This window comes from Micromonospora sp. CPCC 205739 (assembly GCF_036906795.1).
In the GTDB taxonomy this organism is placed as follows: domain Bacteria; phylum Actinomycetota; class Actinomycetes; order Mycobacteriales; family Micromonosporaceae; genus Micromonospora.
This window is the reverse complement of sequence record NZ_JBAKHS010000002.1, coordinates 113,212-226,818: the sequence shown is the minus strand read 5'-3', so window position 1 is coordinate 226,818 and position 113,607 is coordinate 113,212. Positions and strand designations below refer to the sequence as shown.

Sequence of the window (113,607 nt, the reverse complement as noted above, 5' to 3'; positions counted from 1 at the left end):
CCGACCTGCGGGGCGGAGACGCGGCGTACAACGCCGGGGTGGCGCGTCGGCTGCTGGCCGGCGACCCCGGCCCGGTACGGGACGCCGTGCTGGTCAACTCCGCCGCCGCGCTGGCCACCCAGGGTCCGTTGGACGGTGACCTGACCGAGGCGCTGCGGGCCGGGATGGACCGGGCCGCCGAGTCGATCGACTCGGGGGCGGCGGCCGCCGTCCTGGACCGCTGGGTCGAGGTGGCCCGCGCCCTCTGAGCGCCGGTCCGCCGGCCGGTGACGGGACGCGCCGAGGGCGGTCGCGGCCGGAATTGTCGGAGGGGCGTGCCAAACTACACGGGAGTAATTTTCCGTTTTCCACCGATGGCGGCGATGGCCGTCGGCGGGCACCGGAGCGAGAGGAGACGCCCGTGTCGGACCGCGAGCTCTACTGCGACACCTGCGAGGGCGTTCAGCCGTTCGAGGCCCCACCCTGCGTCGACGGTCACGGCGCCGACTGCGCCGAGCTGGTCTGCATCGGCTGCGGCGCGGCCGTGCTGATCGCCACCTTCACCTTCCAGGCCCCGCGCCTCGCCGACCGGCGTGGGCGGGCGGCGTCCCGATCCGGCCGCCGCGCGGCCTGACCAGCCCTCGAGCCTTCACCCGCGGCCACCCGACGAGGTCGGCCTATGGACGGGACGCCGCAGGTCGACCGCGCCCCGACGGACGTCGTCCCGGCCCTGTCGAGCTGATGTCGTGGACGACTCACACCCGGCCACGCCTGCCGAGCGCCGATGCCAGCGCCACCGCAGGCAGCCTGAACCGTTCGCGTCATCAGCTTCACAGCGCGCGAACGATCCCCGGGGCAGCGACCCGTCGCACAACTCCCCAGCGGGCAGCCGACGACCGTGAGCCGGCCCGCCGGCGGCACGGGGCGGAACACGCGCAGGCCCGCGTCCCGGAAGCGGGACGCGGGCCTGCGGGCGAAGCCGTCGGATCAGTGCTCGGCGGTACGCCGGGTGCCGGTGTAGTACTCGAAGAGCAGGCCGCAGGCGGCGAAGATCACCGCGACCAGGCCGGCGCCCAGCAGCCAGAACTGCCAGTACACCAGGCCCAGGCCGGCCACCGCGGCGGCCAGCGCCAGGCCGAACGGCCAGTAGCTGCCCGGGCTGAAGAAGCCGATCTCGCCCGCGCCGTCGGCGATCTCGCCGTCCGGCCGGTCCTCCGGCCGCAGGTCGATGCGGCGGGAGACGAACCAGAAGAAGCCGCCACACATCGCGCAGAGCAGGAACGACAGCAGCAGGGCCACGGTGCCGACCCACTCGACCTGGCCGCCCGAGTCACCCCAGGTCCAGACCCCGTAGAGCACCGTCGCGCCGAGGAGGAACGCGGCAATGACGAGGAAGATACGCCACTCGGTCTTCATGTCGGTTCCCTCAGTTCCTCGGGTCGGAGTGCGACTTGTCGGGGTTGAAGGTGCCCACGTTGCGCCGCGTCTTGAACGGCGTGGTGGTCTTCGCGTACGGGTCCTCGCCGATGGCGCTGAGCGCCTCCTGCGTCGACTTGCCGTCCCGCTTGGCCGCGAGGAACTGGTCGTACTTCTCCGGGGAGACGACGCGCAGCTCGAAGTTCATGAAGGCGTGGTAGCTGCCGCAGAGCTCGGCGCACCGGCCGACGTACGCGCCCTCGCTCTCCAGCTTGGAGACCTCGAAGACGTTGCGGACGTTGCCCGGCATGACGTCCCGCTTGAACAGCAGCTCCGGCACCCAGAACGAGTGGATGACGTCGCGGCTGGTCTCCTCGAACCGGATCGACCGGTCGGTCGGCAGGACCAGCACCGGGATGACCTCGCTGGTGCCGAGCACCGATGCCACGGTGTTGGCCTCCGGGCCCTGACCGTCGCGGTAGTTGAACTGCCAGTTCCACTTGAACGCGACGACCTCGACGGTCACGTCGGGGTTCTTCGTCGTCCGGACCACGTCGGTCTGCACGACCGCCGTGTAGTAGAAGAGCACCGAGACGATGAGGATCGGCGCGATGGTGTAGAGGAACTCCATCGGCAGGTTGTAACGGGTCTGCACCGGCAGCTCGTTGCCCCGCTTGCGGTAGCGCACGACGCACCAGAAGATCAGGCCCCACACGAAGACGCCGACCGCGAGGGCGGCGATGCAGGAGGCGATCCACAGGTCGTACATCCGGTGCGACTCCGGCGAGATGCCGCCCTGCGGCCAGCCGAAACCGTCGACCGCGCTGCCGACGTCACAGCCCGTGAGCAGAACCAGCAGCGCCGCTCCGCCGAGACCGAGCCCGGCGAGTCGACCAGCACCACGCCGCCGGCGCCCACCGGCTCCTGGGGAAGCGCTGTGCCGTACGGCCGAGGGCCGTACCTCCGAACTCCTTGCGACCACCTGGTCCTGCCTCCCTAGCGCGCCGCGGTGGGTTTCCCTGAAGCACCGACGGCAAAGGCGTCACCGACGGTCGCAGATTACTCGACCATGACGGGCTCGCCCGTGTTGGGGTCACTGTGCGCCCCCATCGGGGGGCTCGTGGGCAAACCGACCCGATAGCGTGGGCTGTCGTGAGCCCTACCCCGGTCTACCTGGACGCGGCCACTGCCGCGCCGCTGCACCCGGTCGCCCGGCAGGCGCTGCTGGCCGCCCTCGACGACGGCTGGGCCGACCCCGGCCGCCTGTACAGCCAGGCCCGCCGGGCCCGCCAGCTCCTCGACGCCGCCCGCGAGGCCACCGCGGCCACCCTCGGCGTCCGCGCCGACGAGCTCTCCTTCACCCCCAGCGGTACGACGGCCGCGCACGGGGCGGTGCTGGGCGGGCTGGCCGGGCGGCGGCGGGTCGGGGCGACCCTGGTGCACTCCGCGATCGAGCACTCCGCGGTGCTGCACGCCGCCGAGCGGCACGTGGCCGGCGGGGGCGCCGCGGTCGGCGTGCCGGTGGACCGGCTCGGCCGGCTCGACCTGTCCGCCTGGTCCGAAGCGGTACGCGCGCCGGGGGTGGCGCTGGCCGCGTTGATCGCCGCCAGCCACGAGGTGGGCACCGTCCAGCCGGTGGCGCGGGCGGCGGCCGACTGCGCCGACGCCGGTGTCCCGCTCTACGTCGACGCGGCCCAGGTGGTGGGGCGGGCGCCGGTGCCGGCGGGCTGGTCGGTGCTGACCGCCAGCGCGCACAAGTGGGGCGGGCCACCCGGCGTGGGGCTGCTGGTGGTGCGCAAGGGCACCCGCTGGGAGTCGCCCTGGCCGGCCGACGAGCGGGAGTCGGGGCGTACCCCCGGGGTGGTGGACCTGCCGGCGGTGGTGGCGGCGGCGGCGAGCCTGCGCGCGGCGGCGGCCGACGCCGCGGCCGAGGCGGCCCGGCTGGCGCCGCTGGTGGACCGGATCCGGGCCCGGGTGGCGGCCGAGGTGCCGGACGTGGAGGTGGTCGGCGACCCCGTCGACCGCCTCCCCCACCTGGTCACGTTCTCCTGCCTCTACGTCGACGGCGAGGTGCTGCTGCACGCGCTGGACCGGCGCGGCTTCGCGGTCTCCTCCGGCTCCTCCTGCACCTCCTCGACGCTGCGCCCGTCGCACGTGCTGGAGGCGATGGGGGTGCTGTCGCACGGCAACGTCCGGGTGTCGCTGCACCGGGAGACGACCGAGGCGGAGGTCGAGCGGTTCCTGGCCGAGCTGCCGGGGATCGTCGCCGAGCTGCGCGCCGAGGCGGGGGTGGTGGGGCTGTGACCGAGCCCACGGAGGTGCTGGACTGCCGGGGCCAGCGCTGCCCGCTGCCGGTGATCGCGCTGGCCCGGCGGCTGCCCGAGCTGCCGGTCGGGGCCGTGCTGCGCGTCCTGGCCGACGACCCGGCCGCCGCGGTCGACATCCCCGCCTGGTGCCGCATGCGCGGCCAGCACTTCGTCGCCGCCGTGCCGGACACCCCCGCCTACGACGTCCGCCGCACCCACTGACCCCTCCCCCACCCACGAAGATCCGCGCGGGCGGGGGTGGGTCAGGTGAGGTAGGTGAGGATGGCGGGGAGGGGGTCCAGGTCGACGGAGGTGTCGACCACCAGGCGCGGACCGATGATCGGCTCGTACTCGGCGCGCCGGAGCAGGGTCTGGTCCCAGGTGGGGGTCAGCGGGTCGGGCTCGGCCGGTAGCCGTGCCTCGACCCGGCGGCGGTGCTCCGCCTCGTCGCCGCAGTGCACCTCGACCAGCCGCAGCGGCACCCCGGCCCGCTCGGCCAGGTCGTGCCAGAGACCGCGGGCGCTGGCCACCGGGTTGACCGCGTCGACCACCACGCTCAACCCCAGCCCCAGCTGCACCTCGGCCAACCCCGCCACCGCCTGGTACGCGACCATGCCGGGCACGTCGCCGACCAGGCCGTGGCGGGCCAGCGCCCGCTCGACCGGGTCGACCGGCAGCACGGGCGCGCCCAGCGCCGCGCCGACCCGCTGGGCGAGGGTGCTCTTGCCCACCGCCGGCAGACCGGCGAACGCGACCAGGACCGGGCTCACGGCAGCAGGTACGGCCGCACGTCCTCGGCGGCGGCGTCGCCGTACGACTCGGCCAGGCGCTTGACGAACAGGTCGCGGCGGACCTCGTACTCCTGGGTGCCGACGGTCTCCAGCACCAGCGTGGCGAGCAGCGAGCCGACCTGCGCCGCCCGCTCCAGGCCGAGGCCCCAGGAGAGCGCGGCGAAGAAGCCGGCGCGGAAGCCGTCGCCGACGCCGGTCGGGTCGACCGCCTGGATCTCCCGGGCGATCGGCACGTGGATCTTCCCGAAGTCCCGGCCGGCGATCTCCGCGCCGTCCTTGCCGAGCGTGGTGACCCGCACCTTCACCCGGTCGAGCAGCTGCTCGTCGGTGAGGCCGGCCTTGCTCTGCAGCAGCGACTTCTCGTAGTCGTTGGTCATCAGGTAGTCGGCGCCGTCGATCAGGCCGATCACGTCCGCGCCGTCCATCCGGGCGAGCTGCTGGGACGGGTCGGCGACGAAGGCGTAGCCACGGTCCCGGCACTCCGCCGAGTGGCGGATCATCGCCTCCGGGTCGTTGGCGCTGACCAGGACCAGGTCCAGACCGCCGAGCCGCTGGGCGACCGGGGAGAGCTCGATGTTGCGGGCCTCGCTCATCGCCCCGGCGTAGAAGGAGGCGATCTGGCACATGTCGGTGTCCGTGGTGCAGACGAACCGGGCGGTGTGCGCCACCTCGCTGACGTGCACGGACTCGCAGTCGACCCCGTGCCGCTCCAACCAGGAGCGGTAGTCGGCGAAGTCGGCGCCGACCGCGCCGAGCAGCACCGGGCGCAGCCCGAGCTGGGCCATGCCGAAGGCGATGTTGGCCGCCACCCCGCCCCGGCGCAGCACCAGGTCGTCCACGAGGAACGACAGCGACACCTTGTGCAGCTGGTCGGCGATGAGCTGGTCGGCGAAGCGACCGGGGAAGCTCATCAGGTGGTCGGTCGCGATCGAGCCGGTCACGGCGATCTTCATGTCAACCCTCGGGGTCGGGAACACGGCGCCGGTCAGCCTACCGGTCCCCCCGGGGCGCCGGTCCAGGGTCGGTCGGCGGCGCGCCACCCGCCGCTCATCCGGACGTCACCTCGGTGCGGAGGTGAGAAAACCGCCCACAGACGGCGGCGGGGCCGCCCCGAAGGGCGGCCCCGCCGCACGACGTGCTCGTCGACTCAGCTGAAGGAGTCGCCGCAGGCGCAGGAGCTGCCCGCGTTGGGGTTGTCGATGGTGAAGCCCTGGGCGTCGATCCGGTCGGCGAAGTCGATGGTCGCCCCGGCCAGGTAGGGGGCGCTCATCCGGTCGACGACGACCTCGACACCGCCGAAGTCGGTGACGACGTCACCGTCGAGCGACCGCTCGTCGAAGAAGAGCTGGTACCGCAGGCCGGAGCAGCCGCCCGGCTGCACCGCGACCCGGAGCCGCAGGTCGTCGCGGCCCTCCTGCTCGATCAGGGCCTTGACCTTCTGCGCCGCGACGTCGGTGAGGACGACGGAAGTAGGGGCCTGGGCCTCGGTCGACTCGGTCTGCGCTGGCGTGGTCACGTGGAAATCTCCCTGCGCGGTATGGGTCCGGACGCACTGGCCAACGTCGCGCGTCGTCCAGTGATTCCCGGTGTGGTCCAGATCCGATCGTACGCCGCCCCGGCCGCCGCCACCCGGGGGCGTGACCTCACGCTCGTGAACCGCGCCGCAGGTCCGCCCAGGCGGCACTGCGCCGCGCCCGGCGGGCGCCCACCCGGTGCGGGTCTCAGCGGCTCCACTGCCGGGCCAGCCGCGCGCCCAGCGCCCGCAGCCCTTCGGCCGGGCGGCCCATCGCCGCCTCGACGCCGCCGCGTTCCTCCCCGCCGAAGTGCTCCACCAGGCTGTACGTCTCGGTGACGCCCGCCGAGGCCGCCTCCCGCCGCCCGGTGCTCACCCGTCCCGCCAGCACCACGCAGGGCACGCCCCGGTCGCGGGCGGCACCGGCCACCCCGGCGACCACCTTGCCGCGCAGCGACTGGTGGTCGAAGGATCCCTCCCCGGTGATCACCAGGTCGGTGGCGTCGAGCGCGGCGTCCAGCCCGATCGCCCGGGTGACCAGGTCGATGCCGGACTCGCAGCGCCCGCCCAGGGCGAGGATCGCCGCGCCGAGGCCGCCGGCCGCGCCCCCGCCCGGGAGCGTGCCCAGCCCGGGCGGGCAGCCGGGCAGGTCCCGTTCGAGCACCGTCGCCCAGCGCTCGAGCGCGGCGTCGAGCAGCAGCACGTCCTCGCGGGTGGCGCCCTTCTGCGGGCCGTAGACGTTGCTCGCCCCGTGCAGCCCGAGCAGCGGGTTGTCCACGTCGGTGGCGGCGACCAGGGTGGCCCCACGCAGCCGGGGCGCGCCGTCGAGGGTGGCGACGGCGGCCAGCGCGGCCCCGCCGTAGGGCAGGGCCAGGCCGGCGTCGTCCAGCGGGGTCGCGCCGAGCGCGGTGAGCAGGCCGGCCCCGCCGTCGTTGGTGCCGGAGCCGCCCAGCCCGACCACCACCGTGCGGGCGCCGTGCTCGACGGCCGCGGTGACCAGCGCGCCCAGCCCGTAGGAGGTGGTCGCCTTCGGGTCCCGCTCGGCGGCGGAGAGCAGGTGCAGCCCGCAGGCCTGGGCGCTCTCCAGGTAGGCGGTGCCGTCGTCGGTGAGCAGGATCTCACCGGCGGCCGGCCGGCCGAGCGGGTCGACGGTCGGCACCGGGATCCGCCGGCCGCCGAGGGCGTCGGCGAGCACCGCGACGAAGCCCGGCCCCCCGTCGGCGAGCGGCCGGATCAGCAGGTCGTCACCGGCGGCGACGGCCCGCCAACCCTCGGCGACGGCGGCGGCGACCTCCTGGGCCGCGAGGGTGCCGGCGAACTTGTCCGGGCAGAGCAGCACGCGCATGCCTGGCAGTGTGGCAGCCCACACCGGCCGAAGCTGCACGGCAGCCACGCTGTGGGACCATGGAGGGCGTGACTTCGACCTGGGTGGAACCCTCCAACACCGCGACTGCGCTGCTGCTCCTCGGCCGCGGCAGCGACCCCGCCACCGAGCGTGGCGTGGAGTGTCCGGGCGACCTGCCGGCGCCGAGCGACCCCGACCTGGTGGCCCGCGCCGCGGCGGCCAAGGCCGCGCTCGGCACGAAGGTGTTCGTGCTGGGTCACCACTACCAGCGCGACGAGGTGATCCAGTTCGCCGACGTGACCGGCGACTCGTTCAAGCTGGCCCGTGAGGCGGCCGCCCGGCCGGACGCGGAGTACATCGTCTTCTGCGGCGTGCACTTCATGGCCGAGAGCGCCGACATCCTCACCTCGGACGCGCAGAAGGTGATCCTGCCCGACCTGGCCGCCGGCTGCTCGATGGCGGACATGGCGGTGCTGTCGCAGGTCGAGACCGCCTGGGACGTGCTGACCGAGCTGGGCATCGCCGAGGCGACCGTCCCGGTGACCTACATGAACTCCTCGGCCGACATCAAGGGCTTCGTCGGGCGCAACGGCGGCGTGGTCTGCACCTCGTCGAACGCGAAGCGGGCGCTGGACTGGGCGTACCAGCAGGGGTCGAAGGTGTTGTTCCTGCCCGACCAGCACCTGGGCCGCAACACGGCCGTGCTGGAGATGGGCTTCTCGCTCGACGACTGCGTGCTGTACGACCCGCACAAGCCGAACGGCGGGCTCACCCCGGAGCAGCTGCGCGACGCGAAGATGATCCTGTGGCGCGGGCACTGCTCGGTGCACGGCCGGTTCACCCTCGACAGCGTCAACGACGTCCGCGAGCGGGTGCCCGGGGTCAACGTGCTGGTCCACCCGGAGTGCCGGCACGAGGTGGTCACCGCCGCCGATTACGTCGGCTCTACCGAGTACATCATCAAGGCCATCGAGGCGGCCCCGGCCGGCTCGGCCTGGGCGGTCGGCACCGAGCTGAACCTGGTCCGCCGGCTGGCGCTGGCCCACCCGGACAAGCAGATCATGTTCCTGGACAAGGCGGTCTGCTACTGCTCGACGATGAACCGGATCGACCTGCCGCACCTGGTCTGGGCGCTGGAGGAGCTGGTCGCCGGGCGGGTGGTCAACCAGATCACCGTGGACCCGGACACCGCGCACCACGCCCGGGTGGCGCTGGACCAGATGCTCGCGCTGCCGGGCGCCGACACCCCGCCGCCGACCGCCAACTGATCACCCTCGGTCACATCGCTGGTACGGAAACGCACCGGAATCCCCGGTTCGTGCCGTGCCTGGCGATGTGACCGATTCCATTTTCGTCACCGAGGGCTATGCTGCCGGGGCGAACGACATCGCGGACCGTTTTGCGCCGGTCCCATTCCGGGTAGCTGGACAGCCGGCAAGACAGCTGGACAGCCCGACCCCACTCTCGACACACAGCACCACCCGACGCGCGCTGGAGGTTGCGTTGACCAACGACGTCCTGGTCGTACACGGAGGCACGCCGCTGGAAGGGCGGATCCGCGTGCGCGGCGCGAAGAACCTCGTCTCGAAGGCGATGGTCGCCGCCCTGCTCGGCGACACCCCCAGCCGACTGTTCGACGTGCCGCGCATCCGTGACGTCGAGGTGGTCCGCGGGCTGCTCGGCCTGCACGGGGTGAAGGTCAGCGACGGCGCGGAGGAAGGCGAGCTGGTCTTCGACCCGGCCAACGTCGAGAGCGCCAGCACCGACCAGATCAACGTGCACGCGGGCTCCAGCCGGATCCCGATCCTGTTCTGCGGCCCGCTGCTGCACCGCCTCGGGCACGCGTTCATCCCGGACCTGGGCGGCTGCCACATCGGGCCGCGCCCGATCGACTTCCACCTCCAGGCGCTGCGCGAGTTCGGCGCCACGGTCGAGAAGACCCCGGAGGGGCTGCACCTGTCGGCGCCGAACGGGCTGCACGGCACCAAGTTCGCCCTGCCGTACCCGAGCGTGGGCGCCACCGAGCAGGTGCTGCTCACCGCGGTGATGGCCGAGGGCGTCACCGAGCTGCGCAACGCCGCCGTCGAGCCGGAGATCATCGACCTGATCTGCATCCTGCAGAAGATGGGCGCGATCATCAAGGTCCACACCGACCGGGTGATCGAGATCCAGGGCGTCAAGCGGCTCAGCGGCTACACCCACCGGCCGATCCCGGACCGGATCGAGGCGGCCAGCTGGGCGGCGGCGGCGCTGGCCACCCGCGGGCACGTCGAGGTGCTCGGCGCCCAGCAGGTCGACATGATGACCTTCCTGAACGTCTTCCGCTCGGTCGGCGGCGCGTACGAGGTGACCGACGCCCGCGCGCCGAAGCTCGGCGACCCGGGCCAGGAGGGCGGCATCCGGTTCTGGCACCCGGGCGGCGAGCTCAACGCCGTGGCGCTGGAGACCGACGTGCACCCCGGCTTCATGACCGACTGGCAGCAGCCCCTGGTGGTCGCGCTGACCCAGGCCCGCGGGCTGTCGATCGTCCACGAGACGGTCTACGAGCAGCGGCTGGGCTACACCGAGGCGTTGAACACCATGGGCGCCAACATCCAGGTCTACCGGGACTGCCTGGGCGGCACCCCGTGCCGCTTCGGCCGGCGCAACTTCAAGCACTCCGCGGTGATCGCCGGCCCGAGCAAGCTGCACGCGGCCGACCTGGTCATCCCGGACCTGCGCGCCGGGTTCAGCCACCTGATCGCGGCGCTCGCCGCCGAGGGCACCTCCCGGGTGTACGGCGTCGACCTGATCAACCGCGGCTACGAGGACTTCGAGGCCAAGCTGGCCAGCCTGGGCGCGCACGTCGAGCGTCCGTAACCGAACTCACCCGCTCCACCGAGCGCCCGGTGCACCGTGATGTGCACCGGGCGCCGTCGTTTGGCTACCCTTCACCTCGTGCCGTCGCTGTTTCGCCGCAAGCCCGCCGAGTCCGACTCCTCCGCCACCGTCGTGGTGACCGAGGAGCAGTCCGCCGCGCGCCCCCGGGGCTACACCCCGAGCAAGAAGGAACTGGGCCTCCAGACCCCGAAGCGGCCGGTCGCCGGTCGCCGGCCCGCCGGTCCGGCGAAGCCGCTGACCAAGGAGGAGGCCCGGGAGCAGCGCCGGGCGGCCCGCGCCGAGGCGGCAGCCGAGTTCCGCCGCGAGGGCGGCCCCCGCGACCGCGGCCCGGAGCGGCTGCTGGCCCGCAACGTGGTCGACTCCCGGCGCACGGTCGGCACCTGGTTCTTCGGCGGCGCGCTGATCGTGCTGATCGGCTCCAACCAGGCCATGCCGCCGGCGATCCGGCTGGCCTCGAACGTGGTCTGGGGTGCGCTCGCGCTCGGCGTGGTGATCGACTCGATCCTGATCTCCCGCAAGATCAAGAAGCTGGTCCGCGAGCGGTTCCCCACCAGCGGCGAGCGGATGGGGTCGCTCTACCTCTACGCGATCATGCGCTCGATCACCTTCCGCCGGATGCGGGCGCCCGCGCCCCGGGTCAACATCGGCGACAAGATCTGACCCGGAGGGCTCAACCGGTGACCGGGACCTGCCGCCCCTGCGGGGACCGGTAGAGCCGGGTCACCACCTCCTCGATGTCCGGCTCGACGATCGAGATGTCGCGCAGGGTGGCCAGGCCGGCCAGCCCGGCCACCACCTCCGCCGCGCCCGCCGACTCGCAGGCGTAGACCAGCCGGCGCCCGTCGGCCTCGACGCGTTCCAGCGGTGCGCCGGGCAGCGTCGGCGGGGTGGCCAGCGCGGCGTCCAGCTCGGCGACGACCAGCCGGCGGGAGCCGTACCGGCTGTGCAGGGCGGCGATCGAGCCGTCGTGCACCACCCGGCCGTGGTCGATCACCACGAGCCGCCGGCAGAGCCGCTCGATGTCGGCCAGGTCGTGCGTGGTGAGCACCAGCGTGGTGTCGCCGGCCCGGCTCAGCTCGCCGAGGAAGTCGCGGACCGCCTGCTTGCTCACCACGTCCAGGCCGATGGTGGGCTCGTCGAGGAAGAGCACCCGCGGGCCGTGCAGCAGCGCGGCGGTCAGCTCGCCGCGCATCCGCTGCCCGAGGGAGAGCTGCCGCACCGGGGTGTCCAGGAACTCGTCGAGGTCCAGCAGGCCGCGGCAGCGGCGCAGCCGGGCCGCGTGGTCGCCGGCCGGCACCCGGTAGACGTGCCGCAGCAGGTCGAACGAGTCGCGCAGCGGCAGGTCCCACCAGAGCTGGGAGCGCTGGCCGAAGACCACGCCGATGCCGAGGGCCAGCCGGGTGCGCTGGGCGACCGGACGCAGCCCGCAGACGCGTACCTCTCCGCCGGAGGGAGTGAGCACCCCGGTGAGCATCTTCAGGGTGGTGGACTTGCCGGCGCCGTTGGGGCCGATGTAGCCGAGGGTCTCCCCGCGCTCCACCCGCAGGTCCACCCCGTCGACGGCGGTGACCGTCCGCTTCTCGCGGCGCAGCCGGCCGACCTTGACCCGTACCGTGAACTCCTTGCGCAGCCCCTGCGCGTCGATCACCAGGCTCATGACCCCGTACTCCGATAGTGGCGGACACCGACGCGCCAGGCCACCGCCGCCGCGGCGGCGGCGACCAGCGCGACGCCGGGGGAGGCCCAGCCCGCCCAGGACGGCAGGCCGAGCGGGTCGGCCCGGCCGAGCAGCGCCAGCGCCGGCTGGTAGCTGACGAAGGCGAACCCCAGCGCGTACGCGAAGACGGCCCGGAACCAGCCCTCGAAGACCGTGACCGGGTACGAGGTGAAGTCCCGGCCGCCGTAGGTGATCGAGTTGGCCAGCTCCCCCGACTCCACCCAGTAGAACGACACGGTGGCGGTGGCCACGAAGAGCGAGCCGAAGAAGACCACCCCGGCCAACGGGGCGACGACGGCCAGCGCCACCCGGCCGGGCGTCCAGTCGATCCCTGCGGTGGTCAGCGCCACCACCAGCACGGCCAGGCCGAACAGGGCCCGGGACAGCTTGCGCAGCGGCAGGTCCATCAGCAGCAGCTGGGGCAGCGCGCCGAGCGGCCGCAACAGCACCGCGTCGAGCAGCCCGGTGCGCACGTACCGGGGCAGCCGCTCGATGTTGCCGACCAGCAGGTCGGCGGTGGCGAACGCGCAGGAGGAGAGGCCGACCATCACCAGCGTCTCGGACAGCGTGAAGCCGCCCAGCTCGTGGGTCACCCCGTAGAGCACCAGGACGGTGACCACGTCGAAGACGGTGGCGCCGACGTTGCCCAGCAGGTCCACCACGAAGGAGGTCCGGTACGCCGTCTGCGACCGCGCCTGCGCCCGCAGCAGGGCCCGGTACGCGGTGGCCGTGCCGCCCGCCTCAGCCACCCTGCACCACCAGCCGGCGTTCGGCACGGCGCTGCACCAGCCGGCAGGCGGCCAGGATCAGCACCGTCCAGCCGAGCTGGAGAGCGACCAGCCCGAGCTGGGTGGCCGGCGGGTCCCGCTCGACCAGCACGTCCAGCGGGGTCTGCAGCAGGCTCGGGAAGGGGGTGCCGAGCCAGAGCCAGAGCTGGAGCGGTTCGGGCAGGAAGCGCAGCGGGAAGTAGAGCCCGGCCAGCACCCCGGAGCCGAGCGTCCAGAGGATCATCGGGCCCCGGACGTCCTGCAACCAGTACGCCGTGGTGTTCACCAGGAACCGGCAGCCGAAGCAGAGCACCACCGCGCTGACCACGGAGACGACGAACAGCGGCAGGGTCCACCAGCGGGTGGGCAGGTACACGTCGAAGAAGAGCGGGCCGACCAGCACCGGCGGCAGCATCCGGGCCAGCGCGGCGTACCCGGCGCGGCCCAGGTCGGTGGCGAGGTAGCTGGTCACCGGGTGCACCGGGCGGAGCAGGTCACCGGCGACGTCCCCGGTGCGGATCCGGTCGGCCAGGTCGGACCAGCCCCAGAGCAGGATCACCGCCAGCAGGCCCTGCGCGGCCCAGACGAAGGTGGCGAGCTGCGCCCGGTCGTACCCGGCGACGCTGCCGGCGCTCCCCACCGCGGCGAGCAGCACGTAGCAGTGGAGGAACCCGAAGACGGAGTTGGTGACGACACCGGCCAGTGCGGCCTGCCGATAGGTGGCGTATCGTCGGAAGCCGGAACGTGATATCGCCCAGAATGTCCGAAACCATAGGATAACGTTTGAGGCCGTGGGCGGTGCCACAGTGGCGGTGACCGAGCCCACGCCGTTACCCTCCATCCGCAGCCATGCCGTGCCGGGTTGGGCGACTCTACCGGCAGGTGGAGGCCCCGGCACGACAATTTCCAACGAGGTGACACCGCCGTGAGCGAGCGACGCGAGCCGGGCATCGGGCCGCGCCGCACGGGCGGCGACGAGGGCCTTCGATGACGGCCGGCTACCGCGACCGCTGGGCCGACCCGGCCGAACCCTCCTGGGTGGTCGAGCCGACCACGGAATGGCAGCCCCAGTTCCCCGGCCAGCGCTACCCCGGCGACATCGGGCCCCGGCACACCCCGCCGCCGCGCGGACGGGCCGCCGTGGTCGGCCGGACCGAGGTGCCCCCGCTCGCCCCCACCCGCCCCGACGGGACGTACCTCGGGCGGTCCTGGGACGACCACGACGAGGAGCCGCCGCGCTGGGGCGGCCAACCGGCCGCCGAGCAGCACCACGACGACGAGGCGTACCGGCGCAACGACGACCTGTACCGGCGGCCGGTCTCCGACCTGACCTGGCAGCGGGAGCGCCGCCAGCCGGAGCCGGAGGCCCCGGCCCCCCGCGCCGCCCGTACCGCCTGGGCCGACCGCCACCCCGAGGTCGCCGACCGGCCGCGCGAGGGCACCGACCGGCCGCGCGAGGCGGCGTGGCACCGCGACCGCGGCGCCCCCGACCGGTACGACGGCCGCCCCCAGCACCCCGGGATCGCCCCGGTCTCCCCCGGTCCCCGCCACGAGCCGCACCGTGGTGGCGAGCCCGGCTGGATGCCCGAACCCGACGAGGCCCCGCCGTCGCGCCGGCCCGCTGGGTACGAGCGCCGGCCGGCCGAGGACGGTCGCCGGTGGGACGGTCACGAGCAGTTCCCGGCCGACCGACGGACCCGCCCCGACCAGGAGGCCCCCGGGCGGTACCGCGAGCCGGACGAACGCCGGCCGCGCCACGACGAGCGCCCGTCGGCCCCCCGCGGCTACGACGACCGCCCGCCCGCCCGCGGTTACCCAGACCGGCCCATGCCCAACGGGTACGACGACCGACCCGGGCGCAACGGGTACGACGACCGGCCCGCGCCCAACGGGTACGACGGGCAGCGGCCCGCGCCCGACGGGTACGACGACGGGCGTCGTCCACCGTCCCGAGGGTCCGAGGAGCGCTGGCAGCGCGGGTACGACGAGCGCCGCCACCCCGACGAGCGGGGACCGTCGCGCGAGGCGGCCGCCCGCGCCGAGGCGTACCCGGACCGCCGGCCGCGTGAGGCGACACCGCCCGCCGAGGCGTACCGCGAGCAGTGGGGCCGTCCCGGCGCGGACCGCGACGGCGGCCGGCGGGGCGTACCCGGGCCGGAGCACGGCCGGCAACCGGAGCAGCGGCCCGCCCGCCCGTCCTGGCACGAGCAGCGGCCCGCCGCGCACGGCCCGGTGCGTCCGATCTCGCCCGCGCCGGTCTCCGGGGCGCCGTCGTCCGGCGGCCCAGTGCCGGGCGCACCCGTCTCCCCCGCCCCCACCTCGGGCGCGCCGGTCTCGGGCGCACCCGTCTCCCCCGCCCCCACGTCCGGCGCGCCCGTCTCGGGCGCACCCCAGGCGGGCGGGCCGGGCCGCCCGGTCGCCGACCCGCGTGCCGCCCACGGCCGGGACGGCCGCGCCGCCGGCCCGCCGCCGTTCACCGCCGGCACCACGCCCCCGGTCCCCGGTACGCCGCGCCCGGTGTCGCCGGCCGCCGGCGGTGTGCCGGGTCGGATCGGCGATCGGCCCACCTCAGCCCCACCCGGGCCCGACCGCACCGCGCCCGTCTCGTCGCCCCCGGCCGCCCGGCAGCGGCCGGAGTTCCCGCCCGGCCAGGAGCCCGCGGCGCGCCGGACCGCACCCAGCGGCCCCCCTCCGACCGCCCCGCACCCACTCCCGGCCGAGCACCGGCCGATGTCCGCGCCCCCGGCCGACCGGCGCCCGGTGTCCGGTGCCCCGGGATCGGAGTTCCGCCACCCTGCCGACTACCGGGTGCCGCCAGCGCAGGGCCGTCCGCTCCCCGGACAGCAGCCGATGCCCGCGCCAGACCAGCGACCGGTGTCCGGAGCGCCGGTCGGGCACCGGCCCGTGCCCGGGCCGTCCGTCGGTCCCCGGCCCGTCTCCGGACCGCCCGCCGGCACGCCACCGACGCCCGAGGTCCGGGGCCAGGTCGCGCCGCAGCGGCTCGTCGGCCCCGCTCCCGCGCAGCCCGGTCCGTCCCTGGAGATCACCCCGGACAAGCCGCGCCGGTACGTCCCCCCGGCACCGGAGCCCACCACCCCCGCGCCGCCGGTGGCGCGCGGGTCGGAGCCGAACACCTCCGAGGCCTGGTTCCGCCCCGCCCGCCCGGTACCCCCGCCGCCCCCGGCCGACGAGGCCGGTGCCGGCGGAGCCGACCGTCCGGTGTCCGCCCCGGCTGGCGCGGCGGAGGCGGCCACGCCCGCGCCGGCCGTCCGCCCGGCTTCGGCCGACCCGCCGCGAGCGGAGTCGCCGTCCGTGGCCCCGATGTCCGCCCCGCCCGGGCAGTCCACTGACACCACCCGGTCCGGGCAGCCCACGGACGCGCGTCCCGCCGCCACGTCCCCGGCCGACGAGCCGTACCGGCCGGTTTCCGCGCCACCCGCCTTCCGGCCAGTCTCCGCGCCGCCTGCGCACCGACCGGTCTCCGCGCCACCCGTGCAGCGACCGGTCTCCGCGCCGCCTGCGTTCCCGCCCGACGAGGCCGCGTCCGTTGCCATGTCACCGCCGGTGGAGTCCCCGGTCGCGTCCGCCGGGCCGGCCGCCGGACCGGTCGGGCCCACTCCGCCGGAGCGGTCCACCGTGGACGGGGAGACCGCCGCGACGGTGCCGGTCGAGGCCGCACCGTCCGCGTCGGGGACGGGGAGCACGGCCGCCTCGGTCAGCGACGCCAGCGACCGGATCACCGCCGCCGGGGATTCGCCCACCTCCACGCCGGAGACGTCCTTCGCGCCCGCGCCGCCCGTCCCGGCGTGGCCGGGGGCCGAGGAGCCCGCCGTCCCGGCCCCGGCCGCCCGGCCGGTGTCCGCGCCGCCGGCACCGACGGCCGCCCAGGACGCAGCGGCGATCCGACCGCTCTCGGCGCCGCCGGTGGCCGGAGACGCTTCCGCCGACGGCCTCGCGGGTGACGCGGCCCGCCCGTCCGCCCTCTCCACCGGCCAGGCGGACACCTGGTCGCCGGAATCGACTCCCGCGACGCCCCCGACGTCCACGTCCCCGCCACACGCCGGGCCTCCCTTGCCCGCGCAGGCCGGACCGACCGACTGGATCGAACCGAGCGACCAGGCCGGAGCGGGTTTCCGGAGCGGCCCGGGCGAGCGGCCCACGCCGGTCGACGAGGCGGACCGGGAGCAGCTCACCGGGCTTTCGGGCTGGGCCGACCCCGGCACGGCGATGGACCAGGAACTGCCGGTCGGTCCCGCCGCGACCGACGGTCACTCCGTCTCCCCTGCTGAGGCGGAGATCCCCGGGCCGCCGGCCCCGGTGTCCGCGCCACCGGTCGACGCCTCGACGCCGGCCCGCCCGGTGTCCGCGCCACCGGTCGACACCGCTGCGGAACCCACCCGCCCGGTCTCCACGCCGGCAGCCGACATCGCCGAGCCTGCCCGCCCGGTTTCCGGCCCACCGGCCAACACCGTCGAGCCAGGCCGCCCGGTCTCGGCACCGCCGGCCGACGCCTCGGTGACACCTGCCCGCCCGGTCTCCGCGCCACCAGCCGGCACCGTCGAGGCTGCCCGCCCGATGTCCGCGCCACCGGCCGACATCGTCGAGCCAGGCCGCCCGGTTTCGGCACCGCCGGCCGACGGCACGGTGACGCCTGCCCGACCGGTATCCGCGCCACCAGCCGACATCCCCGAATCTGCCCGCCCGATGTCCGCGCCACCGGCCGACTTCGTCCAGCCAGGCCACTCGGCCTCGGCACCGCCAGCCGAGGGTACGGTGACGCCTGCCCGCCCGGTCTCCGCGCCACCAGCCGACATCTCCGAGCCTGCCCGCCCGGTTTCCGCCCCACCGGCCGACACCGTCCAGCCAAGCCACTCGGTCTCGGCACCGCCGGCCGACGCCTCGATCACCCCGGCCCGCCCGATCTCCGCCCCACCGGCCGAGGATCGTGCGGCAGCGCCCGGCGGGCCGGACGACGCCGAACCGGCCCGACCGGTGGCCGCACCGCCGGCCGGACCCGCTGCGGCGGTAACGGCCGGACCGGAGGCTGTCGGCATGCCGGCCCGGCCCGTCTCCGCGCCGCCGGCCGACGCACCCGAGCAGCCCGCCCCGCCGATGCCGGACGCACCGTCGTCCGTGGCCGGCCTCGACAGCCCCGACCCGGCGTCGGCCAGCCGGCCGGTCTCCGCCCCGCCCGGGACCGACACCGACGGCGAGGCCGCCGCGCCCGTCCCGGAACCCCCGGCACCGACCGGCGCCGCCCCGACCGCGCCCGCGCCCGCGGCGTCGACGCCGTCCGTCGCGCCGGTCTCCGGGCCGCCCGCCGACGCCCCGGAACAGTCCACCCGGCCGGTGTCGGCGCCCCCGGCCGCCGCCCCCACGGCCGAGGCGGCCACCGTCCCGCCCGCCGCGCCGCAGGGCGACCCGGAGCAGGTCCTGGCCGCGTACCGGTGGCGGCTGGACCCCGAGACGCTGCGTGAGGTCGTCGGCGACGCCGACGAGCTGCGAGCGTTGCGCCGGCGGCTGACCGAGAAGCTCGGCGCGTCCCTCGACAACCGGGCCCGGGCGCGGCTGCTCAGCCTCCGGGCGGTGGTCTCCCGGGTCGTGCACGACCTGGACGACGCGCTCGCCGACGGCCGGCTCGCCCTGACCTACGCGGAGGCGACCGGCGAGCTGCGGCGCACCGCGCTGGCCCGGGCCCGGCTGGCCGAGGTGCTGCGCTGGAAGGGCGAGTTCGCCGAGGCGGACCGGCTCTTCGCCGAGGCCAACTCGGCCGAGCTGCCGGACCGGCTGCGGGCGGCGCTGCACGAGCACGCCGGCCGTTCCTGCTACGACCAGGGCCGGCTGATGGAGGCCTGCGAGCACTTCGAGCGCGCCCTGGACCTGCGCCGGGCCGACGACCCGGAGCTGACCGAGCGGATCCGGGTCTGTCTGGACGCGGTGCACGCCCGGGCGGCCACCCAGGGCGGCTTCGGGCCGTACCCCCGCAGCCGGGACGAGGTGCTGCGCGGGCGACGGTCCCCGGTGCCCACACTCGACGGCGGCCTGGGCCGCTGGGGATACGCGGACGCAGACGGCGAGCTGGTCCTCGACTACCGGTACGCCGAGGCGCAGCCCTTCCGTGAGGGCCTGGCCTGGGTACGCCGCCCCGACGCCCCGGGCTGGGAGCTGATCGACGAGGCCGGCACCACCCTGATCGGCCCCTCGTACGCGGCGGTGCGGGCCTTCTCCGACGGCCTGGCCTGGGTCTCGCGCGGTGGCGAGGCGGACTGGATGGCGATCGACTCCGAGGACACCGTGGTGGTGCCGGGGGGCTTCGAGGACGTCCGGCCGTTCACCGGTGGGGTCGCCGCGGTGCGCCGGGGCGGCTGGGGTGCGGTCGACCGCAACGGCCGGTTGGTGGTCCCGACCCGCTACCACGGTTTCCGCACCGCGCTGGCCGACGGCCGGCGGCTCGACGGCTTCACCGACGAGGGGCTGGCCGTGGTGGAACTGGGCGGCTTCCGGGGCGTGGTGGACCGGACGGGCAGGATGCTGGTCGCGCCGGCCCACCCGGAGCTGGTGATCCACCCGGTGGCGTTCCTGGCCAACGACCGCACCGGCCGGTGGGGCGCGCTGGACCGGCGCGGTGAGCCGCTGATCGACCCGGTGCACCCGGGCCGGGACGCGGTGCTGGCCGAGATCGACCTGCTGCTGACCGACGCTCATCCGGTGCTCTGAACCACCCCGTCGTTGTGCCGTCCGGTGGTCATGATCCGGCCGGACTAGGGTCGGGGACATGGAATTCCGACACCTAGGCCGTTCCGGCCTGCTGGTCAGCGAGATCTCGTACGGCAACTGGATCACCCACGGTTCGCAGGTGGAGGAGGACGCGGCGCTGGCCTGCGTCCGGGCCGCCCTGGACACCGGCATCACCACCTTCGACACCGCCGACGTGTACGCCGGCACCCGCGCCGAGGAGGTGCTCGGCAAGGCCCTCGCCGGCGAGCGCCGCGAGGGCGTGGAGGTGTTCACCAAGGTCTACTGGCCGACCGGGCCGGGCCGCAACGACCGGGGCCTGTCCCGCAAGCACATCATGGAGTCGATCAACGGCTCGCTGCGTCGGCTGCGCACCGACTACGTGGACCTCTACCAGGCCCACCGGTACGACTACAGCACCCCGCTGGAGGAGACGATGTCGGCGTTCGCCGACATCGTGCACGCCGGCAAGGCGCACTACATCGGCGTCTCCGAGTGGAAGGCCTCGCAGATCCGCCAGGCCCACGCCCTCGCCCGCGAGCTGCGTATCCCGCTGGTGTCCAACCAGCCGCAGTACTCGATGCTGTGGCGGGTCATCGAGACCGAGGTCGTCCCCACCAGCGAGGAGCTGGGCGTCGGGCAGATCGTCTGGTCGCCGATGGCCCAGGGTGTGCTCTCCGGCAAGTACCTGCCGGGTCAGCCGCCGCCGGCCGGTTCCCGGGCCACGGACGAGAAGTCCGGTGCCGGGTTCATCGCCCAGTGGCTGACCGACGAGGTGCTGACCCGGGTGCAGCGGCTCAAGCCGCTGGCCGAGCAGGCCGGGCTGACCATGCCGCAGCTCGCCATCGCCTGGGTGCTGCAGAACCCGAACGTCTCCTCGGCGATCGTCGGGGCGTCCCGCCCCGAGCAGGTGCACGACAACGTCAAGGCGGCCGGCGTGAAGCTCGACGCCGACCTGCTCAAGGCGATCGACGAGATCGTCGAGCCGGTCACCGAGCGGGACGCGGCGAAGACCGAGAGCCCGGCCCAGCGGCCGTGACGCTCACCCGGGCCGGCGCGGCGTCCGCGCCGGCCCGGGCGGCTTAGCCCTGCCAAAAGCGGATCAGGTCCAGCCCCAGGCCGTAGAGCCACGGCGGCAGCCCGAGCAGGTTGCCGATGGCGAAGACCGCGTCGAAGAACCAGCCGCCGATGCGCGGGTTCCACAGCAGCGCGAAGAGCAGGATGAAGCCGTACGGGGCGAACATGTCGTACATCCGCCGCCACTGCGGGTTCAGCCAGGGCTGGATCATGTTGCCGCCGTCCAGGCCGGGCACCGGCAGCAGGTTGAGCAGGCTGGCGGTGAGCTGGAGGAACGTCAGCAGCGCCACCCCCGCCCAGAACTCGACCGGCCCGCCGAACAGCCCGGAGCCGATCCGCAGCGCCGCCACCAGCACCAGGGTGAACAGCACGTTGGTGGCCGGGCCGGCGAGGCTGACCAGGGTGTGCCGCAGCCGGCCCGGGATGGCGTGCCGGTCCACCCAGACCGCGCCGCCGGGCAGGCCGATGCCGCCGAGCAGCACCACCACCACGGGCAGCACGATGGACAGCAGCGGGTGGGTGTACTTGAGCGGGTTCAACGTCAGGTAGCCCCGGTGCGCGATGTCCCGGTCCCCGGCGCGGAACGCGACCACCGCGTGGGCGTACTCGTGCAGGCAGAGCGAGACCAGCCAGCCCGAGACCACGAAGAGGAACACGTCGAACCGGACGTTGCCGAACCCGTTCCAGGCCATCACCCCGCTGGCCACGAAGAGCGCGACCAGGCCGAGGAAGACCGGGCTGGGCCGGAACGCCGCCCGGGGCACCCCGAGCACCAGCGGGTCCCCCGGGCGGTCGTAGGCCATCACTCCGCCGTCGGCAGCAGGCTCATCCGGTACTCCACCCGGTCGTCCTCCACGAGCGCGACCGAGGTGACGCCGGACGCCGCGAGCTCCCGCCAGGTCTGGCCGATCCACGATTCGGCGTCCGCCTGACTGCCGAACGACTCCGCCGGTCCATCGACCGACGCGCCGTTCGCGCCCTCGTACCGCCAGCTCCACGCCATGCCGCGTCTCCCCTCGCCGCTCCACCGTCCCCGGGACGGACCCCCGCAAGCGTAGTCGGCCGCCCGCACGGCGGCCCGACGCTCACCCCTGCCGGCACCGCGGCCACCCATCGGTGATCACGCCGAGCGCGCCCGGCCGGTACGGTGACGCGGTGCTGACTCAAGGAGTGGTGCTCAGCAATCGGTACCGGCTGGGCGAACGGGTGGCGACCGGCGGCATGGGCGCGGTCTGGCGGTGCGTCGACACGCTGCTGGACCGGGAGGTGGCGGTGAAGGTGCTGCTCCCGGCGCTGGTGGAGGATCCGGAGTTCACCACCCGGTTCCACGCCGAGGCCCGGATGATGGCGGCGCTGCGCCACCCGGGCATCGTCGCGGTGCACGACTTCGGCTCGGCGACGCTCGCCGACGGCAGCCGGGTCAGCTACCTGGTGATGGAGTACGTCGACGGCGAGCCGCTGGTCACCTGGATCCGGCGCGCCGGCAGGCTCGACCCGGCGTCGACCATGTCCGTGGTGGCGCAGGCCGCCGCCGCGCTGCACGCCGCGCACACCGCCGGCATCGTGCACCGGGACGTCAAGCCGGGCAACCTGCTGGTGAAGCGGGACGGCACGGTGGTGCTGGTCGACTTCGGCATCGCCCGCTCCAGCACGATGGCCTCGCTGACCGCGGCGCACATGGTGCTCGGCACGGCGTCGTACATGTCGCCGGAGCAGGCGGTCGGGCAGCCGGTCTCGGCGGCCACCGACGTCTACGCGCTCGGGGCGGTGGCGTACTACTGCCTGACCGGGCAGCCGCCGTTCGTCGGGGAGAACCCGCTGCAGGTGGCGCTGCGGCACGCCCAGGAGGAGCCGGCGCCGTTGCCGCCGGGCATCCCGCCGGCGGTGGCCGAGGTGGTCGGGCGGGCCCTGGCCAAGAGCCCGGGCGACCGCTGGCCGAGTGCGGCCGCCCTGGCGGACGCGGCCCTGGACGCCCGGGACGCCACGCTCGCCGTCCTGCGGGTGCAGCCGCGCCCGCCGTGGGCGCTGGCCGGGCCCGCGCTGCCCGCGGCGGCGGTACCGCCCGGGACGTCGGGGCCGACCGGTTCGGCCGGCGCAGCGGACGCGGGTCAGCCGTCGGGCGCGGCGGAGGCGGCTGCGCCGTCGGGCGCGGCGAAGGCGGCTCGGCGGTCGGGCGCTGCCGACGCGGTGAACGGACCGACACCCGGCCCGAGCACCAGGTCGGGGCCGCTCCCGGCGGCCGGGCCGGCGTGGCCCGAACCGGCGGCGCAGGCCCGCCCCGCAGTCCACCCGGCCCCGCACTCCGGCGCACACCCCGGTCCCGCACCGGCCTGGTCGTCCCCCGCCGCCCGGCCGCCCCAGGGGCCGTACCCGGCGGTGCTGGGTGGCCAGCAGGCGACCCCGCCCGCCGGCCACCCCGGCCGGTACGTCGTACCGGAGACCGCCCCGACCCGGGAGGACCCGGCCGGCGGCGCGGCGCGGCGGCGCCGGCTCGCCCTGGCCGGCGCGGCCGGCGGGGTGGTCGCCGTGCTGGCGGCCGTGGCCGCCGTGGTGGCGCTCCAGCCGGACGAGCCCGCCCGGGGCGGCCCGGCGCTGACCGCCGAGTCCGCGGCGGCCGTGCCCGTCACGCCGGGTCCGGTCGTCAGTAGCCGCACCGGGAAGCCGAGGCCGAGCGCGAGCACCACCCGGTCGGCGTCGGCGAGCCCGACCGGCACGACCAGCCCGCGACCGGGGGCGGAGCCGGGCGCCAGCGCGTCCACCACCGCCGCCCCGCAACCGGGGACGACCACCACCCCGCCGGCGAAGCCGAACCCGTACACCCCCGGGCAGGTCTGCGGCAGCGGCTACCAGGTGATCGACTCCGCGTCGTTGACCTCCAACGGGGTGCAGCGCGGGAAGGTCTACCTGCTGTGGAACGAGGCCGCGAAGGCCAACTGCGTGGCCACCATGAAGGTGACCGCCGTCGGCGAGCGCACCACGGTGTCGGCGTTCCTGCAGGTACAGGGGAAGACCCGGGCCACCGACAGCGGCGCGTTCGAGTACTACGCCGGCCCGGTCCGCGCCACGGCGGGCGGGACGTGCGTGAAGTGGGGCGGGTCGACCGGGGGCGCCAGCTACGCCAGCGAATTCGAGCACTGCGGCTGAGCGCGGGCCGCCCGGCGACCGCACCCCGGGCGGCTTTAAGGTACGGGCATGTCCGTTGACGGGTGGAACACGGTCCTGGTGCTCGGCGGTATCCGCTCGGGCAAGTCGGAGTTCGCCGAGTCCCTGGTGGGCGACGCCCCGACGGTGCGCTACGTGGCGACCTCCGCCGACGCCGACCCGGCGGACACCGAGTGGGCCGCCCGGCTGGCGGCGCACCGGGAACGCCGGCCGGGCAGCTGGACCACCGAGGAGACCGCCGACGACCCGCGCCGGCTGGCCGATGTGCTCGCCTCCGCCGGGCCGAACGAGACGCTGCTCGTGGACGACCTGGGCGGCTGGGTGACCGTGCTGCTCGATCCGGCGCACCAGCCCGCCGACGACGTCGCCACCATCGCGGAGCTCGCCACGGCGGTCCGCGACAGCGAGGCGCGGATCGTGCTGGTCAGCCCCGAGGTGGGGCTGTCGCTGGTGCCGACCACCCCGCTGGGCCGCGCCTTCACCGACGCGCTCGGCGCGGCGAACCGGGCCGTCGCGGACGCCTGCGACGCCGTGGTGCTGGTGGTCGCCGGTCAGCCGACCTGGCTCAAGCCCGCCGTCACCCCGCGCGCCGCGGGGGTACCCGCCCAGGCCGGCCCGGCCCGGCAGGACGCGACGCCCGCCGCCGACACGGCGGCGGAGGCTCCGCTGCCGGACGTGCTGACCCCGGCCCCGCCGGCCGCGCCCACCGCGGCCGTGGACGCCAACGGCACCGCCTGGGCGGCGCCGACCATGGCGCTGCCGATGGTCGCCACCGGCCTGGTCATCCAGACCGGCATGGAGCTGCCCATGCCCGACGAGTACGCCGGCCCGCAGGCCGTGGACCGGCTCGCCGGCCTGGACGTGCCCGGGGCCGGGTTCGGCTCGCTGGAGCGGCTGGTCGGCTTCGCCGCCGCCACCCAGGGCACCGCCACCCCCGCCCCGTGGGCGGCCGTGCGGGTGCTGCTGCTGCACGGCGACCACCAGGGCGGCGCCGCCGCCGGCACGGTCCCCGGCGAGTCGTCGCGCCGGGCCCGGCAGGCGCGGGCCGGTCGGGGCGCACTGGCCCGGCTGGCCGCCGAGAGCGGCGCCAGCCTCCAGGTGGTCGACACCCCCTCCGCCGCGCCGATGGAGCACGAGCCGGCGCTGGGCGCCGCCGCCGTCGAGTCGGCGCTGCGCTACGGCTGGCGGCTGGCCGAGGAGGCCGCCGACGCGGGCGTACAGCTGCTGGTGCTCGGGGCGTGCGGCGCCGGCACGGAGGCGGCCGCCGCCGCGGTGCTGGCGGCGACCGCCGGCGCGGAGACCCCGGCGGTGCTCGGCCGGGTGATCACCGACAACGGCGAGATCGACGACGCGGCCTGGATGATCCGCTGCGCGGCGGTCCGCGACGCGCTGCACCGCACCCGCCGCTCTCCCCGCGACGCCAAGGACGTGCTGGCCGAGCTGGGCGGCGGCGACATCGCGGTGGCCACCGGGGTGCTGCTCGGCGCGACCGCCCGCCGGGTGCCGGTCATGCTCGACGGCCCGGTCGGGCTCGCCGCCGGCATGATCAGCCGGGACCTGGCCGGGCAGGCCCGGCACTGGTGCCTGCTGGCCGACCACGGCGGCCACCCCGCCGTCCGGCTCGCCGCCGACGTGCTCGGGCTGGCCCCGCTGCTGGACCTGCGGCTGGACCTGGGCGAGGGCGCGAACGCGCTGGCCGCGCTGCCGCTGCTGCGCTCGGTGCTGACGCTGGCCGCCGCGCTGCCCACCCACCCCCGGCTGGGCGGCGGGGAGCCCGACTCCGACGAGCCGGACTTCGCCGAGCCGGAACCGGCGGGCCCCGGCCCGACCACCGTGGAGCCGGACTACAGCGAGCCGGACTTCAGCGAGCCGGAGCCGGCCGGCCCGGGCCCGACCACCACCGAGCCGGAGCGGGACCCGTCCGGCTGGCGTGCCGGCTGAGTCGCGGGTCGCCGACGGCCTCCGGCTGGCGCTGACCACCTTCACCACGCTGCCGGTGCGCGCCGGCCGGATCGACCGTCCGGTGGCGGGCGCCGCGATGGCCCTCGCCCCGCTGGTCGGCGCGCTGCTCGGCGCGGTGCTCGCCGGGGTGCTGCTGCTCCTGACCGCGCTCGCGCCACCGCTGGTGGCCGCCGGGGTGACGGTCGGCTGCGCCGCCCTGCTCACCCGGGGGCTGCACCTGGACGGGCTGGCCGACACCGTGGACGCGCTGGGGTCGTACCGGCGGGGCGCGGCGGCGCTGGAGATCATGAAGAAGCCGGACGTGGGACCGTTCGGGGTGGTCGCGCTGGTGGTCGTACTCCTGCTTCAGACGGCCTCCCTCGCGGAGCTGGCGGGGCGGTCCTGGCCTGCGGCGCTCGCGGCCGTGGTGGCCGCGACGGCGGCGGGGCGGCTCGCGGTGACGGTGGCCTGCCGGCGCGGGGTGCCGGCGGCCCGGCCGGAGGGGCTGGGCGCGCTGGTCGCCGGGACGGTGGGGCCGGTGGCGCTGGCGCTCGGCACGGCCGCCGTCGCGCTGGCGGCGGTCCCGGCGGTGCCGGGCCGTCCGTGGCAGGGGCCGCTCGCCGTCGGGGCGGCGCTCGCCGTCGCGGTGGGGCTGCTGCGCCACGTGGTACGCCGGCTCGGCGGCGTCACCGGCGACGTGCTCGGCGCCGGCGTCGAGCTGGTCACCACGCTGGTCTACCTGGGACTGGTGCTGTCCGCCTGAAGCCGGCACCGGGCGGCGGGTAGCGTTTGCCCCGACAGCACCGGCACGGCCTTCCGGGGGACGACTTGCTCATCACGGACGACTTCCTCCCCATCCCGGTGCCGGAGTCGCTGAGCGCGACCTACCTGGTGCCGATGGCGGGGCTGCCCCGGGTGAGCCCCAAGACGGCCGTACGGGCGTTGGAGGGCCGGCTGGCCGAGCCGGTGCACGGGCTGGCGACGCAGATGCTGGACAGCCCGCTGATGACGGTGGACACCCGCTCGATCGACGAGTTCCCGCAGCTGCCGCCGGACCTGCTCGCCGCGTTCGGCGCCACCGAGGCGCAGCTGAGCCGGCTCGCCGCGGCCAGCCACCTGGTGGTGGTGCAGGCCGAGTACCGGCCGGGCTGGCCGCCGGCGCACGAGTGGGCGGCCCGCGCGGTCGCCGCCGCGGTCGCCGAGTCCGTCGACGGCGACGTGGTCGACGTGTTCGGCCTGCAGTTCCTCGACCCGGCGGCCGCGCTGCGCTCGCTGCCGGACGCCCAGGGCCGGGTACGCCTGGTCGACTGGGTGCTGGTGCCGTACTCCTCCGACGCGGAGGGGCTCTGGTTCACCACCAAGGGGTTGCGCCGGTTCGGGCTGCTGGAGTTGCAGACCCAGGGCGTGCCGGACCACCTCACCCGGGCCTGGGGCGCGGTGATGACCGGAGCGGCCCGGCGGCTGCTGCGGGACTGGACCGACGGCCTGGCCGGCGAGGAGGTGCCGGCGTTCGTGCAGCTGCCGGTGCTGGCCACGGTGACCGGGCACGACATCGCGGTGGCGTACGGCAACCCGGAGCAGCACGGCGCGACCGCCCCGGTGCTGCTGCGACTGGAGCTGGACCCGGCCACCGACCCGGAGGCGGACTCGTTCCTCAGCCTGCGCCCGCCGCCCGGGCACCCGGGCCCGGCCGGGAAGTACTTCGCCGCCGCCTGCGCGACGCTCTTCTCCGGCATCCAGCCGGACGTCCGCTACGCCCGCCCCGGTGACGCGATGAGCAAGGCGATCGCCACCGCCCGGGCCTCGCTGGACGACGTCCGGGCCCGTTTCCTCGCCGGCAAGCTGCCCCCGGAGTCGCAGCTCGTGGTCAAGTACGGCCTGCCCGGCGACGAGGGCCCCGAGTTCGTCTGGGCCGGGGTGACCTCCTGGGAGGTGCCGGAGCGGATCGTCGGCGCCAGCGCCAGCGACGCCAACACCGACCCCACCGTCCGCATCGGCTCCCCCGTCGTCGTAGAGTCCGCCGACGTGGTCGACTGGGCTCTCCTCGACGGCACCGGCGTCATCGAAGGCGGCTGGACCCAAGCCGTCCTCGACGCCGGCGAACCCCCCACCCCCTGACCCTCTCCCCCTCTCCCACCCCCCGGGTCACCCCGGTGATCATGAAGTTGACGGCAGTCGAGGAGATCGACATCGCCGCCAACTTCATGATCACCGGGGGGCAGGCACCGGGTGGGGGGTTACTTGACTGAGGGGGTCACGAAGGGGGGGCGGGTGACGCGCATCTGGGCGCGGCGGCCGCGGATGTCGACCTCGACCAGGGCGCCGTCGGTGAGGTTGGCGGCCGTGTCGAGCAGGGCGAGGGCGATGCCCTGCTTCTTCGTCGGGCTGAAGGTGCCGCTGGTGATCGTGCCGAGCTCGGTGTCGCCGGCGTACACGGTCATGCCGGGGCGCGGGATGGCCCGGTCCACGGCCTCCAGGCCGCGCAGCGTACGCCTCGGGCCGGCGGCCTTCTCGGCGAGCAGCGCGTCGCGGCCCCAGAAGGCCGGCTTGTCCCAGCCCACCGCCCAGCCGGAGCGGGCCTGCACCGGGGTGATCTCCAGCGACAGGTCCTGCCCGTGCAGCGGGTAGCCCATCTCGGTGCGCAGCGTGTCCCGGGCGGCCAGCCCGCAGGCCCGCAGCTCGTACGCCTCTCCGGCGGCGAACAGCGCGTCCCAGACCGCGACCGCGTGCTCGGCCGGCACCACCAGCTCGTAGCCCAGCTCCCCGGTGTAGCCGGTGCGGCAGACGGTCAGCTCCACGCCGGCCAGCGCGGCGGCGGAGAAGCTCATGTAGCCGTGCTCCACCGGCAGGCCCAGCCCGCCCAGCAGCTCCGCCGAGCGCGGGCCCTGCACGGCCAGCACCGCGTACGCCTCGTGCTCGTCGGTGACGGTGATCCCGGCCGGCGCGGCGGCGCGCAGCCGGCGTACCACCTCGGCGGTGTTCGCCGCGTTCGGGATGAGGAAGACGTGGTCGTCGGCGTGCAGGTAGGCGATGATGTCGTCCACCACGCCGCCGGTCGCGTCGTCGCAGCAGAGCGTGTACTGCGCCCGGCCCGGGCCGATGCGGCCCAGGTCGTTGCTGAGGCAGGCGTTGACGAACTCCGCCGCGCCCGGCCCGGTCACCCGCGCCTTGCCCAGGTGGGAGACGTCGAAGACGCCCACGGCGGTACGCACCGCCGTGTGTTCCTTCAGCACGCCGCCCCCGGCGTACTCCAGCGGCATCTCCCAGCCCCCGAAGGGGGCGAACTTGGCGCCGAGAGCGGTGTGCCGCTCGTGCAGCGGGGAACGGCGCAGCCGGGTCGCGGCGGCGTCGGAGGTCACGTCCGTCATGGGTGGCAACTTACCGGGGTACCCGCCGCTGGTTAGCATCGGCGGGACCCGCCGGGACAGCTGTCGGCGGGACAGCCAAGCTTCCGGCGGGTAGGTTGCCGCCGGAGACCTTCATCGCCGGTACGCGACGACGCGACCGGCCCGGCCCGCCCGGAGTAGCTTCAGTGACATCGCCCAGCACCACCCTGAGCCTGGTCGACACCGACCCTGCCGAGCTTGCCGTCGACGCGATCGTGATCGGCGTGCACAGCCAGACCGGAGAGCAGGACGCCACGAGCGGCCTCGCCGGCACCCTGCTGCTCGCCAGCGGCGCGGAGAGCATCGCCGCCGCCTTCGAGGGCAAGCTGACCGAGACGCTGGCGCTGCTCGGCGCGACCGGCGCTCCGGGCGAGGTGACCAAGCTGGCCACGCTGGGGACGGTCACCGCGCCGATCGTCGCCGCCGTCGGGCTCGGTCCGGAGCCCACCGGCGCCGCCCCCGCCCCGGAGACGCTGCGCCGCGCCGCCGGCGCGGTCGTCCGGGCGCTGGCCGGCGCGCCCCGGGTGGCGCTGACCCTGCCGCTGCCCGACGACGCCGACGCCCCCGCCGCGCTGCGCGCGGTCGCCGAGGGCGCGCTGCTCGGCGGCTACCGGTTCGCCGGCTACAAGACCAAGCCGCAGCCGACCCGGCGCACGCCGGTGGGCGAGGTGCTGATCGCCGTGCCGGACGCCGCCGACACGACCGCCCGGGGCGAGATCGACCGGGCCACCGCCGTGGCCGGCGCGGTGCGTACCAGCCGGGACTGGGTGAACACCGCCCCCAACGAGCTGCGTCCGCCGGCCTTCGCCGACTCCGTCGCGCAGGCCGCCCGCGCGGCCGGGCTCGACGTCGAGGTGCTCGACGAGGAGGCGCTGCGCGCCGGCGGGTACGGCGGCATCATCGCCGTCGGGCAGGGCTCGGAGGCGCCGCCGCGCCTGGTCAAGCTCACGTACACCCCGGCGGGTGGCGGCAGCGGCAAGCGGGTGGCGCTGGTCGGCAAGGGCATCACCTTCGACACCGGCGGCATCTCGATCAAGCCGGCCCAGGGCATGTGGGAGATGAAGTCGGACATGGCCGGCGCGGCCGCCGTCGGCGCCGCGATGCTGGCGATCGCCGCGGTGAAGCCGTCGGTGGCCGTGACGGCGTACCTGCCGATGGCGGAGAACATGCCGTCGGGCACCAGCTACCGGCCGGGCGACGTGATCACCATGTTCAACGGCAAGAAGGTCGAGGTGCTCAACACCGACGCCGAGGGCCGCATGATCCTGGCCGACGCGATGGCCCGGGCCTGCGCGGACGGCACCGACTACCTCTTCGAGACCTCCACCCTGACCGGTGGGCAGGTCATCGCGCTGGGCAAGAAGATCGCCGGCGTGATGGGCACCCCGGAGCTGTGCGAGCGGGTCAAGGTCGTCGGCGAGTCCGTCGGCGAGCCGGCCTGGCCGATGCCGCTGCCGGACGACGTGCGCAAGGGCATGGACTCCGACGTCGCGGACATCTCACAGGTCAACGCCGGCATGGACCGCGCCGGGCACATGCTGCAGGGCGGGGTGTTCCTGCGCGAGTTCGTCACCGAGGACGTGGCCTGGGCGCACATCGACATCGCCGGCCCGGGCTACCACTCGGGCGAGGCGACCGGCTACTGGACCAAGGGCGGCACCGGCGTCCCGGTCCGCACCCTGGTGCAGCTGGTCGAGGACGTGGCCGCCAACGGCTGACACCCACCCGCAACCCCCGACGGGGCGCCTCCCACCCGGGAGACGCCCCGTCGGCGTCTTCCCGCACGCACGCCGACGGCCTTCGGCGGTGGGCGCGCGACTCGGGGGAAGCAGGGTGGGTCAGAAGAGTTCGGGGCGGCGTTTGCGGCGCTCGTTGTAGTCGCGCATCCGCTGGGGGTAGCCCATCAGGCGTACGTCGTAGATGGGGATCGCCAGCCGGTGGGCGAAGCGGCGGGCGCCCTCGGGGCCCTCGACGCGGCGGCGGGTCCACTCCCCGTCGTCGGCGATCAGGATGACGGTGGTCTCGGTGACCGTGGTGCGCGGCTCGATGTACGCCTCGACGCCACGCCGGGTCCGGACGAAGTTCTCAAGATGGTCCAGATCGGCCCGCTCGGCGGGGCGGTCGCGGCTGACCGCGCCCGTCTGCTTGCGTCGCCGGAACAGTCCCACCGACTCACTCCTCCCCCGTCCGTCATCGAAGACGGTGCCAAGAGTACGTGCAGACGACGTGTCGTTGGGCACCTCGGTACGCGCTCCGCATCCCCTAGTGACAAGATGACCGAGGTGGGGTGTGTCCCTGTGACCCCGCCGTGACCCCCCGATGCAGCGACGCGACCTGGGAGTTGGACGTGAGCGAGCCGAACGAAGCGACCTTCGACATCGTCATTCTCGGAGGTGGCAGCGGCGGCTACGCGGCGGCGCTGCGTGCCGCCCAGTTGGATCTCTCGGTCGCACTGATCGAGAAGGGGAAGCTCGGCGGCACCTGCCTGCACAACGGCTGCATCCCCACCAAGGCGCTGCTGCACGCGGCGGAGATCGCCGACCAGACCCGCGAGTCGGAGCAGTTCGGCGTCAAGGCCGAGCTGGTCGGCATCGACATGGCGGGGGTCAACTCGTACAAGGACGGCGTGGTCTCCCGCCTCTACAAGGGCCTGCAGGGCCTGGTGGGCAGCGCCAAGAACATCACCTTCGTGGCCGGCGCCGGCAAGCTGGTCGGCAAGAACGTCGTCGAGGTCGACGGCAAGCGCTACACCGGCCGCAACGTCGTCCTGGCCTCCGGCTCGTACGCCAAGAGCCTGCCCGGCCTGGAGATCGACGGCGAGCGGATCATCACCAGCGACCACGCGCTGACCCTGGACCGGGTCCCGGCGTCGGTGATCGTGCTGGGCGGCGGCGTGATCGGCGTCGAGTTCGCCAGCGTGTGGAAGTCCTTCGGCGTGGACGTCACCATCGTCGAGGCGCTGCCCCGCCTGGTCGCGGCCGAGGACGAGGAGTCGTCCAAGGCGCTGGAGCGGGCCTTCCGCAAGCGGAAGATCAACTTCAAGGTCGGCAAGCCGTTCGAGAAGGTCGAGAAGACCGAGAACGGCGTGAAGCTGACCATCGCCGGCGGCGAGACCGTCGAGGCCGAGCTGCTGCTGGTCGCCGTCGGGCGCGGCCCGAACACCGCCAACCTCGGGTACGAGGAGCAGGGCGTGAAGATGGACCGCGGCTACGTGCTGACCGACGAGCGGCTGCGTACCAGCGTGCCGAACGTCTACGCGGTCGGCGACATCGTGCCCGGCCTGCAGCTCGCGCACCGCGGCTTCCAGCAGGGCATCTTCGTCGCCGAGGAGATCGCCGGCCAGAACCCGGCCGTGATCGACGAGGCCGGCATCCCGCGGGTCACCTACTCCGACCCGGAGCTGGCGTCGGTCGGTCTGACCGAGGCGAAGGCCAAGGAGCAGTACGGCGCGGACAAGGTCAAGTCCTACAACTACAACCTGGGTGGCAACGGCAAGAGCCAGATCCTCAAGACGGCCGGCTTCGTGAAGCTGGTCCGGGTCGAGGACGGGCCGGTGGTCGGCGTCCACATGGTCGGCGCCCGGGTCGGTGAGCTGATCGGCGAGGCGCAGCTCATCTACAACTGGGAGGCGTACCCGGCCGAGGTGGCGCAGCTCGTGCACGCCCACCCGACGCAGAACGAGGCCCTGGGCGAGGCGCACCTGGCCCTCGCCGGCAAGCCGCTGCACGCGCACGCCTGATCGAGAACTGATTCCGCGGCGTCCGGCGGCAGACGGGCGAGATCGCACCAGGGGAATGAAGGAGTCATAAGAGATGCCGGTATCGGTCACCATGCCTCGGCTCGGAGAGAGCGTCACCGAGGGCACCGTCACCCGCTGGCTCAAGCAGGAGGGCGACACCGTCGAGGTCGACGAGCCGCTGCTCGAGGTGTCGACCGACAAGGTCGACACCGAGATCCCGTCCCCCGCGGCGGGCGTGCTGAGCCGGATCGTGGTCGGCGAGGACGAGACCGCCGAGGTGGGCAGCGAGCTGGCCGTCATCGCCGGTGAGGGCGAGGAGGCCGGTGGCGGCGAGGCCGCCCCGCAGCAGGCAGCCGAGCCGGCCGCCGAGCCGACCGCCGCCGCGGAGGGCACGGGCCCGGAGCCCGAGCAGGAGAAGCCCGCTGGGCAGCAGCCGCAGGCCGCGGCCGCCCCGGCGCCGTCGGGCGAGGGCACCCCGGTGAAGATGCCGGCCCTGGGCGAGAGCGTCACCGAGGGTACGGTCACCCGCTGGCTCAAGCAGGTCGGCGAGACCGTCGAGGTGGACGAGCCGCTGCTGGAGGTCTCCACCGACAAGGTCGACACGGAGATCCCGTCCCCGGTCGCCGGCACCGTCCTGGAGATCAAGGTCGCCGAGGACGAGACCGCCGAGGTCGGCGCCGACCTGGCGATCATCGGCGCGGCCGGGGCGGCCCCGGCCGAGGCGAAGCCCGAGCCGAAGCCGGAGCCCAAGGCCGAGCCGAAGCCGGAACCCAAGCCGGAGCCGAAGCCGGAGCCGAAGGCCGAGGCGAAGCCGGAGCCCAAGGTCGAGGAGCCGACCCCGGGCATGTCGTACAACGAGCCGGCCGCGGAGGCCGAGGTCGCGGCGGAGCCGGTGAAGGCCGAGCGGGAGGCGCAGCCGTCCGCCCCGACCCCGACCCCGCAGCGCCCCACCGCTGGAGCTCAGGGCGGCGAGGAGGCGGCCGGCTACGTGACCCCGCTGGTCCGCAAGCTGGCCGCCGAGCACGGCGTCGACCTCTCGTCGGTCAACGGCACCGGGGTCGGTGGCCGGATCCGCAAGCAGGACGTGCTGGAGGCGGCGGAGAAGGCGAAGGCGGCTAAGGCCGCGCCGGCCCCGGCGCCGCAGCCCGCCGCCGCGGCCCCGGCCAAGCCGGCCGAGAAGCCGCAGCCGAGCGGCAAGCGGGGCACCACGGAGAAGCTGCCCCGGATCCGCAAGGCCATCGCCAAGCGGATGCACGAGTCGCTGCACGAGATGGCGCAGCTCACCACGGTGATCGAGGTGGACGTCACCAGGATCGCCAAGCTGCGGGCGCAGGCGAAGGACTCCTTCCTGCAGCGGCACGGCGTGAAGCTGTCCTTCCTGCCGTTCTTCGCCCTGGCCGCCGTCGAGGCGCTGCAGACGCACCCGATCGTCAACGCCAGCATGGACCTCGAGGGTGGGACGATCACCTACCCGGACGCCGAGCACCTGGGCATCGCCGTGGACACCGAGCGGGGCCTCCTGGTCCCGGTCATCCACAACGCCGGTGACCTCAACCTCGGCGGCATCGCCAAGCGGGTCGCCGACCTGGCCGAGCGCACCCGGACCAACAAGATCAGCCCGGACGAGATCGCCGGCGCGACCTTCACGCTGACCAACACCGGCAGCCGGGGCGCGCTCTTCGACACCCCGATCGTGCCGTCGCCGCAGTCGGCGATGCTCGGCACGGGTGCCGTGGTGAAGCGCCCGGTCGTGGTCAACGACCCGGAGCTGGGCGAGGTCGTCGCGGTCCGTTCGATGGTCTATTTGGCCCTCTCCTACGACCACCGGATCATCGACGGCGCCGACGCGGCCCGTTTCCTGGTCGCGGTCAAGGAGCGGCTGGAGGGCGGCAACTTCGAGGCAGACCTCGGCCTGTAACTCCCGCTGCCACGCGCGAGGGGCGCCCCGGTCACACCGACCGGGGCGCCCCTCGTCGTCTGCGCCGCTCAGGCCGCCCGGAGGGTCTCCTCGGAGACCGTCCAGAGCCGCTCGGCGGCCTCCGGGTCGAGGGCGTACGCGGCGACGCCCGTCCGGGTGCCCGGCTGATTCAACCCGGCCTGCTGGCAGTCCTCGAAGTACCGGCCACCGACGCCGTTGAGCAGCGGCGAGGTGGCGACCAGCACCGAGGTGGCCGCGCCCTGCTCGGTGTTCTTCCAGGTCGGGGCGGCCGCGCCGCCGCTCTCGGCGCGCAGCCGGGCGAGCTCCTCGTCGCTGACGTAGCGCTGCAGGTTGGTCCGGATGGCGCCCGGCATCAGCGCGTTGGCGAGGATGCCGTCGTCCGCCCACCGCTTCGTCGCCTCGACGGCGAAGAGCACGTTCGCGGTCTTGGACTGCCCGTAGGCGGCCCACGGCTCGTACGGGCGCCGCTCGAAGTGGATGTCCTCGAAGACCACCGGCGAGCGCAGATGGGCCGAGGAACTGACCGAGACGATCCGGGCGCCGCCGGCCGCGGCGAGGGCCCGGTGCAGCCCGGTGGCGAGCGCGAAGTGGCCCAGGTGGTTGGTGGCGAACTGCATCTCCCAGCCCTGCGGGGTGCGCATCTCGGGCGAGGCCATGATGCCGGCGTTGTCGACCAGGATGTGCAGCGGTCCGTCCCAGCTCCGGACGAAGGCCGCGACCGAGGCCGGGTCGGCGAGATCCAGCGGGGCGACCAGGATCCGGTCGTTGCCGGTGCTGCCGGTGAGGTCGGTGGCGGCCCGCTGACCGGCGTCGACGTTGCGGACGGCGAGCGTCACGTCGGCACCGGCGGCGGCGAGCGCGCGGGCGGTCTCCACGCCGATGCCGGACGCGGCACCGGTGACGACGGCCCGGCGGCCGGTGAGGTCGATGCCGTGCACCACCTCCAGGGCGGTGGATTCGGCGCTGAAGGGCGTGCTGACAGGGGTACTGGCGGTCATGATCCGTCCTTGTCCGAGGCCGGGCGCGGGCTCCGCGGTACGGGCGTCTTCCCGCCAGGGTGCGGAGGTAACCCTGGAGGCGATCGCCCGGGACGCACGATCCGGTCCGACGTCTACCCGGGCGACGTGCTCGCCGGACTGAGCGGGGTGTCCCTGGCCGCCGCCGACCCGGCCCAGCACGACCTCGCCGGCCGCCTGCTGGACCTGCTGATGGACGGTCTGCGGCACCGCGCCGCAGGCTGAGGGGAATCGCCTCCGGGCCGACCGCACGCTGCGAGAGTGGACGGGTGGGCAGCGGGCGGTGGAGGCGGCGCGGACGGCTGGGGCCCGCCATTGCCGTCGCCCCCGGGGCCCGGGTGGACCGCTTCGAGGTCTTCTTCGACCTGGTCTTCGTCTTCTCGTTCTTCATCATCACCCGGGCCACCGCCGTCCAGATCACGGGTCATGCGTTGCTGCACGGCATGCTGGTGCTGGCGGTGCTCTGGTGGGCCTGGGTGGTGCACAGCGTGGTGGCCACCCGGGTGCGGCTCGGCGAGGGTTTCGTGCCGGTGCTGATGGTCGTCGGGATGGCGGCGCTGTTCTGCTTCGCGCTGGCCCTGCCGCAGGCGTTCGGCGACCCCCGCGCGGGCGCGGCCGCGCCGGTGGTCGTGGCGGTCACCTACGTGGTGATCCGCGCGGTGCACTTCATCCTCTACCTGCACGTCGTGCGGGACAGCCCACGGGAACGCAAGCAGCTGATCCGGTTCGCGCCGGAGCTGGTGTTCAGCACCGGTCTGCTGCTCGGCGCGGCGCTGATCCCGACCCTGATCGAGGACCTCGGGACGGCCTCGATGGTCCGGGACGGCCTCTGGGTGGCCGTGGTGCTGCTCCAGTACGGGTCCGGGATCCTGGGCGGCACCGGGGGCTGGGGGGTGGCGTCGGCCGAGCACTGGACGGAACGCTACGACCTCATCCTGATAATCGCGCTCGGCGAATCGGTCATCTCGGTCGGCGTCGGCAGCAACCTGCTCGGCCAGCCGCCGACCTGGCCGGCGGTCGCGGCAGCGACGCTGGGCATCTTTTTCACCGCCGCGCTCTGGTGGGCCCACTACGACGTCATCGGGCCCGCCGCCCGGATCGCCCTGCACGTCGCCGAGGGCCGCAAACGGGTGGCGATGGCCCGGGACGCGTACGCCTACCTCTACCTGCCGATGATCGCCGGGATCATCCTGTTCGCTCTGGGGGCCGAGGAGATCGTCCACGAGATCGCCGATCCGGCCGTGCCGCTCAAGGAGCCGGCGCACGGCCCGAGCGTGCCCCTGCTCTTCGGCGGGGTGATCTGCTACCTGTGCGGGAACATGCTGTTCCAGTTGCGGACGCTGGGCACGCTGTCCTGGACCCGGGTCGCCGCGGTGCTCCTGCTCGCCCTCGGCATCCCGGTCGGTTCCCACCTGCCCGGGCTGGCCACGCTCACCCTGCTCACCGCGATCTGCGTCGGGCTGGTGGTGGTCGAGATGACGACCATGGAGGAAGGCCGGCGCGCGCTGCACGAGGTGGTCTTCCACGAGAAGACCACCCACGAGGCGCACGAAGTGGCCTTCCGGGCCCGGTGGAAGGAGACCGGGACCGACGATATGGGCACCTCCACGTAGCGCGCCGGCAGCCGGCCGGCCGGCACGGTGGGGGCGGATTCGCCGGTCAGCAGAATCGGCCCGTCCGGGCTGGCCGGCAGGCCCCCGGCGGCGCAGGCTGGCCCGGTGACCGTCTTCTGCCTCCAGGCCACCCCCACCGACGCGGCGAGCTGGCTCGACCTGGCCCGGCGGGCCGAGGCCGCCGGCTTCGACGCGCTGCTCGCCGCCGACCATCCCGGCGACGTGACCTCCCCGTTCGTGGCGCTGGCCGCCGCCGCGTCGGTGACCTCGACGATCGGCCTCGGCTCGTACGTGTCGAACCTCGGCGTCCGCGAGCCCGTGCTGCTCGCCGCCGACGTGGCGACCCTCGACCTGATCTCCGGCGGGCGGGCCCGGCTCGGCGTCGGCGCCGGCCACACCCCGGCCGAGTGGCGCGCCGTCGGCCGGGAACGCCCGGACGTGGCGGGTCGGGTACGCCGCTGCGTGGCCGTGGCCGAGGCCGTCCGCGCCCTGCTCGACGGGGAGGAGGTCACCGTGGACTCCCCCGAACTGGCCGTCCGGGGCGCGCGGTTGACCGCGCCGCGCCCGGTGCAGGAGCGCATCCCACTGACCATGGGCACCGCCAACTCGACGCTGCTGCACTGGGCCGGCGCGCACGCCGACGTGGTCGGGCTGACCGGCTTCGGGCGTACCCTCGCCGACGGCCACGCCCACGACGTGCGCTGGCGGACCGACCAGATCGAGGCGCAGCTCGCCAACGTCGCCGCCGGCGCGTCGGGGCGGGACGACCCGCCCGCGCTGGAGGCGCTGGTGCAGAAGGTGGTGGTCACCGACGACGCGGAGGCCGCCGCGGCGGAGACCGCGCGCGACGTCGGCCTGACCGTCGCCGAACTGCTGGCCACGCCGTTCGTGCTGATCGGGACCCTCGACGAGATCGTCGCGGCGGTCGCCGAGCACGAGCGCCGCTGGGGCGTCACCCGCTTCGTGGTACGCCGGGACGCCCTCGAACCGCTCGCCCCGGTGCTCGCCCGACTGTCCTGACCTGCGGCAGGAGCGACCGGGAGTCGAGACGCTACGGAGCTGATGACGTGGACGACTCACGATCGGCCGACTCCGACGCCGGCGACGGACCGACCGGGAGCCGCTCGTAGAACCGGATCTTCTCGCGGAGATGGGCGTACTGGCGTTCCAGCAGGCGCATCTGCTCCTCGACCCGTTCGGCGTGCCGTTCCAGCAGGGCCTGCCGTTGGCCGGCGGTGTGCTCACCGTCGCGGGCCAGCTCGGCGTAGCGGCACATCTCGGCGATCGGCATGCCGGTGTCGCGCAGGCAGCGGAACAGCAGCAGCCAGCTCAGGTCGTCGTCGGTGAAGACCCGACGGCCGCCCGAGGTGCGACCGATGTCGCTGAGCAGGCCGATCTTCTCGTAGTAGCGGAGGGTGTCGAGGCTGAACCCGCTGCGGGTCGCCGCCTCCGAGGGGGAATAGCCGCGCATGCCGTCCGATGCTAGGGCTTGACCTGGAGCGCGCTCCAGGTTGAAAGCTGGCCGCATGACGATGACACGGACACTGGGCCGCAGCGGGATGGACGTCAGCGCCCTCGGCATGGGGTGCTGGGCGATCGGTGGACCGCTCTGGGGCGCGGGCGGAGAGCCGTTCGGCTGGGGCGAGGTGGACGACGACGAGTCGGTGCGCACCATCCACCGCGCCCTCGACCTCGGCGTCACGCTCTTCGACACGGCCAGCAACTACGGCGCCGGGCACAGCGAGCGGGTCCTCGGCCGCGCCCTCGCCGGTCGCCGCGACCGGGTGGTGATCGCCACCAAGTTCGGCAACCGCTCGGACGAGCGGACCCGCCGGTGGATCGGCGAGGACGGCAGCCCGGCCTACGCGGTGGCCAGCCTGGAGGAGTCGCTGCGCCGGCTCGGCACCGACCATGTCGACCTCTACCAACTGCACATCAACGCCCTGCCGGCGTCCGCCGCCCTCGACCTGGTCGACACCCTGGAGGGCCTGGTCACCCAGGGCAAGATCCGCGCGTACGGCTGGAGCACCGACAACCCCGCGTCGGCGCGCGCGTTCGCCGAGGCCGGTCCGCACTGCACCGCGATCCAGCACGACGAGTCGGTGTTCAAGGACAACGCCGAGCTGATCGCCGTCTGCGACGCGCTCGACCTGGCCAGCCTCAACCGGGGTCCGCTCGCCATGGGCCTGCTCACCGGCTCGACGCGGGCGGTGGGGGCGGACGACGTGCGCGGCAGGGCACCGGAGTGGCTGGTCTGGTTCACCGACGGCCGCCCGGCACCGCAGTGGTCGGCCCGGCTCGCCGAGATCCGGGAGGCCCTCACCGCCGACGGTCGTACCCTCACCCAGGGCGCGCTGGGCTGGCTGCTCGCGCGCAGCCCCCGGACGGTGCCCATCCCCGGCTGCCGCACCGTCGCCCAGGCCGAGGAGAACTTCGGCACCCTCGCCCGCGGACCGCTGCCGGCCGAGGCGTTCGCCGAGGTGGAACGCCTGCTCGCCGACCTCCGCGCGGCGCCGGTCGCCTGATCCTCAGGGCGGCCCGCGACCCGGCGGGTGGCCGGGTCGCGGGCCGGTCCCGACGAGCCGATCCGCAAACGGGCTGAACGCATCCGGATCCGTCCCCGTACCCGAAGATATGAGCATGCGGATCCTCATGGCCGGCGCGTCCGGCTTCCTCGGCACCCGGCTGGTCGACCGCCTCACCGCCGACGGGCACCAGGTCACCCGGCTGGTGCGACGGCCGCCGCGTACCGACGACGAGCGACAGTGGGACCCGTCCGCCGCGCAGCTCGACCCGGCCGTGGTGGCCGGGGCGGACGCGGTGGTCAACCTGGCCGGCGCGGGCGTCGGCGACAAGCGCTGGAACGACGAGTACCGGCGGCTGATCCGGTCGAGCCGGGTGGACACCACCACCACGCTGGCCATCGCCATCGCCGGGCTGCCGGCCGCCGACCGGCCGACGGCGCTGCTCAACTCCTCCGCCGTCGGCTGGTACGGCAACACCGGCGACCGGGCGGTGGAGGAGGACTCCCCGGCCGGCGAGGGCTTCCTGGCCGACGTCTGCCGGGTCTGGGAGGCGGCGACCCGGCCGGCGGAGGACGCCGGGGTGCGGGTGGTGCGGCTGCGCACCGGGCTGCCGCTGCACCGCGACGGCGGGCTGCTCAAGCCGCAGCTGCTGCCGTTCAAGCTGGGCATCGCCGGGAAGCTGGGCAGCGGCCGGCAGTGGCTGCCGTGGATCTCGATGCGGGACTGGCTGGACGCGGTGGTGTTCCTGCTCGACCGCGGCGACGTGGGCGGACCGGTCAACGTGGTCGGCCCGGCCCCGGTCACCAACGCCGAGTTCACCAGGGAGCTGGCCCGCCAGCTGCACCGCCCGGCGATCATGCCGATCCCCGCGGTGGCCCTCAAGGTCGCCCTGGGCGGCTTCGCCCAGGAGGCCCTGACCAGCACCCGCGTCCTGCCGGGAGTGCTGACCAAGGCCCACTTCCGCTACACCCACCCCGATCTGGCCGGTGCGCTGCACGCGGCGCTGACGGAGTGACCGCCGAGGGGCCCCTCCCGTCCGAGGGGCCCCGGCGCCAGGTTCAGCAGCCGATGACCCAGTAGGACGGCCCGGTCTGCTTGAGGGTGCTGGTGTTGTAGGTGTTGTACAGGCCCATGCGCTGGTTGCTGCCGAGCGCGTAGGCGTACCCGCCGGACTGGTAGGCGCGGCCGGCCGTCACGTGGGCGTAGTTGCTGGCGGTGACGCAGGTCGGGGCGGTGGTCGGCGTGGGGGTCGGCGAGGCCGTGGGGGTGGGGTCGGGCGTGCCGCCGCCCAGGCCGAAGAAGAGCGCGTCCCGGTACGCCGAGCAGATGGTGTCCAGGAAGTACGACGTCGCCGTGCCGCACTGGTCGGTGGCCGAGCCGGGGTCGACGGGCGTGCCGTGGCCCATGCCGGAGACCCGGTAGAGCCGGACCGCGTCGTTGCCGTACTTCTCCAGGCTGGTGCCGCCGGGCAGCGACGCGGTGCTGGTCGGGGTCTGCGACACGCCGAGCACGTTGGTCCACTGGTCGCGGGACTCGGTGGCGTTCAGCGGCACCACGGTGGTGTCGGAGGTGCCGTGCCAGATGGCGACCCGGGGGCGGCGGCCGGTGTAGCCGGGGTGGGCGTTGCGGACCGCGTCGCCCCAGGCCGCCGGGGTCTTGTCCACCCCGCTGTACTGGCAGGTGCTGGTCGACGCCGGCGGCGAGCAGCGGTACGGCAGCCCGGCGATGACCGAGCCGGCGGCGAAGACGTCCGGGTAGGTGGCGAGCATGACCGAGGTCATCGCCCCGCCGGCCGAGAGCCCGCTGACGAAGATCCGGTTGCCGTCGAGGCCGTAGCTGCTCCTGGCGTGCTCGACCATCTGCCGGATCGACAGCGCCTCGCCCTGACCCCGGGAGATGTCCCCCTCGGTGTACCAGTTGAAGCAGCTCAGCGACTGGTTGGCGCTGGACTGCTGGGGCACGATCAGGGCGAACTTCCACTGGTCGGCGTACTTCTGCCAGCCGGAGTTGGCGAAGTAGCCGGAGGCGTTCTGGGTGCAGCCGTGCAGCAGCACCACGGCCGGCGCGCCGGCCGGCAGCCCGTCCGGGCGGTAGGCGTACATGGTGAGGTTGCCCGGGTTCGAGCCGAAGCCGGTGACCTGGGTCAGCGTGGCTGCCTGGGCGGGCACGGCGACCGCGACCAGGGCGGCCGCGGCGACGACGGCTCCGGCCAGCGCTCCGGCCAGCCGGGCGAGGACGGATGGGGAACGGTGCACGGCGACCTCCTGGTGCGGTGTGTGAACTGGGTCACTCCCGAGTTGCCGAGACGTTACGTCCGTGTTTCAGACCAGCGACATGGCCGCCGCTCACACATTCGTCGTCACCGATGTGGCGGTCGGGGGCCCGCACCGGCGGGCCCCCGATCCCGCGGTCAGCAGTTGCGCAGCTCCGGCGTCTGGTTGCGGATCTGCGCCAGCGGCGAGACGAACTGCCGGTGGGCGTCGCCGCCGACCAGCGCCGGCGGGAAGGCGGCGACCCGGTGGCAGTTCTGGAACGCCAGCGTCACGCCGAAGTGCCGCTCCAGCCCGCCCCGGATGGCGTCGCTGGCCAGCGCGCGCAGCAGCTGCCCGCGCTCGGCCTCCGACGGCGGCGGCACGGCGTGCTCGGCCATCCGGCCGCCGTCGGCCGCGCGCGCGGCGACGTCGGCGACCACGGACCAGGCGTACGGCAGGGACCGCCGGACACAGTCGACGAACTCGTCGTCGTCCACCCGGCCGGCTTCGGCCCGCTCCAGCAGGGCGGTGGGTACGTCGAGAGACATGGGTGCTCCTCCGATCTGCGCACTGACCCGCGATCTACGCGATGGCGCGGCTTCTGCAATTGGAAGTCATTTCCAACAAGGAATCAACGTTCCGTGTCCGACCGGCGTGTCCAGATCCGGTTGGTAACGTCCGCTCCGTGCCGACCTCCCCGACCCTGGCCGCCGACCAGCCGCCCGCCGCCGCACCCGCCACCGGCCGCAGTCGCCGGGCCGACCTGATCGTGGTGCTGTTCGCCGTGGCGCTGGCCCTCTGGGTGACCAGCGGCCTGTGGCGCGACCCGAACAGCCGGGCCATCACGGTCAACTCCAGCGACCAGGCGCTCTTCGAGTGGCTGCTCGCCTTCGGCGGGCACGCGCTGACCCACGGGGAGAACCCGCTCTTCACCGACCTGGTCAACGTCCCGGACGGGGTGAACCTCGCGGTCAACACCTCGATCACCGTGTACGCGGCGGTCTTCGCCCCGCTGACGTACCTGATCGGGCCGCCGGCGACGTTCCTGGTGATCCTCACCCTCAACCTGGTCGCCACCGCGCTGGCCTGGTACTGGCTGCTCTCCCGGCACCTGGTCCGCAGCCGCCTGGCCGCCGGCGTCGGGGCGCTGTTCATCGCCTACTCCCCCGGCATGGTCGCGCACGCCAACGCCCACCTGAACTGGACCGCCGGCTGGCTGGTGCCGCTGCTGACCTGGGCGGTGTTCGCGCTGCGCCGGCCCGGGCGCTGGCTGCGCGGCGGGATCACGCTCGGCGTGCTGGTCGCGGTCGCCTTCTCGATCGCCGCCGAGGGGCTCTTCTTCACCGCGCTGGCGCTCGGGGTCTTCCTCGCCGCCTGGGCGCTGCACCCGGCCCGCCGGGCGCAGGCGCGGGCGGCCCTGCCCACCTTCCTGCGCGGGCTGGGCGTGACCGCGCTGGTGGCGGGGGCGCTGCTGGCGTACCCGCTCTGGCTGCACTTCGCCGGCCCGCAGCGCTTCCACGGCACCGGTTTCGACGCGGTGATCCACTCCGAGGACATCGCCGCGTTCGGGGCGTACCCGCAGCGGTCGCTGGCCGGCGCGGTGGGGTTGGGCACCACGCTGGCCCCCAACCCGACCGAGGAGAACTCCTTCTTCGGGCTGCCGCTGCTGCTGCTCGCGGTGGCCTGCTTCGTGGCGCTGTGGCGGCGGGCCGATCCGGGCCGCCGGGCCACCCTCGCCGCGCTGAGCGTCACCGGCGGGCTGTTCACGGTGCTCTCCTGGGGCTCGCTGGCGAAGTGGGGCGGGCGGCGCACCGGGCAGCTGCTGCCGTTCGGCGTGCTGGACGACCTGCCGGTGGTCAACGCCGCGCTGCCGTCCCGGCTGGCGCTGGTGGTCGCACCGGTGATCGGCCTGCTGCTGGCGTACGCGGTCGACCAGCTCCGGGCCGACCCGCCGCCGCGCCGGGGCGTGGCGGCGGCCTGGGGCCTCGGCTTCGCGGCGGCGCTGCTGCCGCTGCTGCCCACGCCGCTGGCGACCAGCGTCCGGCCGCCCGTGCCGGAGTTCATCACCGCCGGGACGTGGCGGCAGCACGTCTCGCCCGGCGGGGTGCTCACCCCGCTGCCGCTCACCCTGGACGTGACCCCGGACGGGCAGCGCTGGCAGGCGTACGCGCTGGCGCACCGGCAGGGCGAGTTCCGCATCCCGGCCGGCTTCTTCCTCGGCCCCGGCGGCCCGGACGGGCGGGGCCGGATCGGCCCGCCGCCGCGCACCTTCGACACGCTGATGGACCAGGCCGGCCAGACCGGGCTGGTGCCGATCATCACCGAGGGCAGCATCCAGCTCTGCCTGGCCGACCTGCGCCACTGGGGCGTGGAGGCGGTGGTGCTGCCGGACGAGGTGCACGGGGCGAAGTACGACCTCGACGAGGACGCCCTGCGGCGCACCGCGACGGCCCTGCTCGGTCCCCCGCGCCGGGTCGACGACGTGTGGCTCTGGGAGGTTCCCGCCGCCCGACGCGACGAGGCTCACCCTCGGTGAGCGCCTGCGACGGGTCTAGGCTGAGAAGGTGACCGCGACGACTTCCGGCCTGACGGCCGTTCGCGCCGGCCTGCTGGACTACCAGGCCGCCTGGGACGAGCAGCGCCGGCTGCACGAGTCGGTGGTGGCCGGCGAGCGCGGCGACACCGTGCTGCTGCTGGAGCACCCGAGCGTCTACACCGCCGGCAAGCGCACCGAGCCGTGGGACCGGCCGATGGACGGCACCCCGGTCGTCGACGTGGACCGGGGCGGCAAGATCACCTGGCACGGGCCGGGGCAGCTGGTCGGCTACCCGATCCTGCGCCTGCCCGACCCGGTGGACGTGGTCGCCTACGTGCGCCGCACCGAGCAGCTGCTGATCGACGTCTGCGCCGAGTTCGGGCTGGCCGCCGGCCGGGTCGAGGGGCGCAGCGGCGTCTGGGTGCCCGAGGACGACCGGGGCCCGGCCCGCAAGGTGGCCGCCATCGGCATCCGGGTGGCGCGTGGGGTGACCCTGCACGGCTTCTCGATCAACTGCGACTGCGACCTGACGTACTTCGACCGGATCGTGCCCTGCGGCATCTCCGACGCCGGGGTCACCTCGCTCACCGCCGAGCTGGGCCGACCGGTCACCGTCGCCGACGTCCTCCCGGTGGTCGAGCGCCGGCTGCCCACCCTGCTCGGCTGAGCCGCGTGCACGTCGATCTCGTCACCGTCGTCGTCGCCGAGTACGACCCGGCGATCGCCTTCTTCACCGAGGTGCTCGGCTTCGACCTGGTGGAGGACTCACCCTCGCTGACCACCGACGGGCGCCCCAAGCGCTGGGTGGTGGTCCGCCCGCCCGGGGCGCAGACCGGCCTGCTGCTCGCCCGCGCCGATGGGGAGCGCCAGGAACGCGCGGTCGGTGACCAGGTCGCCGGCCGGGTCGGCTTCTTCCTCCAGGTCGACGACTTCGACGCGGTCCACCGGCGGATGGTCGACGCGGGGGTCGAGTTCGTGAAGCCGCCGCGCACCGAGCCGTACGGGCGGGTCGCCGTCTTCCGCGACATCGCCGGCAACCGCTGGGACCTGCTCGGCCCCGCCTAGGCGCGTCGCCGGAAGGGGTTCCGGGGCCGTCGGACGGTCGTACCCCGGCCCTACGGTGGCCCGATGACCGGAAACGACACCCCGTGGGAACCGCCCCTCGCGGGCACCGAGGTCGCGCACCTGCTCGGCGCGCTGGACCGGCTGCGCGCCACCTTCCGCTGGAAGGCCGACGACCTCGACGCGGTCGGGCTGCGAACCCGGGTCGGCGCCTCCGCGCTGACCCTCGGCGGCCTGCTCAAGCACCTCGCCGCCGTGGAGGACCACACCTTCACCGTGAAGCTGAGCGGGGCGCCGATGGGCGCGCCGTGGAACCCCGCCGACTTCGCCGACGACGAGTCCTGGGAGTTCACCTCCGCCGCCGAGGACCGCCCGGAGGACCTCTACGCGCTCTGGGACGGCGCCGTCGCCCGGTCCCGCGCGCGGCTGGCGGCGGCCCTGGCCGACGGCGGGCTCGACCAGTTCGTCCACGCCGGCGGTCCCGACGGCAGCCGGGCCAGCCTGCGCCGGCTGCTCTGCGACCTGATCGAGGAGTACGGCCGGCACACCGGCCACGCCGACCTGATCCGCGAGGCGGTCGACGGACGGACCGGTGAGGACCCGCCGCCGGGATGGCGCCCCGCAGCGGGGCGGTCGGGCCCGGGCGGCTGACGCGGACGAGGCGACCCGGGCCCGGCCCGGTCAGCCGACCGGCAGGCGGGTCAGCCAGTCCTGCCACGCCTGCTCGGCGCGGGCCGGGTCCGCGGCGGCGGCGAAGAGGGGCGCGCCGCTCCCCCGAGCGAGGGATTGAGCGATCGCTCAACCGCGGCTAGCGTTCCTTGAGCAGACGCTCAAGAACGGGAGCTGGGGATGCGGGACATCTACGTGGAGACGCTGATCGACGCGCCGCTGGAGCGGGTCTGGCAGGCGACGCAGGACCCGGCGGCGCACCGCCGGTGGGACGCGCGGTTCGGCCGGATCGAGCCGGTGCCGGGCAGCGCGCCCGCCCGCTTCCGGTACGCCACCACCGTGCTGCCCGGGGTGCGGATCGGCGGGCACGGCGTACACGCGGGCGAGCGGAGCCGCCCCGACGGCACACGCACGTCGGCCCTGCGCTTCGGCTCCGACGATCCCCGCTCGCTGATCGCCGCCGGGTCGGGCTACTGGCGCTACCTGCCCGGGCCGGACGGTGTGCGGTTCCTGACCGGCTACACGTACACCCCGCGCTGGGGGCCGGCGGGACGCCTGGCGGACCTGGCGTTCCGTCCCCTGTTCGGCTGGGCGACCGCGTGGTCGTTCGACCGGCTGCGGCTCTGGCTGGAACGGGGCGTACCGCCGGAGCGCGCCCGGCGGCAGGCGTGGCGTGAGGTCGCCCTGCGCGCGCTCGCGGTGGCCTGCGTCGGCGCGTCGGCCGCCCGGCTCACCGAGGGCCGCGCCGCCGTCCTCGTCGCGGTGCTCGCGGCCTCCGTGCTCGCGCTGGCGCTGCCGCCCCACCCGCACACCCCGGCCGCCCGCCGGTGCCGACGCCGCCCGCCGGACCGCCTCGCCGCCCGGACGCCGTCGCTGGTGGAGCAGCTGTGACCTCCGTCTTCCAGCGCGCCCTCGGCGCCGACTTCGACCGGCTGCACCCCCGCCTGCAGCGCCGCTTCGGCGTCGACGGCGGCACCGACCTGGGCTGCGTGGGCACCGGGGTGATGGACCGGGTCTGGCGCGGCGCCGCCTTCACCGCGCCGTTCCTGCGGCTGGGCACGCTGCGGCACGTGCTGTTCCCGGAGACCGGCACCGGCGTGCCGTTCACCATCGAGAACTACGCCTACACCGACTCGTACCGCCGGCCGACGCTGACCTTCGTGCGCACCTTCGAGGTCGCGGCGCACCGCCGCCGCCGGTTCGACGCCACCATGGTCTGGAGCCCGCGACGCGGGGTCCTGGTGGACTACCTCGGCACCCACCAGCACCTCGCCGTCGACCTGCACCTCGGCGTCGACGCCACGGGCGCGTTGACCATCCGCAGCGGCGCCCAGCGCTTCCGCGGCGGGCTGCCCTGCCCGCCGGCGCTCAGCGGCGAGGCCCACCTGCGCGAGTGGTACGACGAGCGGACCGGGCGGTTCCACATCGAGGTACGCGTCACCAACCGCCGCTTCGGGCCGCTGTTCGGGTACACGGGCAGCTTCACCGTCCGCTACGTGCCGCCGGGCGAGGCACCGGTACCCGCCGCGGTGCGACCGCTGCGGGAGAATCCCCGGGACTGACGGAGAGGATCACCATGGCCGCCACCCGGCAGAAGCTGATCGACGGCGCGCTCGCGGCGATCCGGTCCCACGGCATCGCCGGCGCCTCGGCCCGCGCCATCGCCACCGCCGCCGGGGTCAACCAGGCCCTGGTCTTCTACCACTTCGGCACCGTCGACGCGCTGCTCGCCGAGGCCTGCCGCAGCGCGACGGCGGCCCGGGTGGCCGTCTACCGGGAGCGGTTCGCCGGCGTGGGGTCGCTGCGCGAGCTGCTCGACCTGGGGCGCGCGCTGCACGAGCAGGAGCGCTCCGCGGGCAACGTGGCGGTGCTGGCGCAACTGCTCGCCGGGGCGCAGACCGACCCGCGGCTCGCCGAGGCGACGGCGGGCGCGCTGCGGCTCTGGACGGCCGAGATCGAGACGGTGCTGCGCAGGCTGCTGCGCGACTCGCCGGTCGCCCCGGTCGCCGACCCGGCCGGGCTGGCCCGGGCGATCTCCGCCGCCTTCATCGGCCTGGAACTCTTCGAGGGTGTCGACCCGGCCGGCGCCCGCGAGGCGTTCGACGCCCTGGAACGCCTCGCCGTCCTGATCGAGGTCGTCGAGGACCTGGGCCCCCTGGCCCGCCGCACCCTGCGCGCCAGGCTCCGCCCGCACACCTGACCCCGCCCCGGCCGGTACGCCGACCGGCCGGGGCGGGGACCCGTCAGGGGGTGAGGCGGTGCAGGTCGCGCGGGAAGGCGGTGACCTCGCGGACGTTGGCCGCGCCGGTCAGCCGGGCGACGAAGCGTTCCAGGCCGATGGCGAAGCCGCCGTGCGGGGGCATGCCGTGCCGGAACGCGCCGACGTAGCCGGCGTACGGCTCGACCGGCTCGCCCCGCGCGGCCAGCGCCGCCAGGTAGTCGTCGTACCGGTGCAGCCGCTGCCCGCCGGTGACCAGCTCCAGCCCCCGGAAGAGCAGGTCGAAGCCGTTGGAGTAGGCCGGCCGCTCCGGGTCCGGATGGGTGTAGAAGGGGCGCTTCGCCATCGGGTAGCCGGTGACGAAGAGGAAGTCCGAGCCGTGCTCGGCCCGCGCCCACTCCCCCAGCGCCCGCTCGTGCGCGGGGGCGAGGTCCGGCTCGTCGGCCGGCGCGCCGGCGATCCGCAGCGCCTCGGTGAAGTGCACGGCGGGGATCTCGGCCGGCACCTCGGGCAGCCCGATCCCCAGGGCCGCCACCGCCGCCCCGGCCCGGTCCGCCACCCCGGCCAGCATCCCGGCCAGGGTGTCCCGCAGCACGGCCATCACCTCCCGGTGGTCGGCGACGAAGCCCAGCTCCACGTCGAGCGAGGTGTACTGGGCCAGGTGCCGGACGGTGTCGTGCGGCTCGGCCCGGAACACCGGCCCGACCTCGTAGACCCGCTCGAAGACGCCCACCATCAGCTGCTTGTAGAACTGCGGCGACTGCGCCAGGTACGCGGGACGACCGAACCAGTCCAGCGCGAAGACGTTCGCCCCGCTCTCGGTGGACGAGCCCACCACCTTCGGAGTGTGGATCTCCACGAAGTCGCGGGCGTCGAGGGTGGCCCGGAAGCCGGCCACCGCCGCCGCCGAGATCCGCAGCGCCGCCGAGCGGGTCGGGTGCCGCAGCGCGGTGGGCGCGTGGTCGAGCTGGGTGGGCAGGGTCGCGGTGAGCGTCGGCCGGTACAGGTCGAACGGCGGCGGCACGGCGGCCGGGCCGAGCGGTCGTACCGTCGGGTCGGTCAGCTCGGCCCCGGCGGGCGTCGTCGGGTTCGCGACCACCGTGGCGGTGACCTCGACGACGGTCTCCTCGGTGAGCTTCTCCAGTGCCGCGCGGACGGCCGGGTCGGTGACCACGACCTGGGTCAGGCCGGCGGCGTCCCGCACGATCAGGAAGGCCACCGACTTGAGCAGCCGGCGGCGGTGCACCCAGCCGGCGATCCGGACGGTCCGCCCGACGTGGGCGGGAAGCTGGGTGGAGAGGATGCGTTGCACGGTGGTACCTCCTCGATCGATCGCAACGCGATCCCAGGGAGGTGTGGGCGAGCGGGAACCTCGCGGTGCCACCACACCTTCGCCCCCGCGGACGGGGGCCTCGTTCGTCGCCTTTTCACCGGGGCCGGCCGGGCGGGCTCTACTGGGCGCGGACGCCGTTCTTCCCGCAGCTCGGGAGGGTCTTCACGCCCCGGCGCCAGACCGCCTTCCAGCAACCGGCGGCTCTCTGCACTGGCGGGTCGGGGCACTACTCGGCTCCGTCACAGCTCTGCGGCAGACGCTAGCACCGGCCCGGCACCCGTGTGACGTGGTTTTTCCGTGCCTCGGTGTCCGGTGTCACAACATCTGGGGCGTGACGCCGGTCGCCCACAGTTCATCGACGGCCACCGTCGGGCGTAGTCTCGGTTTTGTGACGATCGAGCACTCCACGCCGACGGCCGAGCAGGCCGGTCGTACCGCTACCGCCGCTCCCGAGGGGCGGCGGCTGCTGCGGATCGAGGCCCGCAACGCCGAGACGCCGATCGAGCGCAAGCCGCCGTGGATCAAGGTCAAGGCCAAGATGGGCCCGGAGTACACCCAGCTGCGCGGTCTGGTCTCGCGCGAGGGGCTGCACACCGTCTGCCAGGAGGCCGGCTGCCCCAACATCTACGAGTGCTGGGAGGACCGCGAGGCCACCTTCCTCATCGGTGGCGACCAGTGCACCCGGCGCTGCGACTTCTGCCAGATCGACACCGGTAAGCCGGCCGAGTTCGACGCCGACGAGCCGCGCCGGGTCGCCGAGTCGGTCGCCGCGATGGGGCTGCGCTACGCCACCATCACCGGCGTCGCCCGCGACGACCTGCCCGACGGCGGGGCCTGGCTCTACGCCGAGACGGTCCGGCAGATCCACGCGCTGCAGTCCGGCTGCGGCGTCGAGCTGCTGATCCCCGACTTCAACGCGGTCCCCGAGCAGCTCGCCGAGGTGTTCAGCTCCCGTCCCGAGGTGCTGGCGCACAACGTCGAGACCGTGCCGCGGATCTTCAAGCGGATCCGGCCGGCGTTCCGCTACGAGCGCTCGCTGGACGTGATCCGCCAGGCCCGCGCCGACGGCCTGGTCACCAAGAGCAACCTGATCCTGGGCATGGGCGAGGAGCGCGCCGAGGTCTCGCAGGCGCTGCGCGACCTGCACGAGGCGGGCTGCGAGCTGATCACCATCACCCAGTACCTGCGCCCCTCCCCCCGGCACCACCCGGTCACCCGCTGGGTCAAGCCGGAGGAGTTCGTCGAGCTGCGCGAGGAGGCCGAGGAGATCGGCTTCGCCGGCGTGATGAGCGGGCCGCTGGTGCGCTCGTCGTACCGGGCCGGGCGGCTCTACAAGCAGGCCCTGGAGGCCCGCGAGGGCGTCACCGCCGCCGGCTGAGGCCGACCGACGGCCGCGTCACCGACCGCCGGCCCGTGCCCGGATGCCATGATCGCAGGCATGACGACCGGGGTACGCCAGGAACCGCGCGACGCCGCGCGCCCGGGCACGCCCCGCTGGCCGCTGTCGGTGACGCTCGCCCTGCTGGTCGGCCTGGCCGGGGTCGGGTACCGGCTCGCGCTGCTGCTCGGCGACACCCCGCGCACCAACAGCGACGAGGCGACCATGGGGCTCGCCGCGCTGCACATCGCCCGGGGTGAGGACTTCCCCGTCTTCTTCTACGGGCAGGCGTACATGGGTGCGCTGGAGGCGTACCTGGCCGCGCCGCTGGTCGCGCTGACCGGGCCCTCGGTGCTCGCGCTGCGGCTGCCGCTGCTCGCCCTGTACGCGCTCTTCGTGTTCCTGAGCTGGCGGCTGACCCGCCGCCTGGGCGGGGACCGCTGGTTCGCGCTGCTCGTGGTCGGGCTGCTGGCGCTGGGCGCGGACCGGATCGTCAAGAACCAGCTCATCGCCGGGGGCGGCTACCCCGAGCTGAACCCGATCGGGGTGGGCCTGGCCCTGCTGACGCTGGACCTGGCCGCCGGCCGGGCGGCGGGACGCCGGTGGCGGTTCGCCGCGTTCGGTCTCCTCGCCGGGCTGACCGTCTGGGTCGATCCGCTGCTGCTGCCGTATGTGCTGGCGCTCGGTGTGGTGCTCGTCGCCACCGCCGGGCGGGACCTGCGCGGGGGCGGCGGCGCGCTGCTGGCCGGGGCCACGCTGCTGGGCGCCGCGCCGCTGCTCGGGTACGCCCTGGCGCACGACCGCAACCCACTCGCCGCGGTCTTCGCCGCCAGCGGCGGGGACACGGTGGCGAGCTGGGCGGATCGGCTGCACGGCGGGTTGGTGCTCGGGCCCGCGCTGGGCATGGGTCTCTGCTCCCCCGGGCACTGCGCGACCTGGCAGCTCTGGTGGCCGGCCGCCCTGCCGGTGCTGCTGGTGCTGGCCGGGCTGTCGGCCTGGCGAACGCTGCGCGCCGACGGCGCTCGGGCGGTGCCGGCCGACGGCGCTCAGTCGGGGCGGGCTGACAGCGCTCGGGCGGGGCGGGCCGACGGCGCTCGGGCGGTGCGGGCCGGGGCGGCGGTGCGGCTCGCGCTGCTGGCCGGGGCGGTGGGCACGCTGGCGGCGTACACGGTCAGCAGCGCAGCCGGGCGGACCCCGGTGGAGAGTTCCCGCTACCTGTCCTGCCTGGCCATTTCGCTCCCGGCGCTGCTCTGGCCGCTCTGGACGGCGGCGCGGCGACGCGGTGCGGTCGACCTCCCGCGGCTCGCGGCCGTCGGCACGCTGGTCGCCCTGCTCGGCACCGCCACGGTCGCCACCGCCGGCGCGCTGGCCACCGTCCCGACGAACCGGGCGGAGGCGCAGCGACACCGCGAGCTCGTGGAGACGCTGCGCGAGCGGGACGTCCGGCACGTGTACGGCGAGTACTGGACCTGCAACCGGCTGACCTTCGCCGCCGACGAGAAGATCGTCTGCGCGGTGCTCGACGAGACGCTGCGCCCCGGATTCGACCGGCTGCCCGCCTACCCCCGCGCAGTCCGGGAGTCACCGGCCCCGGCCTACGTCGCCCCGATCGGCTCCCCCCTGGCCCGGCGGCTGGACCGCACCCCGCCCCCGGCCCGACAGCCCCTCACGGTCGCCGGCTGGCGCATCTGGCTCCCCCACCCCTGACCCGCCCGCACTCCTCCGCCTTCGATGCGGGCGGTCGTGGGGGCGAGGTGGTCGGGGCGGGTCAGGGGGGTGGGGCGAGGAGATTGAGGCGGTGGGCCAGGGCGGCGGCCTCGACGCGGTTGGTGACGTCCAGCTTGGCGATGATCCGGGAGACGTGGACGCTGGCGGTCTTCGGGGAGATGAACAACTGCTCGGCGATCCGGCTGTTGCTGTGCCCCTCGGCGACCAGCCGCAGTACCTCCCGCTCCCGGGCGGTGAGCAGGTCCGCGCCGGGACGGCCCCGGGTCGCCCCACGTAGGCCGACCCGGCGGGCCAGGGTGGCGGCCTGCTCGGCCAGCGGCGCCGCGCCCAACCGCTGCGCGATCCCGGCGGCCTCCGCCACCGCCTCGGCCACCTCGTCCCGCTCGCCCGCCGCGGCGGCCGTCTCGGCCAGCGCCAGCAGCGCCCGGCCCAGCGGGTACGGCTGTCCGACGGCCCGCCACGCCGCGACCGCCGTACGCCAGGCCGGCAGCGCCCGCCCGCCGGCCGTCAACAGCGCGGCGACCTGGGCCGCGTGCGCCTGCTCGGCGGGCTGCCGGGCGGGCAGCTCGGCGGCGATCGCGGTGACCGCGGCGGACAACTCCCGATCGTCGACCCGGGCGGCGGTGCGGGCGACGGCGCCGAGCACCGGCCACCCCTCCCGGGACAGGTGCGGCAGGCGATCGTCGGCCAGCGCGGCGCGGGCGGCGCGCAGCGCCTCGACCTTGTCGTCGGCCGCCAGCGCCGCCTCGATCCGCAGCTCGTGCAGGGGCAGCCGGTGGTTCGGCCACAGGTACGGCCGGGCGAGGAAGCCCAGCGCGCGGCCGACCAGCTCGTCGGCGGCCGGGTGGGCCCGGGCCAGCCGCAGCCCGGCGCGGAGCTGGAGCCAGTGCAGGCCGGAGACGCCGGGCGGGTCGATCCGGGCGGCGTCGGCGCAGGCCGCGTCGGCCTCGTCCCAGCGGCCCAGGGCGAGCAGCGCCTCGGCCTGGTTGGACAGCAGGTACGCCCCGGTGGAGCGGCTGATGCCGACCCTGCGCGCCTCGGCCACCCCGGCGGCGGCCGCCTCGGCGGACTCGGCGTAGTGACCCAGCTCGAACAGCACGTCGGAGAGGTGGACCAGCGCGCTGACCAGCGCGGGCGCGTTGCCGGCGGCGCGGGCCAGCGCCTCGGCCCGGCGCAGTTCGGCCAGCCCGAGGTCCGGGGCCTGGTCGGTGCGGCAGAGCATGGCGATCCGGGTGGGCAGCAGGGCGAGGTCCTCGCCGACCGCCTCGGCGACCGTGCGCGCCTCGGCGGCGACCGCGGCGGCCTGGTGCGGGTCGATCTTCACCAGGTGCGCGGCGATGTCGGCGAGCAGCCGCACCCGCTCCGGTCCGTCCGGCACCCGGCCCGCCAGCCGGTACGCCTCGCCCAGCTCGGTGCTGCCGTCGCTCTTGCCGAGCAGGGCGAGCAGCCGTCCCCGCCGGTCCAGCAGCCGGGCGGCGCGCAGCGGCGCGGTGTCGGGGTCCACCTCGGACAGCGCGGCCCGCGTCAGGGTGATCGCCCGGCTGTAGTCGCCGGCCGTGGTGGCGGCGTCCAGGGTCTCCTCCAGCACCGCCAGGTGGTCCATGCCGAGCCGGTCGGCGGCGTCGGGCACCAGCTCCCACAGCTCCAGCACCCGCTCCAGCAGCCGGCTCTGCTCGGCGTACGCGTACCGGTCGGCGGCGGCGCAGGCCGCCGCGCGGGCGGTGACCAGGGCCCGGGGGTGGTCGTGGGCGGCGTACCAGTGATGGGCGAGCTCGGCCGGGGCGCGACCGGCGGCGACCAGGTGCGGCTGCGCCTCGATGGCGGCGGCGTACCGGGCGTGCAGTCGGGCGTGCTCGCCGGGCAGCAGCTCGTCGTGGACGGCCTCGCGGACCAGGGCGTGCCGGAACTCGTAGTCGCCGTCGGGGTCGGCGACGACCAGCTGGGCGGCGACGGCGGCGCGCAGCGCCTCCTCCAGCTCGGGCTCGGGCAGGCCGGCGACCTCGGCGAGGAGCTGGTGGGCGAAGCGGGTGCCGCCGGCGGCGGCGATGCGCAGCACCCGCTGCGCGGCGTCGGGGAGCCGGTCGACCCGGGCGAGCAGCAGGTCGCGCAGGGTCTCCGGCAGGGTGGCGCAACCAATCGGGCCGCCGGCCGCGGCCAGCTCCTCGATGAAGAACGGGTTGCCCTGGGTGCGTTCGTGGACGTCGTCGACGGCCCGCGCGGCCGGCTCGGCGCCGAGGATGTCGGCGAGGATCGCGGCGGTGCCGTCCCGGTCGAGGCGGCCCAGCTCGATCCGCTCGACGCTGCGGGCCCGGTCCAGCTCGGCCAGGAACGGCCGCAGCGGGTGGCCCCGGTGCAGCTCGTCGGTGCGGTACGTGCAGACCAGCAGCACCCGGGCGGTGCGGGCGGCCCGGACCAGGAAGCCGATCAGGTCGCGGGTCGACCGGTCGGCCCAGTGCAGGTCCTCGATGACGAGCACCAACGGCTGGTCGGCGGCGAGCCGGTGGAACAGCTCCCCGACCAGGTCGAACAGGTAACCCCGGGGGGCGTCGGAGAGGGCCGGCCCGACCGGCGCGGCGGCGGCCGGTCCCCGGGCCAGCTCCGGCAGCAGGCGGGCGAACTCCGGCTCGTACCCGTCGAAGACGCCGGGACCGTCGCGGCGCAGCACCTCGCGCAGCGCGGCGGCGAACGGCGCGAAGGGCAGGCCGGCCTCGCCCAGTTCCAGGCACTGGCCGACCAGCAGCCGGGCGCCGGCGGCGCCGGCCAGCGCGCCGAACTCCTCCAGCAGCCGGGTCTTGCCGACGCCGGCCTCGCCGCCGACCAGGACGGTGGTGGGCTCCCCGGCCCGGGCGCGGTCCAGGGCGCTACGCAACGAGCCGACCTCGCCCTGGCGGCCGACGAGGACGGTGCTGGCGGCGCGTACGGTCACGGCACCGAGCATGCCATGCGCGCCGCCGGCACCGGCCCCACCGACCGGGCGGTCCGGCGCCGCCGCCCCGGCCGGACCGCTCGTCGTCCGCCGGGCGGCGGGAGGGTCACTCGCCCCCGGAGCGGCGGGGCCGCTGCCCACCGCCGCAGCGGCGGTGGCCACGGTCGTCACCGGCGGGCGGCGTCGGTACGGCCCGGGCGGAGGCGGCGGCCGAGCCAGCTCCGGCCGTGCCGGCGCGGCAGGGACCGGGCGAGCCGGGCCGCCTCGGCGTCGGCCTGGAGTTCGGCGGCGTGGGTGCGGTGGATGGCGAGGAGGAAGTCTGGGTCGTTGCCGAACATGTCGGGCTCCTTCGTGGGTCGTCGTCTGCTGATGTCGACTTTCCGCGCGAAGGTGCCACCGGAGCATGGGGGCAGTGCCTGATCTTCGGCCCTGCGCCCTCCTTACCCGGGCCGGAAACGGCCGCTGAGGCGACGTAAGGTACTCAGCCGGGCGCGGATCATCCGCGGCGGCGGCGACCACTAGACTCAGGGGCATGGCAAAGCCCCAGGAGAAGGTCTCGTTCGGCCAGCGGCTAAAGCAGATCGGGATGGTGTTCCGGTTCACCGCCAAGCAGGACAGGTGGTTCGCGCCGCTGACCGCCGCGGCGGTGCTGATCCCGCTCGCGCTGACCGTGGTCGCGGTGCTCCTCTGGGGTTGGCTCTGGCTGCCGGTGGGCATCCTGATCACCCTGCTCGCCGTGCTGATCGTGCTCAACCTGCGGTCCAACAAGGCGATGATGAACGCGGCCGAGGGGCAGCCCGGCGCGGCGGCGCAGATCATGGAGAGCATGCGCGGCGACTGGCGGGTCACCCCGGCGGTCAGCTCCACCACGCAGATGGACATGGTCCACCTGGTGATCGGCCGCCCCGGCGTGATCCTGCTGGCCGAGGGGAACCCGCAGCGGGTGCGTGGCCTGCTCGGCCAGGAGAAGCGCCGGCTGGCCAAGGTGATCGGCTCGGCGCCGCTCTACGACTACGTGATCGGCCAGGGCGAGGACGAGCTGCCGATCCGCAAGCTGCGGATGACCCTGATGCGGCTGCCGCGCAACCTCCAGGGCAAGGACGTCAACGCGCTGGACAAGCGGCTCAAGGCGCTCACCGCCCGCCCGCAGATGCCCAAGGGCGCGATCCCGAAGAACATGCGGCCGCCGCGCGGCGCGTTCCGCCAGTCGCGGGGCCGCTGACCCCCGTCGTACGCCGAGGAGCCGGGCCCCCTGCGGGCCCGGCTCCTTCGTCTTCCCCGCCCCGAGGGCGGGCGGGTCAGCGGCGGGGTGCGTCGGCGATGACGGAGCCGGTGAGGCGGTCGTGCAGGCCGCGCCGGTGCGCGTCCATGAGCAGGGCGGGGACCACCAGGGCGAGCAGCAGGCCGCGCAGCAGGGCGCGGAGCAGCCCGATCCGGCCGCCGTCGGTCCAGTCGAGGCAGCGGACCCGGGTGATGAACATGCCCGGGGTCTGCCCGAACAGCCCGAGGAAGAAGCCGTACTCCACGATCAGCACGACGACGGGCGCCCAGCCGTCGCGGACCGGGTCGGCGAAGATGTTGGACGCCAGCAGGCAGAGCACCCAGTCGATCACCAGCGCGCCGAAGCGGCGGCCGAGGCTCGGGGGCGTGAAGGCGGCGTCCGCGGCGGGCGGCACCGGTACGGCGGCGGGGCTGGTCACAGCGGTCAAGGGTAGCGGGGGCGTCCGGTGGCTCCCGGATCGGCACGCATCGCCGAAACGGGCCAACCGCATCAATCAGCCACTCACCCTCCCAGCGGGTATGGTCCGAACGGTGACCTACTGGGGGCTGAGCGGCGCGGATGACGCTGCGCGAGCGACGTAACACGGCGGAAACAGACGAGACACGGCCGGGCAACCGCGCGGTCATAGCGTCGCCAGTGCCCAGCCAGCGGAGTGGACGTGCCAGGAGGACGTGTGTTTGCCAATCCCGAGGAACTCCTGCGATACCTCAAGAACGAGGACGTGAAGTTCGTCGACGTACGTTTCTGTGACCTGCCCGGCGTGATGCAGCACTTCAACCTGCCGGTCGAGTCCTTCGACGACAGCGTCTTCACCGACGGCCTCGCGTTCGACGGCTCGTCGATCCGCGGCTTCCAGGCGATCCACGAGTCGGACATGCTCCTGCTCCCGGACGTCGCGAGCGCCTTCATCGACCCGTTCCGCACGCAGAAGACCCTCGCGCTGAACTTCTTCATCCACGACCCGTTCACCCGCGAGGCGTACTCCCGGGACCCGCGCAACGTGGCGAAGAAGGCCGAGGCTTTCCTGGCGGCGAGCGGCATCGCCGACACGGCGTACTTCGGCGCCGAGGCGGAGTTCTACATCTTCGACTCGATCCGCCACGAGACCTCCGCCCACCAGTCGTACTACTACATCGACTCGATCGAGGGCGCGTGGAACTCCGGCCGTGAGGAGGAGGGCGGCAACCGCGGCTACAAGACCGCGTACAAGGGCGGCTACTTCCCGGTCCCCCCGGTGGACCACTACGCCGACCTGCGCGACAGCATGGTCCGCCGCCTGATCGACGCCGGCTTCACGGTGGAGCGCTCGCACCACGAGGTCGGCACCGCCGGCCAGTCGGAGATCAACTACAAGTTCTCCACCCTGCTGCACTCGGCCGACCAGCTCCAGCTCTTCAAGTACCTGATCAAGAACGAGGCCTGGGCCGCCGGCAAGACCGCCACCTTCATGCCGAAGCCGCTCTTCGGCGACAACGGCTCCGGCATGCACACCCACCAGAGCCTCTGGCTCAACGGCGAGCCGCTGTTCTACGACGAGACCGGCTACGCCGGCCTGTCGGACACCGCCCGCTGGTACATCGGCGGTCTGCTGCACCACGCGCCGTCGCTGCTGGCCTTCACCAACCCGACGGTCAACTCGTACCGCCGGCTGGTGCCGGGCTTCGAGGCGCCGGTCAACCTGGTCTACTCGCAGCGCAACCGCTCGGCCTGCACCCGCATCCCGGTCACCGGCAGCAACCCGAAGGCCAAGCGGGTCGAGTTCCGGGTGCCGGACCCGTCCAGCAACCCGTACCTCGCCTTCTCGGCGATGCTGATGGCCGGCCTGGACGGCATCAAGAACAAGATCGAGCCCCCGGCGCCGATCGACAAGGACCTGTACGACCTGCCGCCGGAGGAGTGGGGCGACGTCAAGCAGGTCCCGGGCTCGCTGCCCGCCGTGCTCGACGCCCTCGAGGCCGACCACGACTACCTGCTCGACGGTGGCGTCTTCACCCCGGACCTCATCTCGACCTGGGTGAACTGGAAGCGGGCCAACGAGGTCGACCCGGTGCGCCTGCGCCCGACCCCGCACGAGTTCGCCATGTACTTCGACTGCTGAGCCCGATCAAGGCGCTGACCTGGACCAACAGGATTGTCACTGATCTTGGGTACAGGTTGGGTACAACCTCACGAACGGCGGTCATGCCCGGCTCACAGCCGGCGTGACCGCCGTTTCGTGTTGACCGAGCGCGCTGTCAATGAGCAGCCGCAGTCCGTGTATCCCCCATTGCGCCGGCCGTTGGTGGAACTGTCAGGCTGCAGCGGACTGGAACTCGCTTCCGTGGGCTGCCCCAGCTCAGTCCCACTTCTCTTCCCAGGCTGCTCGATACAGATCTGCCATTTCTTCTGACGTCGGCACACGGGGATTCAACCCCGGCCCACCTGTGAGGAAAGCTTGTTCAGTCATGGTGTCGATCTGTTCGAAGTACCGCTTCTTGTCGAGACCGTAGAACTGCATGGACGGCAGTCCTAGATCCCGGTTGAGCGCCGTTAGCTCGTCCGCGACCAGCTGGGAAGCGGTTGCGTCGTCGTGGCCCTCCGCAGCGAGCCCCAGCGCCCTGGCAGCCGCGGCGTATCGTTTCTGCGCGGCGTTGGTCGACCACCGGTGCACGGTCGGCATCACCATCGCGTTCGACACCCCGTGCTGGATGCCGAACAGGCCCCCGAGTGGAGCGGTCATACCGTGCACCAGGGTGACACCAGCGCTGGTGAACGCATAACCTGCCTGTGTTGCGCCCAGCATCACCTGCCGGCGCGCTTCACGATCATTCGGCTGCCTGATGACGGTGCGCAGGTTTGGGCCGATCAGGCTCAACGCGCTCAGCGCCATGGCATCGCTGAAGGGGTTGGCTCCCGTGGAAGTATATGCCTCCAGCGAATGTGCGAGTGCGTCAATTCCTGTGGATGCAGTCAGCGAGGCGGGCACATTCAAGGTCAATTCGTAGTCGACGACCGCAGCGCTCGGGACGCAACTCTGCCCGAGGTACACGAGTTTCTCGCCTGTGGCAGAATCCTTGAGAATGCAGGCATTGCTTACTTCGGACCCGGAGCCGGCGGTGGTAGGGACGCAAATGATCGGCACGGAAACCCTACCCGCCGGAGTGTGCGGCACTACCCAGCGCCGGTAATCCTTTCCGAATGTCTCGGTGATGGCCAGCGCTTTGGCGGAATCCATTGCGCTGCCGCCACCAAAGGGGATCAGGCCGTCGTAGTCGTCGCTTTCGAATTTTTCGCGAAGGGTGTCGATCGAGGCCGTGGTCGGCTCGGGAAGGGTATTGCGAAACAGGCCGTACTCCACACCCGCCCCGACCAGTGGCTGAGTTATCTTCTCGATCAGGGGGCTGGCAGCGAGGAACTCATCTGTGATGATGAGCGGCCGGCTGACGCCGAACGACTGGCATATCTCGGCGAGTCGCTCAAGTCCGTCGGCACCAAATTCCACAAGTGCGGGAGAACGGAAACTTGTGAACATATCATCTACCCCTCTGTCAGGCGCTCCTTCGCGATGGCCAGGTTTCGCTGCATCTCGCCTCAGCGAGGCATCGTGAGGCCGGCATCGATCATCGCGAGAGAACTAGGACTGGAGTTTTCTCAACTCGTGAACAGTGCACCCCGTCAGCGAACCTTTGCGGGCACACCCTCCCACTTCGGGGGAGGCTGCTGACAACGAAGCCGCGATCTGGCGCGCGTCATCTGGCAGTTCCCGCTGAGCGGCAGGCCTAACCGGGTAGCGAAGGGGCGGGTTCTCGGTGCGCAGCAGACAGCGGCCGTCCACTTGACGTGGCATCGCCGGCCGCGGTTGCGATTCGCATCTTCGTCACCCTTAACTCGAATGATTGAAGCTCGAACCATATGTGGCGTTCAGGCGCTCGGTTCTGTTGCGCAGTGGAGTGCCAACCGCCACTTGGCATGCTCGATCGCCGCTGAGCAGGGTGCACCCTTTCGGGGCTACAGCTAATCCCGGGGCTGGGCGACGGCGTCGGTGGCGGGGGCGGCAGTGAGCGCGAGAGTCATGGCGAGGCTTGCGTCGGCCGCCCGGATGTAGCCGATCGTGGTCATGGAAGGGGCCCTTCGGTCAGGCCGCGTGGGTGAGGACGGCCTTGGCGGTGCCGCCTGTCTTCACATCGGCGACGGCGGTGTTGATGTCGGCCAGCGGGTAGGTGCTGATCATGCGGTCGAAGGGGAAGCGGCCCTGGCGGTGCAGGCCGAGCAGGCGGGGGATGAGGACACCGGGGGCCTGGTGTCCCATGACCGAGCCGGCGATGGTGCGGCCCTTGAGCAGTTCGAAGACGTTGGCGTGCAAGGTGGCGTCCAGGGCGGCGACACCGAGGATGGCGGCGGAGCCCAGGGGGGCGAGGGCGGCGATGGCGGTGTTCATCACCGCGACGACGCCCGTCGACTCGACGCTGTAGTCGACCCCGCGGCCGCCGGTCAGGTCGGTGATGGCCTCAGTGGTGTCGGCGGTTACTGCGTCCACCAGGTCGGTGGCGCCCAGATCCTTGGCCAGGGCGAGGCGTTCGGGCTTGGTGTCCACGGCGATGACACGCGTGGCGCCGCAGGCGACGGCCGCCATCAGCGCGGAGAGTCCGACCGATCCCACGCCGAAGACGGCGACAGTGCTGCCTGCCCGGACCTGGAGGGAGTTGAAGACCGCTCCGGCGCCGGTGACGATGCCGCAGCCGAGAGGGGCCAGTGTCGCCAGCGGTACCTCGTCGTCCACCTTGATCAGGCCGCGCGGGTGGGCGAGGCCGTGGCTGGCGAAGGAGGACTGGCCGAAGAAGTGGTCATGGACCGGCCCGGCACTGTCCGTGAGTCCGACCGAGCCGTCCGCGCGGCGGGACTCGAAGTTCAGCGGGACGTGTTGCTCGCAGTAGGCAGGCTGCCCGGACAGGCAGTTGCGGCAGGTGCCGTCGGAGTCGAGGCTGAGCACGACCCGGTCGCCGGGCCGGAAGCCGGTGACCCCGGAGCCGACGGCCTCCACGACACCGGCACCCTCATGGCCGAGGACGACCGGGTGCGGGGTGGGCAGACGACCCGCGGCGGCTTCCAGGTCGGTGTGGCACAGGCCGGCCGCGGTGTAGCGGACGAGGACCTCATCCGGACGCGGGTCCTCCAGTTCCAGCCGCTCGATCGAGAAGCCGTCCTGTCCGGTACGGGCCACTGCTGCGGTGACGGTCGTGGGCATGGTCTTCTCGCCTTCTGCTCAATGGGTTCGCGACGGTGAAGGTGCCGGTGCCGTACGGGGCTGGCTGCCTGGACGGCACCGGATCGTGCAGGAGCTGTGCCCCGGTCATCCGGCGCTGCGGCCGAGAATCAGGTCCGCGGCCTTCTCGCCGATCATGATGCTGGGGGCATTGGTGTTGCCGCTGGTCTCGTGCGGCATGACCGAAGCGCCGGCGACACGCCGCCCCGTATCCCGTGCACCCGCAACTCGGGGTCGATCAGAGACGTTGCTCCTGCTGCTCATTGTCGCCCACCTCGTTGTACCGATGTGGCGAGTTTGCCTGGGGACGCGGCTGTACGGATCAGCTCGGCTGATCTCTGAGGAGGGTCGGGGTTCGGGGCGGAGCCCCGAGGTCTTCCGGCCCGTTCCGTTCGTAACGGGAAGGCCGCCCGCCTCGATTGGCCCCGTTTGCAGCGTGTCGGGGTGTCAGGCGGCGCGGACAGCCCGACACGCCGCAAACGGGGTGGGTCAACGGCGGGCGGGGATCAACGTCGCACGGCGGGCGGGGCGGGGCGGTTCCGGCGCCACGCCCATACCGCGAGCGCCACCACCAGCACCGTCATCGCGATCGCCCCGGGGGCCTTGGTGTAGCGGGCCACCGACGTCCCGCCCGGCAGGGCCAGGAAACAGGCCAGCGCGCTGGGCAGCACGAACCAGGTGGTCCGGGCCGCCGAGACGGCGAGCACCAGCAGCGGCCAGGTCGCGTACCAGGGGTGGAAGACCGGGGCCAGCACCACCGTGGCGGCCAGTGCGACCCCGGCGGCGGAGAGGGTCACCCGGGGGCGGGCCGCGGCCAGCCGGTGCACCCGCTGCCGGACGTCGTTGAGGGCGCGCAGCGCGGTCCAGGCCCGCCACCAGAGCAGCACCAGCAGCGCCGCGAGCAGCACCAGCGCCACCGCCCGGGTGACCGGCACCGCCCCCGGCTCCCGCCCGGCCCACTCTGCCAGGTAGTCCACGACGACCCCGATCGCGGTGGGCGGGGACGTCCACTGCTCGTTGTCGCCGCTACGGGCCAGCCCGACGAGCCAGCCGAGGCCGAGCCCGGACAGCGCCGAGGTGGCGGCCAGCGCGGCCAGCACGCCGCCGGCCAGCCAGCCCCCGTCCCGCAGCAGCGCGCGTGGGGTGTAGCGGCCGAGCACCGCCGCGAGGGCCGCGAACGGCAGCACCACCACGGCGGTGGCCTTCACCGTCACCGCCAGCCCGAGCAGCACCCCGGCGACCAGCAGCGCCTTCGGGCTGCCGGGCAGCCGGACCAGCACCAGCAGGCCGAGCAGGAGCAGCCCGAGCAGCAACGCGTCGTTGTGCGCGCCGGCCACCAGGTGCACCCCGACCAGCGGGCAGGCCAGCGCCAGCCAGGCCGCCCGGGCGGTGGGCACCCCGGCGGCCCGGGCCAGCCCGGGCAGGCAGAGCGCGGCCAGCAACACCCCGGCCAGGGCGACCAGCCGCAGCAGCACGACGGTGCCGACCAGGCCGCCGCCGAGGGTCGCCGCCAGCGCGGCGAGCAGCATGAAGAACGGGCCGTACGGTGCGGGGGTGTCCCGCCAGATCGGGGCCACCGAGTCCACCCAGGGACAGCCGGCCGCGGCCACCCCCACCTCGTACGGGTCGTGGCCGGCCGCGTGCGACCAGCCCTGGCAGGCGTACGAGTAGACGTCCCGGCTGCCCAGCGGCGGCGCGGCCAGCAGCGGGAGCAGCCAAAGCCCGGCGGTGAGGTACGCCCACCGGGTCGACGGCGCACCCCGGCGCAGCGACCACCAGGCCCCGACCAGCAGCGCCGTGCCGAGCAGCCAGCAGCCCAGCGCCCACGGCCCGTACGCGGCCCGCCAGGGGTCGACGGGCGGGATGTCGGGCAGCGCCCCGCCCAGCCAGCCGGCGACGGTGAGCAGCACCGCACCGGCCAGGCCGGCGTACCGGGCGAGCCGGGCCCGGCCGGCGGGCGGCGGCCCGGCGTCGGTCACCGGCAAACCTCTCCTCAGTCCGCGGGGGCCGGCCGGCGGGCCGCCCGAGCCGACCGTACCAACCAGACGGCCACCACGATCACCAACAGCGTCATCAGCGGCGCACCGGGCATCTTGGTGTACCGGGCCAGCCCGGTGCCGTCGGCCAGCACCAGGAACGATGACACCAGCGCGACCAGCGAGAACCATCCGGTGCGCCGCGCGGTGGCGGCCAGCACGGTCAGCGGCCACATCCAGTACCAGGGGTGGAAGAGCGGGGACAGGGCCACCGTGGCGGCCAGTGCCAGCCCGGCGTGCCAGAGCGGGTCCCGGGTGCGGGCCCGCCACCACAGCCACACCAGCAACACGGCGAGGACCAGCACGCCGATCGCCCTGGTCACCGGCAGCGCGTCGATGTGCGCGCCGAAGAGCGCCGCGACGTACCCGACCGTCTGCCCGACCGCGGTGGACGGCGAGGTCCAGGCGATCACGAGGCTGCCCTGCTCCAGCCCGCTGATCCAGCCGAAGCCCAGGCCCGCCGCGAAGGTCGCCGCGGCCGTCGCGGCGAGCGCCCCGCCGACCACCGGGCCGCCGTCCCGGATCAGCGTCCGGATCCGGTACGGCCCGGCCATCGCGGCCAGCGCGGCGAACGGCACCACCACCAACGCGGTGATCTTCACGGCGGCGGCGAGCCCGAGCAGCACTCCCCCGGCCAGCAGCGCCCAGCGGCGACCGGGCCGGGACGCCACCACCGCCAGCCCGGCGACCATCAGGCCGACCATCAGCGCGTCGTTGTGCGCGCCGGAGATCAGGTGCACGCCGACCAGGGGGGACGCCAGCGCCAGCCAGAGCGCCCGCGGCACCGGAACCCCGCAGCGGCGGGCCAGCACCGGCAGGCACCAGGCGGTCAGCGCCAGCCCGGCCAGCGCCAGCAGCCGGAACAGCGCGGCGGCGGCGGTGAGCGAGCCGGTGACCTTGACGATCGCGCCGGAGATCATGACGAACAGCGGCCCGTACGGCGCGGGGGTGTCCCGCCAGATGTACGAGATGGTGTCCAACCACGGGCAGGGCAGCGCGGAGACGCCCTGCTCGTACGGGCTGATCCCGGCCGCGTAGCTCGCGCCCTGGCAGGCGTACGCGTAGACGTCCCGGCTGCCCAGCGGCGGCGCGACCAGCAGCGGGACCAGCCAGAGCCCGGCGGTGACCAGCGCCCAGCGGGCGGACGGCACCCGGTCGCGCAGCGACCACCAGGCCCACGCCATCAGCCCGGTGCCAACCAGCCAGAGGCCGATGATCAGCGGACCGTGACGCCCCTGCCAGATGCTGACCGGGGTGGGGCGCAGATCCCCGTCGGGCAACGCGCCGCCGAGGTACGCGGCGAGGGCGAGCAGCGCCGAGCCGGCCAGGCCGAGCCAGCGCGAGAGGTGGTGAGGCACGTCCGACATGCTGCCAGTACCGTGGTCGCGGACCGGAGGTGGGCATGCGGCGCAGCAGGGTGGTGGGGCTCTCCGCCGTCTGCGCCGCCGTGGCGGGCGGGGTGTGGCTGGCTCTGCCGCCGACGGGTTCGGATCTGTCCGCCCAGGTGGCGCGGGCCGACTTCTTCGCCGCGCACGGCACCGCCCTGGTCGACCTGCGCTGGTACGGCGGGATCCACCCGCTCGGCTACAGCCTGGTCTCCCCGCCGCTGATGGCCACTTTCGGGGTCCGCGTCACCGGTGTCCTCGCCCTGGTCGCGGCGGCCACCGCGTTCGCCGCGTTGCTGGTGCGCACGCCGGTGCCCCGTCCCCTGCTCGGCAGCCTGGTCGGGGTGCTCACCATCACCGGCAACCTGGTCTCCGGACGGGTCACCTACGCCCTCGGCGTGGCGTTCGGCCTGGCCGCGCTGCTCGCCCTGACCCTGCCGGCGCACGCCCCGCCCGCCCGCCGCTGGGCGCGCCCGGCCCTGGTCGCGGCCGGCGCGCTGCTGGCCTCGGCGACCAGCCCGGTCGCCGGGCTCTTCGTCGGCCTGGCCGGTGCGGCGCTGCTGCTCACCCGCCGGTACGCCGACGGCCTGCTGCTCGGCGTCGCCGCCGCGCTGCCGCTGGGGGTGACCGGGCTGCTCTTCGGCGAGGGCGGCTGGATGAACATCAGCCGCACCGACACGCTGCGGGCGGTGCTGACCAGCCTGGTGGTGGCGCTGGTGGCGTACCGGCCGGTGCGGGTGGGCGCGCTGCTGTCGGCGGCGGGGGTACTGGCGGCGGCGCTGGTGCACACCCCCGTCGGGTTGAACGCCACCCGGCTGGTGGTGATGTTCGCACTGCCGGTGCTGGCCGCCGCCGCCCGACCACCCCGCGGGCTGGCCGACCGGCTGCGCGCCGCGTCCCGGGGCCGTACCCACGTCGGGGCGACGGCCCCGACCGGCGTGGCCCGGTGGCGCCGGGCGGGCGGCGGGGTGGCGCTCGCCGGGCTGCTGGTGGCGGTCTGCGCGTGGCAGCCGCCGGTGGTCGCCGCCGACCTGCGCAGCGTCGACGACCCGACGGCCGCCCGGTCGTTCTTCGCCCCGCTGCGGGCCGAGCTGGACCGGCGCGGGCTCACCGGCCGGGTGGAGGTGCCGCCGACCCGGAACTACTGGGAGGCCGCCCGGCTCGGAGAGGTGCCGCTGGCCCGGGGCTGGCTGCGGCAGGCCGACATCGACCGCAACCCGCTCTTCTTCACCACCGTGCCCGGGGCCGCCGGCACCGGGGTGCCGCTGACCGCCGACAGCTACCGGGCCTGGCTGGCAGAGAACGCGGTGCAGTACGTGGCCGTCCCCGACGCCCCGCTCTCCTGGGTCGGCCGGCGCGAGGCCGAACTGGTCACCGCCGGGTTGCCGTACCTGACCCAGGTCTGGTCGGACGAGCGGTGGCGGCTGTACGCGGTCGCCGACCCGACGCCGATCGTGGGCGCCCCCGGCGAGCTGGTCCGCCAGGACGCGGCCTCGCTGACGTTCCGGACCTCGGCTGCCGGCACGGTCCCGGTCCGGGTGCGGCACACCCGCTGGCTGACCGCCTCCGGCGGCGCGACCGTCGCCGCCGACGGGGACTGGACCACGGTCACCGTGCCGCGCGCCGGCACGTACACCCTGGGCGGCTGACCGCCCCGCCGGCCACGGCCGGACGGCCCCGGTCGACGATCGCGGCCGGCGGCCCCAGGCCGGCGGTCGCAGCTGGGGGTCCCGGCCGGCGGCCACGGTCGACGGACTCGGCCGCCGGACCCCGGTGTCCTGGCCGCGCCCTTTAGAGCTGATGTCGCAGACGATTCACGGCTGGCGCCGCGTCGAGCGCCGGGCGGCCACGGCCGGCAGCCGTGAGTCGTTCGTGTCATCAGCTCGAAAGGAGCGCCAACCGGACCCAGCGGCCAGAGCGAGGGCGGGCGGGCAGAAACGACTCAGCTCGGCTCGGAACGGACCGGGGAGGGGCGGGCGCGGACGTGCAGCCGCTCCCCCTGCGGCCCGAAGAGGCTGAGGATCTCCAGCGGCCTGTCGTGCGGGTTGCCGAACCAGTGCGGCGTACGGGTGTCGAACTCGGCGACCTCCCCGGCCTCCAGGGTCAGCTCGTGCCGGCCGAGCAGCAGCCGGCACCGCCCGGAGAGCACGTAGAGCCACTCGTACCCCTCGTGGACCTGCTGCTCGGGCTCCCCCGGCCGCCCGCCGGGCGGGTAGATCATCTTGTAGGCCTGCACCCCGCCGGGGCGGCGGGTCAGCGGCACGATGGTGACCCCGTTGCGGACCACCGACCGGAGGTTGACGCGGGGGTCTCCGGTCTCCGGCGCGCCGACCAGGTCGTCGAGCGGCACCTGGTGGAAGCGCGCCAGCGGGAGCAGCAGCTCCAGCGTGGGGCGGCGGCCGCCGGACTCCAGCCGGGACAGGGTGCTCACCGAGATGCCGGTGGCGGCGGAGAGCTGGGCCAGCGTCACGGCGCGCTGCTGGCGCAGCGCCCGCAGGCGCGGCCCGACCGCCGTCAGCACCTCGTCTTCGGCCGCGTCCACCATCGGGTCTTTTGCCATGTCGGCAACGATACTTGTCGGCCCGGCGAACGGCGTGGACGATCCGGAGCGGCGGCGGGACGGACCCGCCGGGAGGGGGCACGACGATGCGGGAGCAGCGGATCTACGACGTGGTGGTGGTCGGCGGCGGCGCGGCGGGACTCAGCGGCGCACTCACCCTGGGCCGGTCCCGCCGGTCGGTGCTGGTGGTCGACGGCGGTGCGCCGCGCAACGCCCCCGCCGGCCACGTGCACAACTACCTGACCAGCGAGGGCGTCACCCCCGCCGAGCTGTACAAGACGGGCCGGGCCGAGGTCGCCGGGTACGGCGTCGAGGTCGTCGACGGCACGGTCACCGGCGCGCAGCGGATCGAGGGTCCCGGCGGGGCGCGGTTCGACGTGGAGCTGGCCGACGGGCGGCGGGTGCGGTCGCGGCGGCTGCTGGTCACCACCGGGCTGGTCGACGAGCTGCCCGCGATCCCCGGCCTGGCCGAGCGGTGGGGCCGGGACGTGCTGCACTGCCCGTACTGCCACGGCTGGGAGGTGCGGGATCAGGCCGTCGGGGTGCTCGCCACCGGGCCGATGGCCACCCACCAGGCACTGCTGTTCCGCCAGCTCACCGACGACGTGGTGGTGTTCACGCACACCGGCCCGCCGCTGACCGCCGAGCAGGCGGAGCAGCTCGCCGCCCGCGGGGTGCGGGTGGTGGCGGGCGAGGTGGCGGCGCTGGAGGTGGCCGACGACCAGCTCAGCGGCGTACGGCTGCGCTCCGGCGAGCTGGTCGCCCGGCAGGCGCTGGTGGTGGCGCCGGCGTTCACCGCGCGGGCCGACCTGCTGGCCGGTCTCGGCCTGGACACCAGCGAGTTCGCCGTCGGCGGGCACGTCTTCGGCGACCACGTCGCCGCCGACGCGTCCGGGGCGACCGCGGTGCCGGGCGTCTGGGTGGCCGGCAACGTGACCGACCCGCAGGCCACCGTGATCGCCGCCGCGGCGGCGGGGATGAAGGCCGGCGCGGCGCTGAACGCCGACCTGATCGCCGAGGAGACCGCTCAGGCGGTCACCGCGCTGCGCGCCCGCACGGACACCGAGGCCCGGACCGGCGCGGGCGCCGTGGCCCGGACCGGCACGGACGCCGTGGACGCCGAGACGGCGCGGCACTGGGACGAGCTCTACCAGCGGCGGGAGCGGATCTGGAGCGGACGGGCCAACCCGCACCTGGTCGACGTCGTCGGGTCGCTGCCGGCGGGCACCGTGCTGGATCTGGGCTGCGGCGAGGGCGGCGACGCCGTCTGGCTGGCCGGTCGGGGCTGGCGGGTGACGGCGGTGGACGTCTCCGCGACCGCCCTCGACCGGGCGGCGACCGAGGCGGCGCGGGCCGGGGTGGCGGAGCGGATCGACTTCCAGCGGCACGACCTCACCCGGACCTTCCCGGAGGGCGAGTACGACCTGGTCTCCGCGCAGTTCCTCCAGTCGCCGCTGGAGTTCCCCCGGGCGGAGGTGCTCCGGGCGGCGGCGCGGGCGGTGGCGCCCGGCGGCCGGCTGCTGATCGTCGAGCACGGCGAGGTGCCGCCGTGGTCCCGACTGGCCCACCCGGACGTGCACTTCCCCACCCCGGAGGAGACGCTGGCCGAGCTGGACCTGGACCCGGACGGCTGGCGGACCGAGCGGCTGGACGCTCCCCGGCGCGCGGTCACCGACCCGGACGGGCAGCCGGCCACCCTGGTCGACCACCTGGTGCTGGTGCGCCGCCGCTGACCGCGGCTCAGGCCTCCAGCACCCGCTCCATCGCGGCCCGGGAGCGGCGGGCGGTGCGCAGGTACTCGTCGAGGAACTCGCCGGGGTCGTCCCGGCCCAGCAGCCGGACGACCCCGGCCAGCTCCACGCCGTGCCGGGGCAACTGGTCACCGGCGCGGCCCCGGACCAGCATGAGCGCGTTGCGGACCTGCGCGGCGAGCGTCCAGCCGGCGGCCATCTCGGCGGCGTCCGCCGGGTCGACCAGGCCGGCGTCGCGGGCTGCCGCGAGCGCGTCGAGGGTACGGGTGCCGCGCAGCTGCGGGTACGCCCCGGCGTGCCGGAGCTGGAGCAGCTGCACCGCCCACTCGACGTCGGCCAGGCCACCCCGCCCGAGCTTGGTGTGGGTGGCCGGGTCGGCGCCCCGGGGCAGCCGCTCGTTCTCCACCCGGGCCTTGATCCGGCGGATCTCCACGATCTGTTCACGGCTCAGCCCGTCGACCGGCCAGCGGACCGGCTCGACCAGCGCCTCGAACTCCGCGCCCAGGTCGGCGTCGCCGCAGACGAACCGGGCACGCAGCAGCGCCTGCGCCTCCCACACCTTCGACCAGCGGGCGTAGTACTGCGCGTACGCGGCGAGGCTGCGGACCAGCGGGCCCTGCCGGCCCTCGGGTCGCAGGTCGGCGTCGACGCCGAGCGGCGGGTCGGGGGCGGGCATGCCGAGCAGCCGGCGCAGCTCCTCGGCGATGCCGTGCGCGGCGGCGCTGGCGGCCTGCTCGTCGGACCCGGCGGGCGGCTCGTAAACGAAGAGCACGTCGGCGTCAGAGAGGTAGTTCGACTCGTACCCGCCGAGCCGGCCCATCCCGATCACGGCGAACCGCAGCCCGGGGGGCCCCGGCTTGGCGGCCCGCGCGGTGCGCAGCGCGGCGGCGAGCGTGGCGTCGGTGACGTCGGCCAGCGCGGTGCCGACCCCGGTGACGTCGGCCAGGGGCGCAGGCTGGGCACCCCGCTCCGGGCGCGGGGCGAGCCCGCCGGCCCGGCTGAGCAGGTCGGCGCAGGCGATCCGGACCAGCTCCCGCCGGCGCAGCGCCCGTACCGCCCGGATCGCCTGCTCCGGGTCGGGGTAGCGGGCCGCGGCGGCGGCGAATCCGTCGCAGAGCACCTCTCGGGTACGCGCGGCCAGCTCGCTCTCCTCGGCCAGCAGGCGCAGCGCCTCGGGCTCCCGGGCCAGCAGGTCGGCGGCGTACCGGGAGGAGGAGAGCACCCGGGCCAGCCGGCGGGCCACCGGGCCTTCGTCGCGCAGCAGCCGCAGGTACCAGGGGGTGCTGCCGAGCTTGTCGGAGACCTGGCGGTAGTTGAGCAGGCCCCGGTCCGGCTCGGGGGCGTCGGCGAACTCGCTGAGCAGCACCGGCAGCAGGGTGCGCTGGATGGCGGCGGTACGGCTGACCCCGCCGGTGAGGGCCTGGAGGTGGCGCAGCGCACCGGTGGGGTCGGCGAAGCCGAGGATCTCCAGCCGGTGGCGGGCCGCCTCCGGGGTGAGGCGCAGCCCGTCGGCGGGTACCCGGGCCACCGACTCCAGCAGCGGCCGGTAGAGCAGCTTGGCGTGCAGCCGGCGTACCTCGGTGGCGTGGGCGACCCACTCGGCGCGGAAGCTCTCCACGGCGCTGCGGCCCGGCGTGGCGGTGTAGCCGAGCGCGGCGGCGAGCCAGCGCAGCGCGGCCGGCTCGGTCGGCACGGTGTGGGTCCGGCGCAGGCCCTGGAGCTGGAGCCGGTGCTCGACGGCGCGCAGGAAGCGGTACCCGCGCAGCAGCGCCTCGCCGTCGGCGCGGCCGACGTAGCCACCGGTGACGAGCGCGCGCAGCGCCGGGATGGTGCCGGGCACCCGCAGCGACTCGTCGCCCCGGCCGTGCACCAGTTGCAGCAGCTGGACGGCGAACTCGATGTCGCGCAGCCCGCCCGGCCCGCGCTTGATCTCGCGTTCCAGCTCCTTCGGCGGGATGTTGTCGATGATCTTGCGGCGCATGGCCCGGACGTCGGAGACCGCCTCCGGCCGCTCGGCCGCAGTCCAGACCAGTGGAGCGAGCGCCTCGATCCACTCCCGCGCCAGGGCCAGGTCGCCGGCGGCCGGGCGGGCCTTGAGCAGGGCCTGGAACTCCCAGGTCCGGGCCCAGCGCTGGTAGTAGGCCAGGTGGCTGGCGAGGGTGCGCACCAGCGGTCCCCGGTTGCCCTCGGGGCGCAGCGCGGCGTCCACCGGCCAGGCGACCAGCCCGCAGACGCCGATCAGCCGGGCGGCGACGGTGGTGGCGACGGTCAGGTCCGCGTCGTCGGCGGCCACGAAGATCACGTCGACGTCGGAGACGTAGTTCAGCTCGTCGCCGCCGCACTTGCCCATCGCGACCACGGCGAGCCGGGGCCGGGGCGTCCCCGCGGGCAGCTCGTCGACGGCGATCTCGTACGCCGCCGCCAGGGTCGCGTCGGCCAGCGCGGAGAGCGCGGCCATGGTCTGCTCCAGGCCGCGCCCGCCGGTGAGGTCGGCCGCCGCGATCCGCAGCAGCGCCAGCCGGTACGCCTGCCGCAGCACCGCCACCGGCGCGGTGGCGGCGGTCAGCCGCCCGGCGGCGGCGAGGTCCAGCCGGCCGTCGGCGGTGGGCGCGAGCCCGTCCGGCGCGGTGGCCAGCACCGTCCACTGCTGCGGGTTGGCGACCAGGTGGTCGCCGAGCGCCGACGAGGCGCCGAGCACGGCGACCAGCCGCCGGCACAGCCCCGGGTCGGCGTGCATCGCATCCAGCAGCGCGGGCGGGTCGACGCTCCGGCGCTCCGCCTCGACCAGGCGGTGCAGCTGGCGCAGGGCCAGGTCCGGGTCGGCGGCCCGGGACAGCGCGGCCAGCAGCTCGGCGGCCCGCTCGTCGACGGGCTCCTGCTCCTCGACGCGCCACAGTCCGAGGCCGTCCGGGCCGAGCAGGTCGGCGGCGCGGGAGCCGCCGTCGGACTGCGCGGCGCCGAAGCCGTACCGGGCGAGCCGTCCCCTGGCCGGTCTGGTCATCTCACTGCCCGAGCAGCGGCAGGCTGCGCCGAGGGCTCTCGTCGTCCAACTCGCCGAGGGCCAGCGCGGCGAAGCGGACGGCGAACGGCTGCCAGACCTCCTCCACGTCGGCCATCACCCGGTCGCAGGCGGCGACCACCAGCTCCGGGTCGTAGCCCAGCTCGGCCAGCACGTCGGAGTCCCGGGCCCAGTCGGCGATCATCGCGGTGTCGCACTCGATGTGGAACTGCAACCCCCACGCCCGGTCCCCGAGGCGGAACGCCTGGTTCGGGTAGCGGGTCGAGGCCGCCAGCAGGGTCGCGCCCCGGGGCAGCTCGGTGATCTCGTCGGTGTGCCACTGGAGCACGTCCGGGATCAGCGGCACGTACCGGAACAGCGGGTCGGCGTCGGCGGCGTCCCGCTTGCCGACCACGCCGGGGCCGATCTCCGGCCCGGACGGGCTCCGCTCGACCAAACCGGCGTGCGCGGTGGCGAGCAGCTGCCCGCCGAGGCAGACGCCGAGGGTCGGCACCCGGTACCGGACCGCCTTGCGCAGCAGCCCCTCCAGCGCCGGGAACCAGGGCGCGCCGGGGCTGCCGTCGGGCAGCGGGTACGCCTGCTGCTCGCCGCCAAGCACCACCAGCGCGGCGTACCCCTCCAGGTCGGCGGGGAGCGCGTCGCCGGCGTGCGGGCGGAGCACCCGCAGGTCGAGGCCCCCCTCGGTCAGCCACTCCCCCAGCCGGCGGAGGTCGTCGGTCGGGTCGTTCTCGATCACCAGCGCGGTCGCCACGGTGTCGAGGCTAACGGGTGCCCGTCGCCGGCCCGGAACGGCTCGGCCGCCAGTCACGGCGCCGACTAGGCTCTGCCGCTGTGATCACCGACGAATGCCTGCGCCCGCCGGTCCTGCGCCCCGGCGACACGGTGATGCTCGTGTCGCCCTCCGGGCCGACCCGGCCGGAGCGGGTGGCCCGGGGCGTCGAGCTGCTGACCGGTTGGGGACTGCGCCCGGTGCTGGCGCCGAACGCGTACGCCCGGCGGGGCTACCTGGCCGGCGACGACGCGCTGCGCGCCGCCGACCTGAACACCGCCTTCGCCGATCCCGAGGTGCGCGGGGTGATCTGCACCCGGGGCGGCTACGGCGCGCAGCGGGTGGTCGACCTGATCGACATGGCCGCGGTACGGCGGGACCCGAAGGTGGTCGCCGGCTTCTCCGACATCACCGCCTTGCAGTTCGCGCTCTGGCGGGGCGCCCGGCTGGCCAGCGTGCACGGCCCCGGGGCGGCCTGGCTGGACGAGCGGACCCCGCTGCGCTCGGCGGAGTCGCTGCACGCCGTGCTGATGACCACCGAGCCGGTGACCGTCGCCGCCACGCCGGACGAGGAGACCTTCGCCGTGCGGGTGCCCGGCCGGGCGGTCGGTCCGCTGCTCGGTGGCAACCTCTGCCTGATCACCGCCTCCATCGGCACCCCGGACATGCCCGACCTGACCGGCGCGGTGCTGCTGATCGAGGAGGTGCAGGAGCCGCCGTACAAGGTCGACCGGATGCTGACCCACCTGCGCCGGGCAGGCGTACTGGACGGGATCGCCGGGGTGGCGGTCGGCCAGTTCACCGAGTGCGCCGACGGCTGGGACACCACGATCGTCGACGTGCTCACCGAGTGCCTGGGCGATCTCGGCGTCCCGGTCCTCGGCGGCCTCCCGGTCGGCCACGGCGTCGGCCAGCTCACCGTCCCGGTCGGCACCCTCGCCACCCTCGACGCCGACGCCGGCACCCTCACCGTCTCCCCCGCCGTCCGCTGACAGCCCCCCCGCCCCGGCCCGGGCCGCCCCGCCCCGGCCGGCACGGCACGGCCCGGTGATCAAGAAGTTTGCGTCGGGAAAGCCTCATCCCGCGACGCGAACTTCTTGATCACCTGTCAGGCGGGGGTGGGATTTTCAGCTGGGGGACAGGGTCGGCACGGGTCTGGTCCAGGTTCGGCGGTCACTGTCGGTGAGGTCATCGCACCACCACCGATCACTGGAGGACTGATGTCCCGCACGATGTCGAAGAAGCACCTGCTGGCCGGGCTCGCCGCCGCCGGAGTGCTCGGCCTGGGGATCGCCGCCCCCACGGTGGCCTTCGCCGAGGCCCCGACGCCGGGGGCCGGCAGCAGCGCCGAGCAGGGCACCGACCGGCAGCAGCAGAAGGCCGCCCGCCAGGGCGAGTTCGCCGAGGCGCTGGCCAAGGAGCTCGGCGTGCCCACCGAGAAGGTCACCGCCGCGCTGGAGAAGCTGCGCGAGCAGCGCAGGGCCGACCGCCCGGAGCGCCCCTCCGCCGCAGACCGGCAGGCCGCCCTCAAGGAGCGGCTGGCCCAGGCGGTCGAGGACGGCAAGCTCACCCAGGAGCAGGCCGACGCCATCACCAAGGCCGCCGAGGCCGGGGTCTTCCCGGGCCCGGGCGGCCGCGGCCACCACGGCGGCATGGGTACGCCCGGCAAGTGACCCGGGTGGCCCCGCCGTCCCCCACTCCGGCCGACGGTCTCCTCCCGGCCGGGTCACCCCCCCGGCGGGGCCACCCCCGTACCCGATCCGACCGCGCGCGGGCCCGACCGGCCCGCGCGCGGCGGCCTCACGCCTCGGGCGGCGGCGCGAAGACGCCGAAGTGGTTGCCGGCCGGGTCGAGCAGGTGGGCGAGGGTGAGGCCGTTGTCGGTGGACTTCAGCGGCACCAGCACCTTGCCGCCGGCCGCCTCGGCCTGCCGGCACGTCTCGGCCACGTCGGCCACCTGCACGTAGAACACCGCGTAGTTCGGGCCGGCCCCGCCGGTGGCCCGGATCGCGCCCTGGATCGACCCCTCCGGGCCCGGCGCCACCACCCGGTACGACGCCTCCGCGCTGCCCTGTTCGTCGAACGCCCAGCCGAACACGTCGGTGTAGAACTTCCCGGTCTCCTCGGGCCGGTCGGTACCGACCTCGAACCAGCTGACCGCGTTGGTGATCGTGGACATGTGTCGCCTCCCGTTTCGCGCGCCGGCCGGTCGGCCGGGCTCGTCGGGAGTCAGCCTCGGGGTCGCTCGCGACACCGTCCTGTCGGTGTTTTCCGACGACTCGGCCCGACAGGCGGAATCTCAGACCAGGCTCAGCGCGCGGACCCGCTCGCGGGGGATGTCCAGGTCGTCGCGGCGCAGCTCCCGGGTGACCACCTCGGGCAGCGCCTCCACCCCCAGGATGCGGTCGGTGCGGAAGCAGCGCAGCCCGTCGCGCAGGCGGCACCAGGCGAGCAGGTACCAGTGCCGGGGGTTGCCGAGGTAGCCCAACGGCTCGACCTCGCGGGCCGACGCCGCGCCCGCGCCGTCGGCGTACCGCAGGCGGAGCACGCGCCGCGCGGAGACCGCGTCGGCGACGACGGCCGGGACGGGCGTGGCCGGCCCGTCGCCGATCAGGTGCACCCGGCCGGCGAGCCGGTGCGCCTCGGCCGCGTCGGCGGCCGGCATCACCGCGAGCAGCTTGCGCAGCGCGGTGGCGCCCGCCCCGGCGAACGGCGTGCCGGCGAGCCGGTGCAGCGCGACGGCCATCGCGACCGCCTCGGCGGCGGTCAGGTTGACCGGTGGCAGGGTGTGCGCCCGGTCGACCACGTAGCCGCCGGTGCGGCCGGGCTCGGCCCAGATCGGCACGCCGGAGCCCTGCAACGCGGCGATGTCCCGCTCGATGGTGCGGGTGCTCACCTCGAAGCGCCCGGCCAGCCAGCGGGCGCTGCGCGGTCGGGGCGACACCGCCCGCAGCTCCTCCACCAGGGCGTAGAGACGGTCGGTGCGGTTCACCCCCGGAAACTAGGCCGGGGGTACGACAGCGGCGCTCAGGCGATGCAGGCGCAGACGATCAGCGCGGCGCCGAAGTGGGTGGCGGCGCTGACCCGGGCCGCCGGGTGCGGCTCCTCCGAGCAGATGACCTCGCCCAGCTTGCCCGGGGTGAGCAGGTCGAGCACGAAGAAGGCCAGCGCCATGATGGCCAGCCCGATCAGCCCGAAGATCACCGTGGAGGCGAGACCCTTGGCGAAGTCGCTGTAGCTGGTCAGGATCGCGGTGAAGACGATCCCGGCGATGCCGAGCTGGTTGGCGGCGAGCAGCAGCGCGGCGTTGCCGTTGCGCCGCACCCAGATCAGCTCGCGCAGCCTCCCCGGGGTCAGCACGTCGACCAGCAGGAAGCCGGCCGCCATCAGGGCCACCCCGACGACGCCGAACACCACGCTCTGCCACGCCCCGCTGAGCAGATCCTCCAGCACCGAATGCCTCCCGGCCTCCTACGCCCGGCGAGGATGCCGGCGCGGTGATCGAGACGATAGCGGCACCGCGCCACCGCGATCTAGAGCGACAGGTAACGCTGCCGCTCGTACGGGGTGACCTCGCGGCGGTACTGCTCCCACTCGGCGCGCTTGTTGCGCAGGAAGAAGTCGAAGACGTGCTCGCCGAGCACCTCGGCGATCAGCTCCGAGCCGGCCATCACGTCGATCGCCTCGGCGAGGTTCTCCGGCAGCGCCTCGTACCCCATGGCGCGACGCTCGGCGCTGGTCAGCGACCACACGTCGTCCTCGGCGCCCGGTGGCAGCTCGTAGCCCTCCTCGATGCCCTTGAGCCCGGCGCCGAGCAGCACCGCGAAGGCGAGGTACGGGTTGGTCGCCGCGTCCAGCGAGCGGACCTCCACCCGGGCCGAGTTCGGCTTGCCGTACGCGGGCACCCGGACCAGCGCCGACCGGTTCAGGTGGCCCCAGCAGACGTACGCCGGGCTCTCGGTGATCCGGTCCGGCAGCGCCAGCGGGAAGAGCCGCTTGTACGAGTTGACCCACTGGTTGGTGACCGCGGTGTACTCCCGGGCGTGCATCAGCAGCCCGGCGATGAACGACTTGGCCACCTTGGAGAGCTTCATCGGGTCGCCGGCGTCGTGGAACGCGTTGCGCTCCCCCTCGAACAGCGACAGGTGCGTGTGCATCCCGCTGCCCGGCTGGTCGGTGAAGGGCTTGGGCATGAAGCTGGCCTGCACGCCGGTGGAGAGCGCCACCTCCTTGACCACGTGCCGGAAGGTCATGATGTTGTCGGCGGTGGTGAGCGCGTCGGCGTAGCGCAGGTCGATCTCCTGCTGGCCGGGGGCCACCTCGTGGTGGCTGAACTCCACCGAGATGCCGATCCGCTCCAGGGCCAGCACGGCCTGGCGGCGGAAGTCGCGCGCGACGGCGTGCGTGGTGTGCTCGAAGTAGCCGCCGGTGTCCACCGGGGTCGGCACGGAGCCGTCCTGGGCGCCGTTCTCCAGCAGGAAGAACTCGATCTCCGGGTGGGTGTAGAAGGTGAAGCCCTTCTCGGCCGCCTTCGACAGCATCCGGCGCAGCACGTGCCGCGGGTCCGCCCAGGAGGGTCCGCCGTCGGGGAGCAGGATGTCGCAGAACATCCGGGCGCTCTCGCCGCTGACCCCGCCCTCGAAGGGGAAGACCTGGAAGGTGGTCGGGTCCGGCATGGCCACCATGTCGGACTCGAAGACCCGGGCGAAGCCCTCGATCGCGGAGCCGTCGAAGCCGATGCCCTCCTCGAAGGCCGCCTCCAGCTCGGCGGGGGCAACCGACACGCTCTTCAGCGTGCCGAGCACGTCGGTGAACCACAGCCGGACGAACCGGATGTCCCGCTCTTCCAGCGTACGGAGGACGAACTCCTGCTGACGGTCCACTTCCCCAACCCCTCGCGACACTCTTCGTCCGCCTTCGACCGGGCTGCGCCCGACCTGACCGCCCAGTCTCCCCGGGCCTCGTTACGCCGACGTTACGCGAAGCGCCGCCGGCCGTCCCGTCGTGTCCCGCCGGCCGGGCGGCCGCTCGCCCGGGTGGCCGCCGTCTCGTCCCGGCCACCGGTACGCTCCGCCGACGCTGGGGCAAGATGAGGACATGCCCACCCTGCGTCTCGCCCTGTCACAGGTCAACCCGACCGTCGGCGACCTCGCCGGCAACGCCGAGCTGGTCCGCACGTGGAGCCGCCGGGCCGCCGACGCCGGCGCCCAGCTCGTCGCGTTCCCGGAGATGATGCTGACCGGCTACCCGGTCGAGGACCTGGTCTTCCGCCGCTCCTTCGTCGCGGCGTCGAAGGCCGCGCTGCAGCGGCTCGCGGCCGACCTGGCCGCGGACGGCCTCGGGGACCTGCCGGTCGTGGTCGGCTACCTGGACGCGGACGGCCCGCCACAGGTCGGCGGGGACGCCCAGCCCGGCCGGGGCGCCCGCAACGCCGCCGCGCTGCTGCACTCGGGCGGCGTCGCGGCCACCTACTTCAAGCACCACCTGCCCAACTACGGCGTCTTCGACGAGGACCGGTACTTCCTCCCCGGCGACGCCCTCACCGTCGTCCGGGTGGGCGGGGTGGACGTCGCCCTGACCATCTGCGAGGACCTCTGGCAGGCCGGCGGCCCGTTCGCGGTGGCCCGGCAGGCCGGGGTGGGGCTGGTGGTCAACATCAACGGCTCGCCGTACGAGCTGAACAAGGACGACATCCGGCTGCCGCTGGTCCGCCGCCGGGCCGCCGAGGCCGGCGCGCCCATCGCGTACGTCAACATGATCGGCGGCCAGGACGAGCTGGTCTTCGAGGGCGACTCGATGATCGTGGGGGCGGACGGCACGCTGCTCGCCCGCGCCCCGCAGTTCGTCGAGCACCTGCTACTGCACGACGTCGAGCTGCCCGAGGCGGGTCCGGACCGGGCGGACGACGAGGAGTTGGCCGACGGGATGCGGATCGTCCGCCGTACCGTCGGGTCCATCCCGGCGTCCCCGGCGGGCCCGGCGGCCGTCGGCGGGGTGATGGAGCCGGTCGCCGACGAGGCCGAGGTGTGGCAGGCGCTGGTGCTGGGCCTGCGCGACTACGTCAACAAGAACCGCTTCCCGTCGGTGGTGCTGGGCCTGTCCGGCGGCATCGACTCGGCGGTGGTGGCCGCGCTCGCCGTCGACGCGCTCGGGCCGCAGCGGGTGGTCGGGGTGTCGCTGCCCAGCCAGCACTCCTCGGAGCACTCCCGCGCCGACGCCGAGGACCTGGGCAAGCGGACCGGCCTGGACTACCGGGTCGAGCCGATCCAGCCGATGGTGGACACCTTCCTGGCCAACATGTCGCTGTCCGGGGTGGCGGTGGAGAACCTCCAGGCCCGGGTCCGGGGCGTGATCCTGATGGCGCTGTCGAACCAGGAGGGCCACCTGGTCCTCACCACCGGCAACAAGAGCGAGCTGGCGGTGGGCTACTCGACGCTGTACGGCGACTCGGTCGGCGGCTTCAACCCGGTCAAGGACGTCTGGAAGACGCTGATCTGGCGGCTGGCGAAGTGGCGCAACGCCGAGGCGGCCACCCGGGGCGAGACCCCGCCGATCCCGGAGAACTCGATCGGCAAGCCACCGTCGGCCGAGCTGAGCCCCGGCCAGCTCGACAGCGACAGCCTGCCCGAGTACGACGTGCTCGACCCGATCCTGATCGGCTACGTCGACGGCGACCTGGGCCGGGACGGGCTGGTGGAGTCCGGTCACGACCCGGCGGTCGTCGACCGGGTGCTCCGACTGGTGGACCTCGCCGAGTACAAGCGCCGGCAGTCCGCACCGGGCACGAAGATCTCCATGAAGGCGTTCGGACGCGACCGGCGGCTGCCCATCACCAACCGGTGGCGCGAGGACGGCTGAGCGGTCCGTTCCGGTGCGGCGGCGACCGATCCCGGTCGCGCCGCGCCGGCTCCGCGGAGTGAAATCCTGCACTGCGCCCTGCCGTGAGGCGGTCGTCCGGTGCGACGATCGCGGCGGAACCCGGGGACCGCGACGGCGGCCTCGAGGAAAGGAGACAGTCATGGTGGAGTCCACCCCGACCGAGGTGACCGCCCTCTACGGCGGCCCGGCCACCCGGCGGGTACGCACCCGCGACCTGATCGCCGCCAAGGAGCGCGGCGACCGCTGGTCGATGCTCACCTCGTACGACCAGTACACCGCTTCGATCTTCGACGCCGCCGGCATCCCGGTGCTGCTGGTCGGCGACTCGGCGGCGAACAACGTGTTCGGCTACGAAACCACCCTGCCGGTGACCGCCGAGGAGCTGCTGCCGCTGGTCCGGGCCGTGGTCCGGGCGACGAAGCACTCGCTGATCGTCGGCGACCTGCCCTTCGGCTCGTACGAGGAGGGCCCCACCCAGGCCCTGCGCACGGCGGTGCGGTTCATGAAGGAGGGCGGCTGCCACGCGGTGAAGCTGGAGGGCGGCCGGCGCTGCGCCGACCAGATCGCCGCGATCGTCGGCGCCGGCATCCCGGTGATGGCGCACATCGGCTTCACCCCGCAGAGCGAGCACACCCTGGGCGGCTACCGGGTCCAGGGGCGCGGCGACGCCGCCGACGAGGTGATCGCCGATGCCCGGGCGGTGGCCGAGGCAGGTGCCTTCGCGGTGGTGCTGGAGATGGTGCCGGGCGAGGTGGCCAAGCGGATCACCGCGGAGCTGCCGATCCCGACGGTGGGCATCGGCGCCGGGCCGGACACCGACGCCCAGGTGCTGGTCTGGCAGGACATGGCCGGGCTGCGTACCGGCCGGGCGCCGCGGTTCGTCAAGCGCTACGCCGACCTGGCCGGGGCGCTGTCCGAGGCGACCCGGCGCTTCGCCGACGAGGTACGCGGGGGCGAGTTCCCCGCCGCCGAGCACACCTTCTGACGGACGCCCCGGGGCGCGGCGGCGGGACACCGCCGCCGCGCCCGTCGGCGGACAATCGTCGGGTGTTCGACTTCGGCATTCCCGGCTACCGGCCGGTCTGGCTGCACCGGTGCTCGGAGGTCGCGGCGGCCCACGGTGAGCGGCTGGCGGCGCTGGCCGGCCGGCGCCTGCGCCACGTCTGGCTGGTGTGGAACCTCGACGACGACTCCTGGTTCGCCGACTGCCCGGTGCTGCTGGACTTCTCCGGTGAGCAGGTCGAGGTCAACCACCAGAAGTTCGCCGACCTCTCGGTCACCTGGAACTCCATCTCGCCCACCGGCCCGGTCACCTGGCCCGACTTCCACCTCGCCTGGCGCAGCGACCCGCTGCCCGAGCTGGCCGCACTGGCGGGCCAGCCGCTGCGCGCGGTCACGCTGCTGGAGCTTCAGGTGCCGCGATGGGACCTCGCCAACGGCAGCACCGCCCTCGGCCTGACGTTCCCCGGCGGCGACGTGGTCCTCCACAACGGCCTCGACGAGAACGCGTTCGCCTTCGGCCCGCCCGACCCCGGCTACCGCCGCCATCCGCTGCCCCGACCATGATCGGGGACGGACGCCGCGGGTGCCGTCGCGGACGGACCCGACGGTGGGCGGCGTCGGTCAGATATCGGTGACGCGGATGCCGGCGTGCGCCTTGTAGCGCTTGTTGATGGCGATCAGGTTGGCGGTGAACGCCTCGATCTGGTGGGCGTTGCGCAGCCGGCCGGCGTAGATGCCGCGCATGCCGGGGATCCGGGCGGCCAGCGCGCCGACGATGTCGACCAGTTCCCGGTCCTCGGTGCAGATCAGCACGTCGAGGTCGATCCGGTCGATCTCCGGGTCGGCCAGCAGCGGCGCGCTGACGTGGTTGAACGCCGCGCAGACCCGGGAGTCCGGCAGCAGGGCGGCGGCCTGCTGCACCGCGCTGCCCTCGGGGACCGGGAGGGCGTACGGGCCCTGCTTGTCGAAGCCGAGCGGGTTGACGCAGTCGACCACGATCTTGCCGGCGAGCGGCTCGGCGAGGGCGGCGACGGTGGCGGCGTGCCCGTCCCACGGCACCGCGATGACGACCACGTCGCTGCGGCGGGCCACCTCGTCGTTGCCGGCCCCGGTCACGCTCGCCCCGGCCGGCAGGCCCGGCAGCGCCCCGATCTCGGTGGCGGCCTCCGCGGCCCGCTCGGCGGAGCGGGAACCGATCAGCACGGTCTGCCCGGCCCGGGCGAACCGGTAGGCGAGGCCCCGCCCCTGGTCGCCGGTGCCACCGATGATGCCGACGGTCAGCCCGGAGACGTCGGGCAGCGTGGTCGCGTCGTAAGCCATGCCGTCATCCTCGCAAACCGCCCGGCCCCCCAGCACCGTCGGCCACTGTGACAATCCCCGCTGCCTCTCCCCCGCCCTCGGATGCCGCCAGTTACCGAGAAAGCGTGGGCATTCGGCGCGCGAAGGCCACGCTTTCTCCGAAAGCGCGCGGATCTTGGGGTCAGGCGCGTTCGAAGAGGACCTTGCGCTGGGTGGGGTCGGCGGTGACCAGGCGGACCGGGATCCGCTCGCCCAGCGGCAGCTCGCCGGTGCAGCGGGCGCGTACCGCCGGGGCGTCCAGGGCCACCGTGCCGCCGGGCAGCCGCCCCGGCTTCGACTGCCCGTTGGGCGGGGTGTCCACGTCGAGCACGGCGGCCTCGAAGACCTCCCCCACCCGGTGTTGCAGCAGTACCGCCTCGGCCAGCTCGATGGCGCCCCGGGTGGCCGCGCCGGCCGTCCGGTCGGTTGCCGCCATCACCTCGGGCAGCTTCGGCAGCGCCGCGCGGGCCCAGTCGGGCACCGGCCGCTGCTCGTACAGGGCCAGGCAGACCTCCGTCGCGTACCGGTCGGCCAGCCGGCGCAGCGGGGCCGTGACATGGGCGTACGCGGCCGCGACTCCGCCGTGCTCCGGCTGCTCGGGCAGCTCGCCGTCGAACGCGGTGTAAGCGGCACCGCGCATCAGCTCCGCCGCCTGGTCGACGAAGGCGGCGGCCCGGGGCTGCGCGGCGTCCAACCCGGCGAGCACCTCGCCCACGCCGGCGCCGTCGGGCCACCGCACGCCCAGCGGGGCGGCGGCGGCGCGCAGCCGGGCCACCCCCTCGGGCTTCGGCGGCGGCATGGTGCGCAGCAGCCCGATCCGGCCGGCGAGCATGATGTCGGCGGCGGCCATCCCGGTCAGCAGCGAGATCTGCGCGTTGTGGTCCTCCATCGGCACCGGGCCGCGCAGCACCAGCCGCCAGCCGTCACCGTCGGGCTCGACGTCCTGCTCGGGCAGGGGCAGGTTCACCGCGCCCCGGCGCAGGCCCCGGGCGGTGAGCAGGGCGCCGATCTCGGGCAGCAGGGCGATCGGTTCGGGCAGCCGTCCGGCGTCGGCGGCGGCCTGCACCCCCACGTAGTCGAGCTTGGCCCGGCTGCGGACCCGGGCGCGTTCCAGCCCGACGCCGGTCGTCGCGCCGTCGGCGTCGAGGTCGATGGTCCAGACCACCGCCGCCCGGTCGACGTCGGGCAGCAGGCTGGCCGCCCCCTCGCTGAGGGTGTGCGGGTGCAGCGGCACGTTGCCGTCGGGCAGGTAGACGGTCTGCCCGCGTCGCCAGGTCTCCTCCTCCAGCGCGCCGCCGGGGCGTACGTGGGCGGCCACGTCGGCGATGGCGTACCGCACGCGGTAGCCGCCACCGGGTCGGCGGGCGAGGTGCATCGCCTGGTCGAGGTCGCGCGACGTCGCGGGGTCGACCGTGACGAACGGGACGTCGGTACGGTCGGCCACGGCGGCCGGTGGGGCGCCGGCGGCCTCGTCCGCCTCGCGCTGCGCCGCGTCCGGGAAGCCCTCGGGCAGTCCCAGCTCGCGGCGCAGCGCGCCGAAGTCGATGCGGGGCGCCACTACGCGTCGGATGACCACGGGTCAATCCTGGCAGTCCCGCGCGTGATCCGCTCTCCGGCGAGGCGGCGGCGGTCGCCGTACGGTCAGCCGGTGGCCTTGCGGGCGCGGGACCGGGCGCCGGCGGGCGGGGTGGCCCGGGCGGCGGCCGGGCGCGCCGGCACCTTGCGGGCGGTGGTCTTCGTGACGGTCGTGGTCTTCTTCGCCGGTGCCTTCGTCGCCGTCGCCTTGCGGGTGGTGGCCGAGGAGGTGGCGGTCGCCTTCCTCGCCGGCGCCTTCTTGGCGGTGGTCTTCGAGGCCGGCGCGGTCCTGACGGTGGTCTTCTTCGCCGGTGCCTTCTTCGCCGCCGTGGTCTTCTTGGCCGCGCCGCCGGTGGTCTTCTTCGCCGCGCCGGTGGTCTTCTTGACCGCGCCGGTGGCCTTCTTCCCCGTGGAGGTGACCTTGCGGGCGGCGGTCGAGGCCTTCGCGGCCGTGGTCTTCTTCGCCGCGGGCGCGGTCTTCTTCGCGGCGGCCGTGGTCTTCTTCGCCGCGCCCGTGGTCTTCGCGGCGGCCGTGGTCTTCTTCGCCGCGCCCGTGGTCTTCGCGGCGGCCTTCTTGGCGGGGGCCTTCGCCGCCGTCGCCTTCGACGCGGGGGCCCTCTTGGCGGTGGTCTTGGCGGCAGGGGCCTTCTTGGCGGTGGTCTTGGTGGCGGGCGCCTTCTTGGCCGTGGTCTTCGTCGCGGGGGCCTTCTTCGCGGTGGTCTTCGAGGCCGGGGCCTTCTTCGCGGCGGTCCCAGTGGTGGCCGGGGTCCGTCCCGCCCCGGCACCCACCGCGCTCGCCGCCGCCTTGCCGGCCGGCGCCTTCCGGGCCGCTGCGGTGGTGGTGGACCGGCGTGCCGCGGTGCTGCGGGTGGCGCCCGCGGTCCGCGCCGCGGCGGCGGACTTCTTGGCGGCCGGGCGGGTGGTGGCCTGTTGTGCTTCGGCCATCTCGGTTCCCTCCTTGGGGACATGCGCTCGCGTGCCCCCGGTGCGGAGGCACGGAGTTCCTCGACGCGGGCCGTCCCGCGCCGTTTAGCTGCCCTCCCCGGCCCAGCGGGCGTCCTCGGCCTCCCACGCTTCATTGCGCTCCCGCACCGTCTGCAGGGCGTTCTCCGCGTCGGCGGACGAGGGGTACGGTCCGAGAACGTGCTTCGCAGGGCACACGTCGGCATCGGTCTCGACCCGGTGGTGTCGGGTGCACCAGTAGTAGCGCCCACCACTTCCGCTGTCGTTCATGAGATCACTGTGCACCGGGAGCAGCCCGGCCGCCACCGGATCGCGCAAATAGTCGCGACGACCTCCACAGTAGACGTGCTGGTCGGGGCCGCGGGGCCGAATCCGCCGAAGCCGTACCCGGGCCGACGGGGCAGCCGGAAGGGCGGTCGGTGGCGGAGAATCCCCCGGTGCGTTTCGGGGGGAGAACATCGGCACGGGTACGCCGCGGCCTGCTCGCCGCGGCCGTGGTCGCGGTGCTGGCCGTGACGGCGGTGGCGATCGCGGCACCGCTGCTGCGGGACCGGTCGCAGCAGCGACTGGAGCAGCGGGCCGACCGCGAGGTGACCGCCATCGCGCAGCGGACGCGGGGCGAACTGCTGGCCGACCCGACGGCCGGGGAGGCCGCCCTGCGCCGCGCCGCGGACCGGGTCGACGGCGTCGAGGTGCTGGCCGTGGAGGGCGGCGGGCAGCGCCGGGAGGCCGGGGTGCGCCTGGTCTTCCGGGTACGCGTGGCGAAGACCGCCGCCAGCGTCTTCGGCTGGCAGCGGGCCACCACCGAGCGGTGCTTCGCGCAACTGGTGCGCGACGGCGCCGGTCCGGCGGCCCTGGAGCGGGTGCCCTGTCCGGCCTGACCGGTCGGCGCGGGCGGCCGGGGCTGGTCGGGCGCGGCGGCGCCGTCGGCCGGCAGCGGCGCGGCGGCGACGGTTAGGGTCGCCGGATGGGCGTACCGGACTACATCCTGCGGATGCGCGAGCACGTCGGCCACGACCTGCTGTGGCTGCCGAGCGTCAGCGCGGTGGTCCGCAACGAGGCCGGCGAGCTGCTGCTGGGGCGGCGCTCCGACGACGGCCGCTGGTCGGTGGTCAGCGGCTTCGTCGAGCCGGGCGAGCAGCCGGCCACCGCGGTGGTGCGCGAGGTCGAGGAGGAGACCGGCCTCTGCGTCGAGCCGGTACGCCTCAGCAGCGTCGTCTCGCACCCGCACACCTATCCCAACGGTGACCGCTGCGAGTACCTCAACCTCGGCTTCCACTGCCGACTGGTCTCGGGCACCGCGCGGGTCAACGACGACGAGTCGGTGGCGGTGGAGTGGTTCCCGGCGGACCGGCTGCCCGAACTGGACGCGCACGCCCGGCTGGTGATCGCGCGGGCGCTCGCCGACGACTCGGCCTCCTGGTACCTGCCCGCCGGTGCGACCTGGGACGAGTTCTCCGCCGCGCGCTGACCCGGGCACAGCCGGCCGCCGGTCGGTGCTCAGGCCATGGCCTGCGCCGTCGTCGCCGGCGCCGCGGGTTCCGCCCGGGCCGTCCGGATCGCCCAGGTGAGCGCGTACGGGGTGCACGCCAGGTAGAAGTTGGGCTCGACCAGCACGAGGTCGGTGATGAGGAACCGTTCCCAGTCGGTCGGCCGGGGGAAGCCGAAGGACCAGTCGGTCCAGCAGGTGAGCAGCCAGAGCGGGGCGGAGATCCGGTCGACGCCGTCCGGCGGCAGCTCGGTGACCGGCTGTCCCGGATCGATCGGTGGGATGGCGGCGACCACGGTGGCCACCACCGCCACGTCGGCGGCGGCGAAGGCCGCGAGCACGCCGACCGTCCAGGCGAGCCGGAGCCGTCCCCGCCGGGCCAGGGTCGCCGCGGCCCAGAGCGCCAGGGTCAGCCCCGCCAGCCAGACCAGCACGCCGGGCAGGACGCGGGCGAGTTGCCGCGCGTCGTCGAGCAGGGCGACCTCGGCCGGCACGACGGTGATCGCCACGGCGAGCCCGACGCCGACGGCGGTGGCCGGCGGTCCCACCCGTACGGCGTGCCGGGCCGCCCGGGCCACCACCACAGCGAGCAGCACTCCGAGCCCGGCGCAGAGCATCGAGAAGAGCGGCAGTTGCAGCCGCTGCGCCCACCCGAACCGCAGCTCCAGCGCACCGTGCACGGTGGCCATCGCGAAGAGGGCGACCGCCACGATCGCGACGCAGGCGGGCGGGGCGAGCAGCAACGCGGCGGCCGTACGCCGTACCTGCCGTCGCCACACGGTCCGGTCGACCAGCGGAGCGGCGGCGCGGCTGGTGGCCAGGCTGGCGGCGAAGCGCAGCATCCGGACCCGCTGCCCGGCCTCGGCGAGGACGTGCAGTTCGGCGGTCCACTCCCGGCGCAGGTCGTCGCGGAGCGCCACGGGCCAGCGCCGGGCGGCCGCGCGGAGCAGCGCCTCGGCCACCCGCCGGGTCACCATGCCGGCGCTCCGGCCGGGCCGCCCAGGGCCGGGCCGGCCTTCGGGGTGAGGGCGCGCAGCTCGGCGAGCGCCTGCCGGGCGGCGGTCACGCCCTCGGCGGTGAGCCGGTAGTAGCGCCGGGCGGGCCGTCCGGCGGTGGCCGGGTCGACCTCCTCCCAGTCGGCGTCGAGCCAGCCGGCGTCCTGGAGGCGGTGCAGCACCGGGTAGAGGGTGCCGCTGGGCAGGCCGGTCGCCTTCATCAGGTCGAGGCCGTAGCGCGCGGCGTCGGGCTCGGCCAGCAGCGCCGCCAGCACCTTGGCCACCGGAATCGTCATCCGCATGCGGCGGACTATATCTGTTCTCTACATAGGGTGCTGTCCCTCTCCGGCGGTCGCCGCCCCTACTGCCGGCGGCCTCGGCCGGTCGACCGGCGACCGGTCAGGAGTCCGCCCCGCCGAGGACCGACCGCAACCTGTCCAGTTCCGGGGTGGTACCGATCGCCGACCGACGCTCCGGGTGCTCGACGTAGTGGCGGACGGTGGCGGCCAGGAAGGCCAGGTCCACGTGCAGCGGCCCGACCGACAGCTGATGCGGCACCGGGCGGCCCGCTGGCGACGTCGGCTGTTCGGAGAGGACGAGCGCGGCGAAGACCTTCCCGGCCGGCGCGGGCGGCCCGCCGGGGAGCAACCGGTCCCACCGGACGGTCCTGTGCTTCACCAGGCCCCGCAGCGTCATCCCGGACTCGTCGAGGGTCAGGCGGGGCCGGTCGTCCCAGAGCACCAGCACCACGACCACCAGGACGGCCACCAGCGCGAGCACGTTCCACACCAGGGCGTCGCCCGACTCGAAGAACCGGACCCGGTCCTCGCCCGGCACCCGCTCGGTGATCAGCGGACCGCCCGCCAGCCAGCCCGCGATGATCGACCACGGACCGCTCCAGGCCGGCGCGGCCGGCGCCGTGAAACGCCGATTGACGAGGTCGACCCGGAAGGTCGCCGGTCGACGGCGAGCCGCACGGGTGAGCAGCAGGTAGCCGGCCATCGGGACCAGGATGCTGCCGACGCTGACCGCCACCCAGGCGAGCAGGCCGGCGGCGGCGGAGTCCAGGCTCCAGGTGAGCGGCTTCAGCCAGAACTCGGCGCCGATCCGCAGCAGCGACGCGGCCAGCGCGAAGGGCAGGGCGGCGAGGCGCGCCGTACGGGGGGTCACCGGCGGGAGTCTAGGCGGGTCGATCAAGGATCCCGGCCGCGTCAGGCATCGGTGTGCAGGCGGGCGTGCAGGTGCATGTCGTGCCAGCCGTCGGCGTGCCGGCCCTCGCCACGCTTCGTACCCTCGGCGGGAAAGCCGGCCCGCCCCGCCACCCGGCAGGACGCCTCGTTCGCCGTGGAGTGACACAGCTCGACCCGGTGCAGCCGGAGCGTGTCGAAGCACCACGCGGTCACCGCGGTGAGCGCGCGCGGGGCGACCCGGCGGCCCCGCGCGGCGGGCAGCACCCAGTACGACACCTCGGCCAGGCCCTCGGCCAGGACGAGCCGGCGCAGGCTGACCTGCCCGACGACCACGCCGGCGTCGCACACCGCCCACCCGGCGCCGGTCTCCGCCCGCCACCGGCCCGGCCAGGCGGCGATCCAGTCGGCGGCCTCGTCGTCGGTCATCGACCGGCAGTGCCAGCGCCGAATCGCGGCGTCGGCGTACGCCGCCACCACCACCGGACGGTCCGCCGGCAGCCAGGGCCGCAGGTGTACGCCGTCAGCGGGCAACTCCGGCTGCGTCAGCGCGGCCATCGATCCGGGCGGTACGGCGGGCGCAACGAGCATCGGCACGAGTGGACTGTAGGCGGTCCTCCTGCCCCGCGTGGGGGCCGCGGCGGGCGCCGGCACGCCGTAGGCTGCGCGAGGTCCCGGCCCCGCCGGAGACGACGATGGACACCCACACCGAGCCGGTCGAGATCCTTGCCCGGGTGAGCGAGCAGGACGGTCACCAACGGGCGTTCGAGGTCTGACTAGCTGCGGGCCCGCCGAGGATGACGGCGATCCGGGCCGGCGGTGTACGTCCGAGCGGGTGCGCGATGGCAAGTTCGTAGCCAACGGAAATCGGGATGATGCCGGCGACCATGATCGGGTGGGCGAACACCACTGGACGTCCGCGAACCGGTCCGGGAGCCGCTGCGAGGGCCGCCGCCATCACGTCTCCAGCGCTGTAGATGTAGATGCGCCCGAGCAGCACCGTGGTGACAAACGCCGAAAGGACAGCTGCCGAATGAGCAGTCTGAAACCCGCTCTGGTCGAGCGTCAGCCCGGTGACCAGGCACCAGGTGGGGTGACGAGCATCCACGGCGCTGTGACATATTGCCCACGCCCAGGGGCCAGCGAATCCGACAGCCGATACCTACAGTCGGGCCATGAGCACCGACAAAGGCGTGCGGGTCTGGCTCCGCCGGCAAGGAGCTGAGCAGATCGCGCATCCCGGGGGCAACCTGTACGCCCACCTATGTCGAGTCAGCGAACGACTCGCCGTGCTTGGCTGCAGCAGTGACGTGCAAGCCGCGGGCCTTACCCACGCCGTCTACGGCACCGACGGGTTCGACCTCGCCCTGCTTGATCCGGCCGATCGTGCTGTGCTACGGGATCTCGTTGGTGCCGACGCCGAGGAGCTTGTCTATCTGTATGGCGCCTGCGACCGTAGACGCAGCTGGCGGGAGCTGGCAAAGACCAGCCAGGTGTTCGACCGCTTCGTACGTCAGGTGAGAACGCCGAATGCGACTCAACTTCGGTCGCTCATGGACCTGAGCATCGTCAACGAACTGGACGTCATCGAGCACGATCCTGCGGTGGCGGACCGGCACGGCACCTACTTCCGGGAACTGTTCGCCTCTTGGGCCCCACTCGCCTCTGAGCAGGTCATCCGCGATGCGCAGCGGGTCTTGCGGCCGTGACACCCGAACCATCGACAGGTCCACATTCGATAGCACGCACCCCCGGTCGCGTACGCGTGCGAGCCGTCTACCCCGGCAGCTTTGATCCCTTCACTCCCGGGCATTTGAATGTGGTGAAACGGGCACGCGACCTCTTCGACGAAGTGGTCGTGCTCGTCGCGGTCAACAGCAACAAGCATCCGGGCACCGACGAAGAGGAGCGAGCGGCCGCTGTCCGGGCCATTCTGCCGGTCGAGTGGACCTCCGTCACCGTTGCGGCCTGGAGCGGGTTGACCTCCACCTACTGCCGTCGCCATGAAGTGGGAGTGATCGTCCGCGGCGTGCGTAACACCACCGACCTTTGGACCGAGTACCAGCTCGCCGCGATGAACCAGTCGCTGGGTGTCCCCACGGTATTTCTGCCTGCGCAGCCCGAACTGGCCGCGGTGTCTTCGACTGCCGTGCGCACGCTGGGGAAGTGACCTTCGTCCACGCAGTGCGCGGTTCTTGAAATTCGTGCTGTGGGGTGTTGACGGCGCGACGCCGGAGCAGTGCGCCGAGATGCTGGACGGCTTGGATTACGTCACCTACATACGTGACCGATGCGGGCCGGTGCGGGTTCCGCCACCTCCACGACCGGACTGGCTAGGACGTCGCTGACCCAGCGCCGCGTGACGTTGCCCGTCGAACGGCGACCGTTATTGACCGACGACGACCGGTAGCACCCGGAGAAACAACAGGTCAGTCGCCCTGTACAGGCGGCTGACCTGGTGGGCGACGGACGAGTCGACCTGTACGCCGGATTCTGTGCGCGGCGCGTACCCCTCGCGGGGTACGTGCCGGCGGCGGCCATCCATCTCGGCCTGCCGTCGCCGACAGGCTCATGCGGCCTACCCGCAGACATCGGGCGGGCAACCCTCAAGCGTCTGCGCCGGGTCGTCATCTTGCGGTGACGGCCCTTTCTTGGCCTTGCTCCGGGTGGGGTTTACCGAGCCACCCCGGTCACCCGGGGTGCTGGTGGGCTCTTACCCCACCGTTTCACCCTTACCGACCCGATGGGCCGGCGGTCTGTTTTCTGTGGCACTGTCCCGCGGGTCACCCCGGGTTGCCGTTAACAACCACCCTGCCCTGTGGAGTCCGGACGTTCCTCGGCGGCGGGCCGGAGCCCGCCGACGCGACCGCCCGGTCGACTCGTCCGTCGCGCCTTCATCCTAACGACGCGGCGGCCCCGCCCATTTCCGACCCGGGAGAGCCTCCGGGCGTCCCCACTGACCGGTTTGCGACGCGTCGCGAGGTTCGGCGACAGGGGACGCCGCTTACACGTCGCAAACCGCACCGGCGCCAGCTCACGGGGACGGTGGGCAGGGTGCATCTGAGGGGGCGCGGTACCCGCGCGCGGCGGAGCGGGGCGTACTAGCCTCGGGGCACCATGGATCTTTCCGACGCCGCGCTCCTGCTCGCCGCCGGTCTCGCCGCGGGGACGGTCAACGCGGTGGCCGGAGGCGGTTCGCTGATCACCTTTCCGGCGCTGATCGCGGTGGGGCTGCCCCCGGTGCCGGCGAACGTCACCAACTCGGTCTCGGTCTGTCCCGGTTACCTCTCCAGCGTGGCGGGCAGCCGCCGCGACCTGCCGTCGACGCGTTCGCTGGCGGCCCTGGTGCCCACCACCGTGGTGGGCACGATCGTCGGCTGCCTGCTGCTCTTGGCCACCCCAGCCCGGGCGTTCGAGCTGGTCGTGCCGTTCCTGGTGCTCGGCGCGACGGCGGTGCTCGCCTTCCAGGATCCACTGCGCGCGCTGGTCGGGCATCCGCGCGACCTGGCGCCGCGCCGCCGTACCGTCACGGTGCAGGCCATGGTCGGGCTCGGCGCGGTGTACGGCGGCTACTTCGGCGCGGCCCTGGGGGTGATGCTGGTCGCCGGCCTGGCCCTGGTGCTGGACGCGACGCTGGCCCGGGTCACCGCGATCAAGAACCTGCTCTCGGCGGTGGTCGGGCTCACCACGGTGGCGGTGTTCGCGCTCTTCGGGCCGGTGAACTGGGCGGCGGTCGCGGTGGTCGCGCCGGCCACGCTGGTCGGCGGGTACGCCGGCGCCCGGCTGGTCCGTCGGCTGCCGCCGGTGTTCCTCAAGATGCTGATCGTGGCCTTCGGCACGGTGATCGGCCTGTACCTGCTCTGGCGGGCGCTGCGCTGAGCCCGGGCCACATCTCGCCTCGCGGGGCCAAGGGTGGGAGCCGGACAGTACGAAGCTGATGACGTAGACGGATCAGCGGCCGATCCGTCTACGTCATCAGCTCCACAGCCTCCCAGCACCGCGGCGGGCCGCGCTGCGGCCGGCCGCCCTCGAACTACTGGCCCATCGCCGCCCGAACCACGGGGCTCGGCGTCGGCAGGGCTGCCGGCCCGCCCGGGCGTCCGCCACAGCGGCGCACCCGGGCGGGCCGATCCTCATGCCACCGGCTCGCGGGCCGAGTCGGCGTCGCGGTCGGTGCCCGGGGTGACCCGGGGGTCGCCCTCGTCGGCGAAATAGTCGTCCGGCGTGGTGTTGTCCACCCCCTCATTGACCTTCGCGGCCCGCAGCACCAGCGTCAGCAGCGCCGCCACCAGCAGGTTCACCAGTACGGCCACGATGCCGACGTAGATCGTCTTCTTGGTGTCGAAGCCGAACTCGGACAGCGGGAAGGCCGAGCCGGCGAAGTGCTTCTTGCCGGTCACCGGGTTGCCGATCTGGTAGAGCATCCACATGCCGAGCGCCATGCCGGCCGCCCAGCCCGCGATCAGCGCGGTGCGGTGGAACCAGCGGGTGTACAGGCCCAGCGCCACCGCCGGCAGCGTCTGGAGGATGATCACGCCGCCGATGAGCTGGAGGTCGATGGAGAACTGCGGGTCGAGGAAGATGATGCAGGCCACCGCGCCGACCTTGACCACCAGCGAGGTGATCTTGGAGACGTTCGCCTCCTGGGCCGGGGTGGCGTCCCGCTTGAGGTACTCCTTGTAGATGTTGCGGGTGAACAGGTTGGCCGCCGCGATCGACATGATCGCCGCCGGCACCAGCGCGCCGATGCCGATGGCCGCGTACGCGACGCCGGCGAACCAGTCCGGGAACTGCTGGTCGAACAGGACCGGCACCACCGTGTTGTTGTCCACGCTCCCCGCGGTCGCCCCGGGCAGCGGCTTCACCCCGGCCGCGATGGCCATGTAGCCGAGCAGCGCGATCAGGCCGAGCAGCAGGCTGTACGCCGGCAGCGCAGACATGTTGCGCTTGATCACGTCCCGGTTCCGGCTGGCCAGCACGCCGGTGATGCTGTGCGGGTAGAGGAAGAGCGCCAACGCCGAGCCGAACGCCAGGGTGACGTACTGGAGCTGGTTGTTGGCGTTGAGCAGGATGCCGTCGTTCGGCGCCGCACTCGCCGAGAACTTGGCGTCCGCCGCGTCGAAGATCGAGCCCCAGCCGCCCAGCTTGTACGGCAGGTAGAGCACCGCCACCAGGATCACGATGTAGATCAGCGTGTCCTTGACGAAGGCGATCAGCGCCGGCGCCCGCAGCCCCGACTGGTAGGTGTACGCGGCCAGGATCGCGAAGGCGATGATGATCGGCAGGTGTCGGGCCAGCGCGGTGTCCCCGGTGACCCCCATCGTCTTCAGCACCGCCTCGATGCCGACCAGCTGCAACGCGATGTACGGCATGGTGGCGACGATGCCGGTGATCGCGACCAGCAGCGCCAGCACCGGCGAGTCGAAGCGGTTGCGGACGAAGTCCGCCGGGGTGACGAAGCCGTGCCGGTGCGAGACCGACCAGAGTCGACAGAGCACCAGGAAGACCATCGGGTAGATGACGATGGTGTAAGGCACGGCGAAGAAGCCCGCCGCGCCCGCCCCGAAGATCAGCGCCGGCACCGCCACGAAGGTGTACGCGGTGTAGAGGTCACCGCCGACCAGGAACCAGGTGATCCAGCCGCCGAAGCTGCGGCCGCCCAGCCCCCACTCGTCGAGGTGGGCCATGTCCCGCGGGGCGCGCCAGCGGGCAGCCACGAAGCCCATGGCGCTGACCAGCAGGAAGAGCAGCGTGAAGACAATGATCTCGGTCAGGTGGTCACGCCACATCACTGCACCGCCTTCGTTCGCGACTGCGGGGCTCGCAGGCCAGGCTCACTCCTCGCGCTCACCGGCCACCCCGCTTCTTCGTCATCTGGTACACCAGGGTCGTGGTGGCCACACCGAGCAGGATGTAGGCCAGTTGCAGCCAGTAGAAGCGCGGGAAGCCGAAGAGCCGGGGCGAGTCCGCGTTGAAGAACACCGGGATCAGCGGCACCAGAATCGGGATGAAGAGCAGCCAGTTCCAGGGACTGTGGTCCTTGGCCCTGGACGACGCCGTGCTTGCCGCGGGATCCGGTCCCGGCTCGGCCGGTGGTGTTCCGGGATCACTCATCTGCGTCTCCGAAGGGTCGTGGATCGGTCTGATCGCGCGGAGGCTAACCAGGCTGTGAGCGTGGTCACGCCACTCGCCGACGCGCCCTGCGCCGAGCGGCAATTCCGCTGCGCCGAATGACGTTCCCGCCCCTCGACGGGGCAGCCGGCCGGGCCCCGCCCCGCTAGCCTGGGGCCTCACGCACTGACGGGGGGTGGTGCAGGGTGTCGCAGTACGCGACCGAGGCGATGCGGGCGTTGGGGTCCTCCTTCTCCACGTACGCCGACGACCTCGACCAGCAGACCCGCCCGACGCTGGCCGGGCTGGAGCTGCCGGAGGGGGCCTTCCCGCTGTTCGCGATGCCGGCGGCGAACGACTACGCGCAGTCCCTGTTGGCGGTCGGCGCGGTGACCACCGCGCTGCGCGACACCTTCGACGCGATCGGCGCGGCGCTGCACCGGGTCGCCGGCCACTACGAGCAGTTGGAGGCCGACCAGGCGGCCGGCTTCCACCGCAGTCACGACTGACCGAGGGGGACCGATGCCTGCCGGCTGGGACGAGGGCGGCTGGACCGACACCGACAGCGACGCGTTCGACACCTTTCTGATCCGAGGGCTGGTGGCCGCCGCCACCAGCGGCCTGATCGTCGCGCTGGAGCCCTCCGGGGCCGGCATGGCGGCGGCCACCCTGACCGGGCTGCTGGTGATGCCGAACGTCGTCGACCCTGAGCCATGGCTGAGCAACTCCGGCACCTGGGGCGAGCTGAAGAACGCGTACGACAGCATGCACGCGCAGCTGCTGAGTCAGATCGAGAAGGTCGACGGGTTCTGGCAGGACTCGGCGGCCACCCAGTTCCACGCCTTCGCCACCGGCGACCTGCTGCCGGCCCTGGAGCGACTGGCCCAGACCTGCTCCCTGATGGACTCGTACTGCGCGCAGATGGCGACCGGCGTGATCACCACCCTCGGCGCGTTCCTGGTCGCCACGGTCAGCGCCGCCGTCGCCGCCGTGGCGGCCAACGCCGCCGGTCCGGTCTCGCCGGCCGTCAAGATCGGCATCTTCGCCTCCTGGGCGGCCTTCGCGGTCGCCGTGATCGGCCTGCTGGCCGGTTTCGTGATGACGGTCTGGCTCGCCGCCAAGACCCTCGGCGACGCCAACGACGAGCTGGCCAACAAGTTCGCCGACCGGAGCGGGCAGATCGACACGGCCAGCATCCGGCTGCCCGAGTCCCTGAAGATCGTCATCGGCGATCCGGCGGAGTGGGTGCAGCGGTGAACGCGGACGCGGAGGCCATCGCGGCGGCGGCGGACGAGGCGCGCCGCCGGGGCTACACCGACGCGTCGCTGCGCGCCGTCCGGGAGCGGGTGGACGACCTGGCCGCCCGGATCGCCGCGCTGCGCCAGGAGAGCGTCGAGGCGAGCGACGCCACCGGCACGGTGACCGCCCGGGTGACCGGCGACGGCGAGGTGGCCGAGGTCTACCTCAGCCCGCAGGCCGTCCGGGACCTGGACGCCGACCAGCTCGGGGCCGCCTGCCTGGAGGCGGTACGCCAGGCCCAGTCCCGGCTGTCGACCACCCTCACCGACCGGATCCGGGAGATCACCGGCAACGACGGCGTCGACCAGCCACCCGCACCCCGGCAGGCGCTCGACGAGTTCCTCCGCCGCAGCGGGGAGGTGGGCTGATGCAGCGACCGGATTTGGGCGCCCTGGCCCGACAGATGACCGCGGCGATGACCGCCGCCGTCGAGTTCGCCGAGGGGGCGGCGCACCGGCGGCACGTCGTCTCCTCGCCCGGCGGCGAGGTCACCGTGGAGATGTCCGGGGCGCGGGAACTGCTGGACATCCGCATCGACCCCCGGGCCCGGCGCACCGTCGACAACCTGACCCTCGGCGAACTGGTCACCGAGACGATCAGGGCGGCCGGCCGCCAGGTGGACGAGGCCCGCCAGGAACTGCTCGACTCGCTGCGGATCGGCGACCACGCCGTCGGTGACGTGATGCGCGACCCCCAGCGCCTCGTGTCGCGGCTGACCGAAGAAAGGCCCCGCCCGTGACCCGGCAACCCCGCTCGCCGCGCCGCAACGCCGCGATCCTCGGCTACCTGCTCTGCGTCGCCACCCTCGGCCTGGGCTTCCTGGCGTTGCAGCCGGGGCTGCCGCCGCTGATCCGGCTCGCCGTGGGCCTGGTGTGGCTCGCGGTGGCGCTGCCGTGCCTTTACTTCATGCGCTGGCTGCTGCGCTCCGGGCGCGGCTGACCGGCCGGTCGGCCGGTCAGCGCGCGGCGAGGTGGGCGGTGTCGTTGACGCTGCGCACCGCCACACCGCCGTCGGGCCACATGTCCAGCACCGAGATGCCGGCCGCGTCCAGGTAGAGCCGGTGCAGGAAGGCGTCGCCGGCCGCCAGGGCGTCCCGCAACGCCAGCTTGATCGGCGAGACGTGCGAGACGACCACCACGGTCTCCCCCTGGTACGCCTCACGCAGCGCCGCCACCGCCCGGTCGACCCGCTCCGCGACGGTGGTGAACGACTCCCCGCCGGGCGGCGCGATCCGGGTCGAGGCGAGCCAGGCGTCCAGCTCCCCCGGCCACTGGTCGCGTACCTCGGCGAAGGTCTTGCCGTCCCAGTCGCCGAAGTCGCACTCGACCCAGTCGTCCTGCCGGCGTACCGGGATGCCGCCGACCGCCCCGGCGATCGCCTCGGCGGTCGCCGTACACCTGGACAGCGGTGAGCTGACGACGGCCGCGACGGACGGGGCCAGCTCGGCCACCCGCGCGGCGGTGGCCCGGGCCTGGGCCTGACCCGCGTCGGAGAGCGGGACGTCGGCGCGGCCGGCGTAACGGTGCTGCACGGTCCACTCGGTCTCGCCGTGGCGGACCAGGATCAGCCGGGTGGCGGTGAAGCTGGGCCGCGGCTCCCAGGAGGGCTTCGTGGTCGCCGGGTCGGTGCCGGTGGTACGGGAGGCGGCGCGGGCGGCGACCTCGCGGGCCTGCGCGCGGGCCGCCGAGTCGGCGGCGGCCACCTCGCGGGGCGGCTCGGCGGCGGCCCGCTTCGGCGGCTTGCCGGCGGCGGCGTCCATCGCCGCGTTGGCCAGCGCGTCGGCGTGCCGGTTGCGCTCGCGCGGGATCCAGCTGAACCGGACCGACTCGAAGCGGTCGACCAGGGCGGCGGCCTTCGCGGCGAGCGGGCGCAGCCCCGGGTGCTTGATCTGCCAGCGGCCGCACATCTGCTCGACCACCAGCTTGGAGTCCATCCGCGCCTCGACCTCGGCCGCGCCCAGCTCGGCGGCGGCCTCCAGCCCGGCGATCAGCCCCCGGTACTCGGCGACGTTGTTGGTGGAGACCCCGATCGCCTCGGAGCGCTCCAGCAGCACCTCACCGGAGGCCGGGTCCCGGACCACCGCGCCGTAGCCGGCCGGGCCCGGGTTGCCCCGGGACCCGCCGTCGGCCTCGACGACGACCGCGCGCACCGCCACCGGCTACAGACCCGACTCGTTGGTGCGGACCATGATCCGGCGGCACTCCTCGCAGCGGACCACGTCGTCCGGGTCCGCCTTGCGGATGCGGGACAGGTCGGCGCCGGAGAGCTCCAGCCGGCAGCCACCGCAGCGGCCGGCGGTGAGCAGCGCCGCACCGAGGCCGGTGTCCTCGCGGATCTTGTCGTAGAGGGTGACCAGGTCGGCCGGGAGGTCGGCGGCGAGCGGCTTGCGGGCCGTCTTCTTGAACTCCTCCTCCTTGGCGATCTCGGCCAGGGCGTCGTCCCGGCGCTGCTCGGCCGCCGCGCGGCGCTCGCGCGCGTCGGCCATCCGGGCCTCGATCCCGTCCAGTACGCCCTGCGCGGTCTCCCGCTGCTCCATCAGCTCCAGCTCGGCGTCCTCCAGGTCGCCCTGCCGCCGGTTCAGCGAGACCAGCTCGTGCTGGAGCGCCTCCAGTTCGCGGGCCGGGCCGGAGCCGGCGGCCAGCCGGGCCTCGTCCTTGGTCTTGCGGGCCCGGACCTGGTCGACGTCCTTCTCCAGCCGGGCGATGTCGCGGTCCAGGTCGTCCACGGCGACCTGGGCGCGGGCCCGCTCGTCCTCCAGCGCGGAGAGCTCCCGGGCCAGCCCCTCCAGCTCGGCCCGCTCGGGCAGGACGCGGCGGCGGTGGGCGAGCTGGGCGAGGGCGGTGTCGATGGCCTGCAGATCAAGCAGGCGGCGCTGGACCTGGGGTTCAGCCTTCACGGTCGGGGCTCCTTGTCGTCCAGTGCGGGCGCGGCGGCGTGCACGGTCCAGGGGTCGGTGTCCAGGTCGGACACCACGGTCTCGACGTCGAGGTCGGCCCGCAGGTGGGCGGCCAGGTCGTCCAACCAGGGTCGTTCCGTCGCCCAGTGGGCGGCGTCGAGCAGGGCGGGTCCGCCGGCGGCGAGGTGTTCGCCCGCCGGGTGGTGCCGCAGGTCGGCGGTGAGGAAGGCGTCCACCCCGGCGGCGGTCGCCTCGGCCAGGAAGGCGTCGCCGGAGCCGCCGCTGACCGCGAGGGTACGCACGATACGCGCGGGATCGCCCGCGGCGCGAACTCCCCAGGCGGTGGCGGGCAGCACGGCGGCGGCGTGCCGGGTCAGCTCGGCCAGGGTCATCGGGGTGGGCAGCTCCCCGATCCGGCCGATGCCCCGGCCCGGGCCGTCGGCCGGGGCGCCGGGCGACGGGCGGTGCAGCGGGCGCAGCCCGGTCAGCCCGAACCGGGCGGCGAGCGCGTCGGAGACCCCCGGGGCCGCCACGTCGGCGTTGGTGTGCGCGACGTACAGGGCGACGCCGGCCCGGATCAGGTCGTGCACGATCCGCCCCTTGTACGTCGTCGGGGCGACCGAGGAGACGCCGCGCAGCAGCAGCGGATGGTGGGCGACGATCATGTCGGCGCCGGCGGCGCGCGCCTCGGCGACCGTCTCGGGCACCACGTCGACCACGCAGGCGACCCGGCGTACGGCGGCGGTGGGCTCACCGAGCACCAGACCGACCCGGTCCCACTCCTCGGCCCAGGAGGGCGGATACCGGCGCTCCAGGACCGCCACCACGTCGGCGACGGTCGGTGCGGCTGCGGTTGTGCTCACGGCCGGTCAGCTTACCGGCGCGCACGGGTCGCCACGGCCTCGCCCGCCGCCCGTGTCCCCCGGCACGCCCACGTGATCCCCGCCAGTGCCCGGCCGCCGCCCGGCGTGATCCGCACCGTTTGCGGCGTGTCGGGGTGTGCGGGCGCGCGGGACACCCCGACACGCCGCAAACGGGGCGGGGGCGACCACGGCGGGGACGGGGGCCGGGTCAGGCGGCCGAGGTGACGCGCGACCGGTCGCGCAGGGCGGCGATCCCGACCTCCCACGGGAAGGCGTGCAGGTGCCGCTCCCCCGTGCCCGGCGCGTGCAGGGGGAAGACGTGGTCGCCGAAGAGCACCGTGGTGCCCCACTCGCGCAACCGGGCCAGGCCGGCCCGGAAGGCCGGGTGGGCGGCCATCGCGGCATTGGTGAACGGCACCGCCACCACGGGCAGCCCCTTGCCCTGCCCCTCGACCAGCAGGCCGAGCGCGAGCGTGTCGGTGATCCCCGCCGCCCACTTGTTGACCGTGTTGACCGTCGCCGGGCAGACGATCATGGCGTTGGCCGGGGGCAGCAGGTCGGGGTCGCCCACGTTCTTGTAGTGGGTGCGTACCGGGTGACCGGTCTGCCGGGCCAGCGCGCCCCGGTCGACGAACTTCGCCCCGTCGGGCGTGGTCACCAGGCAGACCTCCCAGCCGTCCTGCTGGGCCAGCTCGACCAGGCGACCGACGTGGCGGGCCAGCGGCGAACCGCAGGCGATGACGTAGAGCACCTCGCGGCGCTCGCTGCTCGGGTGCGGGCCGCTCATCCGGCCGGCACCGTGCTCATACTCCGACTCCCATGTGCTCAGCCAACTCCGCTATCGGCGAAGGCGGCGCACCACGTGTGCGACGCAGCACGTCCGACATCACCTCGTGGGCGATCGGCCGGCAGCGGATCTCCGAGGGCGCGAGCCGGTCGCCGCGCAGCAGCATCTCCCCGGCGTTGGCCACGTCGCCGATCTGGGCGAAGCCCCGGGCGATGTCGAGCAGGTGGTGGGCCCGGCGTTCGGGCAGCAGCGCGTTGAACGCGGGCTCCGCGAGGCGCTGGTGGATCTCCACCGCCCGGCCGCCGTCGCCCAGTTCGACCGCCGCGGCGGCCCGGTGCAGCTCCAGGTTGGTCGGGCCGAACGAGGTCCAGTAGTGGTTCTGGTCGCCGCCGAGCAGGGTGGCCGCCTCGTGGGCGCCGTTGAGCAGGTCGTCCACGGTCGCGGAGTCGCCGATCCGGGCGGCGGCCATCGCGCCCTGCAGCAGCAGCATGCCGTAGACGGAGAGCCGGTCCGGGGAGGCCTCGTTGCTCCCGCCCGGGGCGAGCCGGTTGGCGATGGTGACGTTCAGCTCCAGCGCGGGCCGGGCCCGGCCCATCGCCACCAGCGCGTTGCAGACCCGGGTGGTGGCGACGCCGGCCAGGAGCTGGTCGTCGGCGCGCTGGGCGACCGCCATCGAACGGTCGGCGGCCAGCCAGGCCAGCTCGCACTCGCCGAGCTTGCGCAGCACCGAGGAGGCGATCTGGTAGACCTGCCCGAGCAGGTGGGCCGCCTCGCACGCCTGGTCGCCCCGGTAGCCCGCGTCGGCGGCCTGGGCGTCGCGCAGCAACTTCGGCAGCGCCCGGGTCAGCATCCCGTAGCGGCCGTACTGGTAGGTGAGCCAGGCGTGGTTGACGGCCTTGCGCATGTCGGCCAGCGGCGGCGGGTACGGCGCGGCGTCGAAGTAGGCGCTCATCGAGTCGTACCGCTCCAGGGCGGCGCGGATCTCCTGCACCTCGATCTGGTCGATGCAGTTGAGCGCGTCGGTACGCCGCTCCGGGTCCTTGCCGAGCAGCAGTTGCACGTCGACCTGGAGGATGTCGGCGATCTCGTAGAGGACGGAGAACTTGTCGAGCCGGCGCACCCCGCGCTCGACCTTGTCGACCCAGCTCTTGGACTTGCCCAGCCGATCGGCGAAGACCTGTTGCGACATCTTGCGCCGGCCCCGCCAGTAGGCCACCCGCCGTCCTATGGGTAGCTCGTCCATCCCCTGCTCCTCCCCCTCGTCGCCCGTCCGGCGGATCTCCGGACGGCCCCCCGCGGGTGCGGCGCTCCGTCCGTCCCAGGTTTTCGCTGGTCGCACAGGTTGTACGTCGGCCGTACGGCCAGTCCTCGTAGTTTTCGTGCAAGTTGCACGAGCCGTTCGACAGCTCAACGATCGCGGGTTACGGCAGTGACGGTGCTCGACATACCGCCTGACGGGTTGACCGGTCGGGGCGAGGGGAGATCACGAATCATGTGGGGGAACGTCGGACCGCGGGTCGCCCAGCTCTCGCCGATCGAACGGGTCCGGCTGCGCCGGATCGCCGTCCGGTACGCCGCGCACGGTTGGGAGGTCACCCCGGGCGCCTGCCTGGCGCGCAGCCGCTTCGTCTGCGGTCGGGCCGGCTGCCCGACGGTCGGTTGCCACCCGGCCCTGGAGAACTGGGAGTACGCGGCCAGCGCCGACCCGGCCCGGGTGGCGACCTGGTGGCGCAGCCGCCCGCACGGGGTGCTGCTGCCGACCGGGCGGGCGTTCGACGTGCTGGAGGTGCCCGCCCACCTCGGCCGGCACGTCCTCGACGCGATCCCGGCGCACCCGGCCGGCCCCGGCGTCCGGGGCCCGGTGCTGATGACCCCGACCGGTCGCTGGATGTTCCTCGTCCGCCCCGGCGACCCGCTGCGGCCGGAGCTGGAGCACTGCTTCCACGTGGTACGCCACGGCCCGGGCTCGTGGATCGCGGCGCCGCCGACCCGGCTGCCCGAGGGGCCGGTGCGCTGGGTGGTCGCCCCGGAGCAGGCGCGCTGGCAGCTCCCCGACTCGTACCTGGTGCAGAACACCCTGGTCGACGCGCTGCGGGCCAGCGGGGTGACGCTGACGCCGGAGCTGCTCCCCGGGCAGCTCCCGCTTCCCCGACGGGGCCACTGATCCCTCGGTCGGGTCACCGGCAGCGTCCCCGCCGGGGCCGGGCTCGTTGGACCGGTGACGGCGCGCACGCGCCGGGAGCGGGGGTACGTGATGGCCAGTGACGACGCGACGTGGCCCACCGGCGGCACCGAGCCGCCGCCGCACCACCGGCGGCCCCACCGCCGGTCGCGCACCAGACCGGGCGGCTCCCGCCCGGAACGCGCTCGCCCCGCCGGCTCCCGTCCGGCCGGCAGCCCCCGCCCCGCCCGCTGACCCCTTGCACCCACCGAGCCCGCGCGGGTCAGTCGCTGAGCGGAAGGTCGGTGGAGTGCAGCAGGCGGGCGTCGTCGGTGACGACCGCGTGCCGGTGGTCGGTGAGGCGGTCCAGCCAGCCGATGCCGGCCTCGCCCATGGCCACCGCCGCGGTGGCGTACGCGTCGGCGACCCCGAGGTCCGCGCCGACCACGGTGACCGAGCGCAGGCCCCGGGCCGGCTCGCCCCGGCGCGGATCGCGCACGTGCTGGCCCCGGTGCTGCACGCCCGAGGTGGCGATCGCCAGGTCGCTGCCGGCGAGGACCAGACAGGTGGCCATCGGGTTCCACGGGTGGGCGACGCCGATCCGCCACGCCTCCCGGGTGGGTGACAGTCCCCGGACCACCACGTCGCCCCCGGCGTTCAGGCAGTGGTTGGCCGCTCCGGCGGCGACCAGCCGGTCCGAGGCGACCTGCGCCGACCAGCCCTTCACGTAGCCGGACGGGTCGAGCCGGCCGGTGGCGTACGCGTCGAAGTAGCCGTCGGTGGCGGCCCACAGGTCGGCGCAGCGCTCCAGCACCGCCCGCAGGTCCGCCGAGGCGTCGGCCAGCCGCAGCTCGCCCCGGTCCAGGCGGCACACCTCGCTGTCGTCGGAGTAGGTGCTGAACCGGGCGTCGACCTCGCGCAGCCAGCCGAAGGTCTCCTCGGCGAGGTCGCGCAGGGCCGCGGCGGGCAGGTCGTCGGCCAGGTCGAGGCTGATCGCCGTACCCATGACGTGCTCGACCCGGCGCAGGCCGGGACGGACCGGCGAGACCGGCACCTCAGCCGGCCCGGTCGATCGCCGCCTGGAGCGACTGCTGGTACGCGTTGCTGGTGGCGGTGGCGTCGGTGACGGTGTTCAGGTCGGCGCTCTGCTTCTGCACCACCTCACCGCTGGTGCCGCTGTAGGTGCGCTGCACGTCGTCGCTGCGCTGGCCCGACTGCCCGCTCTGCGGCAGGCCGATCCCGGTGACGTTGACGATCTGGCTGCCGGAGAGGGTGATCTGCACGTGCAGCGTGCCGAACTCGTACTTGACGTCCGGGCCGCGCACCGTGCGCAGGGCCGGCTTCGGCGCGCTGGTGGTGGCCCTGGGCGCGGCGGGCGATTTGCCGGTGGTGCTCCGCGCGCCCGGGGTGCGGGGCGCGGCGGTGGTCGGTCGCGCCGCCGGGGCGCGGCCCGAGGCGGTGGGCCGGGGCGCGGGACGCACCGTGCCCGCCGTGCCCGGTTCGCCGGCCGCGGGGGCGACGGACGCCTGGCCGGCCGGGAGGTCCTGGGCGACCTGACCGACGCCCGGGGAACCCTTGAGCACCACCAGCGCACTGGTGCTGGCGGCCAGACCGGTGATCGCGAGGATCGCGCGACGCATGGCGGTTGCCTCTCTACAACTCGAACGTGGCGAGGTGGATCTGCCCCCGGGGCACACCGGCGGCGCGCAGCACCCGCACCGACTCCTCGACCAGCCCAGACGGGCCGCAGAGGTAGACGTCGCGGCGGGCCACGTCGGGCACCAGCCGGCGCAGACCCTCGGGGTTCATCACCTGACGGGGGCCGGCGTCGTCGCGGGAGCCGATGACGTACCAGACGGAGGCCTGGCGGGCCTGGGCGAGCCAGTCCAGCTCGTGGTGCAGCAGCACGTCGGCCGGGGTACGGGCGCGGTAGATCAGCGCGGCGCCGGGCGGCAGCTCCTCCAGCATCGCGCGCAGCGGGGCGATGCCGCTGCCGCCGGCGATCAGCAGGGCACGCTCCCGGGTGCGGTGCGCGGCGGTGAAGGTGCCGGACGGCCCCTCCGCCCAGACCCGGGTACCCGGGTCGAGGTCGCGCAGGTCGGCGGTGTGCGAACCGACCACCTTGACGGTCAGCCGCAGCCAGCGGCCGTTGGCCGCCGCGGAGAGCGAGAACGGGTGCGACTGCCACCAGCAGCCGCGGGTGAGGAACCGCCAGCGGAAGTACTGCCCGCCGAGCATGTCGATCTGGTTGAGCCGCTCGCCGGTCAGGTAGATCGAGATGGTGTCCGGGGTCTCGGCGACCACGTCGGCCACCCGCAGCCGGTGCCGCAGGTTGAAGCGCAGCGGGGCGACCAGCCGTCCCCAGACCAGCGCGGCGACCACCAGCAGGTAGGCGGCGATCCAGCCGGTGCGCACCGGACCGGGCGGAAAGAGCTGGGCGCCGTTGCTGAACTGGTGACCGAAGCCCAGCAGCAGGGCCGCGTAGCTGGTCAGGTGCAGGTGGTACCAGAGCTCGTAGGGCAGCAGGGTGCGGATCGCCCGGACGCCGGTGCAGCCGACCAGCACCATGATGCCGGCGGCGGCGAACGCGGAGAGCATGTCCTCGTAGTCGCGCAGCAGCACGCCCACCTCACCCAGCACCGACTGCTCGTCGGCCTCGGCGTAGGCCACCACCAGCAGCGACATGTGGGTGAGCACCGCGACGAGCAGGGTGGCCCCGACGTCCCGGTGCAGCCGGGAGATCCGCTCGCCGCCGAGTGCGCGTTCCAGCACGCCGAGGCGGCTCATCATCAGCACCTGCACCAGCAGCAGGTAGCCGGCGACCAGGCCGGTGATCCGCCCGGCGGCGGTGAGCACGTCGGCGGTGTCGGCCAGCGAACCGGCCGGGGTGTCCAGCCACCAGGGCAGCACGCTGGCCACCAGGCCGAGCCAGAACAGCGCGGACAGCGCGCGCCGGCCGCCGGGCCCGCGCCGGGGCAGCACCGGTGTCGGGGGTACGGGGGCGGCCGAACGGCCGCCGTGCCGGGACGAGGTCCCGGTACGGCGGCCGCCGGCGTACGTTTCCTGGTACGTCACGCGTACAGCTTCATGGGGGTGTACTTCTGCCTCGGGAAGATCTTGTCCACCTCGGCGTTGGTCAGGCCGAACCGCCCCTGCGCCACGCTTCCGTAGACGTTGAACATGTTGTTGTACTCAGGTACGTCGCCACTGTCCAGATCGTTCAACCCGTTCCAGGTGCCGAGCAGCGAGCCGGCGAGCTTGCGGCCGGAGAGCAGGGTGACCACGCCGCCGTGGCCGTGGTCGGTGCCGCCGCTGTTGGAGGCGACCCGGCGGCCGAACTCGCTGGACACCATGATGGTGACGTCGGCGGCCCGGTCACCGAGGTCGGTGAAGAACGCGGCCATCGCCGTGGCCAGCTCGTTGAGCCGCCGGTAGAGCTGACCGCCGTCGCGGGTGCCCTGGTTCTCGTGGGTGTCGTAGCCGCCCATGCCGACGGTGGCCACCCGGACGTTCGCCCCACCCTTGATGAGCTGGGCGAGCTGCTGGAACGCGTACCCGACGCCCTCGTACTTCACCCCGGCCGCCGGCTGGTACGGCTTGGCCGCCAGCCGCTGCGCCGTGGCCAGCGCGCCCATGCCGTCGAGCACCGCCTCCTGGACCGGGTGGTTGATCCCGGTGAACAGGCCCCGGATCGCCTTCTCGGTGGCCGCCCGGTACTTCTCGTCGCCGTTGAGCCGCAGCGAACCGACGTTGTTGATCGACAGCGCGCCGTTGTTGCCCACCAGCGACCGGGGCAGCGTGCTGCCGATGCCGACGCTGCGGAACGCGGTGCCCTTGCCGAGGTTGTCGACCAGGTTGTCCAGCCACCCCCGGCCGCCGGTCTGGTTGGGCAGGCCACCCAGGTTGCAGGCGTCCGCGGCCTGGAAGTGGCTGCGCGACAGCCGCTCGTCGGAGACCGCCGGGATGAAGCCGAGCTGGCCGGCCTTGAGCCACTGCTCGAGCGGCTTGAAGGCGCTGGTCAGCTTGAAGCCGCGGCCGACGGGCAGCGAGTCGTTGCCGAGCAGCAGGTCGGGCCGGGCCTTGGCCAGCACCGGGTCGTTGTCCGGAGCGACCAGGCTGAGTCCGTCCAGCCCGCCGTAGAGGAAGACGTGGATCAGGGTGCCGGTCTTCGTGGCGGCGAACGACGCCGAGGTGGTGACGAACTGCGCGGTGGCCAGCGCGGTGGCGGTGGCGGCGGCACCGGCGACGAAGGTACGCCGGGTCACCCCCCGCCCGTCCTGCTGGGCCTCCTCCAGGTCCTCCAGCCGGCGGTAGCGGTCGGCCTCGGCGGCGCTCTCGGCGGCGACGATGTCGGCCTCGGCGCGCAGCAGCGCCTCGGCCGGGTCGTCGGCCAGCCGCCGCACGTCGGGGCATTCGGGGTGCAGGGGGAACGAGTGCACAGTCTTCTCCATCGGGTGCCTCACCGGAGGTGGTGCTGGGGGGAAGCGAGGATCGCCCGCGCGACGGCGGTGACGGCCCCGTTGAACGTCGCGTCGACCTTGGCGCCGGCCGGCACACCGGCGACACCGAGGATCAGCGCCTTCTCCTTGGCGCTCAGCTTCTGGTGCACCAGCCGCTGGGCGAGCGCGTCCACGTACGCCCCGGCGGTCGCCGGCGGCTTCGCCACCAGCTTGTCCGCAGTGGTGTAGGTGAACTCGGTGCGGTAGCCGTTGAGCAGGTCGGCGGCCTCGTTCCAGCCGTTGACCATCGTGCCGGCCGAGGTCCAGGCGACGTAGACGTCCGGGTAGCCGTCCGGCGTGGGCTGACCCATCGGATACTGGCCGAGCTCGCGCAGCTTGTCGTGGATCTGGCGCAGCCCCCGGGCGAACGCCGGGCGCCCACCGTCGGACTTGAAGCCCCGCGACGCCTCCGGCCGGACGTTGAGGGTCCGGTAGGTGGCGATCAGGTACTCCATCGGCCGGCGCACCTTCTGCCCCACCGCCGCCCAGAACTCGGAGGAGCTGAAGAGCGTCATCAGCAGCGGCTTCACCATGCCCTTGTTGACCGTGTACGTCTTGGCCAGCCGGTCCACCAGGGACTTCGGCGGGGTGTCCGAGACGAACCGGGTGGCGAGGCTGCGCGCCACGTACTGGGCGGTCGACGGGTGCAGGGCGATGTAGCGGATGTACGAGTCGATGACCGCGTCGGCCTTCTTCGGGTCCGCCGAGGCGTTCGCGTGGCTGAACCCGAGGATCTTGACCTTGCCGAGGTAGTGCTGGTCGGCGCGGAAGACGTACTTGCCGTCCTGGACGCCCCGGCCGGTCTGGAGCATGGCCGCCTGCCGGACGTCCTTCTCGGTGTAGCCGCCGTCGACGCCGACCGAGTACAGCTCCAGGTTCTCCCGGGCCAGGTTCTCGTTGATGGCGTCCTTGCGGGAGTCGTTCTGGCTCAGGTAGAGCAGCAGGGCGGGGTGCTTGTTCGCGGCGACCAGCATGTCCGGGTAGCTGCCCAGCGCGTTCGCCCGCACGACGTCCCGGTCGAAGGAGTTGCGGTAGACCTCACCGCCGTCGAAGTCGGCGGCGACGTGCAGGAAGTCGTTCCAGAAGTCGACCATCACCTCGAAGAGCTGCCGCTCGGACCAGATCTGGCGGGCGATGGTGGCGTCCACCATCTCCTTCTCCGGCTGCACGCCCTTCTCGTTGAGCTGGTCGCGCTGCTCGCGCAGCTGCATGGGGCTCAGCTTCAGGCTGGGCAGCTCGGCGAGCTTCAGCTCGGCCGGGCTCGGCGCGATCTTCTCCGGGTCGAGCTGCCAGCGGACCCAGCCGTCGATGCCCATCCGGCGGATGTCGGCGAGCGTCTTGGGCGAGGCGCCGAAGGTGGCCCGGCTGGCCAGGTGCCGTACCGGGTCCTTGGCCAGCACCGTCTTCACCGTCACCGGCGTCTCCGCCGCGGCGGCCGCCGGGCCGGAGAACGTCCGCCCCCCGCTGGGGGCGTTCTTCTTCAGCGCGGCCCCGGCCCGGGAGCCCATGTAGCTCTCGTTCTGCTCGGTGTAGGTGCGCACCGTGCTCGCCTGCTGCCCGCTGGGGCGGGCGGCGGTGCCGTCGGTGACGGTGGTGCCAGTCGCGTCGCCGGCCACCGCGTCGTCGCCGCCGAAGAACCCACGCACCGTCGAGTTCATCCCGAGGGCGGCGCCGCCGGCGACCACGGCGGCGGTGCCGCCGATCGCGGCGAGGGCGCGCCGCCGGCCGACCCGACCGCCGGGCTCGCCGTCATCGTCCAGTTGGGGCAGTCCGGTGCCGGCCGGCTGGTGGAACGACTGCCGGCCCAGACCCTCCGGGCCGACCCACTGCGGGCCGCGGGGGGCCGGCGGGGCGGGGTACCCGCCGTACGGCTGGCCGGGGCCCGCCGGGCCCTGGTACTGCGCGGGGTACGACGCGGAGGGGTGGACGTCGCGGTAGCCGTCCGGGGTGGGGTGTTGTCCAGGGGTCCAGCCGCGGTCTTCCCACGGTCCGCGCGGTGGCACATTCTGGTCGGCCATGCACCAATCCCGATTTCTTCAAGGCGCCGACACGCTGCGACCGGAGCGGGGCGGAGGGTGCGGCGACCGTTTGTCTGAGGGGGTTGCCCCGGGAAGGTAGCCAAGGGGTGGGGTGCCTTCAAGGCGCTGATCAGCGGCTCAGGACCACACTTAAGGCACCGCTCAGCAGCGCCGCCGCCGGCCCGGTTTGCGCCCTGTCGGGCCTCGACGTCCAGAGCAGGGGCGACACGTCCCTCCCGGGCCCGGACGTAACGTTTCCGGCCCACGCGACGCTTTCGACCCCGTTCACGGGCACAGCCAAACTTAAGGAAGGGATAAGCCTCTGCTGAGCCGTTCCTGACCCGCGTTCCGGACCGTCCCGCCGGCGCAAAGTGGCAGCAGCGCAAGGGCGTGAGCGGCCGTCGCAGCGGGTAAGCCGCCGGACCGCTGAAGCCGTGAGGGGAAGGCATCGCCATGCTCAGCAAAGAGGATCAGCGCAGATTCGAACAGATCACCCGGCACCTCCGGGAGAGCGACCCGAAGTTCTTCGCGAGACTCGACCATCGGGCGCGGGCCCGACGCGGGCGCTGGCTGATGATCCTGACGATCGTGCTCTGGGCGTCGCTGCCGGCGATGACCGTGCTGGCCGGACGGATGGCCGGCGCGATCTGCGCCGTGGTGCTGGCGGCCAACGCCGCGCTCATGTGGCGGTTCCGCCGCCGCTGGCTTTGACCCGCCGGTGGTAGGCGGCCGGACGTCGGGACGCGTCACCCGGTTCGAGATCGTGGACAGTCGACATCCACCCGGACGACGACCGTCCACGATCCGCCGCGGGCGGCGGGGTCAGGACCGGCCGAAACTCCGGTACGCCCGGCGCAGCCGCTCGAGCAGGCCCGGGCCGCCGATGGCGGCCGCGGGCGCGCCGAGCTGCCGCAGCAGCAGCTCCGGGCCGGTCGCCAGGCTCGGCGGCCGGTCCGGCAGCGGCACCGGCGGCAGCCAGAACCGGTCCACCGCCTCGCCGAGCGGGATCACCGGCAGCCCTGCCAGCACCCGCGCCGCCCCGGCCGCCGCGACCGGTTCCCCGGCGGGGGCCGGGCCGTCGTCGGCCACTTTCGGCGCGAGGGCGTCCGGGTCGGACGGTTCGCGCGTACCGGTGGGACCGGCCGGGCCGGTGCCGCGCAGGGCGCGCAGCCGGTCGAGCAGCTCGGCCCGGCTGCGGCCGCGCCAGTGCAGCAGCTGGAACGGGTCCGCGTCGAACGCCTCAGCCAGCAGGTAGAAGGTCGCCGCCAGGTGTTTGCAGGGCACCGCGAAGTCGGGGCAGCTGCACCGCTGGGTCAGCGCCGCCACCCCGCTCGGAAAGAGCGGGGCGCCGGCGGCGGCGAACACCTCCTCCAGCTCCGCCGGGAGGTCCCCGGCGAGCAGCCGGGCGCTGAAGAACGCCTGCGCGGCGAGATCCCGCTCGACCCGGTCCCAGAGCGCCGCCGGAAACACCGCCAGCTCGATGCCGACCCGGTACGGCTCGGCCCGGGAGCCCTGCACGACGGCCTCGACCCGGCCGGGCGTCACGTCGAGCCGCAGCACCTGGCCGCGCCGCGCGTACGACCGGCCGCGGGTGAGCCGGGTGCCGAGGGCGAACGACTCCAGCACCTCCAGGAAGCGCCGCGACCACCAGGAGACGCCGATCGCGCCCCGGGTGCTGCGCGCCTTCAGCCCGCCGTCGACCCGCCGGGGCGGCCCGAAGTCGGCGAACCGGCCGGCCGGGCCCGCCTCCTCGCCGGCTGCCGGGTCGCCGGGCGGTGGCGTGCGGTCGGGGCCGGTCACTCGACCACCGCCCCGGCCTCCAAGGCGAACAGCTCGCGCAGTTGAGCGGTGGAGAGTTCGGTGACCCACTGCTCCCCGCTGCCCACCACCGAGGCGGCCAGGCTGCGCTTGTCGGCGATCATCGCGGCGACCTTCTCCTCCACCGTGCCGGCACAGACGAACTTGCGTACCTGGACCCGCCGGCGCTGGCCGATCCGGAACGCCCGGTCGGTCGCCTGGTCCTCCACCGCCGGGTTCCACCACCGGTCGACGTGGACGACGTGGTTGGCGGCGGTCAGGGTCAGCCCGGTGCCGCCGGCCTTGAGCGACAGCACGAAGATCGCCGGGCCGTCCGGGGACTGGAACCGGGTGACCATGGCGTCCCGGTCCGCCTTGCCGACCCCGCCGTGCAGGAAGAGCACCTCGCGACCGAAGCGGGCCGAGAGGTGCCCGCGCAGCATCCCGCCGAACTCGGCGTACTGGGTGAAGAGCAGGGCCTTCTCCCCCGCCGCGAGCACCTCGTCGAGGATCTCCTCCAGCCGTTCCAGCTTGCCGGAACGCCCGGGCAGGGCCGAGCCGTCGCGCAGCAGCTGCGCGGGGTGGTTGCAGACCTGCTTGAGCCGGGTCATGGTGGCCAGCACCAGGCCGCGCCGCTCCATGCCGTCGCTGGACTCGATCTTCGCCAGCATGTCGTCCACGATGGCCCGGTAGAGCGACGCCTGCTCGGCGGTGAGGTTGCAGAGCACCTCCATCTCCAGCTTCTCCGGCAGGTCGGAGATGATCGAGGAGTCGGTCTTGAGCCGGCGCAGCACGAACGGGCCGGTCATCCGGCGCAGCCGGGCGGCGACCTCGGCGTCCCCGTGCCGCTCGATCGGCACCGCGTACGCGGTCCGGAAGCTGGCCGCCGGGCCGAGCAGCCCCGGGTTGGCGAACTGCATGATGGACCAGAGGTCGGCCAGCCGGTTCTCCACCGGCGTACCGGTGACCGCGACCCGGTGCCGCGCGGGCAGCGACCGCACCGCCTCGGCCTGCCGGGTCGAGGCGTTCTTGATCGCCTGCGCCTCGTCCACCACCACCCGGTGCCAGCCGATCGAGGCGAGCGCGACCGCGTCCCGGGCCGCCACCGAGTAGGTGGTCACCACCAGGTCGGCCGCGTGCGCCGCCGCGGTGAACTCCTCGCCCCGGGCCCGCTCCGCGCCGTGGTGCACGTGCACGCGCAGCCCCGGGGTGAACTTCGCCGCCTCCCGCTGCCAGTTGCCGACCAGCGACATCGGGCAGACCAGCAGGGTCGGCCCGGCCGCCGGCGGGTCCCCGGCGAGCAGGGCCAGCAGCTGCACCGTCTTGCCCAGCCCCATGTCGTCGGCGAGCACACCGCCGAGCCCGAGTGACTGGAGGAAGGCCAGCCAGGCCAGCCCCCGCCGCTGGTACGGCCGCAGGGTGCCCTTGAAGCCCGGCGGCGGGTCGAGCGGGGTGAGCCGCCGTTCGGCCTCCCCGGCGAGCAGGTCGCCCAGCGGCCCGTCGGCGGTCACCTCCAGCACCGGCAGCGCCTCGGGCCGGTCGGCGCCGGCCAGGCCGAGCCGGAGCAGGTCGGCGACGGTCAGCTCGCCGGAGGAGCGCAGCAGCCGCAGCCCGGCGGCGAGCCGCTTCGGGTCCAGCTCCACCCATTGGCCGCGCAGCCGCACCAGCGGCGTCTTCAACGCGGCCAGCGCGGTCAGCTCGTCGGCGTCGAGCGCCTCGTCGCCGAGCGCCACCTCCCACCGGTAGTCGACCAGGG

General features: G+C 74.3%; 105 protein-coding genes, 1 other RNA gene and 2 pseudogenes (2 of these 108 cut by a window edge). 51 read left to right on the top strand and 57 right to left on the bottom strand.

Features of this window, described 5'->3' with window-relative positions; genetic code table 11:
- Positions 1-248, top strand: partial view of an anthranilate phosphoribosyltransferase gene (gene trpD / locus V6U88_RS05015; protein ID WP_334450219.1) — the end only. 799 nt of this gene lie to the left of the window's left edge; 248 of the gene's 1,047 nt are visible here — the last part of the coding sequence; the start codon falls outside the window, past its left edge; the stop codon is at positions 246-248.
- Between the two features lie 152 nt (positions 249-400).
- The gene (locus V6U88_RS05010; RefSeq protein WP_334450217.1) at positions 401-613 is read left to right on the top strand and encodes a hypothetical protein; all 213 of its coding nucleotides are present in this window, start codon (positions 401-403) and stop codon (positions 611-613) included.
- A 353-nt stretch (positions 614-966) separates the two neighbouring features.
- On the opposite strand, the gene V6U88_RS05005 is transcribed toward V6U88_RS05010, so the two are convergent.
- Positions 967-1,395: a cytochrome c oxidase subunit 4 gene (locus tag V6U88_RS05005; protein WP_334450215.1), complete on the bottom strand. Its 429-nt coding sequence runs from the start codon at positions 1,393-1,395 to the stop codon at positions 967-969.
- Positions 1,396-1,405: 10 nt separating this feature from the next.
- Positions 1,406-2,377: an aa3-type cytochrome oxidase subunit II gene (gene ctaC / locus V6U88_RS05000; protein WP_334450213.1), complete on the bottom strand. Its 972-nt coding sequence runs from the start codon at positions 2,375-2,377 to the stop codon at positions 1,406-1,408.
- A 170-nt stretch (positions 2,378-2,547) separates the two neighbouring features.
- Here ctaC and V6U88_RS04995 point away from each other — a divergent pair, with 170 nt between their 5' ends.
- Together V6U88_RS04995 and V6U88_RS04990 are read left to right on the top strand one after the other, a co-directional pair.
- Positions 2,548-3,699, top strand: a complete 1,152-nt coding sequence (locus V6U88_RS04995; protein ID WP_334450211.1) for a cysteine desulfurase family protein — start codon at positions 2,548-2,550, stop codon at positions 3,697-3,699.
- A complete protein-coding gene (locus tag V6U88_RS04990; protein ID WP_334450209.1) occupies positions 3,696-3,923 on the top strand; it encodes a sulfurtransferase TusA family protein in 228 nt (75 codons plus the stop codon). Before V6U88_RS04995 ends, V6U88_RS04990 begins: the two co-directional genes overlap by 4 nt.
- Positions 3,924-3,964: 41 nt before the next feature.
- On the opposite strand, the gene V6U88_RS04985 is transcribed toward V6U88_RS04990, so the two are convergent.
- From V6U88_RS04985 to V6U88_RS04970, 4 genes are all read right to left on the bottom strand, one after another.
- A complete protein-coding gene (locus V6U88_RS04985) occupies positions 3,965-4,471 on the bottom strand; it encodes an AAA family ATPase (RefSeq protein ID WP_334450207.1) in 507 nt (168 codons plus the stop codon).
- Complete coding sequence (locus tag V6U88_RS04980; protein ID WP_334450205.1) at positions 4,468-5,445, bottom strand: carbohydrate kinase family protein; 978 nt, start codon at positions 5,443-5,445, stop codon at positions 4,468-4,470. The genes V6U88_RS04985 and V6U88_RS04980 overlap by 4 nt, the downstream gene beginning before the upstream one ends.
- 194 nt (positions 5,446-5,639) lie before the next feature.
- The gene (gene erpA, locus V6U88_RS04975) at positions 5,640-6,008 is read right to left on the bottom strand and encodes an iron-sulfur cluster insertion protein ErpA (protein WP_334450203.1); all 369 of its coding nucleotides are present in this window, start codon (positions 6,006-6,008) and stop codon (positions 5,640-5,642) included.
- Between the two features lie 205 nt (positions 6,009-6,213).
- Positions 6,214-7,350, bottom strand: coding sequence for a glycerate kinase family protein (locus tag V6U88_RS04970; protein ID WP_334450201.1), 1,137 nt, complete (start codon positions 7,348-7,350; stop codon positions 6,214-6,216).
- A gap of 68 nt (positions 7,351-7,418) precedes the next feature.
- On the opposite strand from V6U88_RS04970, the gene nadA reads away from it, so the two are divergent.
- From nadA to V6U88_RS04955, 3 genes are all read left to right on the top strand, one after another.
- Positions 7,419-8,618, top strand: coding sequence for a quinolinate synthase NadA (nadA, locus tag V6U88_RS04965; protein ID WP_334450199.1), 1,200 nt, complete (start codon positions 7,419-7,421; stop codon positions 8,616-8,618).
- Positions 8,619-8,853: 235 nt separating this feature from the next.
- Complete coding sequence (gene murA, locus V6U88_RS04960; protein WP_334450197.1) at positions 8,854-10,209, top strand: UDP-N-acetylglucosamine 1-carboxyvinyltransferase; 1,356 nt, start codon at positions 8,854-8,856, stop codon at positions 10,207-10,209.
- Positions 10,210-10,287: 78 nt separating this feature from the next.
- Complete coding sequence (locus V6U88_RS04955; protein WP_334450195.1) at positions 10,288-10,890, top strand: DUF3043 domain-containing protein; 603 nt, start codon at positions 10,288-10,290, stop codon at positions 10,888-10,890.
- Between the two features lie 10 nt (positions 10,891-10,900).
- Here the strand turns inward: V6U88_RS04955 and V6U88_RS04950 are convergent, their stop codons facing one another.
- From V6U88_RS04950 to V6U88_RS04940, 3 genes are read right to left on the bottom strand one after another with little or no spacing between them, the layout of a single operon-like run.
- On the bottom strand, positions 10,901-11,887 hold the full coding sequence (locus V6U88_RS04950) for an ABC transporter ATP-binding protein (RefSeq protein WP_334450193.1): 987 nt from the start codon (positions 11,885-11,887) through the stop codon (positions 10,901-10,903).
- Positions 11,884-12,696 (bottom strand): ABC transporter permease, encoded by an 813-nt coding sequence (locus V6U88_RS04945; RefSeq protein WP_334450191.1) that lies wholly within the window; start codon positions 12,694-12,696, stop codon positions 11,884-11,886. The genes V6U88_RS04950 and V6U88_RS04945 overlap by 4 nt, the downstream gene beginning before the upstream one ends.
- Positions 12,689-13,540: an ABC transporter permease gene (locus tag V6U88_RS04940; RefSeq protein WP_442934567.1), complete on the bottom strand. Its 852-nt coding sequence runs from the start codon at positions 13,538-13,540 to the stop codon at positions 12,689-12,691. Before V6U88_RS04940 ends, V6U88_RS04945 begins: the two co-directional genes overlap by 8 nt.
- A 161-nt stretch (positions 13,541-13,701) precedes the next feature.
- Here V6U88_RS04940 and V6U88_RS04935 point away from each other — a divergent pair, with 161 nt between their 5' ends.
- Together V6U88_RS04935 and V6U88_RS04930 are read left to right on the top strand one after the other, a co-directional pair.
- The gene (locus V6U88_RS04935; RefSeq protein WP_334450187.1) at positions 13,702-19,431 is read left to right on the top strand and encodes a WG repeat-containing protein; all 5,730 of its coding nucleotides are present in this window, start codon (positions 13,702-13,704) and stop codon (positions 19,429-19,431) included.
- Between the two features lie 58 nt (positions 19,432-19,489).
- Positions 19,490-20,488 (top strand): aldo/keto reductase family protein, encoded by a 999-nt coding sequence (locus V6U88_RS04930; RefSeq protein WP_334450185.1) that lies wholly within the window; start codon positions 19,490-19,492, stop codon positions 20,486-20,488.
- Between the two features lie 43 nt (positions 20,489-20,531).
- Here the strand turns inward: V6U88_RS04930 and V6U88_RS04925 are convergent, their stop codons facing one another.
- Positions 20,532-21,329: a site-2 protease family protein gene (locus tag V6U88_RS04925; RefSeq protein ID WP_334450183.1), complete on the bottom strand. Its 798-nt coding sequence runs from the start codon at positions 21,327-21,329 to the stop codon at positions 20,532-20,534.
- Positions 21,329-21,529: a hypothetical protein gene (locus V6U88_RS04920; RefSeq protein ID WP_088961023.1), complete on the bottom strand. Its 201-nt coding sequence runs from the start codon at positions 21,527-21,529 to the stop codon at positions 21,329-21,331. Before V6U88_RS04920 ends, V6U88_RS04925 begins: the two co-directional genes overlap by 1 nt.
- A gap of 152 nt (positions 21,530-21,681) precedes the next feature.
- On the opposite strand from V6U88_RS04920, the pseudogene V6U88_RS04915 reads away from it, so the two are divergent.
- The 4 genes and pseudogenes from V6U88_RS04915 to V6U88_RS04900 all read left to right on the top strand — a co-directional run.
- A pseudogene (locus V6U88_RS04915) lies at positions 21,682-22,536 on the top strand (serine/threonine-protein kinase); the annotation flags it as partial.
- 1,182 nt (positions 22,537-23,718) lie between these two features.
- Positions 23,719-25,629, top strand: coding sequence for a bifunctional adenosylcobinamide kinase/adenosylcobinamide-phosphate guanylyltransferase (locus V6U88_RS04910; RefSeq protein ID WP_334450179.1), 1,911 nt, complete (start codon positions 23,719-23,721; stop codon positions 25,627-25,629).
- Positions 25,619-26,392 (top strand): adenosylcobinamide-GDP ribazoletransferase, encoded by a 774-nt coding sequence (gene cobS, locus V6U88_RS04905; RefSeq protein ID WP_334450177.1) that lies wholly within the window; start codon positions 25,619-25,621, stop codon positions 26,390-26,392. The genes V6U88_RS04910 and cobS overlap by 11 nt, the downstream gene beginning before the upstream one ends.
- A 65-nt stretch (positions 26,393-26,457) precedes the next feature.
- The gene (locus tag V6U88_RS04900; RefSeq protein WP_334450174.1) at positions 26,458-27,747 is read left to right on the top strand and encodes a DUF2314 domain-containing protein; all 1,290 of its coding nucleotides are present in this window, start codon (positions 26,458-26,460) and stop codon (positions 27,745-27,747) included.
- Positions 27,748-27,866: 119 nt separating this feature from the next.
- Here the strand turns inward: V6U88_RS04900 and gcvT are convergent, their stop codons facing one another.
- On the bottom strand, positions 27,867-28,997 hold the full coding sequence (gene gcvT, locus V6U88_RS04895) for a glycine cleavage system aminomethyltransferase GcvT (RefSeq protein WP_334450172.1): 1,131 nt from the start codon (positions 28,995-28,997) through the stop codon (positions 27,867-27,869).
- 164 nt (positions 28,998-29,161) lie between these two features.
- Here gcvT and V6U88_RS04890 point away from each other — a divergent pair, with 164 nt between their 5' ends.
- A complete protein-coding gene (locus tag V6U88_RS04890; RefSeq protein ID WP_334450170.1) occupies positions 29,162-30,733 on the top strand; it encodes a leucyl aminopeptidase in 1,572 nt (523 codons plus the stop codon).
- 120 nt (positions 30,734-30,853) lie between these two features.
- On the opposite strand, the gene V6U88_RS04885 is transcribed toward V6U88_RS04890, so the two are convergent.
- Positions 30,854-31,183: a hypothetical protein gene (locus V6U88_RS04885; protein ID WP_334450168.1), complete on the bottom strand. Its 330-nt coding sequence runs from the start codon at positions 31,181-31,183 to the stop codon at positions 30,854-30,856.
- Between the two features lie 140 nt (positions 31,184-31,323).
- Between V6U88_RS04885 and lpdA the strand changes: the two genes are divergently transcribed.
- Together lpdA and sucB are read left to right on the top strand one after the other, a co-directional pair.
- On the top strand, positions 31,324-32,754 hold the full coding sequence (gene lpdA, locus V6U88_RS04880) for a dihydrolipoyl dehydrogenase (protein WP_334450166.1): 1,431 nt from the start codon (positions 31,324-31,326) through the stop codon (positions 32,752-32,754).
- 73 nt (positions 32,755-32,827) lie between these two features.
- The gene (gene sucB / locus V6U88_RS04875) at positions 32,828-34,672 is read left to right on the top strand and encodes a 2-oxoglutarate dehydrogenase, E2 component, dihydrolipoamide succinyltransferase (RefSeq protein ID WP_334450164.1); all 1,845 of its coding nucleotides are present in this window, start codon (positions 32,828-32,830) and stop codon (positions 34,670-34,672) included.
- 68 nt (positions 34,673-34,740) lie between these two features.
- On the opposite strand, the gene V6U88_RS04870 is transcribed toward sucB, so the two are convergent.
- A complete protein-coding gene (locus V6U88_RS04870; protein WP_334450162.1) occupies positions 34,741-35,691 on the bottom strand; it encodes an SDR family NAD(P)-dependent oxidoreductase in 951 nt (316 codons plus the stop codon).
- Between V6U88_RS04870 and V6U88_RS04865 the strand changes: the two genes are divergently transcribed.
- The 3 genes from V6U88_RS04865 to V6U88_RS04855 all read left to right on the top strand — a co-directional run bounded on the left by V6U88_RS04865 (position 35,626) and on the right by V6U88_RS04855 (position 38,342).
- Positions 35,626-35,934 (top strand): SbtR family transcriptional regulator, encoded by a 309-nt coding sequence (locus V6U88_RS04865; protein ID WP_334450160.1) that lies wholly within the window; start codon positions 35,626-35,628, stop codon positions 35,932-35,934. The two genes, V6U88_RS04870 and V6U88_RS04865, sit on opposite strands and share 66 nt — an antisense overlap.
- Before the next feature lie 44 nt (positions 35,935-35,978).
- Positions 35,979-37,322, top strand: a complete 1,344-nt coding sequence (locus V6U88_RS04860) for a low temperature requirement protein A (protein WP_334450158.1) — start codon at positions 35,979-35,981, stop codon at positions 37,320-37,322.
- 105 nt (positions 37,323-37,427) lie between these two features.
- On the top strand, positions 37,428-38,342 hold the full coding sequence (locus V6U88_RS04855) for an LLM class flavin-dependent oxidoreductase (protein ID WP_334450156.1): 915 nt from the start codon (positions 37,428-37,430) through the stop codon (positions 38,340-38,342).
- 31 nt (positions 38,343-38,373) lie between these two features.
- Here V6U88_RS04855 and V6U88_RS04850 read toward each other — a convergent pair whose 3' ends face one another.
- Positions 38,374-38,793 carry a MerR family transcriptional regulator gene (locus V6U88_RS04850; protein WP_334450154.1) on the bottom strand — a complete coding sequence of 140 codons (420 nt, stop codon included), beginning with the start codon at positions 38,791-38,793 and terminating at the stop codon, positions 38,374-38,376.
- A gap of 55 nt (positions 38,794-38,848) precedes the next feature.
- Here V6U88_RS04850 and V6U88_RS04845 point away from each other — a divergent pair, with 55 nt between their 5' ends.
- Both V6U88_RS04845 and V6U88_RS04840 read left to right on the top strand, forming a co-directional pair.
- Positions 38,849-39,847 (top strand): aldo/keto reductase, encoded by a 999-nt coding sequence (locus tag V6U88_RS04845; protein WP_334450152.1) that lies wholly within the window; start codon positions 38,849-38,851, stop codon positions 39,845-39,847.
- 115 nt (positions 39,848-39,962) lie between these two features.
- Complete coding sequence (locus tag V6U88_RS04840) at positions 39,963-40,862, top strand: TIGR01777 family oxidoreductase (protein ID WP_334450150.1); 900 nt, start codon at positions 39,963-39,965, stop codon at positions 40,860-40,862.
- 43 nt (positions 40,863-40,905) lie between these two features.
- Here V6U88_RS04840 and V6U88_RS04835 read toward each other — a convergent pair whose 3' ends face one another.
- Both V6U88_RS04835 and V6U88_RS04830 read right to left on the bottom strand, forming a co-directional pair.
- A complete protein-coding gene (locus tag V6U88_RS04835; protein WP_334450148.1) occupies positions 40,906-42,102 on the bottom strand; it encodes an extracellular catalytic domain type 1 short-chain-length polyhydroxyalkanoate depolymerase in 1,197 nt (398 codons plus the stop codon).
- Between the two features lie 155 nt (positions 42,103-42,257).
- Positions 42,258-42,647 carry an SCO5389 family protein gene (locus tag V6U88_RS04830; protein WP_334450146.1) on the bottom strand — a complete coding sequence of 130 codons (390 nt, stop codon included), beginning with the start codon at positions 42,645-42,647 and terminating at the stop codon, positions 42,258-42,260.
- 137 nt (positions 42,648-42,784) lie between these two features.
- Here V6U88_RS04830 and V6U88_RS04825 point away from each other — a divergent pair, with 137 nt between their 5' ends.
- The 7 genes from V6U88_RS04825 (at position 42,785) to V6U88_RS04795 (ending at position 48,566) form a co-directional block, all read left to right on the top strand.
- A complete protein-coding gene (locus tag V6U88_RS04825; RefSeq protein WP_334450144.1) occupies positions 42,785-44,635 on the top strand; it encodes a DUF2079 domain-containing protein in 1,851 nt (616 codons plus the stop codon).
- Between the two features lie 28 nt (positions 44,636-44,663).
- A complete protein-coding gene (gene lipB, locus V6U88_RS04820; RefSeq protein WP_334450142.1) occupies positions 44,664-45,302 on the top strand; it encodes a lipoyl(octanoyl) transferase LipB in 639 nt (212 codons plus the stop codon).
- 5 nt (positions 45,303-45,307) lie between these two features.
- Complete coding sequence (locus tag V6U88_RS04815) at positions 45,308-45,700, top strand: VOC family protein (RefSeq protein ID WP_334450140.1); 393 nt, start codon at positions 45,308-45,310, stop codon at positions 45,698-45,700.
- A gap of 63 nt (positions 45,701-45,763) precedes the next feature.
- Positions 45,764-46,348 carry a mycothiol transferase gene (locus V6U88_RS04810; protein WP_334450138.1) on the top strand — a complete coding sequence of 195 codons (585 nt, stop codon included), beginning with the start codon at positions 45,764-45,766 and terminating at the stop codon, positions 46,346-46,348.
- A 198-nt stretch (positions 46,349-46,546) separates the two neighbouring features.
- Entirely contained in the window at positions 46,547-47,257 is a 711-nt protein-coding gene (locus V6U88_RS04805) for an SRPBCC family protein (RefSeq protein WP_334450136.1), read from the top strand.
- Positions 47,254-47,928, top strand: coding sequence for a DUF4166 domain-containing protein (locus tag V6U88_RS04800; RefSeq protein WP_334450134.1), 675 nt, complete (start codon positions 47,254-47,256; stop codon positions 47,926-47,928). The genes V6U88_RS04805 and V6U88_RS04800 overlap by 4 nt, the downstream gene beginning before the upstream one ends.
- A 14-nt stretch (positions 47,929-47,942) precedes the next feature.
- Complete coding sequence (locus V6U88_RS04795; RefSeq protein ID WP_334450132.1) at positions 47,943-48,566, top strand: TetR/AcrR family transcriptional regulator; 624 nt, start codon at positions 47,943-47,945, stop codon at positions 48,564-48,566.
- 43 nt (positions 48,567-48,609) lie between these two features.
- Here the strand turns inward: V6U88_RS04795 and aspS are convergent, their stop codons facing one another.
- A complete protein-coding gene (gene aspS / locus V6U88_RS04790) occupies positions 48,610-49,896 on the bottom strand; it encodes an aspartate--tRNA(Asn) ligase (protein ID WP_334450130.1) in 1,287 nt (428 codons plus the stop codon).
- Between the two features lie 409 nt (positions 49,897-50,305).
- On the opposite strand from aspS, the gene lipA reads away from it, so the two are divergent.
- Together lipA and V6U88_RS04780 are read left to right on the top strand one after the other, a co-directional pair.
- A complete protein-coding gene (lipA, locus tag V6U88_RS04785) occupies positions 50,306-51,295 on the top strand; it encodes a lipoyl synthase (protein WP_334450128.1) in 990 nt (329 codons plus the stop codon).
- Positions 51,296-51,355: 60 nt separating this feature from the next.
- The gene (locus V6U88_RS04780) at positions 51,356-53,002 is read left to right on the top strand and encodes a DUF423 domain-containing protein (protein WP_334450125.1); all 1,647 of its coding nucleotides are present in this window, start codon (positions 51,356-51,358) and stop codon (positions 53,000-53,002) included.
- Positions 53,003-53,063: 61 nt separating this feature from the next.
- Here V6U88_RS04780 and V6U88_RS04775 read toward each other — a convergent pair whose 3' ends face one another.
- Both V6U88_RS04775 and V6U88_RS04770 read right to left on the bottom strand, forming a co-directional pair.
- On the bottom strand, positions 53,064-55,949 hold the full coding sequence (locus tag V6U88_RS04775) for a helix-turn-helix transcriptional regulator (protein ID WP_334450123.1): 2,886 nt from the start codon (positions 55,947-55,949) through the stop codon (positions 53,064-53,066).
- 167 nt (positions 55,950-56,116) lie between these two features.
- On the bottom strand, positions 56,117-56,287 hold the full coding sequence (locus V6U88_RS04770) for a hypothetical protein (protein ID WP_334450121.1): 171 nt from the start codon (positions 56,285-56,287) through the stop codon (positions 56,117-56,119).
- 194 nt (positions 56,288-56,481) lie between these two features.
- Here V6U88_RS04770 and V6U88_RS04765 point away from each other — a divergent pair, with 194 nt between their 5' ends.
- Positions 56,482-57,171 carry a DUF4191 domain-containing protein gene (locus V6U88_RS04765; RefSeq protein WP_334450119.1) on the top strand — a complete coding sequence of 230 codons (690 nt, stop codon included), beginning with the start codon at positions 56,482-56,484 and terminating at the stop codon, positions 57,169-57,171.
- A 76-nt stretch (positions 57,172-57,247) separates the two neighbouring features.
- Here the strand turns inward: V6U88_RS04765 and V6U88_RS04760 are convergent, their stop codons facing one another.
- Positions 57,248-57,649 (bottom strand): RDD family protein, encoded by a 402-nt coding sequence (locus V6U88_RS04760; RefSeq protein ID WP_442934566.1) that lies wholly within the window; start codon positions 57,647-57,649, stop codon positions 57,248-57,250.
- A gap of 255 nt (positions 57,650-57,904) precedes the next feature.
- On the opposite strand from V6U88_RS04760, the gene glnA (V6U88_RS04755) reads away from it, so the two are divergent.
- Entirely contained in the window at positions 57,905-59,329 is a 1,425-nt protein-coding gene (gene glnA, locus V6U88_RS04755; RefSeq protein WP_334450117.1) for a type I glutamate--ammonia ligase, read from the top strand.
- 237 nt (positions 59,330-59,566) lie between these two features.
- On the opposite strand, the gene V6U88_RS04750 is transcribed toward glnA (V6U88_RS04755), so the two are convergent.
- From V6U88_RS04750 to mptB (V6U88_RS04730), 5 genes and pseudogenes are all read right to left on the bottom strand, one after another.
- Positions 59,567-60,742, bottom strand: coding sequence for an iron-containing alcohol dehydrogenase (locus V6U88_RS04750; RefSeq protein WP_334450115.1), 1,176 nt, complete (start codon positions 60,740-60,742; stop codon positions 59,567-59,569).
- Positions 60,743-61,345: 603 nt separating this feature from the next.
- Complete coding sequence (locus tag V6U88_RS04745) at positions 61,346-62,455, bottom strand: NAD(P)-dependent alcohol dehydrogenase (RefSeq protein WP_334450113.1); 1,110 nt, start codon at positions 62,453-62,455, stop codon at positions 61,346-61,348.
- Between the two features lie 105 nt (positions 62,456-62,560).
- A pseudogene (locus V6U88_RS04740) lies at positions 62,561-62,703 on the bottom strand (GMC oxidoreductase); the annotation flags it as partial.
- Positions 62,704-62,979: 276 nt separating this feature from the next.
- Positions 62,980-64,452, bottom strand: coding sequence for a polyprenol phosphomannose-dependent alpha 1,6 mannosyltransferase MptB (mptB, locus tag V6U88_RS04735; RefSeq protein ID WP_442934565.1), 1,473 nt, complete (start codon positions 64,450-64,452; stop codon positions 62,980-62,982).
- A gap of 14 nt (positions 64,453-64,466) precedes the next feature.
- Entirely contained in the window at positions 64,467-65,876 is a 1,410-nt protein-coding gene (mptB, locus tag V6U88_RS04730; RefSeq protein ID WP_442934564.1) for a polyprenol phosphomannose-dependent alpha 1,6 mannosyltransferase MptB, read from the bottom strand.
- Positions 65,877-65,911: 35 nt separating this feature from the next.
- Here mptB (V6U88_RS04730) and V6U88_RS04725 point away from each other — a divergent pair, with 35 nt between their 5' ends.
- The gene (locus tag V6U88_RS04725) at positions 65,912-67,543 is read left to right on the top strand and encodes a hypothetical protein (protein WP_334450110.1); all 1,632 of its coding nucleotides are present in this window, start codon (positions 65,912-65,914) and stop codon (positions 67,541-67,543) included.
- 293 nt (positions 67,544-67,836) lie between these two features.
- Here the strand turns inward: V6U88_RS04725 and V6U88_RS04720 are convergent, their stop codons facing one another.
- Positions 67,837-68,436: a helix-turn-helix domain-containing protein gene (locus V6U88_RS04720; protein WP_334450596.1), complete on the bottom strand. Its 600-nt coding sequence runs from the start codon at positions 68,434-68,436 to the stop codon at positions 67,837-67,839.
- Between the two features lie 104 nt (positions 68,437-68,540).
- Between V6U88_RS04720 and V6U88_RS04715 the strand changes: the two genes are divergently transcribed.
- On the top strand, positions 68,541-70,187 hold the full coding sequence (locus V6U88_RS04715; RefSeq protein WP_334450108.1) for a methyltransferase domain-containing protein: 1,647 nt from the start codon (positions 68,541-68,543) through the stop codon (positions 70,185-70,187).
- Positions 70,188-70,194: 7 nt separating this feature from the next.
- On the opposite strand, the gene V6U88_RS04710 is transcribed toward V6U88_RS04715, so the two are convergent.
- Both V6U88_RS04710 and V6U88_RS04705 read right to left on the bottom strand, forming a co-directional pair.
- Complete coding sequence (locus V6U88_RS04710; protein WP_334450107.1) at positions 70,195-73,206, bottom strand: bifunctional [glutamine synthetase] adenylyltransferase/[glutamine synthetase]-adenylyl-L-tyrosine phosphorylase; 3,012 nt, start codon at positions 73,204-73,206, stop codon at positions 70,195-70,197.
- A 1-nt stretch (position 73,207) separates the two neighbouring features.
- Positions 73,208-73,975 (bottom strand): type 1 glutamine amidotransferase, encoded by a 768-nt coding sequence (locus V6U88_RS04705; RefSeq protein ID WP_334450106.1) that lies wholly within the window; start codon positions 73,973-73,975, stop codon positions 73,208-73,210.
- An 80-nt stretch (positions 73,976-74,055) separates the two neighbouring features.
- Between V6U88_RS04705 and V6U88_RS04700 the strand changes: the two genes are divergently transcribed.
- Together V6U88_RS04700 and V6U88_RS04695 are read left to right on the top strand one after the other, a co-directional pair.
- Positions 74,056-74,985, top strand: a complete 930-nt coding sequence (locus V6U88_RS04700) for a S66 peptidase family protein (RefSeq protein WP_334450105.1) — start codon at positions 74,056-74,058, stop codon at positions 74,983-74,985.
- A 228-nt stretch (positions 74,986-75,213) separates the two neighbouring features.
- Positions 75,214-75,666, top strand: coding sequence for a hypothetical protein (locus V6U88_RS04695; RefSeq protein ID WP_334450104.1), 453 nt, complete (start codon positions 75,214-75,216; stop codon positions 75,664-75,666).
- A 127-nt stretch (positions 75,667-75,793) separates the two neighbouring features.
- On the opposite strand, the gene V6U88_RS04690 is transcribed toward V6U88_RS04695, so the two are convergent.
- The 4 genes from V6U88_RS04690 to glnA (V6U88_RS04675) form a co-directional block, all read right to left on the bottom strand.
- A complete protein-coding gene (locus tag V6U88_RS04690; protein WP_334450103.1) occupies positions 75,794-76,171 on the bottom strand; it encodes a VOC family protein in 378 nt (125 codons plus the stop codon).
- Positions 76,172-76,291: 120 nt separating this feature from the next.
- Complete coding sequence (locus tag V6U88_RS04685; protein WP_334450101.1) at positions 76,292-76,984, bottom strand: helix-turn-helix transcriptional regulator; 693 nt, start codon at positions 76,982-76,984, stop codon at positions 76,292-76,294.
- 35 nt (positions 76,985-77,019) lie between these two features.
- Positions 77,020-77,445: a DUF350 domain-containing protein gene (locus V6U88_RS04680; protein WP_334450100.1), complete on the bottom strand. Its 426-nt coding sequence runs from the start codon at positions 77,443-77,445 to the stop codon at positions 77,020-77,022.
- Positions 77,446-77,525: 80 nt separating this feature from the next.
- A complete protein-coding gene (glnA, locus tag V6U88_RS04675; protein ID WP_334450099.1) occupies positions 77,526-78,875 on the bottom strand; it encodes a type I glutamate--ammonia ligase in 1,350 nt (449 codons plus the stop codon).
- A gap of 214 nt (positions 78,876-79,089) precedes the next feature.
- Between glnA (V6U88_RS04675) and V6U88_RS04670 the strand changes: the two genes are divergently transcribed.
- From V6U88_RS04670 to V6U88_RS04660, 3 genes are all read left to right on the top strand, one after another.
- Positions 79,090-80,850 (top strand): NAD+ synthase, encoded by a 1,761-nt coding sequence (locus V6U88_RS04670; protein WP_334450098.1) that lies wholly within the window; start codon positions 79,090-79,092, stop codon positions 80,848-80,850.
- Between the two features lie 160 nt (positions 80,851-81,010).
- Positions 81,011-81,856 carry a 3-methyl-2-oxobutanoate hydroxymethyltransferase gene (panB, locus tag V6U88_RS04665; RefSeq protein ID WP_334450097.1) on the top strand — a complete coding sequence of 282 codons (846 nt, stop codon included), beginning with the start codon at positions 81,011-81,013 and terminating at the stop codon, positions 81,854-81,856.
- Positions 81,857-81,918: 62 nt separating this feature from the next.
- Positions 81,919-82,437: a hypothetical protein gene (locus V6U88_RS04660; RefSeq protein ID WP_334450096.1), complete on the top strand. Its 519-nt coding sequence runs from the start codon at positions 81,919-81,921 to the stop codon at positions 82,435-82,437.
- Between the two features lie 57 nt (positions 82,438-82,494).
- On the opposite strand, the gene npdG is transcribed toward V6U88_RS04660, so the two are convergent.
- From npdG to V6U88_RS04640, 4 genes are all read right to left on the bottom strand, one after another.
- Positions 82,495-83,193 (bottom strand): NADPH-dependent F420 reductase, encoded by a 699-nt coding sequence (gene npdG, locus V6U88_RS04655; protein WP_334450095.1) that lies wholly within the window; start codon positions 83,191-83,193, stop codon positions 82,495-82,497.
- Between the two features lie 160 nt (positions 83,194-83,353).
- Positions 83,354-84,787, bottom strand: coding sequence for an RNB domain-containing ribonuclease (locus V6U88_RS04650; RefSeq protein ID WP_334450094.1), 1,434 nt, complete (start codon positions 84,785-84,787; stop codon positions 83,354-83,356).
- Between the two features lie 65 nt (positions 84,788-84,852).
- Positions 84,853-85,731, bottom strand: coding sequence for a histone (locus V6U88_RS04645; protein WP_334450093.1), 879 nt, complete (start codon positions 85,729-85,731; stop codon positions 84,853-84,855).
- Positions 85,732-85,815: 84 nt separating this feature from the next.
- A complete protein-coding gene (locus V6U88_RS04640) occupies positions 85,816-86,019 on the bottom strand; it encodes a hypothetical protein (RefSeq protein ID WP_334450091.1) in 204 nt (67 codons plus the stop codon).
- A gap of 167 nt (positions 86,020-86,186) precedes the next feature.
- Between V6U88_RS04640 and V6U88_RS04635 the strand changes: the two genes are divergently transcribed.
- Both V6U88_RS04635 and V6U88_RS04630 read left to right on the top strand, forming a co-directional pair.
- On the top strand, positions 86,187-86,630 hold the full coding sequence (locus V6U88_RS04635; RefSeq protein WP_334450090.1) for a hypothetical protein: 444 nt from the start codon (positions 86,187-86,189) through the stop codon (positions 86,628-86,630).
- 86 nt (positions 86,631-86,716) lie between these two features.
- Positions 86,717-87,220 carry an NUDIX hydrolase gene (locus tag V6U88_RS04630; RefSeq protein WP_334450089.1) on the top strand — a complete coding sequence of 168 codons (504 nt, stop codon included), beginning with the start codon at positions 86,717-86,719 and terminating at the stop codon, positions 87,218-87,220.
- Between the two features lie 29 nt (positions 87,221-87,249).
- Here the strand turns inward: V6U88_RS04630 and V6U88_RS04625 are convergent, their stop codons facing one another.
- The 5 genes from V6U88_RS04625 to V6U88_RS04605 all read right to left on the bottom strand — a co-directional run bounded on the left by V6U88_RS04625 (position 87,250) and on the right by V6U88_RS04605 (position 90,528).
- Positions 87,250-88,215 (bottom strand): hypothetical protein, encoded by a 966-nt coding sequence (locus V6U88_RS04625; protein WP_334450088.1) that lies wholly within the window; start codon positions 88,213-88,215, stop codon positions 87,250-87,252.
- Positions 88,209-88,535, bottom strand: a complete 327-nt coding sequence (locus V6U88_RS04620; protein ID WP_334450087.1) for a PadR family transcriptional regulator — start codon at positions 88,533-88,535, stop codon at positions 88,209-88,211. Before V6U88_RS04620 ends, V6U88_RS04625 begins: the two co-directional genes overlap by 7 nt.
- A gap of 97 nt (positions 88,536-88,632) precedes the next feature.
- Entirely contained in the window at positions 88,633-89,403 is a 771-nt protein-coding gene (locus V6U88_RS04615) for a hypothetical protein (protein WP_334450086.1), read from the bottom strand.
- Positions 89,404-89,444: 41 nt separating this feature from the next.
- Positions 89,445-90,017, bottom strand: coding sequence for a GNAT family N-acetyltransferase (locus tag V6U88_RS04610; protein ID WP_334450085.1), 573 nt, complete (start codon positions 90,015-90,017; stop codon positions 89,445-89,447).
- 154 nt (positions 90,018-90,171) lie between these two features.
- Positions 90,172-90,528 carry a low temperature requirement protein A gene (locus V6U88_RS04605; RefSeq protein ID WP_334450084.1) on the bottom strand — a complete coding sequence of 119 codons (357 nt, stop codon included), beginning with the start codon at positions 90,526-90,528 and terminating at the stop codon, positions 90,172-90,174.
- A gap of 67 nt (positions 90,529-90,595) precedes the next feature.
- On the opposite strand from V6U88_RS04605, the gene V6U88_RS04600 reads away from it, so the two are divergent.
- Together V6U88_RS04600 and coaD are read left to right on the top strand one after the other, a co-directional pair.
- Positions 90,596-91,129: a DUF6817 domain-containing protein gene (locus tag V6U88_RS04600; RefSeq protein ID WP_334450083.1), complete on the top strand. Its 534-nt coding sequence runs from the start codon at positions 90,596-90,598 to the stop codon at positions 91,127-91,129.
- A 56-nt stretch (positions 91,130-91,185) separates the two neighbouring features.
- On the top strand, positions 91,186-91,590 hold the full coding sequence (gene coaD, locus V6U88_RS04595; RefSeq protein WP_334450082.1) for a pantetheine-phosphate adenylyltransferase: 405 nt from the start codon (positions 91,186-91,188) through the stop codon (positions 91,588-91,590).
- A 296-nt stretch (positions 91,591-91,886) separates the two neighbouring features.
- Here coaD and rnpB read toward each other — a convergent pair.
- Positions 91,887-92,302, bottom strand: an RNA gene (gene rnpB, locus V6U88_RS04590) — RNase P RNA component class A.
- 235 nt (positions 92,303-92,537) lie between these two features.
- Here rnpB and V6U88_RS04585 point away from each other — a divergent pair.
- Positions 92,538-93,299: a sulfite exporter TauE/SafE family protein gene (locus V6U88_RS04585; protein ID WP_334450081.1), complete on the top strand. Its 762-nt coding sequence runs from the start codon at positions 92,538-92,540 to the stop codon at positions 93,297-93,299.
- Between the two features lie 254 nt (positions 93,300-93,553).
- Here V6U88_RS04585 and mctP read toward each other — a convergent pair whose 3' ends face one another.
- Both mctP and V6U88_RS04575 read right to left on the bottom strand, forming a co-directional pair.
- A complete protein-coding gene (gene mctP / locus V6U88_RS04580) occupies positions 93,554-95,209 on the bottom strand; it encodes a monocarboxylate uptake permease MctP (RefSeq protein WP_334450080.1) in 1,656 nt (551 codons plus the stop codon).
- A gap of 58 nt (positions 95,210-95,267) precedes the next feature.
- Entirely contained in the window at positions 95,268-95,534 is a 267-nt protein-coding gene (locus V6U88_RS04575) for a DUF3311 domain-containing protein (protein WP_334450079.1), read from the bottom strand.
- 203 nt (positions 95,535-95,737) lie between these two features.
- Between V6U88_RS04575 and V6U88_RS04570 the strand changes: the two genes are divergently transcribed.
- Genes V6U88_RS04570 through V6U88_RS04550 form a run of 5 tightly spaced genes read left to right on the top strand, consistent with a single transcriptional unit; the run spans position 95,738 to position 97,769 of the window.
- The gene (locus V6U88_RS04570) at positions 95,738-96,040 is read left to right on the top strand and encodes a hypothetical protein (protein ID WP_334450078.1); all 303 of its coding nucleotides are present in this window, start codon (positions 95,738-95,740) and stop codon (positions 96,038-96,040) included.
- A gap of 13 nt (positions 96,041-96,053) precedes the next feature.
- Positions 96,054-96,788 carry a hypothetical protein gene (locus tag V6U88_RS04565; RefSeq protein ID WP_334450077.1) on the top strand — a complete coding sequence of 245 codons (735 nt, stop codon included), beginning with the start codon at positions 96,054-96,056 and terminating at the stop codon, positions 96,786-96,788.
- Positions 96,785-97,198 (top strand): YbaB/EbfC family nucleoid-associated protein, encoded by a 414-nt coding sequence (locus tag V6U88_RS04560; protein ID WP_334450076.1) that lies wholly within the window; start codon positions 96,785-96,787, stop codon positions 97,196-97,198. The genes V6U88_RS04565 and V6U88_RS04560 overlap by 4 nt, the downstream gene beginning before the upstream one ends.
- Positions 97,198-97,569, top strand: a complete 372-nt coding sequence (locus V6U88_RS04555; protein ID WP_334450075.1) for a YbaB/EbfC family nucleoid-associated protein — start codon at positions 97,198-97,200, stop codon at positions 97,567-97,569. The genes V6U88_RS04560 and V6U88_RS04555 overlap by 1 nt, the downstream gene beginning before the upstream one ends.
- The gene (locus V6U88_RS04550) at positions 97,566-97,769 is read left to right on the top strand and encodes a hypothetical protein (RefSeq protein WP_334450074.1); all 204 of its coding nucleotides are present in this window, start codon (positions 97,566-97,568) and stop codon (positions 97,767-97,769) included. The genes V6U88_RS04555 and V6U88_RS04550 overlap by 4 nt, the downstream gene beginning before the upstream one ends.
- Before the next feature lie 16 nt (positions 97,770-97,785).
- Here the strand turns inward: V6U88_RS04550 and V6U88_RS04545 are convergent, their stop codons facing one another.
- From V6U88_RS04545 to V6U88_RS04525, 5 genes are all read right to left on the bottom strand, one after another.
- Positions 97,786-98,985 (bottom strand): bifunctional RNase H/acid phosphatase, encoded by a 1,200-nt coding sequence (locus V6U88_RS04545; RefSeq protein ID WP_334450073.1) that lies wholly within the window; start codon positions 98,983-98,985, stop codon positions 97,786-97,788.
- 3 nt (positions 98,986-98,988) lie between these two features.
- On the bottom strand, positions 98,989-99,726 hold the full coding sequence (locus tag V6U88_RS04540) for a zinc ribbon domain-containing protein (RefSeq protein WP_334450072.1): 738 nt from the start codon (positions 99,724-99,726) through the stop codon (positions 98,989-98,991).
- Entirely contained in the window at positions 99,723-100,589 is an 867-nt protein-coding gene (locus V6U88_RS04535; RefSeq protein WP_334450071.1) for a Nif3-like dinuclear metal center hexameric protein, read from the bottom strand. Before V6U88_RS04535 ends, V6U88_RS04540 begins: the two co-directional genes overlap by 4 nt.
- 208 nt (positions 100,590-100,797) lie before the next feature.
- On the bottom strand, positions 100,798-101,376 hold the full coding sequence (locus tag V6U88_RS04530) for a flavoprotein (RefSeq protein ID WP_334450070.1): 579 nt from the start codon (positions 101,374-101,376) through the stop codon (positions 100,798-100,800).
- A 16-nt stretch (positions 101,377-101,392) separates the two neighbouring features.
- Positions 101,393-102,619 (bottom strand): helix-turn-helix domain-containing protein, encoded by a 1,227-nt coding sequence (locus V6U88_RS04525; protein ID WP_334450069.1) that lies wholly within the window; start codon positions 102,617-102,619, stop codon positions 101,393-101,395.
- 249 nt (positions 102,620-102,868) lie between these two features.
- On the opposite strand from V6U88_RS04525, the gene V6U88_RS04520 reads away from it, so the two are divergent.
- Positions 102,869-103,540: a bifunctional DNA primase/polymerase gene (locus V6U88_RS04520; protein WP_334450068.1), complete on the top strand. Its 672-nt coding sequence runs from the start codon at positions 102,869-102,871 to the stop codon at positions 103,538-103,540.
- 280 nt (positions 103,541-103,820) lie between these two features.
- Here V6U88_RS04520 and V6U88_RS04515 read toward each other — a convergent pair whose 3' ends face one another.
- The 5 genes from V6U88_RS04515 to V6U88_RS04495 are packed head-to-tail and all read right to left on the bottom strand — an operon-like array spanning position 103,821 to position 110,054.
- Positions 103,821-104,543, bottom strand: a complete 723-nt coding sequence (locus tag V6U88_RS04515) for an FAD:protein FMN transferase (protein WP_334450594.1) — start codon at positions 104,541-104,543, stop codon at positions 103,821-103,823.
- A gap of 49 nt (positions 104,544-104,592) precedes the next feature.
- Complete coding sequence (locus V6U88_RS04510) at positions 104,593-105,177, bottom strand: FMN-binding protein (protein ID WP_334450067.1); 585 nt, start codon at positions 105,175-105,177, stop codon at positions 104,593-104,595.
- A 13-nt stretch (positions 105,178-105,190) separates the two neighbouring features.
- Positions 105,191-106,612 carry a ferredoxin reductase family protein gene (locus tag V6U88_RS04505; protein WP_334450065.1) on the bottom strand — a complete coding sequence of 474 codons (1,422 nt, stop codon included), beginning with the start codon at positions 106,610-106,612 and terminating at the stop codon, positions 105,191-105,193.
- Positions 106,609-107,988 carry a DUF1501 domain-containing protein gene (locus V6U88_RS04500; RefSeq protein ID WP_334450064.1) on the bottom strand — a complete coding sequence of 460 codons (1,380 nt, stop codon included), beginning with the start codon at positions 107,986-107,988 and terminating at the stop codon, positions 106,609-106,611. Before V6U88_RS04500 ends, V6U88_RS04505 begins: the two co-directional genes overlap by 4 nt.
- A gap of 8 nt (positions 107,989-107,996) precedes the next feature.
- Positions 107,997-110,054: a DUF1800 domain-containing protein gene (locus V6U88_RS04495; protein ID WP_334450063.1), complete on the bottom strand. Its 2,058-nt coding sequence runs from the start codon at positions 110,052-110,054 to the stop codon at positions 107,997-107,999.
- Positions 110,055-110,507: 453 nt separating this feature from the next.
- On the opposite strand from V6U88_RS04495, the gene V6U88_RS04490 reads away from it, so the two are divergent.
- Positions 110,508-110,765, top strand: coding sequence for a DUF3040 domain-containing protein (locus tag V6U88_RS04490; RefSeq protein ID WP_334450062.1), 258 nt, complete (start codon positions 110,508-110,510; stop codon positions 110,763-110,765).
- Positions 110,766-110,876: 111 nt separating this feature from the next.
- Here V6U88_RS04490 and V6U88_RS04485 read toward each other — a convergent pair whose 3' ends face one another.
- The gene (locus V6U88_RS04485) at positions 110,877-111,854 is read right to left on the bottom strand and encodes an SWIM zinc finger family protein (protein WP_442934563.1); all 978 of its coding nucleotides are present in this window, start codon (positions 111,852-111,854) and stop codon (positions 110,877-110,879) included.
- Positions 111,851-113,607 carry the 3' portion of a DEAD/DEAH box helicase gene (locus V6U88_RS04480; RefSeq protein WP_334450061.1) on the bottom strand. The gene runs 1,432 nt beyond the window's last position, so the window shows 1,757 of its 3,189 coding nt (coding positions 1,433-3,189); the start codon falls outside the window, past its right edge — the gene reads right to left on this strand; it ends in the stop codon at positions 111,851-111,853. The genes V6U88_RS04485 and V6U88_RS04480 overlap by 4 nt, the downstream gene beginning before the upstream one ends.

Coding starts and splice junctions, on each gene's coding strand:
- V6U88_RS04555 (WP_334450075.1), top strand. CDS start 97,198: ATGCAGCGACCGGATTTGGGCGCCCTGGCCCGACAGATGACCGCGGCG.
- V6U88_RS04640 (WP_334450091.1), bottom strand. CDS start 86,019: ATGAACGACAGCGGAAGTGGTGGGCGCTACTACTGGTGCACCCGACAC.
- V6U88_RS04510 (WP_334450067.1), bottom strand. CDS start 105,177: ATGCGTCGCGCGATCCTCGCGATCACCGGTCTGGCCGCCAGCACCAGT.
- V6U88_RS04750 (WP_334450115.1), bottom strand. CDS start 60,742: ATGTTCACAAGTTTCCGTTCTCCCGCACTTGTGGAATTTGGTGCCGAC.
- V6U88_RS04745 (WP_334450113.1), bottom strand. CDS start 62,455: ATGCCCACGACCGTCACCGCAGCAGTGGCCCGTACCGGACAGGACGGC.
- V6U88_RS04870 (WP_334450162.1), bottom strand. CDS start 35,691: ATGACCGCCAGTACCCCTGTCAGCACGCCCTTCAGCGCCGAATCCACC.
- V6U88_RS04620 (WP_334450087.1), bottom strand. CDS start 88,535: ATGCGGATGACGATTCCGGTGGCCAAGGTGCTGGCGGCGCTGCTGGCC.
- V6U88_RS04850 (WP_334450154.1), bottom strand. CDS start 38,793: ATGCGCGGCTATTCCCCCTCGGAGGCGGCGACCCGCAGCGGGTTCAGC.
- V6U88_RS04520 (WP_334450068.1), top strand. CDS start 102,869: ATGTGGGGGAACGTCGGACCGCGGGTCGCCCAGCTCTCGCCGATCGAA.
- V6U88_RS04625 (WP_334450088.1), bottom strand. CDS start 88,215: ATGGTGACCCGGCGGGTGGCCGAGGCGCTGCTCCGCGCGGCCGCCCGG.
- V6U88_RS04585 (WP_334450081.1), top strand. CDS start 92,538: ATGGATCTTTCCGACGCCGCGCTCCTGCTCGCCGCCGGTCTCGCCGCG.
- V6U88_RS04495 (WP_334450063.1), bottom strand. CDS start 110,054: ATGGCCGACCAGAATGTGCCACCGCGCGGACCGTGGGAAGACCGCGGC.
- V6U88_RS04950 (WP_334450193.1), bottom strand. CDS start 11,887: ATGAGCCTGGTGATCGACGCGCAGGGGCTGCGCAAGGAGTTCACGGTA.
- V6U88_RS04780 (WP_334450125.1), top strand. CDS start 51,356: ATGACGACCGGGGTACGCCAGGAACCGCGCGACGCCGCGCGCCCGGGC.
- V6U88_RS04670 (WP_334450098.1), top strand. CDS start 79,090: ATGCCCACCCTGCGTCTCGCCCTGTCACAGGTCAACCCGACCGTCGGC.
- V6U88_RS04710 (WP_334450107.1), bottom strand. CDS start 73,206: ATGACCAGACCGGCCAGGGGACGGCTCGCCCGGTACGGCTTCGGCGCC.
- V6U88_RS04695 (WP_334450104.1), top strand. CDS start 75,214: ATGTCCCGCACGATGTCGAAGAAGCACCTGCTGGCCGGGCTCGCCGCC.
- gcvT (WP_334450172.1), bottom strand. CDS start 28,997: ATGACGGACGTGACCTCCGACGCCGCCGCGACCCGGCTGCGCCGTTCC.
- V6U88_RS04770 (WP_334450121.1), bottom strand. CDS start 56,287: ATGTTCGGCAACGACCCAGACTTCCTCCTCGCCATCCACCGCACCCAC.
- V6U88_RS04530 (WP_334450070.1), bottom strand. CDS start 101,376: ATGAGCGGCCCGCACCCGAGCAGCGAGCGCCGCGAGGTGCTCTACGTC.
- mctP (WP_334450080.1), bottom strand. CDS start 95,209: ATGTGGCGTGACCACCTGACCGAGATCATTGTCTTCACGCTGCTCTTC.
- V6U88_RS04565 (WP_334450077.1), top strand. CDS start 96,054: ATGCCTGCCGGCTGGGACGAGGGCGGCTGGACCGACACCGACAGCGAC.
- V6U88_RS04500 (WP_334450064.1), bottom strand. CDS start 107,988: ATGGAGAAGACTGTGCACTCGTTCCCCCTGCACCCCGAATGCCCCGAC.
- V6U88_RS04795 (WP_334450132.1), top strand. CDS start 47,943: ATGGCCGCCACCCGGCAGAAGCTGATCGACGGCGCGCTCGCGGCGATC.
- V6U88_RS04630 (WP_334450089.1), top strand. CDS start 86,717: ATGGGCGTACCGGACTACATCCTGCGGATGCGCGAGCACGTCGGCCAC.
- V6U88_RS04845 (WP_334450152.1), top strand. CDS start 38,849: ATGACGATGACACGGACACTGGGCCGCAGCGGGATGGACGTCAGCGCC.
- npdG (WP_334450095.1), bottom strand. CDS start 83,193: ATGGCTTACGACGCGACCACGCTGCCCGACGTCTCCGGGCTGACCGTC.
- V6U88_RS04910 (WP_334450179.1), top strand. CDS start 23,719: ATGTCCGTTGACGGGTGGAACACGGTCCTGGTGCTCGGCGGTATCCGC.
- V6U88_RS04980 (WP_334450205.1), bottom strand. CDS start 5,445: ATGAAGATCGCCGTGACCGGCTCGATCGCGACCGACCACCTGATGAGC.
- V6U88_RS04525 (WP_334450069.1), bottom strand. CDS start 102,619: ATGGACGAGCTACCCATAGGACGGCGGGTGGCCTACTGGCGGGGCCGG.
- mptB (WP_442934564.1), bottom strand. CDS start 65,876: ATGTCGGACGTGCCTCACCACCTCTCGCGCTGGCTCGGCCTGGCCGGC.
- V6U88_RS05005 (WP_334450215.1), bottom strand. CDS start 1,395: ATGAAGACCGAGTGGCGTATCTTCCTCGTCATTGCCGCGTTCCTCCTC.
- V6U88_RS04715 (WP_334450108.1), top strand. CDS start 68,541: ATGCGGGAGCAGCGGATCTACGACGTGGTGGTGGTCGGCGGCGGCGCG.
- V6U88_RS04935 (WP_334450187.1), top strand. CDS start 13,702: ATGACGGCCGGCTACCGCGACCGCTGGGCCGACCCGGCCGAACCCTCC.
- V6U88_RS04690 (WP_334450103.1), bottom strand. CDS start 76,171: ATGTCCACGATCACCAACGCGGTCAGCTGGTTCGAGGTCGGTACCGAC.
- V6U88_RS04645 (WP_334450093.1), bottom strand. CDS start 85,731: ATGGCCGAAGCACAACAGGCCACCACCCGCCCGGCCGCCAAGAAGTCC.
- V6U88_RS04490 (WP_334450062.1), top strand. CDS start 110,508: ATGCTCAGCAAAGAGGATCAGCGCAGATTCGAACAGATCACCCGGCAC.
- V6U88_RS04840 (WP_334450150.1), top strand. CDS start 39,963: ATGCGGATCCTCATGGCCGGCGCGTCCGGCTTCCTCGGCACCCGGCTG.
- panB (WP_334450097.1), top strand. CDS start 81,011: ATGGTGGAGTCCACCCCGACCGAGGTGACCGCCCTCTACGGCGGCCCG.
- V6U88_RS04765 (WP_334450119.1), top strand. CDS start 56,482: ATGGCAAAGCCCCAGGAGAAGGTCTCGTTCGGCCAGCGGCTAAAGCAG.
- V6U88_RS04830 (WP_334450146.1), bottom strand. CDS start 42,647: ATGTCTCTCGACGTACCCACCGCCCTGCTGGAGCGGGCCGAAGCCGGC.
- V6U88_RS04925 (WP_334450183.1), bottom strand. CDS start 21,329: ATGGCCTACGACCGCCCGGGGGACCCGCTGGTGCTCGGGGTGCCCCGG.
- V6U88_RS04600 (WP_334450083.1), top strand. CDS start 90,596: ATGAGCACCGACAAAGGCGTGCGGGTCTGGCTCCGCCGGCAAGGAGCT.
- V6U88_RS04920 (WP_088961023.1), bottom strand. CDS start 21,529: ATGGCGTGGAGCTGGCGGTACGAGGGCGCGAACGGCGCGTCGGTCGAT.
- V6U88_RS04515 (WP_334450594.1), bottom strand. CDS start 104,543: ATGGGTACGGCGATCAGCCTCGACCTGGCCGACGACCTGCCCGCCGCG.
- V6U88_RS04725 (WP_334450110.1), top strand. CDS start 65,912: ATGCGGCGCAGCAGGGTGGTGGGGCTCTCCGCCGTCTGCGCCGCCGTG.
- V6U88_RS04575 (WP_334450079.1), bottom strand. CDS start 95,534: ATGAGTGATCCCGGAACACCACCGGCCGAGCCGGGACCGGATCCCGCG.
- V6U88_RS04930 (WP_334450185.1), top strand. CDS start 19,490: ATGGAATTCCGACACCTAGGCCGTTCCGGCCTGCTGGTCAGCGAGATC.
- V6U88_RS04805 (WP_334450136.1), top strand. CDS start 46,547: ATGCGGGACATCTACGTGGAGACGCTGATCGACGCGCCGCTGGAGCGG.
- V6U88_RS04810 (WP_334450138.1), top strand. CDS start 45,764: ATGACCGGAAACGACACCCCGTGGGAACCGCCCCTCGCGGGCACCGAG.
- sucB (WP_334450164.1), top strand. CDS start 32,828: ATGCCGGTATCGGTCACCATGCCTCGGCTCGGAGAGAGCGTCACCGAG.
- V6U88_RS04970 (WP_334450201.1), bottom strand. CDS start 7,350: ATGCGCGTGCTGCTCTGCCCGGACAAGTTCGCCGGCACCCTCGCGGCC.